This is a genomic window from Vibrio sp. 2130-1, from assembly GCF_033339515.1.
The window spans coordinates 1-81,628 of sequence record NZ_JAWOUT010000018.1; the positions used below are offsets into that span (position 1 = coordinate 1).

80 protein-coding genes are annotated in these 81,628 nt (G+C 46.6%); 45 read left to right on the forward strand and 35 right to left on the reverse strand.

The annotated features are described in order from the left end of the window. Positions 1-69 precede the first annotated feature (69 nt). Genes hemG through R7Q09_RS20660 form a run of 3 tightly spaced genes read right to left on the reverse strand, consistent with a single transcriptional unit; the run spans position 70 to position 2,734 of the window. Positions 70-597 (reverse strand): menaquinone-dependent protoporphyrinogen IX dehydrogenase, encoded by a 528-nt coding sequence (gene hemG, locus R7Q09_RS20650; RefSeq protein ID WP_054577148.1) that lies wholly within the window; start codon positions 595-597, stop codon positions 70-72. Between the two features lie 9 nt (positions 598-606). Beyond that, complete coding sequence (locus R7Q09_RS20655; RefSeq protein ID WP_005378893.1) at positions 607-2,064, reverse strand: TrkH family potassium uptake protein; 1,458 nt, start codon at positions 2,062-2,064, stop codon at positions 607-609. 46 nt (positions 2,065-2,110) lie between these two features. After that, positions 2,111-2,734, reverse strand: coding sequence for a YigZ family protein (locus tag R7Q09_RS20660; protein WP_318071144.1), 624 nt, complete (start codon positions 2,732-2,734; stop codon positions 2,111-2,113). Positions 2,735-2,995: 261 nt separating this feature from the next. Between R7Q09_RS20660 and fadB the strand changes: the two genes are divergently transcribed. The 3 genes from fadB (at position 2,996) to R7Q09_RS20675 (ending at position 7,588) form a co-directional block, all read left to right on the forward strand. Then, the gene (gene fadB / locus R7Q09_RS20665; RefSeq protein WP_318071145.1) at positions 2,996-5,167 is read left to right on the forward strand and encodes a fatty acid oxidation complex subunit alpha FadB; all 2,172 of its coding nucleotides are present in this window, start codon (positions 2,996-2,998) and stop codon (positions 5,165-5,167) included. Positions 5,168-5,181: 14 nt separating this feature from the next. Beyond that, positions 5,182-6,357, forward strand: a complete 1,176-nt coding sequence (fadA, locus tag R7Q09_RS20670; RefSeq protein WP_318071146.1) for an acetyl-CoA C-acyltransferase FadA — start codon at positions 5,182-5,184, stop codon at positions 6,355-6,357. Positions 6,358-6,607: 250 nt separating this feature from the next. Continuing rightward, positions 6,608-7,588, forward strand: a complete 981-nt coding sequence (locus R7Q09_RS20675) for an MDR family oxidoreductase (RefSeq protein WP_005378882.1) — start codon at positions 6,608-6,610, stop codon at positions 7,586-7,588. Positions 7,589-7,640: 52 nt separating this feature from the next. On the opposite strand, the gene R7Q09_RS20680 is transcribed toward R7Q09_RS20675, so the two are convergent. Further along, entirely contained in the window at positions 7,641-8,585 is a 945-nt protein-coding gene (locus R7Q09_RS20680; RefSeq protein ID WP_005378881.1) for a LysR family transcriptional regulator, read from the reverse strand. A 168-nt stretch (positions 8,586-8,753) separates the two neighbouring features. Beyond that, on the reverse strand, positions 8,754-8,936 hold the full coding sequence (locus R7Q09_RS20685) for a hypothetical protein (RefSeq protein ID WP_005378880.1): 183 nt from the start codon (positions 8,934-8,936) through the stop codon (positions 8,754-8,756). Between the two features lie 133 nt (positions 8,937-9,069). Here R7Q09_RS20685 and tusA point away from each other — a divergent pair, with 133 nt between their 5' ends. Next, positions 9,070-9,318: a sulfurtransferase TusA gene (tusA, locus tag R7Q09_RS20690; RefSeq protein WP_005378879.1), complete on the forward strand. Its 249-nt coding sequence runs from the start codon at positions 9,070-9,072 to the stop codon at positions 9,316-9,318. A gap of 44 nt (positions 9,319-9,362) precedes the next feature. Here the strand turns inward: tusA and R7Q09_RS20695 are convergent, their stop codons facing one another. Both R7Q09_RS20695 and R7Q09_RS20700 read right to left on the reverse strand, forming a co-directional pair. Continuing rightward, the gene (locus R7Q09_RS20695; protein ID WP_005378878.1) at positions 9,363-9,623 is read right to left on the reverse strand and encodes a hypothetical protein; all 261 of its coding nucleotides are present in this window, start codon (positions 9,621-9,623) and stop codon (positions 9,363-9,365) included. Positions 9,624-9,783: 160 nt separating this feature from the next. Beyond that, positions 9,784-10,338, reverse strand: a complete 555-nt coding sequence (locus R7Q09_RS20700; RefSeq protein ID WP_005378877.1) for a TMEM165/GDT1 family protein — start codon at positions 10,336-10,338, stop codon at positions 9,784-9,786. A gap of 484 nt (positions 10,339-10,822) precedes the next feature. On the opposite strand from R7Q09_RS20700, the gene glyQ reads away from it, so the two are divergent. From glyQ to R7Q09_RS20720, 4 genes are all read left to right on the forward strand, one after another. Beyond that, positions 10,823-11,740: a glycine--tRNA ligase subunit alpha gene (gene glyQ / locus R7Q09_RS20705; RefSeq protein ID WP_005383818.1), complete on the forward strand. Its 918-nt coding sequence runs from the start codon at positions 10,823-10,825 to the stop codon at positions 11,738-11,740. 13 nt (positions 11,741-11,753) lie between these two features. Beyond that, positions 11,754-13,820 carry a glycine--tRNA ligase subunit beta gene (glyS, locus tag R7Q09_RS20710; protein WP_213969039.1) on the forward strand — a complete coding sequence of 689 codons (2,067 nt, stop codon included), beginning with the start codon at positions 11,754-11,756 and terminating at the stop codon, positions 13,818-13,820. Positions 13,821-14,037: 217 nt separating this feature from the next. Beyond that, positions 14,038-16,122 (forward strand): alpha-amylase, encoded by a 2,085-nt coding sequence (locus tag R7Q09_RS20715; protein ID WP_318071147.1) that lies wholly within the window; start codon positions 14,038-14,040, stop codon positions 16,120-16,122. A gap of 229 nt (positions 16,123-16,351) precedes the next feature. Beyond that, positions 16,352-17,605 (forward strand): valine--pyruvate transaminase, encoded by a 1,254-nt coding sequence (locus R7Q09_RS20720; protein WP_017635592.1) that lies wholly within the window; start codon positions 16,352-16,354, stop codon positions 17,603-17,605. Between the two features lie 127 nt (positions 17,606-17,732). On the opposite strand, the gene R7Q09_RS20725 is transcribed toward R7Q09_RS20720, so the two are convergent. The 6 genes from R7Q09_RS20725 to dnaA form a co-directional block, all read right to left on the reverse strand. Then, positions 17,733-18,170, reverse strand: a complete 438-nt coding sequence (locus R7Q09_RS20725) for an Hsp20 family protein (RefSeq protein WP_005378857.1) — start codon at positions 18,168-18,170, stop codon at positions 17,733-17,735. 533 nt (positions 18,171-18,703) lie between these two features. Beyond that, a complete protein-coding gene (locus R7Q09_RS20730; protein ID WP_017821918.1) occupies positions 18,704-19,120 on the reverse strand; it encodes a GreA/GreB family elongation factor in 417 nt (138 codons plus the stop codon). 343 nt (positions 19,121-19,463) lie between these two features. Further along, the gene (gene gyrB / locus R7Q09_RS20735; RefSeq protein ID WP_005378841.1) at positions 19,464-21,881 is read right to left on the reverse strand and encodes a DNA topoisomerase (ATP-hydrolyzing) subunit B; all 2,418 of its coding nucleotides are present in this window, start codon (positions 21,879-21,881) and stop codon (positions 19,464-19,466) included. A gap of 13 nt (positions 21,882-21,894) precedes the next feature. Continuing rightward, positions 21,895-22,974 carry a DNA replication/repair protein RecF gene (recF, locus tag R7Q09_RS20740; RefSeq protein ID WP_005378839.1) on the reverse strand — a complete coding sequence of 360 codons (1,080 nt, stop codon included), beginning with the start codon at positions 22,972-22,974 and terminating at the stop codon, positions 21,895-21,897. 9 nt (positions 22,975-22,983) lie between these two features. Then, positions 22,984-24,084, reverse strand: coding sequence for a DNA polymerase III subunit beta (gene dnaN / locus R7Q09_RS20745; RefSeq protein ID WP_005394106.1), 1,101 nt, complete (start codon positions 24,082-24,084; stop codon positions 22,984-22,986). Positions 24,085-24,147: 63 nt separating this feature from the next. Next, positions 24,148-25,554 carry a chromosomal replication initiator protein DnaA gene (gene dnaA / locus R7Q09_RS20750; RefSeq protein WP_005378835.1) on the reverse strand — a complete coding sequence of 469 codons (1,407 nt, stop codon included), beginning with the start codon at positions 25,552-25,554 and terminating at the stop codon, positions 24,148-24,150. Positions 25,555-25,966: 412 nt separating this feature from the next. Here dnaA and R7Q09_RS20755 point away from each other — a divergent pair, with 412 nt between their 5' ends. The 23 genes from R7Q09_RS20755 to glmU all read left to right on the forward strand — a co-directional run bounded on the left by R7Q09_RS20755 (position 25,967) and on the right by glmU (position 46,216). Then, positions 25,967-26,713, forward strand: coding sequence for an amino acid ABC transporter substrate-binding protein (locus R7Q09_RS20755; protein WP_005378831.1), 747 nt, complete (start codon positions 25,967-25,969; stop codon positions 26,711-26,713). Positions 26,714-26,827: 114 nt separating this feature from the next. Next, the gene (locus tag R7Q09_RS20760) at positions 26,828-27,499 is read left to right on the forward strand and encodes an amino acid ABC transporter permease (protein ID WP_005378829.1); all 672 of its coding nucleotides are present in this window, start codon (positions 26,828-26,830) and stop codon (positions 27,497-27,499) included. Next, on the forward strand, positions 27,496-28,233 hold the full coding sequence (locus tag R7Q09_RS20765; RefSeq protein WP_005378827.1) for an amino acid ABC transporter ATP-binding protein: 738 nt from the start codon (positions 27,496-27,498) through the stop codon (positions 28,231-28,233). The genes R7Q09_RS20760 and R7Q09_RS20765 overlap by 4 nt, the downstream gene beginning before the upstream one ends. A 242-nt stretch (positions 28,234-28,475) precedes the next feature. Further along, positions 28,476-28,610: a 50S ribosomal protein L34 gene (gene rpmH, locus R7Q09_RS20770; protein WP_005378825.1), complete on the forward strand. Its 135-nt coding sequence runs from the start codon at positions 28,476-28,478 to the stop codon at positions 28,608-28,610. Positions 28,611-28,656: 46 nt separating this feature from the next. Further along, a complete protein-coding gene (gene rnpA, locus R7Q09_RS20775) occupies positions 28,657-28,980 on the forward strand; it encodes a ribonuclease P protein component (protein ID WP_005394102.1) in 324 nt (107 codons plus the stop codon). After that, positions 28,947-29,204, forward strand: coding sequence for a membrane protein insertion efficiency factor YidD (gene yidD, locus R7Q09_RS20780; RefSeq protein ID WP_005378822.1), 258 nt, complete (start codon positions 28,947-28,949; stop codon positions 29,202-29,204). The genes rnpA and yidD overlap by 34 nt, the downstream gene beginning before the upstream one ends. A gap of 2 nt (positions 29,205-29,206) precedes the next feature. Next, entirely contained in the window at positions 29,207-30,829 is a 1,623-nt protein-coding gene (gene yidC / locus R7Q09_RS20785) for a membrane protein insertase YidC (protein ID WP_318071148.1), read from the forward strand. A 130-nt stretch (positions 30,830-30,959) separates the two neighbouring features. Beyond that, complete coding sequence (gene mnmE / locus R7Q09_RS20790) at positions 30,960-32,321, forward strand: tRNA uridine-5-carboxymethylaminomethyl(34) synthesis GTPase MnmE (protein WP_005383836.1); 1,362 nt, start codon at positions 30,960-30,962, stop codon at positions 32,319-32,321. A 100-nt stretch (positions 32,322-32,421) separates the two neighbouring features. Continuing rightward, positions 32,422-32,856, forward strand: a complete 435-nt coding sequence (gene mioC, locus R7Q09_RS20795) for an FMN-binding protein MioC (RefSeq protein WP_213969972.1) — start codon at positions 32,422-32,424, stop codon at positions 32,854-32,856. A gap of 477 nt (positions 32,857-33,333) precedes the next feature. Then, positions 33,334-35,229 carry a tRNA uridine-5-carboxymethylaminomethyl(34) synthesis enzyme MnmG gene (mnmG, locus tag R7Q09_RS20800; protein ID WP_005378901.1) on the forward strand — a complete coding sequence of 632 codons (1,896 nt, stop codon included), beginning with the start codon at positions 33,334-33,336 and terminating at the stop codon, positions 35,227-35,229. Further along, the gene (gene rsmG / locus R7Q09_RS20805; RefSeq protein WP_047102565.1) at positions 35,229-35,864 is read left to right on the forward strand and encodes a 16S rRNA (guanine(527)-N(7))-methyltransferase RsmG; all 636 of its coding nucleotides are present in this window, start codon (positions 35,229-35,231) and stop codon (positions 35,862-35,864) included. Before mnmG ends, rsmG begins: the two co-directional genes overlap by 1 nt. A gap of 10 nt (positions 35,865-35,874) precedes the next feature. Next, entirely contained in the window at positions 35,875-36,648 is a 774-nt protein-coding gene (locus R7Q09_RS20810) for a ParA family protein (protein ID WP_005383838.1), read from the forward strand. 24 nt (positions 36,649-36,672) lie between these two features. Further along, positions 36,673-37,554 (forward strand): ParB/RepB/Spo0J family partition protein, encoded by an 882-nt coding sequence (locus R7Q09_RS20815; protein ID WP_005383840.1) that lies wholly within the window; start codon positions 36,673-36,675, stop codon positions 37,552-37,554. Between the two features lie 189 nt (positions 37,555-37,743). Continuing rightward, a complete protein-coding gene (locus tag R7Q09_RS20820; protein WP_005378921.1) occupies positions 37,744-38,133 on the forward strand; it encodes a F0F1 ATP synthase subunit I in 390 nt (129 codons plus the stop codon). Positions 38,134-38,141: 8 nt separating this feature from the next. After that, positions 38,142-38,954 (forward strand): F0F1 ATP synthase subunit A, encoded by an 813-nt coding sequence (gene atpB, locus R7Q09_RS20825; protein ID WP_005378922.1) that lies wholly within the window; start codon positions 38,142-38,144, stop codon positions 38,952-38,954. Between the two features lie 57 nt (positions 38,955-39,011). Further along, positions 39,012-39,266: a F0F1 ATP synthase subunit C gene (gene atpE / locus R7Q09_RS20830; protein WP_002540812.1), complete on the forward strand. Its 255-nt coding sequence runs from the start codon at positions 39,012-39,014 to the stop codon at positions 39,264-39,266. Positions 39,267-39,340: 74 nt separating this feature from the next. Continuing rightward, complete coding sequence (gene atpF, locus R7Q09_RS20835; protein WP_005378929.1) at positions 39,341-39,811, forward strand: F0F1 ATP synthase subunit B; 471 nt, start codon at positions 39,341-39,343, stop codon at positions 39,809-39,811. Between the two features lie 14 nt (positions 39,812-39,825). Next, a complete protein-coding gene (gene atpH, locus R7Q09_RS20840; protein ID WP_017635596.1) occupies positions 39,826-40,359 on the forward strand; it encodes a F0F1 ATP synthase subunit delta in 534 nt (177 codons plus the stop codon). Positions 40,360-40,372: 13 nt separating this feature from the next. Then, positions 40,373-41,914 (forward strand): F0F1 ATP synthase subunit alpha, encoded by a 1,542-nt coding sequence (gene atpA, locus R7Q09_RS20845; protein WP_005378931.1) that lies wholly within the window; start codon positions 40,373-40,375, stop codon positions 41,912-41,914. A 44-nt stretch (positions 41,915-41,958) separates the two neighbouring features. After that, on the forward strand, positions 41,959-42,825 hold the full coding sequence (atpG, locus tag R7Q09_RS20850) for a F0F1 ATP synthase subunit gamma (RefSeq protein ID WP_005378932.1): 867 nt from the start codon (positions 41,959-41,961) through the stop codon (positions 42,823-42,825). Between the two features lie 35 nt (positions 42,826-42,860). After that, positions 42,861-44,264 (forward strand): F0F1 ATP synthase subunit beta, encoded by a 1,404-nt coding sequence (atpD, locus tag R7Q09_RS20855; RefSeq protein ID WP_005383849.1) that lies wholly within the window; start codon positions 42,861-42,863, stop codon positions 44,262-44,264. A gap of 18 nt (positions 44,265-44,282) precedes the next feature. Continuing rightward, a complete protein-coding gene (locus R7Q09_RS20860) occupies positions 44,283-44,705 on the forward strand; it encodes a F0F1 ATP synthase subunit epsilon (protein ID WP_005378937.1) in 423 nt (140 codons plus the stop codon). A gap of 149 nt (positions 44,706-44,854) precedes the next feature. Further along, positions 44,855-46,216 (forward strand): bifunctional UDP-N-acetylglucosamine diphosphorylase/glucosamine-1-phosphate N-acetyltransferase GlmU, encoded by a 1,362-nt coding sequence (gene glmU / locus R7Q09_RS20865; RefSeq protein WP_017635597.1) that lies wholly within the window; start codon positions 44,855-44,857, stop codon positions 46,214-46,216. 80 nt (positions 46,217-46,296) lie between these two features. Here glmU and R7Q09_RS20870 read toward each other — a convergent pair whose 3' ends face one another. After that, positions 46,297-47,037: an amino acid ABC transporter permease gene (locus R7Q09_RS20870; protein WP_064354428.1), complete on the reverse strand. Its 741-nt coding sequence runs from the start codon at positions 47,035-47,037 to the stop codon at positions 46,297-46,299. 115 nt (positions 47,038-47,152) lie between these two features. Here R7Q09_RS20870 and R7Q09_RS20875 point away from each other — a divergent pair, with 115 nt between their 5' ends. After that, positions 47,153-47,929, forward strand: coding sequence for a transporter substrate-binding domain-containing protein (locus tag R7Q09_RS20875; RefSeq protein WP_005378944.1), 777 nt, complete (start codon positions 47,153-47,155; stop codon positions 47,927-47,929). A gap of 44 nt (positions 47,930-47,973) precedes the next feature. Here R7Q09_RS20875 and punC read toward each other — a convergent pair whose 3' ends face one another. Next, on the reverse strand, positions 47,974-49,179 hold the full coding sequence (gene punC, locus R7Q09_RS20880; RefSeq protein ID WP_005378946.1) for a purine nucleoside transporter PunC: 1,206 nt from the start codon (positions 49,177-49,179) through the stop codon (positions 47,974-47,976). Positions 49,180-49,331: 152 nt separating this feature from the next. Between punC and punR the strand changes: the two genes are divergently transcribed. Beyond that, positions 49,332-50,234 carry a DNA-binding transcriptional activator PunR gene (gene punR / locus R7Q09_RS20885; protein ID WP_005378948.1) on the forward strand — a complete coding sequence of 301 codons (903 nt, stop codon included), beginning with the start codon at positions 49,332-49,334 and terminating at the stop codon, positions 50,232-50,234. A gap of 54 nt (positions 50,235-50,288) precedes the next feature. Here punR and ilvA read toward each other — a convergent pair whose 3' ends face one another. Genes ilvA through ilvG form a run of 5 tightly spaced genes read right to left on the reverse strand, consistent with a single transcriptional unit; the run spans position 50,289 to position 56,587 of the window. Beyond that, positions 50,289-51,836, reverse strand: a complete 1,548-nt coding sequence (ilvA, locus tag R7Q09_RS20890) for a threonine ammonia-lyase, biosynthetic (protein WP_239938711.1) — start codon at positions 51,834-51,836, stop codon at positions 50,289-50,291. A 2-nt stretch (positions 51,837-51,838) separates the two neighbouring features. Beyond that, positions 51,839-53,680: a dihydroxy-acid dehydratase gene (ilvD, locus tag R7Q09_RS20895; RefSeq protein ID WP_005383859.1), complete on the reverse strand. Its 1,842-nt coding sequence runs from the start codon at positions 53,678-53,680 to the stop codon at positions 51,839-51,841. Positions 53,681-53,693: 13 nt separating this feature from the next. Beyond that, positions 53,694-54,632, reverse strand: coding sequence for a branched-chain-amino-acid transaminase (gene ilvE, locus R7Q09_RS20900; RefSeq protein ID WP_005378953.1), 939 nt, complete (start codon positions 54,630-54,632; stop codon positions 53,694-53,696). A 12-nt stretch (positions 54,633-54,644) separates the two neighbouring features. After that, positions 54,645-54,929, reverse strand: coding sequence for an acetolactate synthase 2 small subunit (ilvM, locus tag R7Q09_RS20905; RefSeq protein WP_005378958.1), 285 nt, complete (start codon positions 54,927-54,929; stop codon positions 54,645-54,647). Between the two features lie 11 nt (positions 54,930-54,940). Then, the gene (gene ilvG, locus R7Q09_RS20910; protein ID WP_005378960.1) at positions 54,941-56,587 is read right to left on the reverse strand and encodes an acetolactate synthase 2 catalytic subunit; all 1,647 of its coding nucleotides are present in this window, start codon (positions 56,585-56,587) and stop codon (positions 54,941-54,943) included. A gap of 465 nt (positions 56,588-57,052) precedes the next feature. Here ilvG and R7Q09_RS20915 point away from each other — a divergent pair, with 465 nt between their 5' ends. Next, positions 57,053-58,576 carry a YifB family Mg chelatase-like AAA ATPase gene (locus R7Q09_RS20915; RefSeq protein WP_318071149.1) on the forward strand — a complete coding sequence of 508 codons (1,524 nt, stop codon included), beginning with the start codon at positions 57,053-57,055 and terminating at the stop codon, positions 58,574-58,576. A gap of 55 nt (positions 58,577-58,631) precedes the next feature. Here the strand turns inward: R7Q09_RS20915 and R7Q09_RS20920 are convergent, their stop codons facing one another. Next, on the reverse strand, positions 58,632-59,588 hold the full coding sequence (locus R7Q09_RS20920) for a DUF2860 domain-containing protein (RefSeq protein WP_318071150.1): 957 nt from the start codon (positions 59,586-59,588) through the stop codon (positions 58,632-58,634). Positions 59,589-59,737: 149 nt separating this feature from the next. Between R7Q09_RS20920 and R7Q09_RS20925 the strand changes: the two genes are divergently transcribed. Then, positions 59,738-60,616: an acyltransferase gene (locus tag R7Q09_RS20925; RefSeq protein WP_005379035.1), complete on the forward strand. Its 879-nt coding sequence runs from the start codon at positions 59,738-59,740 to the stop codon at positions 60,614-60,616. Between the two features lie 46 nt (positions 60,617-60,662). Here R7Q09_RS20925 and R7Q09_RS20930 read toward each other — a convergent pair whose 3' ends face one another. From R7Q09_RS20930 to R7Q09_RS20950, 5 genes are all read right to left on the reverse strand, one after another. Beyond that, positions 60,663-61,265 (reverse strand): thiol:disulfide interchange protein DsbA/DsbL, encoded by a 603-nt coding sequence (locus R7Q09_RS20930; RefSeq protein WP_005379036.1) that lies wholly within the window; start codon positions 61,263-61,265, stop codon positions 60,663-60,665. A 34-nt stretch (positions 61,266-61,299) separates the two neighbouring features. Then, positions 61,300-62,286 carry a serine/threonine protein kinase gene (locus R7Q09_RS20935; RefSeq protein ID WP_005379037.1) on the reverse strand — a complete coding sequence of 329 codons (987 nt, stop codon included), beginning with the start codon at positions 62,284-62,286 and terminating at the stop codon, positions 61,300-61,302. A gap of 48 nt (positions 62,287-62,334) precedes the next feature. Further along, a complete protein-coding gene (gene ccoG / locus R7Q09_RS20940) occupies positions 62,335-63,756 on the reverse strand; it encodes a cytochrome c oxidase accessory protein CcoG (protein WP_005379038.1) in 1,422 nt (473 codons plus the stop codon). A 307-nt stretch (positions 63,757-64,063) separates the two neighbouring features. Continuing rightward, positions 64,064-64,330, reverse strand: a complete 267-nt coding sequence (locus R7Q09_RS20945; protein WP_005379040.1) for a YihD family protein — start codon at positions 64,328-64,330, stop codon at positions 64,064-64,066. Positions 64,331-64,496: 166 nt separating this feature from the next. Continuing rightward, positions 64,497-64,664, reverse strand: coding sequence for a hypothetical protein (locus tag R7Q09_RS20950; protein ID WP_005379043.1), 168 nt, complete (start codon positions 64,662-64,664; stop codon positions 64,497-64,499). 296 nt (positions 64,665-64,960) lie between these two features. Between R7Q09_RS20950 and R7Q09_RS20955 the strand changes: the two genes are divergently transcribed. Together R7Q09_RS20955 and trhA are read left to right on the forward strand one after the other, a co-directional pair. Beyond that, positions 64,961-65,767, forward strand: coding sequence for a sporulation protein (locus tag R7Q09_RS20955; protein WP_005379045.1), 807 nt, complete (start codon positions 64,961-64,963; stop codon positions 65,765-65,767). 70 nt (positions 65,768-65,837) lie between these two features. Next, entirely contained in the window at positions 65,838-66,491 is a 654-nt protein-coding gene (gene trhA, locus R7Q09_RS20960) for a PAQR family membrane homeostasis protein TrhA (RefSeq protein ID WP_005379047.1), read from the forward strand. A 33-nt stretch (positions 66,492-66,524) separates the two neighbouring features. Here trhA and R7Q09_RS20965 read toward each other — a convergent pair whose 3' ends face one another. From R7Q09_RS20965 to def, 6 genes are all read right to left on the reverse strand, one after another. After that, on the reverse strand, positions 66,525-67,109 hold the full coding sequence (locus R7Q09_RS20965) for a DUF3157 family protein (protein ID WP_054575337.1): 585 nt from the start codon (positions 67,107-67,109) through the stop codon (positions 66,525-66,527). Between the two features lie 26 nt (positions 67,110-67,135). After that, positions 67,136-68,581 (reverse strand): TrkH family potassium uptake protein, encoded by a 1,446-nt coding sequence (locus R7Q09_RS20970; protein WP_017821575.1) that lies wholly within the window; start codon positions 68,579-68,581, stop codon positions 67,136-67,138. A gap of 9 nt (positions 68,582-68,590) precedes the next feature. Then, complete coding sequence (gene trkA / locus R7Q09_RS20975; protein ID WP_005379062.1) at positions 68,591-69,967, reverse strand: Trk system potassium transporter TrkA; 1,377 nt, start codon at positions 69,965-69,967, stop codon at positions 68,591-68,593. Positions 69,968-70,030: 63 nt separating this feature from the next. Further along, positions 70,031-71,314 carry a 16S rRNA (cytosine(967)-C(5))-methyltransferase RsmB gene (gene rsmB, locus R7Q09_RS20980; protein WP_005386654.1) on the reverse strand — a complete coding sequence of 428 codons (1,284 nt, stop codon included), beginning with the start codon at positions 71,312-71,314 and terminating at the stop codon, positions 70,031-70,033. Between the two features lie 80 nt (positions 71,315-71,394). Then, positions 71,395-72,342: a methionyl-tRNA formyltransferase gene (fmt, locus tag R7Q09_RS20985; protein ID WP_005461453.1), complete on the reverse strand. Its 948-nt coding sequence runs from the start codon at positions 72,340-72,342 to the stop codon at positions 71,395-71,397. 33 nt (positions 72,343-72,375) lie between these two features. Beyond that, positions 72,376-72,894, reverse strand: a complete 519-nt coding sequence (gene def, locus R7Q09_RS20990; RefSeq protein WP_005379068.1) for a peptide deformylase — start codon at positions 72,892-72,894, stop codon at positions 72,376-72,378. Positions 72,895-73,032: 138 nt separating this feature from the next. On the opposite strand from def, the gene R7Q09_RS20995 reads away from it, so the two are divergent. The 4 genes from R7Q09_RS20995 to R7Q09_RS21010 all read left to right on the forward strand — a co-directional run bounded on the left by R7Q09_RS20995 (position 73,033) and on the right by R7Q09_RS21010 (position 76,350). Further along, positions 73,033-74,127 (forward strand): LysM peptidoglycan-binding domain-containing protein, encoded by a 1,095-nt coding sequence (locus R7Q09_RS20995; RefSeq protein WP_318071152.1) that lies wholly within the window; start codon positions 73,033-73,035, stop codon positions 74,125-74,127. Then, a complete protein-coding gene (gene dprA, locus R7Q09_RS21000) occupies positions 74,111-75,220 on the forward strand; it encodes a DNA-processing protein DprA (protein WP_318071153.1) in 1,110 nt (369 codons plus the stop codon). Before R7Q09_RS20995 ends, dprA begins: the two co-directional genes overlap by 17 nt. Positions 75,221-75,222: 2 nt before the next feature. After that, complete coding sequence (locus R7Q09_RS21005) at positions 75,223-75,702, forward strand: DUF494 family protein (RefSeq protein WP_005379074.1); 480 nt, start codon at positions 75,223-75,225, stop codon at positions 75,700-75,702. 78 nt (positions 75,703-75,780) lie between these two features. Next, on the forward strand, positions 75,781-76,350 hold the full coding sequence (locus R7Q09_RS21010) for a type I DNA topoisomerase (protein ID WP_005386647.1): 570 nt from the start codon (positions 75,781-75,783) through the stop codon (positions 76,348-76,350). Positions 76,351-76,413: 63 nt separating this feature from the next. On the opposite strand, the gene R7Q09_RS21015 is transcribed toward R7Q09_RS21010, so the two are convergent. Both R7Q09_RS21015 and purE read right to left on the reverse strand, forming a co-directional pair. Then, positions 76,414-77,547, reverse strand: a complete 1,134-nt coding sequence (locus tag R7Q09_RS21015; RefSeq protein ID WP_031781055.1) for a 5-(carboxyamino)imidazole ribonucleotide synthase — start codon at positions 77,545-77,547, stop codon at positions 76,414-76,416. A 4-nt stretch (positions 77,548-77,551) separates the two neighbouring features. After that, positions 77,552-78,037, reverse strand: coding sequence for a 5-(carboxyamino)imidazole ribonucleotide mutase (gene purE, locus R7Q09_RS21020; RefSeq protein ID WP_005379082.1), 486 nt, complete (start codon positions 78,035-78,037; stop codon positions 77,552-77,554). 200 nt (positions 78,038-78,237) lie between these two features. On the opposite strand from purE, the gene R7Q09_RS21025 reads away from it, so the two are divergent. From R7Q09_RS21025 to R7Q09_RS21040, 4 genes are all read left to right on the forward strand, one after another. After that, a complete protein-coding gene (locus R7Q09_RS21025) occupies positions 78,238-78,795 on the forward strand; it encodes an L-threonylcarbamoyladenylate synthase (protein WP_005379084.1) in 558 nt (185 codons plus the stop codon). A gap of 47 nt (positions 78,796-78,842) precedes the next feature. Further along, entirely contained in the window at positions 78,843-79,760 is a 918-nt protein-coding gene (gene hemF, locus R7Q09_RS21030; protein ID WP_225467996.1) for an oxygen-dependent coproporphyrinogen oxidase, read from the forward strand. A 101-nt stretch (positions 79,761-79,861) separates the two neighbouring features. After that, positions 79,862-80,695 (forward strand): shikimate dehydrogenase, encoded by an 834-nt coding sequence (gene aroE / locus R7Q09_RS21035; RefSeq protein WP_005386644.1) that lies wholly within the window; start codon positions 79,862-79,864, stop codon positions 80,693-80,695. Between the two features lie 3 nt (positions 80,696-80,698). Further along, positions 80,699-80,962 carry a DUF1488 domain-containing protein gene (locus tag R7Q09_RS21040; RefSeq protein WP_005379090.1) on the forward strand — a complete coding sequence of 88 codons (264 nt, stop codon included), beginning with the start codon at positions 80,699-80,701 and terminating at the stop codon, positions 80,960-80,962. 7 nt (positions 80,963-80,969) lie between these two features. Here the strand turns inward: R7Q09_RS21040 and R7Q09_RS21045 are convergent, their stop codons facing one another. Beyond that, positions 80,970-81,518 carry a gamma carbonic anhydrase family protein gene (locus tag R7Q09_RS21045; RefSeq protein ID WP_031781054.1) on the reverse strand — a complete coding sequence of 183 codons (549 nt, stop codon included), beginning with the start codon at positions 81,516-81,518 and terminating at the stop codon, positions 80,970-80,972. Positions 81,519-81,628: the final 110 nt, after the last annotated feature.

The window sequence follows — 81,628 nt, forward strand, 5'->3', positions numbered from 1 at the left end:
TCGTTTTTTTTGATTTTTTTATCGTTCGGATAAATTTGCATCAAAAGCGGTCAAAAGAGCACGTTATTTCTACAGTTCTCTGAATTTATCTGCGAAAAGAGCCACTTTTTCCCAATTGGTGTACTCCACCTCTTTGGTCGTATCAGTTTCGCCACCCGTCATCGACATAATGAACCTAATCATAGTTCTGTCGAACCAGCTGTAACGTGGGTAATAAAGTGCACCAGCAAAAACACCTATTAGCGTTGGTTTCCAAGGCGACTTAATTAGGAACTTGTGAATGTAGGCACTACCTTCAGGTGTATCCTTTCCTTGGTCCTCTTTACGAGCGGTTAGGTTTACGCAGAAAAATGCCACTTTATTTTGCTCCAATTGATTGAGGTTTCGCTCAATAAACTGGTATAGCTTTTTATTAAGATGGCCATAGCGAATAGAGGCGCCTATCAATACTCTGTCGTATTGGCTGAAGTCAATCGTCTCGACATTATGTAAATCCACCAGCTCACAATCGAAGTCTGGAAGTTGTTCATCTATATAGTGGAGAATTTTTTTAGTCTGCCCTTCGCGGGAAGAGTATAGAAATAATGCTTTTGCCACGATTTCCCCTTAGCTACGCCAAAACGTCGGCGTAAGTAGAATAAGTAAGGTAAAGATTTCCAAACGACCAAACAGCATAGAAACTATTAATACCCATTTTGCTTTGTCGTTAACATCACCAAAGTGAAGCGCCACTTCTCCCAAGCCAGGACCGAGGTTGTTCAGAGTCGCAGCCACCGCCGAGAACGCACTGAGCTCATCCATTCCTGTTGCAATCAACCCCAACATACAAACCACAAATACCAATGCGTATGCGGAGAAGAAACCCCAAACCGCATCGACAACACGTTGCGGTAGGGCACTGCCACCTACTTTGATGGTGTAAACCGCGCGTGGATGGACTAAACGTTTTAGTTCACGCGCACCTTGTAAGGTAAGAAGCAGGATACGGATCACTTTCATGCCGCCGCCTGTTGAACCAGCACAACCACCTATAAAGGAAGAGAACAATAACAGCACAGGTAAGAAGAGCGGCCAATCCGCAAAACCTGTTGTCGTAAAGCCCGCTGTTGTGGATATTGATACGGTTTGGAACAGAGCCTGATCGAAAGCATCGTATGTCGATGTGTAAGAGTGATGTTTCAGTAATAATAGAAAGCAAATGATAAATAGCAGCACTTGAATAAACAAGAAGGCGCGAAACTCAGGATCTTTCCAGTAATACTTGGGATGTACGCCACCTGATGCAAATGCAGCAAAGTGCAGTGTGTAATTACATGCAGATATAAGCAGAAAAACCACCGTAATCAGGTTAATCGCGTAACTATCAAAGTATCCGATGCTGGCATCGTGGGTAGAGAAGCCACCAATGGCAATGGTGGAAAAGCTGTGACTGATGGCATCAAATGGCGTCATACCAGCTAACCAAAAAGCCGAAGCACAGGCGATAGTCAGGCTCAAATAGATGTACCAAAGCGCCTTAGCAGTTTCTGCTATGCGCGGCGTCACTTTAGTATCCTTGACTGGACCTGGGATCTCGGCGCGGTAAAGCTGCATACCACCGATGCCAAGTACTGGCAAAATCGCCACCGCTAATACGATAATTCCCATACCGCCGAACCACTGCAGTAACTGTCGATAGAATAGAATCGCTTTAGGTAACTCATCCAAACCAACAATAACGGTCGCCCCGGTCGTCGTGAGAGCAGAAAACGATTCAAAAAACGCATCTGTCACTGAGACGTTCGGGTTGTCAGCAATGAGAAAGGGGATCGAGCCTGCGCTGCCAAGTACTGTCCAGAACAGAACGACAATAAGAAAGCCATCTCGAGCTTTAAGCTCGTGCTTATACCTGCGGTTTGGGTACCAACAAACGGCCCCACAAAACAGCAGAACAAAAAATGTCGTGACAAAAGGCACACCTGCACCATCTCGATAGATCAGCGCAACGAGTGCTGGCGCAAGCATAGTGACACTAAAGAGTGCGAGCAGTAGCCCGACGATTCGAATAATTGAACGAAATTGCATGGATAAATTGACTAGCGAAGCTGTCCCTGTTGCTTCCTGTTTTTCATTATTGTCCGTCTGGCGGAGTGACAATTGCCTTTGCCCCGCTTTTATTGATGATTGCTTGGGTAAACGCGCTCACTTCTCGAAGCTCAATTTCCACCACTAATACGACCTGATCGCTGTATTCAGCCTCGACTTCTATCGCGCCAAATTGCGGCATGATTGATTGTGCGATAGGCATAAACCCATAGTCTAACGTTAGTCTGAGCTTTGTGGTTATTTTTTTCTCAATAGTTTGAAGCAGCTTGAGCGCTTGTTGAACCCCACCCCCATACGCTTTAACCAAGCCGCCTGTACCTAACTTGATTCCACCAGAGTATCGCGTGACCACAGCCGTGATCTCCCCCACCCCAGAGCCAGACAGCTGCGCCAGGATTGGTTTGCCTGCTGTTCCGGACGGCTCCCCATCATCACTAAAGCCCCATTTCATTGAATCTTCCGGGCGACCAGCAACAAAGCCCCAACAGTTATGTCTGGCATCAGCGTGTTTAGCTTTGATTTGATCAACAAATGCTTTTGCTGCTTCGATACTTGGCGTGTGTGCCAAATAAGTAATGAAGACGCTCTTTTTAATTTCTTCTTCAAATTGAGCGGGCTCTGCTGGAATCAGATAAGGCTTGTCATTCATAGGATTATGGATTCATGTCTATTTGCCTGAAGTCTATCACGAGTGTGATTTACCCGTCGCATAAGATCTGCCACAGCGCACAATGTTAAACACTTGTTTAAAAAATGTATTGAAATTAAACAATCCACGATCCAAACTAACTTTACTGGTCAAACCAGAACAAAAATAAAACGACTTCCTCGATACCTATTTGCCGAGGTACACGGCGTCGTTGAAATAGGTATACAGACAATCCACGATTGTATGTCATGGAGATAGACAATGATTTACCAAGCCGAAACCCTACAGGTAAAGGAAATACAAGATGGTATTGCAGAGCTAAGCTTCTGCTCTCCAAAATCCGTCAACAAACTCGACCTAGCGACATTAGAATCGCTAGATAAAGCTCTTGATGCGCTCATTGCCCATCAAGGCCTCAAGGGGTTGTTGCTCACTTCAGATAAAGACGCATTCATTGTAGGCGCAGACATTACCGAGTTTTTAGGTCTGTTTGCTAAAACGGATGCCGAGCTCGACCAATGGCTGCAATTTGCTAATAGCATCTTTAACAAACTAGAAGACTTACCCGTTCCGACCATCTCAGTGATCAAAGGCCACGCTCTTGGTGGCGGTTGTGAATGTGTGCTAGCAACAGACATGCGTATTGGTGACAAAACCACCAGCATCGGCCTACCAGAAACGAAACTGGGAATCATGCCGGGCTTTGGTGGTTGTGTACGCTTACCTCGCGTTATTGGCGCAGACAGCGCAATGGAAATCATCACCCAAGGTAAAGCATGCCGAGCTGATGAAGCATTGAAAATTGGCTTACTCGATGCTGTTGTAGAGACTGATGCTTTATACGAATCAGCACTACAAACTCTTAACTCTGCAATTAATGAGAAACTTGACTGGCAAGCACGCCGAGCACAGAAAACATCTCCGCTAACGCTGAGTAAGCTTGAATCAATGATGAGCTTCACCATGGCGAAGGGTCTGGTGGCACAAAAAGCAGGTCCTCACTACCCTGCCCCAATGACAGCCGTTATCACGATTGAAGAAGGTGCTCGCTTTGCACGTAATGAAGCGTTAGACATTGAACGTAAGCACTTCGTGAAATTGGCTAAAACGGAAGAAGCAAAATCACTCGTTGGCCTATTCCTTAATGATCAATACATCAAAGGCATTGCGAAAAAAGCAGCGAAGTCAGCAAGTAAAGACACGCAACGTGCAGCCGTATTAGGTGCAGGTATCATGGGTGGCGGCATTGCTTACCAATCAGCGCTAAAAGGTGTGCCAGTCTTGATGAAAGACATCGCACAAGCGTCGCTCGACCTAGGCATGACTGAAGCATCTAAGCTGCTGAATAAACGCTTATCTCGCAGTCGCATTGATGGCTTTAAGATGGCGGGTATTTTAGCGTCAATCACACCGAGCTTACATTACGCAGGTATTGAAAACTCTGATGTGATTGTTGAAGCTGTCGTTGAAAACCCGAAAGTAAAAGCAGCAGTTTTGAGTGAAGTTGAGTCCCATGTCGGTGACGACACCGTTATCACCTCAAACACCTCGACGATTCCTATCAACCTATTGGCAAAATCACTAAAACGCCCAGAAAACTTCTGTGGTATGCACTTCTTCAACCCAGTGCATCGTATGCCTCTTGTTGAGATCATCCGTGGTGAGCACACCTCTGATGAAACCATCAATCGTGTTGTGGCGTATGCTGCGAAAATGGGCAAATCACCAATTGTCGTTAATGACTGCCCAGGGTTCTTCGTTAACCGCGTATTGTTCCCATACTTTGGCGGCTTCAGCATGCTACTTCGTGATGGTGCTGACTTTACGAAAATCGACAAAGTCATGGAGCGTAAGTTTGGCTGGCCGATGGGACCGGCGTACTTGCTTGACGTAGTCGGCATTGATACCGCGCACCACGCACAAGCTGTGATGGCAGAGGGTTTCCCTGAGCGTATGGGTAAACAAGGTCGTGATGCGATTGATGCACTGTTCGAAGCAGACAAATATGGTCAGAAAAATGGTAATGGCTTCTACAGCTACACCATAGATAAAAAAGGTAAGCCGAAGAAAACCTTCTCCGAAGCGATCTTACCGGTACTTGCTGACGTTTGTGCCGATAAGCAGGACTTTGACGATCAGACCATCATTCAACGTATGATGATTCCAATGATCAACGAAGTGGTGCTGTGCCTACAAGAAGGCATCATTGCCACTCCACAAGAAGCGGATATGGCACTGGTTTATGGTCTTGGTTTCCCTCCATTCCGCGGTGGCGTATTCCGCTATCTAGACAGCGTGGGTATTGCTGAATACGTTGAAATGGCAAAACAACACGCCGAGCTAGGTGCGATGTACCAAGTACCGCAAATGCTGATTGATATGGCGGCGAAAGGTGAAAGCTTTTACGGTGCACAACAGCAAGGTTCTATCTAAGGAGGGATTCTAAAATGACTAATCAAACAAGAAATGTTGTCGTAGTCGATTGTCTACGTACTCCAATGGGTCGCTCTAAAGGTGGTGCTTTCCGTCATACACGAGCAGAAGATCTATCTGCGCGCCTAATGACAGGCATTCTTGCGCGTAACCCACAAGTGAACCCAAGCGAGATTGAAGACATCTACTGGGGCTGTGTACAGCAAACACTAGAGCAAGGCTTTAACGTTGCACGTAATGCGGCGCTGCTTGCTGGTCTGCCGATTGAAATTGGCGCCGTGACGGTGAACCGCTTGTGTGGCTCATCAATGCAAGCGCTTCACGATGGTACACGTGCCATCATGACTGGCGATGCTGAAATCTGCCTAATTGGTGGTGTTGAGCACATGGGGCATGTGCCAATGAACCACGGTGTAGACTTTCACCCAGGTATGTCAAAGAACGTAGCAAAAGCTGCGGGCATGATGGGCTTAACGGCTGAAATGCTTGGTAAATTACATGGTATTAGCCGTGAGCAACAAGACGATTTTGCCGCTCGCTCTCACGCTCGTGCGCACGCAGCAACCGTAGAGGGTCGTTTTAAAAATGAAATTCTACCAATTGAAGGCCACGCAGCAGACGGCACACTGTTCACTCTGGATTACGACGAAGTGATTCGCCCTGAAACATCCGTTGAAGGTCTATCTCAACTTCGCCCAGTGTTCGACCCTGCAAACGGTACAGTAACAGCCGGTACATCATCGGCTCTGTCCGATGGTGCATCAGCGATGTTGATCATGAGTGAAGAGAAAGCTAATGAACTTGGCTTGAAGATTCGTGCACGTATTAAAGGCATGGCCATTGCGGGCTGCGATCCTTCTATTATGGGTTACGGTCCTGTACCTGCGACGAAAAAAGCGCTCAAGCGTGCCGGTCTTTCAATTGAAGACATGGATGTGGTTGAGCTAAACGAAGCATTTGCCGCGCAGTCTCTGCCGTGTGCTAAAGACTTAGGCCTGCTTGATGTTATGGATGAGAAGGTCAACCTTAACGGTGGTGCGATAGCATTGGGTCATCCACTAGGCTGTTCTGGTTCACGTATCTCAACAACGTTGATCAACCTAATGGAAGCGAAAGACGCGAAATACGGTCTGGCCACCATGTGTATCGGTTTGGGTCAGGGCATTGCGACAGTATTTGAACGACCATAACAGTTCAAGACGTTGTTGTAGTGATCGAGCCAACAATCATAAGCAAATGAACTAGTACTAAAATTTTTGGTATTACACTTAAGGGCGACAATTGATGTCGCCCTTTGTTTTACATCAAACATGCATGAAGAGCATACATTAAATGCTCAAGTTTCATTTTATTCATAGACAAAGAAGACATACACTTAGACCAGTTGATATCTTGCTGCATGTGACCCAGAGTCATGCTACCGCACAATCGGAGAACCTTATGTTTAATGCTCTAGTTCTAAATCAAGAAGACAAACGTACTATCGCTAACATCGAGCAAATCGATGAAACACAACTGCCTGAAGGCGACGTTCTGATTGACGTTGATTACTCATCGTTAAACTACAAAGACGGTCTTGCGATCACAGGTAAAGGTAAAATCATCCGTAACTTCCCGATGGTGCCAGGTATTGACCTAGCAGGTACGGTAGTAAGCTCAGAAGACGACCGCTACCAAGCTGGTGACAAAGTTGTCCTTACTGGCTGGGGCGTGGGTGAAAACCACTGGGGTGGTATGTCTCAGCGTGCTCGTCTAAAAGCAGATTGGCTAGTACCACTACCAAAAGGTCTAGACAGCAAGAAAGCAATGATGGTTGGTACTGCTGGTTTCACAGGCATGCTATGTGTTCAAGCACTGCTTGATGCAGGCATCAAACCTGAAAATGGTGAAATCCTTGTAACTGGCGCAAGTGGCGGTGTAGGCTCAGTCGCAGTAACGCTTCTAGCACAGCTTGGCTACAAAGTTGCTGCAGTGACAGGTCGTGTAGAAAAAAATGGCCCGCTACTTGAAAAACTAGGTGCTAGCCGCATCATCGACCGTACTGAATTTGAAGAACCAGCACGTCCACTTGAAAAGCAAGTATGGGCAGGTGCGGTTGATACTGTAGGCAGCAAAGTACTGGCTAAAGTATTGGCGCAAATGGATTACAACAGTGCAGTTGCAGCTTGTGGTCTTGCAGGTGGTTTTGATCTACCAACCACAGTGATGCCGTTCATCCTACGTAATGTTCGCCTACAAGGTGTGGACTCAGTAATGTGCCCAACAGAGAAACGTATCGCTGCATGGGAAAAGCTGGTCGAGCTACTACCAGACAGCTACTTCGAGCAAGCGTGTACTGAAGTTGCTCTTGCTGAAGCACCGAAATATGCAGAAGACATCACCAACGGTCAAGTAACGGGTCGTGTGGTTATCAAGCTATAAACACTGACTCAGTGTAAACAGACGAAGAGCCGGCATTGCTGGCTCTTTTTTGTTAGCAGTTCAGTCCCATATCTTCGATACGTTTAGCTATCAGACGGCTACACTCTTCACGCACAATCGTTCTTAACCATTCTTGAGCGGGAGAATGCTCGCAACGCGCATGCCAAATCATCGAGTATTCAAACGGCGTGAATTGGAATGGTAACGGTTTCACCACCAAGTCATAACGCTCGGCAACCAGATACGCCAAGTCCGCTGGCACTGTGATGATAATTGGCAAGGTATCCATGATCGCCAATGCGGCTTCTAAATGATAAGCCCGCAGAACCATTTTACGCTTAGGTTTCTCCATCAAAGCTTGTTCGATCAGTGCCTTAACACCATCACTGATGGCGATCATGGCATGTGGATGACTCAGATAATCATCCAAGCTCATTTCTTTATCCGCTAATGGATGCTGTTTTGAAAGCATACACAGCACCCCCACTCGCCCCAACACTTCACTGCGTAGAGGCTCCACCGGGCCTGTCGGGCGACAAATCGCTAAGTCTGCACCTTCATAAGTGAGCTGATCTGATAAACGGTCGTGTTGCAGTGGTAAGAAGTTGAAAGACACGTTTGGCGCTTCTTGGTAAATTCTCGGCAAAGCGAACGGTAAGATTGTTTGCATGGCATAGTCGGTGGTCACGATGTTGAAAGTCTGCACGCATTGCAATGGGTCAAACTCAACCGGAGATAACAACTGACGTAAAGACTCTAATGGTTCGCCCAATGAGCGATCGATCTCTAACGCTTTCTGAGTTGGGATCAAATGCTGTCCCTGACGAGTAAACAGCGGGTCTCCCAACAAGTCACGTAGACGACCAAGCACACGACTCATTGCCGATTGACTCAAGTTCAGACGTGTTGCCGCCTTACTGACACTGTTTTCTTCTATCAGTACTCGCAACGCAACCAGTAAATTTAAATCTCGGCGATAGATATCTTCCAGTTCCACGAATTAGCCACTTATTTTGTATGTGTTTGGGTAAATTGTACTCTTTAGGCAAAAAAAATCCCGCCTTTCAGCGGGGAAGCCCAAGAAAAATGGGGATAGTGTCGGAATGAAGTGTCGGTAAAAAATAGGTGAGCGTTATTAAAAGCATTCTGATCCAAGCAAGAAGCGCTAATTTTCTTGCTCAGATGCGCCAGACCATCTGCGCATCTCGATCCAAATCCCAATAATAGTGGCAACCATGCCTACAAGAGGCGTCAAAGAGGTGTCAGCTGGCGTCCTGAGTACCAATGCACAAAACGAGATAAAACACAGCACTGAGTAAATCGTAAGTCTGTCTAACGCTGTTAACATTGCCTCTCCCTTGCCAGTTGTTACCAAATTGTTAATTTAAGGTAAAACAAAAAATTCGGTTTGCCAAGTGGTTATTGAATATTTTTTCAACGAAAGTAAAATTCAACGCTCAGTTAGTTACGAGAATCACACTATGAGCTTTAATCCTGAACTGGCAAACAAGACATTAGAGGCGGAAGGACTGCGCTGCCCAGAGCCAGTGATGATGGTCAGGAAGACAATTCGCAACATGCAAGATGGTGAGATTTTGCTGGTCAAAGCAGACGATCCATCCACGACTCGAGACATTCCGAGTTTCTGCCGCTTTATGGACCACCAATTAGTTGCGGCACAAACGGAGCAAGTTCCGTATCAGTACCTGATCAAGAAAGGATTGGAATAATCTGGTCGAACTAAAAACGGCAGCCAATATTGGCTGCCGTTTGTTTATTCGTCGTATTCGAGTGTGCGAACTTCTGATTGGAGCTTGTTAAGTTGTTTCTTCATTGCCCGCATCTCTTCATGCATAGGAATGATGTGAGCGACACGAATCCACGCTTCTACTGTCAATCCAGTAAGAACGAACGATCCTGCTACAATCGGTAACCACATATCAGTTAGCACCATCGCTAGTAAACACAGCGCTAAACCAAAAGTGAATAAATAACTCTGACTCTTCGGGGACATCCCCATGTAACGTGTAAGCATAAACTTGCCCTCTCGCTATCATTCACACCATTAAACTACCATGACAAGTATGACACTTATATGTCATCCGTCACGCAACGGAACGATTTTGAGTCAGAGTTTGAACTCGCGCAGCACGCCACTAATGATTGATAACTCACATCATTTCACGTGCAAAAAATCAGAACAGTGCAGCCCCTATTGCCAGAGCAATAAACAAAAATGCGGTGATTTTACGGATCAGCCCTAAAGGCATCTTGTCGGCCGACAATTTACCAATCAGGACCACAGGAACATTCGCCAGCAGCATACCGATTGTGGTACCGATAATCACCAAACTTAACGCATCCGCGTATTGCGCCCCTAAGATGGAAGTGGCGATCTGAGTTTTATCGCCTATCTCCGCAACGAAGAACGCGATAAAGCTGGCAATAAATGGGCCTCGATTAGAAATCTGTTCGTCATCATCCAGTTTGTCCGGGATCAGAACCCAAGCCGCCATCGCGACAAAACTGACCACCAGCACCCACTTTAAAATCTCAGGTGATAGATAGTCTGCGACAACCACACCTAACCATGCAGCCAAAGCGTGGTTGGCAATAGTTGCCAAAAAGATTGCTGCAATAATTGGGATTGGTTTTCGGTAACGACTTGCGAGTAATAGAGATAGCAATTGGGTCTTATCGCCAATTTCTGCTAACGCTACAGTAGTAATTGAAATAGCTAAAACGCTCACGACATGCTCATTGGGGCAGGGATTATTATTTTTAACCGAAGACAAACCTCACGCCCCTACCCCGGTTCGTGATGATTTGTCTAAGGTCTTGCTAAACTTGAAAGGCTTCAAGTCTCGAACGCCATGGTGATTTTGCACCAATTATGTTGACGGACGAACCAGATGAAACAGAAACTTCATCAGGTAAGCTACTCCCCAAAGACAGGCGCAATTCTAGCCACCTTTGTTGCGCTTCTCAAGAGCCAAAGCAGGCAAAAACTCCCTTTTAGGAAAAATACAGCAGATAACGCGGTAAAAATTCATTAAAGGAGAAAATCGCCCACGAATTAATCAAGATTAGCTCTACTCCCATGCTCAATATCTGGTTATACTAGATTGTTAATTTATTCAACCGTAATTACTCTTTATCGCCGTTGTTAGAGTTGAAAAACTCGGCATAGATGACGAATTAACGAGTAACAAGAGAATCGCGCGAACCTGACTTATGCAAAAATACGATATCAAAACCTTCCAGGGAATGATCCTCGCGCTGCAGGATTATTGGGCTCAAAATGGTTGTACCATTGTTCAACCGCTAGATATGGAAGTGGGTGCGGGTACCTCTCACCCAATGACCTGTCTACGAGCGCTTGGCCCAGAGCCAATGTCGACAGCTTACGTACAACCTTCACGTCGTCCTACTGATGGCCGTTACGGTGAAAACCCTAACCGTCTTCAGCACTACTACCAATTCCAAGTAGCGCTAAAACCATCGCCTGACAATATTCAAGAGTTGTACCTTGGCTCCCTTGAAGTTCTTGGTATTGACCCTCTTGTACACGACATCCGTTTCGTAGAAGACAACTGGGAAAACCCAACACTAGGCGCATGGGGTCTGGGCTGGGAAGTTTGGCTAAACGGCATGGAAGTGACTCAGTTTACTTACTTCCAGCAAGTTGGTGGTCTTGAGTGTAAACCAGTAACTGGTGAAATCACTTACGGTATCGAACGTCTAGCAATGTACATCCAAGAAGTAGACTCTGTTTACGACCTAGTTTGGAACATCGCACCAGACGGCAGCAAAGTGACTTACGGTGACATCTTCCACCAAAATGAAGTAGAGCAATCGACTTACAACTTCGAGCACGCAGACGTTGAATTCCTATTTGGTTTCTTCGAACAGTGCGAGAAAGAGTGTAAAGAGCTGCTTGAGCTTGAAAAGCCACTGCCACTACCTGCTTACGAGCGCATTCTAAAAGCTGGTCACGCATTCAACCTACTAGACGCACGTAAAGCGATTTCAGTAACTGAACGCCAACGTTACATCCTACGCATCCGCAACCTGACTAAAGCAGTTGCAGAAGCATACTACGCATCGCGTGAAGCTCTTGGCTTCCCAATGTGTAAGAAAGAACAAGCGTAAGGGGTAGAGTAACATGGCAAAAGAATTTCTAATCGAGCTAGGTACAGAAGAGCTACCACCAACGCAACTTCGCACACTAGCTGAAGCATTCGCAGCAAACTTCGAAGCAGAACTAAAAGGCGCTGAACTTGCTCACGAAGGCGTGAAATGGTTCGCGGCACCTCGTCGTCTTGCGCTTAAAGTCGCAGCATTGGCTGAAAGCCAGTCTGACAAAATCGTTGAAAAGCGTGGTCCTGCGGTTTCTGCAGCATTTGACGCAGAAGGCAACCCAACAAAAGCGGCTCAAGGCTGGGCACGCGGTTGTGGCATCACGGTTGACCAAGCAGAGCGCATGGTTACAGACAAAGGCGAATGGCTACTGTTCAAGCAAGAAGTGAAAGGTCAGCCAACGTCTGAGATCGTCGTTGAACTTGCAGCGAAAGCACTAGCAAACCTACCTATCGCAAAACCAATGCGCTGGGGCAACAAAACGACTCAATTTATCCGTCCAGTTAAGACGCTAACCATGCTAATGGGCAGCGACCTAATCGAAGGCGAGATCCTTGGTGTTGCTTCTGACCGCACTATCCGTGGTCACCGCTTCATGGGTGAGCAAGAGTTCACTATCGATTCTGCTGAGCAATACCCTGCAATCCTAGAAGAGCGCGGTAAAGTAATGGCAGATTACGAAGCGCGTAAAGCAATCATCCTCGCTGACGCACAAAAAGCGGCAGCAGCGGTTGGCGGTATCGCTGACCTAGAAGATGACTTAGTAGAAGAAGTAACGTCTCTTGTTGAATGGCCAGTAGTACTAACAGCGAAGTTTGAAGAAGAGTTCCTAAAAGTGCCTTCTGAAGCGTTGGTTTACACCATGAAGGGTGACCAGAAGTACTTCCCTGTTTACGATGAAAACAAGAAGCTACTACCTAACTTCATCTTCGTATCGAACATCGAATCAAAAGAGCCTCGTTACGTAATCGAAGGTAACGAGAAAGTGGTTCGTCCTCGTCTTGCTGACGCAGAATTCTTCTTCAACACAGACCGTAAGCGTCCGCTTATCGACCGTCTGCCTGAACTAGAGCAAGCGATCTTCCAAAAGCAACTGGGTACGATCAAAGACAAAACAGACCGCATCACAGAGCTTGCTGGCTACATTGCTGAGCAAATCGGTGCTGACGTTGAGAAATCAAAGCGTGCTGGTCTACTAGCAAAATGTGACCTAATGACCTCAATGGTATTCGAATTCACGGATACTCAAGGTGTTATGGGTATGCACTACGCTCGCCACGACGGTGAAGCAGAAGAAGTTGCAGTAGCACTGAACGAGCAATACATGCCTCGTTTCGCAGGTGATGAACTGCCATCTAACGGTGTTTCAACTGCAGTTGCAATGGCAGACAAGCTAGACACTATCGTAGGTATCTTCGGTATTGGTCAAGCACCTAAAGGCAGCGATCCATTCGCACTACGCCGCGCATCTCTAGGTGTACTACGTATCATCGTTGAATACGGCTACAACCTAGATCTTGTTGACCTAGTAGCGAAAGCGAAGTCACTGTTCGGCGACCGCCTAACCAACGACAACGTTGAACAAGACGTTATCGAGTTTATGCTTGGTCGTTTCCGTGCTTGGTACCAAGACGAAGGCTTCAGTGTAGACATCATTCAAGCAGTTCTAGCTCGCCGTCCGACGAAACCAGCAGACTTCGACCAACGAGTTAAAGCGGTTTCTCACTTCCGTGAACTAGAAGCAGCAGAGTCTCTAGCAGCAGCGAACAAACGTGTAGGTAATATCCTAGCGAAATTCGACGGCGAACTAGCAGCAGACATCGACCTAGCACTTCTACAAGAAGACGCAGAGAAAGCACTAGCAGAAAGCGTTGAAGTAATGACGGAAGCGCTAGAGCCAGCATTTGCTACAGGTAACTACCAAGAAGCCCTAAGCAAGCTAGCTGACCTACGTGAACCAGTTGATGCATTCTTTGATAACGTAATGGTAATGGCAGACGACGAAGCACTTAAGAAGAACCGTCTGACACTACTGAACAACCTGCGTAACCTGTTCCTACAGATCGCAGACATTTCTTTGCTTCAAAAGTAATTCATTACTCTTCGAAGTGATTAAGAAATAAGTAAAAGGGAAGCAGATGCTTCCCTTTTTTGTTGCCTTCAAACCGATGAAGGTGACGCTTATTATTCATTTTGTGAACAAGACTAAAATTTGTAGGGTGAGACGCGTTTAACTTGTTGGTGTAGAGCTCGGATTGTAGAGGCACAGTTTTGCTATAACTGGACTGTTTATTCGGGGGAAGGACACAATGAAAAAAACAATTCTCGCACTCTCTATCGGTCTACTGAGCGCCTGCAGCCAGATACCAGAAAATGCCATCGTATTAAACGTTGGTGATGACACCGCTGTTTTTGAGGAAAACTCACAAGGCTTACTTGTCGCTGAGCAAAAACTCGAAAAAGGCAGTTATACCTTTACCATTGCTGACAGCAAGCAAAGCTGTGGCAGTAGCTTTGCCCTAGCAGAAGAAGATCGCATCAAATTCAATCGTCCATTAAAAATGGATAATTGCGCCACTGATGCACAAATGCCGCTGCGCATCTTCAAAGCCAATACCTATCAATTTACGCTCAATCCAACCACCAACGAACTGACGGTAAAAATTAAACCAAAACAAAGTCAGGACATCACCTACTCTTGCCCTGTCGCAACTGACACGCCAAAAACCATCAACGTTGCTCAAACTTTTAATGATGGCACTGTCGTTCGTGATGCCTTAACCGAACAAGAAACCACTGTCGCCAATGGCAGTGTCACCATGCAACCGGGTCCTATGAGCCAAGGTCTATTGCTGCTAGAAGAAGTTGAACAGCAAGCCGACAAACCGTTCAGTTGGGACAATGCGACGGTGTACTTCGTCATGACCGACCGCTTCTACAATGGCAACCCAGACAACGACAACAGCTACGGTCGCAGCAAAGACGGAAAATATGAGATTGGTACCTTCCACGGTGGTGACTTAGCGGGTCTGACGAAAAAACTCGATTACATCGAATCACTTGGTGTGAATGCTATCTGGATAACCTCACCACTGGAACAAATCCACGGCTGGGTTGGCGGCGGCGATAAAGGCGACTTTAAGCACTACGGCTACCACGGCTACTATCACCAAGATTGGACCAAGCTTGATGCGAACATGGGCACCGAAGACGAACTCAGAACCTTCGTCGATACCGCCCATAAGAAAGGCATCCGCGTGATTTGGGATGTGGTCATGAACCACACAGGTTATGCGACATTAGCAGACATGCAGGAATTCGGCTTTGGTCAGCTTTACCTTGATGACCAAGAAGCCAAACAAGTCCTTGGTGAAAAATGGACCGACTGGCAGCCAAAATCAGGACAAAGCTGGCACAGCTTCAACGACTACATCAAATACGGTGATAGCGAAGCGTGGGATAAATGGTGGGGCAAAGACTGGATTCGCACCGACATTGGCGACTACGATGCTCCGGGCTACAACGACATCACCATGTCTTTGAACTACCTACCGGATCTCAAAACCGAATCAACTCAGAAAACCGGATTACCAAACTTCTTCCGCAATAAAGACACCAATGCGCAAGATGAGCTGCAAACCCCACGTGAACACCTGATTACCTGGTTATCCGATTGGGTGCGCGACTATGGCATTGACGGCTTCCGTGTCGACACCGCTAAACACGTTGAAATGGAAGCGTGGGCAGAGTTGAAAGCCAGCACCACCCAAGCGCTTGCTCAATGGAAACAAAACAACCCGGACAAAGCCTTGGATGACCTACCTTTCTGGATGACGGGTGAAGTGTGGGCACACAGCGTGGTGAAGAGCAGGTATTTCGATAACGGTTTCGATTCCATCATCAACTTCGAGTTCCAATCTGACGTAGCACCAAAAGCACTGAAGTGTTTCGCTCAACTTGATAATGATTACCGCCGTTATGCAGAGCGCATCAATACCGATCCTGAGTTCAACGTGTTGAGCTACTTGTCTTCACACGATACACAGCTGTTTTGGTCAGCGCGCAGCCGCAGCTTTGATGACCAAGCACGTGCAGCAAATGCTCTGATGCTGGCTCCCGGTGCAGTACAGATCTATTACGGTGATGAGATAGCTCGTGATTTTGGCATTACTGGTTCAGACGCCCACCAAGGCACACGCTCAGATATGCCATGGGACAAGATTCATGGCGAGCGAGAAGATCTACTGCAACATTGGCAAAAGTTGGGTGAATTCCGTAAACGCCACCCAGCAGTTGCTCAAGGTAAGCACATCACTCGCAACCAAGAAGGTTACTACGCGTTCGAACGCCAATACCAAGACGACAAGGTGCTGATTGTTTACACCGGTGAGTAAATCACACTCTCTCCACCAGCAAGGGAAGCATAAGCTTCCCTTTTTTATTGTTCTTTTTGCCCGTTTGTCTCGTTCCTCTGGTCTGATGACGCACTTTTTTCTTTTTCGGCTTAATTCACACTTTGCGTTAATTACACATTGAGGTAAGGTCAAGGATTACTCGATAAGCCGATAAAACATCGGCATAAACATACACAAAGCAATCACAATGAATTAGGTATAAGTCAGCATGCAGTTCTCAAAGTTTGGTGAAAAATTTAATCAGTATTCAGGTATTACGCAGTTAATGGACGATTTGAATGATGGTCTGCGCACACCAGGTGCCATCATGCTCGGTGGAGGTAATCCTGCCGCCATTCCTGCCATGCTCGATTACTTTCACCAAGCCAGTGAGGAAATGCTCGCCAGTGGGGAGCTCGTCGCCGCCCTCGCCAACTACGATGGCCCGCAGGGTAAAGACGCGTTCGTCAAAGCGCTAGCTCAGTTATTCCGTGAAACTTACGGCTGGGATATTTCCGAAAAAAACATCAGCCTAACTAACGGTAGCCAAAGTGGCTTTTTCTACTTGTTCAACTTGTTGGCAGGTAAACAGCCAGACGGTTCGCACAAGAAAGTGCTACTGCCTATCGCGCCTGAATACATCGGTTATGGTGATGCTGGCATTGATGAAGATATCTTTATCTCTTACCACCCAGAAATCGAGCTGTTAGATAACGGCCTGTTTAAATACCACGTCGATTTTGAGCAACTCGCCGTCGACGACTCTGTTGCGGCAATCTGCGCGTCTCGCCCAACTAACCCAACGGGTAATGTACTGACAGATGAAGAAGTACGTAAGCTGGACAAGCTAGCACGTGAGAACAACATCCCACTGATCATCGATAACGCCTACGGTCTACCTTTCCCGAACATCATCTTTGAAGATGTCGAACCGTTCTGGAATGAAAACACCATCCTATGCATGAGCCTATCTAAGCTTGGTTTACCGGGCGTGCGTTGTGGCATTGTGATTGCGAGTGAAGAAATCACTCAAGCGTTAACCAATATGAACGGCATCATCAGCCTAGCGCCGGGCAGTGTTGGTCCAGCGCTGGCAAACCATATAATTGGCAAAGGTGATCTGCTTAAACTGAGTTCAGAGGTGATTAAGCCGTTCTACAAGCAAAAATCACAACGTGCGGTTGAACTGCTCCAACAAGCAATTACCGATGAGCGATTCCGCATCCACAAGCCGGAAGGCGCTATCTTCTTGTGGTTATGGTTTGATGAACTGCCAATCACAACAATGGAACTGTACCAACGCTTGAAAGCGCGTGGCGTATTGATTGTCCCTGGTGAATATTTCTTTATTGGTCAGCAAGACGAGTGGGATCACGCGCACCAATGCCTGCGTATGAACTACGTTCAAGATGATGAGATGATGCAAAAAGGCATTGCGATTATCGCTGAAGAAGTGGAAAAGGCTTACCGCGAAGGTAAATAGACGGATTGAACTCAGCCGTTCTTCTCTTTGAAATTACGGCTTTGAAATAGCGGATTTGAAAACCCCCAAACTAAAAAGAGCGCCCATATGGCGCTCTTTCTCATTCTATAACCGGGTGGTTAACTGATTAGTTGTTCTCAATCAGGTTGTTGCCACCGATAGCAATCTTACGTGGTTGCATGGCTTCAGGGATTTCACGAACTAAATCGATATGAAGCAGACCGTTTTCCATTGATGCACCCACGACTTTTACGTAATCCGCTAGCTGGAATTTACGTTCAAAATCACGTTCTGCAATACCTTGGTAAACGTAGTTTTTGCCTTCTTCTGCTTTACGTTCGCCCTTCACAATCAACATGTTTTCGTTTTGAGTCAGATCGAGCTGTTCTTCAGCAAAGCCAGCAACGGCCATAGTAATACGGTAGTTGTGCTCGTCTTTTTGCTCAATGTTGTATGGAGGGTAACCGCCAGAAGTATTTTTCGCTGTATTCGCTTCCATCAGGTTTAGCAGACGATCAAAGCCAATTGCATTACGGTATAGTGGTGAGAAATCTACATTACGCATAAATCTATCCTCTTAATTAAGCAATAGTCTTAGTTCAGATGAGTTCCATCCTACTGGCGTGTTTATGCAAAAACCAACGCCGAACTAAGAGATTCTTATCATTCCACTGGCCTTGGTTTGGCTCGGAGACATGATATTGAATCTAAAGGTTTAAGTTGTGTGCTAAAACGCCATATCCTCTTCTGAGCGATCTCGTTTTAGCGATTTCAGAGGGCTGGTCTTCTAGTCTCTAGCAAGCCAGTCACCCTCTTCATAACTAGATATAAGGTCGTCAAAAATGACTTTCAAGGGAAAAAATAAAAAATTTTTAAAGCATCCACTATCCCCTTGAACAGCTTAGTTCCTCATCACTTCGCGATCAGTGATAAAAAGCCCGCCGTTCTGGAGGGCTCAATCTACACTTTACTTGCGGGAGGATTTACGCGCTTTTACAACGCCCTTTTCTGCCGCCTTTTCCTGCTTTAGTTTGCGCTTTTCTTTTAGACTCAACTGCGGTTGTTTCTTTTCTTTCTTACTCATGACTTCACCTCTATTTATTGGCACAACAGACAACCACACAGCATTTTCTGAGCTGGTGGTTGCGATTGATGAACAATTTCAGTAATCACAAAGCAGCGTCGCTGATTAAAAATTTCCACTTCGAGCGCATCATTTTTAGCTCGACCTAACAGTCGAGACCCCAAATAAGAATCGACCGCGAGCATACCTGTCATGGGTTGCCCCTTGCGCGAGCTGACCAATGTCATGCGATATTGATAGGCGCGTTCAACATCCACTAAGCGAACCGTGTCCCCAACCGCAATACGAGTTCGGTTACGGCAATGGGCTTGTTGCTCGCAGGTTTCAAATAGCGATAACAACCTTAGTGGTGATTGATAGGTTAAAAAGCGACTGGTTAACCACCAAGTTCGCAGCGCCAAGCAGTACGCTGAGAACCAGCGTTCAAACATGATTATTTCCTTCTTAATGCCTTGTCTTACAAATAAATTCAGTGCATTGAACCGGAAGTGCATCACTTCCGGCTTAGTTCAGGAAAGTCATCACCATTTTCTTAGTCTCCTTATTCATCAGCTCTTCAGCACTATAGCGAGCAGAAAAAAGAAAGCAAAAACGCTCAAGCGAACAAAATGGCGAGAAAAAAAGAAAACAGAAATAAAATGGCAGGCTTGATCGGGTTGTTGGCAGTTAGTACCAGAAAAACATCCGCTTTAGCAGAAAGTGGCGATTTTAGCTGGTGGTACAACAAAAAAAGCAGCGATTTCTCGCTGCTTTTTACTATCACGAACAGTGTCGTTATACGTCTAGGTTCGCTACTTTCAGTGCGTTCTCTTCGATGAAGTTACGACGAGGTTCTACTTGGTCACCCATTAGCGTAGTGAACAGTTGATCTGCGCCTACCGCATCTTCAATCGTTACCTGCATCATACGACGAGTTTCTGGGTCCATGGTGGTTTCCCAAAGTTGGTCTGGGTTCATCTCACCTAGACCTTTGTAGCGCTGACGGCTTAATCCACGCATTGACTCTTTCACTAACCAGTCAAGTGCTTCTGCAAAGTTTGCCACTGGCATAGTACGCTCACCACGTTTGATGTACGCGCCTTCTTCCAGAAGTCCATCAAGTGCTTCTGATAGATCAGCCAACTTGCCGTACTCTTTCGAGTTTAGGAAGTCGATGCTAATTGCATGTTCGTGCGTCACACCGTGAGTACGAACCACAATCTTAGGCAAGTTTAAGCCTAGCTCTTCGTGCTGCTCAACTTCGTAGCTGTACTGGCTTGCACCCACTTCTTTCGCATTCAGCTGTTCAATAAGCTGCTTCGTCCAAGCTTCCACAACTGATGCGTCATGGCATTGCTCTGGCGTTAGGCGAGGAGTGTAAATCAACTCGTTTACCAAAGCACTTGGGTAGCGACGGCTCATACGTTCCGCCAGTTTAATACCCGCATTGTACTGTTGAACAAGCTTCTCTAGTGCTTCACCTGCCAGTGCAGGTGCTTCTGCGTTTACGTGTAGCGATGCATTGTCCAGAGCCAATGATACTTGGTATTGGTTCATCGCTTCTTCATCTTTGATGTACTGCTCTTGTTTGCCTTTTTTCACTTTGTATAGTGGTGGCTGAGCGATGTACACATAGCCACGCTCGATAAGCTCTGGCATTTGACGGTAGAAGAAGGTCAACAGTAGCGTACGGATGTGCGAACCATCGACGTCGGCATCGGTCATGATGATGATGTTGTGGTAACGAAGCTTGTCCGGGTTGTACTCGTCACGACCGATACCACAACCTAGTGCGGTGATCAGTGTTGCTACTTCTTGAGAAGATAGCATCTTGTCGAAACGTGCTTTTTCTACGTTAAGAATCTTACCTTTTAGCGGTAGGATCGCTTGGTTCTTACGGTTACGGCCTTGTTTTGCGGAGCCGCCTGCCGAATCACCCTCCACTATGTATAGTTCAGAGAGTGCCGGATCTTTTTCCTGACAGTCTGCAAGTTTACCTGGAAGGCCAGCTAGGTCTAGTGCACCTTTACGGCGCGTCATTTCACGAGCTTTACGCGCTGCTTCACGAGCACGTGCTGCATCGATGATTTTCGAACAAACCATCTTCGCTTCTGTCGGGTTCTCAATCAAGAACTCAGACAGTTTTTCACCCATTGCAGACTCAACAGCTGATTTCACTTCAGAAGAAACCAGTTTGTCTTTTGTTTGGCTTGAGAACTTAGGATCAGGCACTTTCACCGAAACAACCGCAGTTAGACCTTCACGCGCATCGTCGCCTGAAGTCGCTGTTTTCGCTTTCTTCGAGAAACCTTCTTTATCCATAAAGCTGTTCAATGTACGTGTTAGCGCAGCACGGAAACCAGCAAGGTGAGTACCACCATCACGCTGTGGGATATTGTTGGTAAAGCAGAAGATGTTCTCTTGGAAACCATCGTTCCATTGCATCGCCACTTCAACTGAAATGCCGTCTTCACGCTCAGAGTTAAAGTGGAAGATTTTTTCGATGATTGGCGTTTTGTTGGTGTTTAGGTGATCAACGAACGCTTGAATACCACCTTCATACATGAAGTGATCATGTTTGTCCGCTTCACGTTCATCAACCAATTTGATCGACACACCAGAGTTCAGGAATGACAGTTCACGCAGGCGTTTCGCCAGAATGTCATAGTGGAACTCAGTGTTAGAGAACGTTTCGGCACTTGGCCAGAAACGAATTTGTGTACCGGTTTTATCCGTATCACCCACAACGGCTAGTGGCGCTTGAGGCTCACCATGGCGGTAGGTTTGCGTATGGATATGGCCACCACGATGAATCGTTAGCTCAACTTTCTCTGATAGTGCGTTTACTACTGAAACACCTACCCCGTGAAGACCACCCGATACTTTGTATGAGTTATCGTCGAACTTACCACCCGCGTGAAGAACCGTCATGATTACTTCTGCTGCAGAGACATTTTCCTCTGAGTGGATTTCTGTTGGAATGCCACGACCATCATCGCTAACGGAAACCGAGTTATCCTCATGAATTGTCACAACGATGTCTTTACAGTGACCTGCCAACGCTTCATCAATTGAGTTATCCACCACCTCGAAAACCATGTGGTGAAGGCCGGTGCCGTCGTCCGTATCGCCGATGTACATTCCTGGACGCTTACGTACCGCATCCAGACCCTTCAGTACCTTAATACTCGATGAATCGTAATTTTCAGACATGAGTTTCTCTCTTCTAGTTTGACTCTATCCTGCCATGTTCCACATGAAACAATTTACCGTTATCGTCCAACATATCGGCGATTTGGCTTTCAGTGATAGAGCTTACAAATACTTGTGCGCCCGTCTCTTTTAAGCAGTCAGCAAGACGCTTGCGACGTTGGCTATCTAATTCCGACGCGAAGTCATCAATTAGGTAAATGCATTGTTTACCGGCCATCTCTGTCAGGTGTTGCCCTTGCGCTACACGCAATGCACACACCATGAGTTTTAATTGACCGCGTGACAGAACATCTTCAACGGGCGTTCCGTTCACTTTAATGCGCAAATCAGCTTTGTTTGGGCCACTAAAGGTGTATCCCAATGCCTGATCACGCTCAAAATTCTTTTCTAGTATCTCGTGGTATGGAGTGTCTTTATCCCAGCCACGATAATACTTCAATTGGATCTCAAATTCTGGCAAAAATGTCTGACAGATAGTTTCTGCGACGGTTTTCATCTGCTCGATGTAACTTGCTCGCCATTGGCTGATGTTTTCAGCCAATCCTGCCATTTCCTGATCCCAATAACTGAGCTCACGATAACTATTGGCGGTTTTCAACAACGCGTTGCGCTGCTTGTTCAGGCGCTTGAACCTTCCCCATGCTTGATAAAAAGCGGGCTCGGTATGAAACACGCCCCAATCAATAAACGCACGACGATGTTTAGGGCCATCTGTCAGTAAATCAAACCCTTCTGGGTGTATCAACTGCAAAGGCAGAACTTGTGCCAACTGCGCTAATTTTTGTCCAGATTGACCGCCTATTTTAACCTCTGTTGAGCCATCACGCTGCTTATTAATGCCGATAGGTAGCTCAAATTGATCCGAGTTCAAAAAACGACCATGAACAAACAGTTCGTCACACTCATTTTGTATCACTCGTCCGGTGAGAGAGCTCTTGAATGAGCGGCCATGCCCGAGCAGATAAACCGCTTCTAAGACACTGGTTTTACCGCTGCCGTTCGGCCCGATAAGAAAGTTAAAGCCTGCTGATAACTCAATATCACAGGCTTTAATGTTTCGAAACTGCTGAATGATGAGACGAGAAAGAGGCATTCAGTTGGCTTATAGACGAATTGGCATCACCACGTACATGGCACTGTCATCGTCGGCATTTTCAATCAACGCGCTAGCGTTAGCATCCGACATCGACACACGTACATTTTCACAACGCAACGTGTTCAGAACATCAAGCACATAGCTTACGTTAAAGCCGATTTCGATGGCGTCACCTTCAAAGGTTACATCAAGCATCTCTTCCGCTTCTTCTTGTTCTGGGTTATTCGCGGTTATGCGCATTTCAGTATCAGCCAGATTCACTCGCACGCCACGGAATTTTTCGTTGGAAAGAATCGCAGCACGAGAGAAGGCTTGGCGCAACTCGTCACAACTTGCTATTAGTGTCTTATTGGTGCTCTGAGGCAATACACGGCGGTAGTCAGGGAAACGACCATCAACCAACTTAGAGGTAAAAGTAAAGTTATTCACCTCAGCACGAACATTGGAGCTACCGATCTGAAGTACTACGGGCTGCTCTGGCGCATCCATCAACTTTACTAATTCTTGCACACCTTTGCGTGGCACGATGATTTGCTTCTGCGCAAAGTCCGCACCTAGCTGAGTTTGCGATACCGCCATACGGTGGCCGTCCGTCGCCACGCTGCGTAGCGTGGTGCCGTCAATTTCAAACAACATGCCGTTGAGGTAGTAACGAACGTCTTGATTCGCCATCGAGAACTGAGTTTTGTCGATCAGCGTACGTAAATCAGCTTGGCTCAGTGATACTTCCACTTCGCTTTGCCAGTCTTCAATATTAGGGAAATCGTTCGCAGGAAGCGTTGCCAACGAGAAACGGCTGCGACCAGAGCGAACTTGTACACGATCACCTTCTAATACAAATGTGATGATCGCATCGTCCGGTAAACCACGGCAGATATCGAGAAACTTACGCGAAGGAACGGTAATGCTGCCCGCTTCAAAATCACCTTCTAGCGTCACTTTGCTTACTAACTCTACTTCAAGATCGGTTGCCGTCATCGACAATACGTTCTCTTCTACTTTAAGAAGTAGGTTACCCAGGATTGGCAGGGTTGGTCGGCCACCTAAAGCGCCCGAAACCTGCTGTAGCGGTTTGATTAAATGACTACGTTCAATGGTAAATTTCATGCTTGGCTCTTTACGCTGTCAGCTCAATAAATGATTTGCTTAGAATACCGTTATTCTAACCGATTACGAAGACAGGGTGCGAATCAAGTTAGAGTAATCTTCTTTAATGTCGTGGCTCTCTTCACGCAGCTGCTCAATCTTGCGACAAGCATGAAGTACGGTCGTATGATCGCGGCCCCCAAACGCATCGCCAATTTCAGGCAAGCTATGGTTGGTTAGTTCTTTTGCTAACGCCATAGCCAGCTGACGAGGACGCGCTACAGAACGAGAACGACGCTTAGACAGCAAGTCCGCTACTTTAATCTTGTAGTATTCCGCCACTGTCTTTTGAATGTTATCGATTGTCACAAGCTTCTCTTGTAGAGCAAGCAGATCGCGCAGCGCTTCACGAACAAAATCAATCGTAATTGGACGGCCAGTAAAGTTCGCGTTCGCAATAACACGGTTCAGTGCACCTTCTAGCTCACGAACGTTCGAACGCAGACGCTTGGCAATGAAGAATGCCACTTCATCAGCAAGGTGGATTTGGTGATCTTCAGCTTTTTTCATCAAGATCGCCACACGCGTTTCAAGCTCAGGCGGCTCGATCGCAACAGTAAGACCCCAACCAAAGCGAGATTTAAGACGATCTTCAACGCCATTAATTTCTTTAGGATAACGGTCAGACGTTAGAATGATCTGCTGATTACCTTCCAATAGTGCGTTGAAGGTATGGAAGAATTCTTCTTGTGAACGTTCTTTATTAGCAAAGAATTGGATGTCATCGATAAGGAGCGCATCCACGCTGCGGTAGTAGCGTTTGAATTCTTCAATCGCATTGTTTTGCAGCGCTTTCACCATGTCTTGCACAAAACGTTCTGAGTGCATGTAGACCACTTTTGCGTTCGGGTTGTTATCCACAATCGCGTTACCCACCGCATGCAATAAGTGGGTTTTACCCAAACCCGTGCCGCCGTATAGGAATAGTGGGTTGTAAGCTGCACCTGGGTTATCCGATACCTGACGCGCCGCAGCCAAACCCAGTTGGTTCGACTTACCTTCAACAAAGTTATCGAACTTGTGTTTTGGGTTCATGTTTGAGCGGTGATTGATAGCCGCAATCGCTTGAGCGTCGTCATCCCAGGTTTTGTGTACTGGCTTACGCGCCTGTAATTGCGCAGGTGCAGATGACTCGGCAGCCACATCTGCAGGCGTACGTGTCGGCGCTGGTTTTGGTGCAGAGACAGGTCGGCTCCCCACTTCAAAACGTAAGTTAGGAATATCGCCACCGCAGTATTCCTGCAGTAAGCGAGTAATATTGTTCAGATACTTATCACGCACCCAGTCCAACACAAAGCGGTTTGGCGCGAATAGAGTGAGAGTATTGTCATTGAGCTCCGCTTGTAGCGGACGAACCCACATGCTGAATTCTGTAGCTGGTAGCTCTTCTTGAAGCTGCTGCAAACATTGCAGCCAAAGCGAAGATGACACGGTGCCCCCACTGAGTAATTGAATTATCGGAAAAGACTGGCAATTTTACCTGTTGATAACCAAGATCGCCAGCGATTGATCGACGATCCAGTGAATAAGATCCAAGTTATTCACAATTATTTCTGCAAACTTGATGAGATCAACACACCTTGCCCCAAATTTGCCCACACAACGATCCACAATTGGGCAAAACTCACAAGATCGAGCGATTGGTGATAAGTCTGTGTATTATTTTATTCCCAATGCTGATTTTGTCGATCATTTCGCTAGGTTCAGTTCGCATTTTCGTCACATTTAACATTCTTCTTCTATTATCTAATAACTCACAGGTCTAGGTTATTGCTCTTGGTTATTTATTTAATTGAGCTAACTAACAGTAGTATTTCCAACCATAAAATTATGGAGATGTATTATGAAAAACTGGATTAAGGTTGCCGTTGCAGCCATTGCACTGTCGGCAGCAACCGTACAAGCCGCTACTGAAGTCAAAGTTGGTATGTCAGGTCGCTACTTCCCGTTTACTTTTGTAAAGCAAGACAAGCTACAAGGCTTTGAAGTCGACATGTGGGATGAAATCGGTAAACGTAACGATTACAAAATCGAATACGTAACAGCCAACTTCTCTGGTTTATTTGGTCTTTTAGAAACTGGTCGTATCGATACGATCTCCAACCAAATCACCATGACTGATGAGCGTAAAGCTAAATACCTATTTGCTGACCCTTACGTTGTAGATGGCGCACAAATTACCGTGCGTAAAGGCAACGACAGCATCAAAGGTGTTGACGATCTTGCGGGCAAAACCGTTGCGGTGAACCTAGGCTCTAACTTTGAGCAACTGCTGCGTCAATACGACAAAGACGGCAAGATCAACATTAAAACGTACGACACAGGTATCGAACATGACGTGGCGCTCGGTCGTGCAGACGCGTTTGTAATGGATCGTCTTTCTGCGTTAGAGCTGATTAAGAAAACTGGCCTTCCTCTGGAATTGGCAGGCGAACCGTTTGAGACCATTCAAAACGCATGGCCTTTCGTTGACAACGAGAAAGGTCGTAAGCTGCAAGAAGAAGTAAACAAAGCACTGGCTGAGATGCGCGCAGATGGTACAGTAGAGAAAATTTCCGTGAAGTGGTTTGGCGCTGACATCACGAAATAAGAACTCTTTGTACTTTAGGCCGCAAAGTGGTATCACTCTCGGACTAAAATAAACTTACGTAAAGGTGGAACTTGTTTTCCACCTTTTCTTTTCTCTAGCCTTTAGGTAAGCCGTATGGGATTTGACTTTAATTACATGTTGGAACTGCTGCCGATATTGCTGAAATATCTTGGCACAACCATGGAAATGGCGACATGGGGATTGGTGTTTTCGCTGATTTTATCCGTCATTTTAGCCAATATTCGCGTATTTAAACTGCCAGTTCTGGATCAATTAAGCCAACTGTACATCAGCTTCTTCCGTGGCACCCCACTGTTGGTTCAGCTTTTCCTGCTTTATTACGGCTTACCGCAAATTTTTCCATTGATGGTCGGTATCGACGCCTTTTCAGCAGCGGTGATCGGTTTAACGCTGCACTTTGCCGCTTATATGGCGGAAAGTATTCGTGCCGCCATTATTGGCATTGATCGCAGCCAAATGGAAGCGAGCTTATCGGTCGGTATGACGACATCCCAAGCAATGCGCCGAGTGATTTTACCTCAAGCAACGCGTGTCGCACTGCCTTCATTGATGAACTATTTCATCGATATGATCAAGTCAACGTCTCTCGCTTTCACGCTTGGTGTGGCCGAAATCATGGCGAAAGCACAGATGGAAGCCTCATCAAGTTTCCGTTTCTTTGAAGCTTTCCTTGCGGTTGCTCTTATTTACTGGGGAGTGGTGGTGATTCTGACTCGCGTACAAATCTGGGCAGAAGCAAAACTGAATAAGGCGTACGTACGATGATTAAGTTAGAAAATATTCACAAACGTTTTGGTGAGACTGAAGTGCTGAAAGGCATCGACCTCGATATTAAGCAAGGTGAGATCATCGTGATTATCGGCTCAAGTGGCACGGGTAAATCAACCTTGCTGCGTACGGTGAACTTTCTAGAACAAGCAGATGAAGGTCGTATCACGATAGATGACATCTCCGTTGATACTCAAAAACACACTAAAGCCGAAGTATTAGCGCTGCGTCGTCGAACTGGCTTTGTGTTCCAAAACTATGCCCTGTTTGCCCACATGAATGCGCGCCAGAACATTGCCGAAGGTCTAGTGACCGTTCGAGGCTGGAAAAAAGCCGATGCTCTCAAACGAGCGCAACAAATTCTGGATGACATCGGCCTTGGGGATAAAGGCGATAGTTATCCAGCGGCATTGTCTGGCGGCCAACAACAACGTGTGGGTATCGGCCGAGCGATGGCGCTGCAACCAGAACTGCTGTTATTTGACGAACCAACTTCTGCGCTGGATCCTGAATGGGTCGGTGAAGTTCTCTCATTAATGAAGAAGTTAGCTAATCAGCATCAAACCATGCTGGTGGTGACGCACGAAATGCAATTCGCGAAAGAAGTCGCTGATAGAGTGATCTTCATGGCGGAAGGCAATATCGTAGAGCAAGGTTCTCCACAGGATATCTTCGATAATCCACAAGATCCTCGTTTGAAAAAATTCCTTAACCAAGTAGGAATAGAGTAACGATCAAGCATCAGGATCGATTGATCCTTGAGATTTTACTCACACTACGTATAATCGCCCGGCCGGAATTTCGTACTCATTGAGTCATTGACACATTATGTGAGTGTGATTACAATTCCGCCTCTTTGTTGAGAGGCGTCGGTTGTCCTTCTCTATATAAAGAGCTTCTTTATATAAGAAAGCAAATACCCACGCCGGGTTTAACAAGAACCTAAAACTACTGATCAGTAAAGGTAATTATCATGAAACGCACTTTTCAACCTACAGTTCTAAAGCGCAAGCGTACTCACGGCTTCCGTGCTCGCATGGCAACTAAGAACGGTCGTAAAGTTATCAACGCACGTCGTGCAAAAGGCCGTGCGCGCCTATCAAAATAATCGCTAGTTTATTTTGAACACGTACGCGTTTAATCGGGAGTTACGTTTGTTAACTCCCGAGCATTATCAAAACGTCTTCCAGCAAGCTCATCGAGCTGGCTCGCCTCATTTCACCATCATTGCTCGCAATAACAAACTTTCTCACCCACGATTAGGTTTAGCGGTTCCCAAAAAGCAAATCAAAACGGCTGTCGGTCGTAACCGATTTAAGCGTTTGGCTCGTGAAAGCTTTCGTAACAATCAACATCAGCTTCCAAACAAAGATTTTGTTGTGATTGCGAAGAAAAGCGCGCAAGATTTAAGCAATGAGGAAATTTTTAAGTTGTTTGATAAGCTATGGCAACGCCTGTCTCGCCCTTCACGTGGATAGCCATTGGGCTCGTTTATCTGTATCGCTGGTTTATCAGCCCTTTGATTGGTCCTCGTTGCCGGTTCACACCAACCTGTTCCACTTACGCGCTAGAAGCTTTGAGAGCTCACGGTTTTGTAAAAGGATGTTGGTTATCAGGCAAACGTCTATTAAAATGCCACCCTTTGAATGAAGGGGGGTATGACCCCGTTCCACCAGTCCAAAAACAAGACAGAGATAACTAACGATGGATTCTCAACGTAATATCCTGCTCATCGGTTTGGCCCTGGTTTCTTTTTTGCTGTTTCAACAATGGCAAGTTGCAAAGAATCCAGAACCTCAAGCAGTTGAACAGGCTCAATCAAGCAGCACTCTACCTGCACCATCTTTTGCTGATGAACTTGACCCAGTTCCTGGTCAACAGCAAGCTTCTGCAAAAACTATCACAGTAACGACTGATGTTTTAACTCTGTCGATCGACACCGTTGGTGGCGATGTGGTACATGCCAACCTTAACGAATACTCTGCTGAGTTAGATTCATCAGATTCCTTTGTTCTGCTTAAAGACGCTCAAGGTCACCAATTTATCGCTCAAAGCGGTCTAGTGGGCCCTCAAGGTATCGACTTGAGCAGCTCAAATCGCCCTCACTACAACGTAAGTGCAGACAGCTTCACAATGGCTGACGGTCAAGATGAACTTCGCGTTCCGATGACATTCACTGCAAACGGTATCGAATACACCAAAACTTACATCTTTAAACGCGGCAGCTACGCGCTTAATGTTGAATACGATGTAGTGAACAACTCAGGCAACAACGCAACATTTGGTATGTACGCTCACCTACGTCAAAACCTAATGGACGATGGTGGTAGCATCACAATGCCTACTTACCGTGGTGGCGCATACTCAACAGAAGATACGCGTTACAAGAAGTACAGCTTTGATGATATGCAGGATCGCAACCTGTCTCTTAACCTAGCCGATGGCCAAGGTTGGGCAGCAATGATTCAGCACTACTTTGCCGCAGCTTGGATCCCACGTAACGAACCAGGTACTAACCTATACACTCGTGTAATTGGCAACCTAGGCGACATCGGCGTTCGTATGCCGAACAAAACTATCGCAACAGGCGATCAGGCTAAGTTTGAAGCAACACTTTGGGTTGGTCCAAAACTGCAAGATGAAATGGCAGAAGTGGCACCTAACCTAGACCTAGTAGTGGACTACGGCTGGTTATGGTTCATTGCGAAGCCTCTTCATATGTTGCTTTCATTCATCCAGAGCTTTGTTGGCAACTGGGGTGTGGCAATCATCTGTCTGACCTTCATCGTTCGTGGTGCAATGTACCCACTAACAAAAGCGCAATACACGTCTATGGCGAAAATGCGTATGCTTCAGCCTAAGCTGCAAGCTATGCGTGAGCGCATCGGTGATGACCGTCAGCGCATGAGCCAAGAAATGATGGAACTGTACAAGAAAGAGAAAGTGAACCCACTAGGTGGCTGTTTACCTCTTATCCTACAGATGCCTATTTTCATCGCACTATACTGGGCACTAATGGAATCGGTTGAGCTACGTCACTCTCCATTCTTCGGTTGGATTCATGACCTTTCAGCGCAGGACCCTTACTACATCCTGCCTCTACTGATGGGTGCGTCTATGTTCCTAATCCAGAAGATGAGCCCGACAACAGTAACGGATCCAATGCAGCAGAAGATCATGACCTTTATGCCGGTTATGTTTACCTTCTTCTTCTTGTTCTTCCCATCAGGTCTCGTTCTGTACTGGTTGGTGTCGAACATCGTAACGCTTATCCAGCAAACTCTGATCTACAAAGGATTAGAGAAAAAAGGCTTACACAGCAAGTAACCTTTTAGGAAATGATTGAGAAAGGCGGCCAAAAGGTCGCCTTTTTGTTTTTGGCTGATTACAATTCAGCTAATTAATTGTGATGGCTCCCTAGGTATCTTCCCTATAGCCCAGCTCAAAAGGCAAAATTATGACTACAGATACGATTGTCGCTCAAGCGACCGCGCCTGGTCGTGGCGGTGTCGGTATTATTCGAGTTTCTGGCCCTAAAGCCAACCAAGTGGCGTTAGAAGTCACTGGCAAAACACTAAAGCCCCGCTACGCAGAGTACCTGCCGTTTAAGTCAGAAGATGGCACTGTGCTTGATCAGGGCATCGCACTGTACTTCCCTAACCCACACTCATTTACAGGTGAAGACGTACTTGAGCTGCAAGGCCATGGCGGCCCTGTCGTGATGGATATGCTGATAAAACGCATTCTAGGTATAGATGGTATTCGAGCTGCTCGCCCTGGTGAGTTCTCTGAACGCGCATTTCTGAACGATAAACTCGACCTAGCTCAAGCCGAAGCGATTGCAGACCTCATTGATGCAAGTTCTGAAGAAGCCGCAAAATCGGCGCTGCAATCCTTACAGGGCGCATTTTCAGGCCGTATTAATACCTTAGTTGAGTCGCTGATTCATTTGCGTATCTATGTTGAAGCAGCCATCGACTTCCCTGAGGAAGAGATCGACTTTTTGGCCGACGGTAAAGTGGCTGGTGACCTACAAGCCATCATCGACAACCTAGATGCGGTGCGCAAAGAAGCTAACCAAGGCGCTATTATGCGTGAAGGGATGAAAGTCGTGATTGCGGGTCGTCCAAATGCGGGCAAATCAAGCCTGCTGAACGCACTATCGGGTAAAGAGTCTGCAATCGTAACCGACATCGCAGGAACCACGCGTGATGTACTGCGTGAGCACATCCATATTGATGGCATGCCACTACACATCATTGATACAGCAGGTTTGCGTGATGCTTCCGATGAAGTAGAGAAAATCGGTATCGAACGTGCGTGGGATGAAATAGCCCAAGCAGACCGCGTGTTGTTCATGGTAGATGGCACAACAACCGATGCCACCGATCCGAAAGATATCTGGCCAGATTTTGTGGATCGCCTACCAGACAACATTGGCATAACTGTGATCCGTAATAAAGCGGATCAAACGGGTGAAGATATGGGGATCTGCCACGTCAATAACCCTACTCTTATCCGTTTGTCAGCGAAGACTGGTGCAGGGGTTGAAGCTCTGCGCGATCATCTCAAGGAGTGTATGGGCTTCTCTGGCAACAGTGAAGGTGGGTTTATGGCTCGTCGTCGTCATCTCGATGCATTAGAACGTGCCGCACAGCACCTTCAAATAGGCCAGGAGCAGCTTGAAGGCTATATGGCAGGTGAAATATTGGCTGAAGAGCTACGCATCACCCAACAACATCTCAATGAGATTACCGGTGAGTTCAGTTCTGACGACTTACTGGGACGAATCTTCTCTTCATTCTGTATCGGGAAGTAAATAATCGAACGCGCGGTGCTGAGCTTAACTCACACCGCGTTTCTTTTTGTACGGCAAGCCATCCATGAGCTTTAGCCGTCGCATTCAATAAGGAAGAAGTATGATCCACATTATTACAGGCAGCACGTTAGGTGGCACAGAATACGTAGGGGATCACCTGAGTGATCTACTCAACGAGAATGGATTTGAAACAACGATCCACAACCAGCCTTCCCTCAGTGATATCGAAAATCAAGGTACGTGGTTGGTGATCACCTCTACACATGGAGCTGGTGAGTATCCTGATAATATCCAACCTTTTATCGCAGCATTACAAAATACACCGCCAAAAATGACTGATGTAAAATTTGCGGTGATTGCGATTGGTGACTCTAGCTACGATACGTTCTGTGCCGCTGGTCAACACGCTTATGATTTATTAGAGGATATTGGTGCAACCCCTCTCGCAGATTGCTTTAAAATCGATGTACTGAGCCATGATGTGCCAGAAGACGCCGCAGAGATGTGGTTAAAAGAGAATATCGAACGTTTTTAAACTCACGACTTTCCCTTCAACAGAGTCGAAATTCGGCTCTGTTTTCTCCCATGTGAATAACTCCCACCAAATTATTTTGTTTAACCGCTCAAAAACCAACCAAACAGACTGTGGATAACTACAATAAGATCCAGTGATTTTCCTTTAGTTATCCCAATAACAACTTTGATAAATTTTACCTCCTGTGTATAACTACCACTTTTGATCCCAGGTAATCCTCGATCTGATCCAATCATGATCACAAGATATGATCCAAAGAAGATCCATGATCTTGTTGATCATTTTTAGGTTATCCACAGAAACGGTCGATCCTAATAGTAGATCTAATAAAAGATCATATATATAGATCTTATATATATTTATCTTGAAGCTTAAAACGGATAAAACGAGAAAACGTTTTTCTCTCTGGCATAAAGCAGGTAAAATACGGCTCCTTTATCTGTCCATTAAATCCCTTTGAATACCTGAGGTCAGTTCATGCTTTATCACGAAAACTTTGACGTCATTGTTGTCGGTGGCGGACACGCAGGAACGGAAGCCGCGCTCGCATCTGCACGCACAGGACAAAAAACGCTTCTCCTTACCCATAACATCGATACATTAGGCCAGATGTCTTGTAATCCGGCGATCGGTGGTATTGGTAAAGGTCACTTAGTAAAAGAAGTAGATGCTATGGGCGGTTTGATGGCTGAAGCCATCGACCATGCAGGTATTCAGTTTCGTACACTAAATGCCTCCAAAGGTCCTGCAGTACGAGCAACTCGAGCTCAAGCCGATCGCGCTCTGTACAAAGCGTACGTTCGTAATGCATTAGAAAATGCGCCTAACTTAACGTTGTTCCAGCAGTCAGTTGATGATCTGATTGTTGAACAAGATCGCGCAGTTGGTGTGGTAACTCAAATGGGACTTCGCTTCCATGCGAAAGCCGTTGTGCTAACCGTGGGTACCTTCCTTGGTGGTAAGATCCACATAGGTATGGAAAGCTCGTCTGGTGGTCGTGCCGGGGATCCACCATCGATCGCATTAGCGGATCGACTGCGTGAACTGCCGTTCCGTGTGGATCGTTTAAAAACAGGTACTCCACCGCGCATTGATGCTCGTACAGTTGATTTTTCAGTGCTAGAAGCTCAGCACGGTGATAACCCAACGCCTGTATTCTCGTTCATGGGCAAACGTGAACAGCATCCGCGTCAGATTCCATGTTTCATTACCCACACCAATGAACAAACTCACGATGTGATCCGTAGTAACTTGGATCGCAGTCCAATGTACGCAGGTGTGATTGAAGGTATTGGTCCTCGTTACTGTCCGTCTATTGAAGACAAAGTGATGCGTTTCGCTGACAAAAACAGCCACCAAATCTTCATTGAGCCAGAAGGCCTAACCACGCACGAGTTATACCCTAATGGTATCTCGACCAGCTTGCCATTTGATGTGCAAGTACAAATCGTGCGCTCAATGAAAGGGTTTGAAAATGCACACATCGTTCGCCCAGGTTATGCGATTGAATACGATTTCTTCGATCCACGTGATTTGAAGCAAACGTACGAGACGAAGTTCATCCATGGTTTGTTCTTTGCTGGCCAGATTAATGGTACGACTGGCTACGAAGAAGCCGCAGCGCAAGGCTTGATGGCGGGCCTAAACGCAAGCTTGTTTAGCCAAGACAAAGAAGGCTGGAGCCCACGTCGTGACCAAGCTTACATGGGCGTGTTGATTGATGACTTATCGACCATGGGTACCAAAGAGCCGTACCGCATGTTCACTTCTCGTGCGGAATACCGCCTGCTACTTCGTGAAGATAATGCCGATTTGCGTTTAACGGAAAAAGCGCGCGAGCTAGGCTTGATTGATGATGTTCGTTGGGCTCGCTTTAACGAGAAAATCAACAATATGGAAACGGAGCGTCAGCGTTTGAAAGCAACCTGGATGAATCCGAAGTCAGAGGGTGTTGATGAGTTGAACAAGCTGCTGAAAACCCCAATGGCCCGTGAAGCGAGTGGTGAGGATCTTCTGCGTCGTCCAGAGATCACTTATTCGCAACTGACGCAACTTGAAGCGTTTGCTCCTGCACTTGAAGATCAGCAAGCGGCTGAGCAAGTTGAAATTCAAGTGAAATACGATGGTTACATCAAGCGTCAGCAGGAAGAGATCGAAAAATCACTGCGTCACGAAAATACCAAGTTACCTGCTGATTTGGATTACCGCGATGTAAAAGGCTTATCAAACGAAGTCGTTGCTAAACTGAGCGAGGCCAAACCAGAGAGCATCGGTATTGCATCACGCATTTCTGGTATTACGCCTGCTGCAATTTCTATTCTACTTGTTCACTTGAAAAAGCATGGTTTGCTGAAGAAAGGTGAGGAAGAATAATGAGCGCATTGCGAACAAAGCTGGATTCACTGATCGCGAAAACCGATTTGGAAGTGTCAGAACAGCAACGAGAGCAGTTAGTTGGTTATGTCGAACTGCTCGACAAATGGAACAAAGCGTACAATTTAACATCGGTACGTGATCCGCTTGATATGTTAGTGAAACATATTCTTGATAGTATCGTTGTAAGCGCACACCTGTCCGGTGAGCGCTTCATTGATGTTGGTACTGGTCCGGGGTTACCGGGCATCCCTTTGGCAATCATGAACCCTGAGAAAACCTTCTTTTTGCTCGACAGTCTTGGCAAACGCATCCGTTTTATCAAGCAAGTCGTGCACACATTAGGGCTGAAAAACGTGACACCAATTCAAAGTCGCGTCGAAGAATTCCAACCTGAAGAAAAATTTGATGGCGTTTTGAGTCGAGCTTTTGCTTCAATGACAGACATGGTGGAATGGTGCCACCATTTGCCGAAACAAGAGCACGGGGTGTTTCTAGCGCTGAAAGGACAGCACCCTAAAGATGAAATGGATCAGCTTCCTGAATGGTGCAGTGTGACAGAGATCATATCTTTGGCTGTTCCTGAGTTGGAAGGTGATCGTCATCTAGTAATCTTATCGCGCAAGGAAAATTAGCGAGGTAATCGTGGGTAAAATTGTAGCAATAGCCAACCAGAAAGGTGGGGTCGGCAAAACAACAACGTGCATTAACTTAGCGGCTTCGATGGCGGCAACAAAGCGCAAGGTTTTGGTGATCGATCTCGACCCGCAAGGCAATGCTACGATGGCCAGTGGCGTGGATAAGTATATGGTCGACGCCACCGCATACGATCTTTTGGTCGAAGATACACCGTTCGATCAAGTCGTTTGTACCCAAACAACAGGGAAGTATGATTTGATCGCGGCGAACGGAGACGTAACCGCGGCAGAAATCAAATTGATGGAAGTTTTCGCTCGTGAAGTGCGTCTAAAAAATGCATTGTCGTCAGTTCGCGATAACTATGATTTCATCTTTATTGATTGTCCTCCTTCTCTAAACCTTCTTACAATCAATGCGATGGCGGCAGCTGACTCTGTGTTGGTGCCGATGCAATGTGAATACTTTGCGTTAGAAGGTTTAACTGCTCTTATGGATACAATCAGCAAGTTAGCGGCTGTTGTGAATGAAAACCTCAAAATCGAAGGTTTATTGCGTACCATGTACGACCCACGCAACCGCTTATCGAATGAAGTATCCGATCAACTTAAAAAACACTTTGGGAATAAAGTTTACCGTACTGTCATTCCGCGTAATGTTCGTTTGGCTGAAGCGCCAAGTCACGGTAAGCCAGCAATGTACTACGATAAGTACTCCGCAGGTGCCAAAGCGTATCTTGCTCTAGCGGGCGAAATGCTCCGCCGCGAAGAAATCCCAGTTTAACTCTAACCTAAGGAATTCAATCCCATGTCTAAGCGTGGTCTCGGAAAAGGACTGGATGCGTTATTGTCGACCAGTTCGTTTGCTCGTGAAAAACAGCATATTGCATCGCATAGCCAAGAATTATCGGCAGACGGTGAGTTAACCGATTTAGCGATTGGTCAATTGCAACCGGGCGTATACCAACCGCGTAAAGATATGGCGCCTGAAGCGCTAGAAGAACTAGCGGCTTCGATTCAATCACAAGGCATTATTCAACCAATCGTGGTTCGCCAGGTCGAAAATGGTCAGTTTGAGATCATCGCAGGTGAGCGCCGCTGGCGTGCTGCAAGGCAGGCGGGTTTAAAACGCGTGCCGTGTTTGGTGAAAAAAGTTGAAGATCGTGCCGCCATCGCCATGGCGTTGATTGAAAACATTCAACGTGAAGACTTGAATGTGATTGAGGAAGCCCAAGCGCTTGAACGTCTACAAGATGAATTCACGCTGACACATCAGCAAGTGGCCGATGTGATTGGTAAATCAAGAACGACGGTCAGTAACCTATTACGTCTGAATCAGTTGGAAGTTGATGTAAAAGGTCTGGTTGCAGATAAAAAATTGGAAATGGGTCATGCTCGAGCTCTGTTAGCGTTAGAAGGCGAACAGCAAGTCGAAGTAGCTCAACAAGTGGCTAAGAAGCAAATGACTGTTCGCCAAACCGAACAGTTAGTAAAAAAGTGCTTAGCCCCACAAAATGAGCAAAAAGGGCAACAAGAGGATACCGAAGCCGAGCAAATGTCGCATAAATTGAGTCAGCTGCTTGATGCAAAAGTTTCTCTTACCCGTTCTGCAAACGGAAAAGCGAAATTGACGATAAGTCTTGATGAGCCTCACAAATTGGACCAACTAATTGCCAAGCTTGAGGCCTAGATGAGATAATTGATTTAGGTCAATTAATCTAATTAATCGAATTTTGTGCGAAAGTTGTCGTTTTGTAAACAAAACTGTAAGTTTTTGATGCAATCGAATTGCTTTACGTTGAACTGAACGTATAATTTTCGCCAATTTCCCAGCACAGAGAGTTAAGTGCGAAGTGGATATTACTAGAGGTACGAATACATGGTAGCTGCGTTAGCTAGACCAGGACGAGAGCTCGCAAGGCAATTGTTAATGATCCAGTCTGGCGCGGTTATTTTTGTGGCAGCAGGAATGGCGGTAGCCATAAATCCTGACTGGGGATTTTCAGCGCTGATTGGCGGAGGCATTTTTGTTGTTGCCAATGCAGTATTCGCGCTGTGTGCTTTCATGTTTAGTGGAGCTCGCGCTGCCAAGCGCATCGCTGCTTCCTTCTATACGGGTGAAGTACTGAAAATTCTCATCACGGTTGCACTGTTCTATGTTGCCTACATGTATATGCAGGTGGAACTTGTTCCCCTCAAACTAACCTATTTGCTGGTACTAGGTATTAATATCTGTGCACCAGTGCTATTCATTAACAACAAAAAATAGGATGAGTTATGGCTGCGCCAGGTGAAGCGCTAACATCGTCCGGTTACATTGCCCACCACCTTTCTAACCTATCGCTATACAAGTTGGGTTTAGTAGGGTCGGAGACAAGTTTCTGGAACGTACATATCGATAGCCTGTTTTTTTCTTGGTTTACTGGTTTAATTTTCCTCGGAATTTTTTACAAAGTAGCAAAGAGAACAACAGCGGGTGTACCGGGTAAGCTTCAGTGTGCTGTAGAAATGATCGTTGAATTTGTCGCCGATAACGTCAAAGACACGTTCCATGGACGCAACCCACTGATCGCGCCTTTAGCACTGACTATCTTTTGTTGGGTATTTTTGATGAACGTGATGGACTTAGTTCCTATCGACTTCTTACCATACCCAGCAGAGCATTGGCTAGGTATTCCTTACCTTAAGGTTGTACCGTCTGCTGATGTGAATATCACCATGGCTATGGCTCTAGGCGTTTTTGCATTGATGATTTACTACAGCATCAAAGTAAAAGGTCTAGGTGGATTCGCAAAAGAACTTGCACTACATCCATTCAATCACCCACTGATGATTCCGTTTAACCTACTAATTGAAGTGGTATCGCTATTAGCGAAACCTCTATCACTTGGTATGCGTCTATTCGGTAACATGTTCGCGGGTGAGGTTGTATTCATTCTTTGTGCGGCAATGCTACCATGGTACTTACAATGGATGGGTTCACTACCGTGGGCAATCTTCCATATCTTGGTTATTACGATTCAAGCCTTCGTATTCATGATGTTGACAATTGTTTACCTGTCAATGGCACACGAAGATCCTGATCATTAATTTTTTTAAAGCTTTTTATTTGGGCACTAAGCCAACAACTATAAATTGGAGATAGTAATGGAAACTTTACTGAGCTTTTCTGCAATCGCCGTAGGTATTATCGTCGGTCTTGCTTCTCTTGGTACAGCGATTGGTTTCGCACTGCTAGGTGGTAAATTCCTAGAAGGTGCTGCACGTCAACCAGAAATGGCTCCTATGCTACAAGTTAAGATGTTCATCATCGCGGGTCTACTTGATGCGGTTCCAATGATCGGTATCGTAATCGCGCTACTATTCACTTTCGCAAACCCATTCGTTGGTCAACTAGGTTAATCACCTTTAACTCGGGACGGGCGATTATCGCTTGTCACTGATTAACACTAAGTCCAAATAGAGGGGTAGCTGTTGTGAACATAAACGCAACTCTGCTAGGTCAAGCAATCTCGTTCGCACTATTTGTGTGGTTCTGCATGAAGTATGTATGGCCACCATTGATGCAAGCGATCGAAGAGCGTCAGAAGAAAATTGCTGATGGTCTTCAAGCAGCAGAACGTGCTGCGAAAGACTTGGATCTAGCACAAGCCAACGCTTCTGATCAATTGAAAGAAGCGAAGCGCACAGCAACTGAGATCATCGAACAAGCGAACAAACGTAAGTCTCAAATTCTTGATGAAGCTCGCGAGGAAGCTCAGGCAGAACGCCAGAAAATCCTAGCGCAAGCAGAAGCAGAACTTGAAGCTGAACGCAATCGTGCACGCGATGAGCTGCGCAAACAAGTTGCTACTCTGGCTGTAGCTGGTGCTGAGAAAATCCTTGAGCGTTCTATCGATAAAGATGCGCAAAAAGATATTCTCGACAACATTACTGCAAAACTTTAAGTCTGGGGGCGCATATGTCTGATTTGACTACTATCGCACGCCCCTATGCTAAAGCAGCCTTCGACTTTGCTTTAGAGAAAGACCAGTTGGACCAATGGGGCCAAATGTTATCTTTTGCTGCTGAAGTGGCCAAAAACGAACAAATGAACGAACTACTAACGGGTTCGGTTTCTGCTGACAAAATGGCAGAAATTTTTGTTGCAGTTTGCGGCGAACAAGTTGATGCGCACGGTCAAAACCTTTTGAAGGTAATGGCTGAGAATGGTCGTTTAGCGGCCCTTCCTGATGTTTGCACGGAGTTTTTTACTCTGAAAAAAGAACATGAGAAAGAAATTGATGTTGAAGTAATTTCAGCAACAGAGCTTTCTGATGAACAACTTGCAAACATTGGCAGCAAACTTGAAAAGCGTCTTGAACGCAAAGTGAAGCTGAATTGCAGTGTAGATGAGACCCTACTTGGTGGGGTTATTATTCGAGCCGGAGACCTAGTCATCGATGACTCAGCGCGTGGTCGTTTGAACCGCCTGAGCGATGCATTGCAGTCTTAATGGGGATTGGAGCATGCAACTTAATTCCACGGAAATTAGCGATCTGATCAAACAACGTATCGAATCTTTCGAAGTTGTTAGTGAAGCTCGCAACGAGGGTACTATCGTATCGGTAAGCGATGGTATCATCCGCATCCACGGCCTAGCGGACGTGATGCAAGGTGAAATGATTGAATTACCGGGTGGCCGTTATGCACTGGCACTTAACCTTGAGCGTGACTCGGTTGGTGCGGTTGTAATGGGCCCATATGCTGACCTTAAGGAAGGCATGAAAGTTACAGGTACTGGCCGCATTCTTGAAGTGCCAGTTGGTCCAGAACTACTAGGCCGCGTAGTAAATACGCTGGGTGAGCCTATCGATGGTAAAGGTCCAATCGAAGCGAAAATGACTTCGCCTGTAGAAGTGATCGCACCAGGTGTAATCGACCGTAAATCGGTAGACCAACCTGTGCAAACTGGTTATAAGTCAGTTGACTCAATGATCCCAATCGGTCGTGGTCAGCGTGAGCTTATCATCGGTGACCGTCAGATTGGTAAAACAGCACTGGCGATCGACGCGATCATCAACCAGAAAGACTCTGGTATTTTCTCTATCTACGTAGCAATCGGTCAGAAAGCATCGACTATCGCTAACGTTGTTCGCAAACTAGAAGAGCACGGCGCACTACAAAATACTATCGTTGTAGTTGCATCAGCTTCTGAATCTGCAGCGCTTCAATACCTAGCGCCTTACGCAGGTTGTGCGATGGGTGAATACTTCCGCGATCGCGGTGAAGACGCACTGATTGTTTACGATGATCTATCTAAGCAAGCGGTAGCTTACCGTCAGATCTCTCTACTACTTAAACGTCCACCAGGCCGTGAGGCATTCCCAGGTGACGTATTCTACTTACACTCGCGTCTACTAGAGCGTGCAGCTCGTGTAAACGAAGAGTACGTAGAGCGTTTCACTAACGGTGAAGTGAAAGGTAAGACTGGTTCTTTGACTGCTCTTCCTATCATCGAAACTCAAGCAGGTGACGTTTCAGCATTCGTACCGACTAACGTAATCTCGATTACCGATGGTCAGATCTTCCTACAAACTGAGCTATTCAACGCTGGTGTTCGTCCTGCTGTTGACCCTGGTATCTCAGTATCTCGTGTAGGTGGTTCAGCTCAGACGAAAATCATCAAGAAACTATCAGGTGGTATCCGTACAGCACTAGCTGCATACCGTGAACTAGCGGCATTTGCTCAGTTCTCTTCTGACCTTGATGACGCAACGAAGAAACAGCTAGACCATGGTCAAAAAGTTACAGAACTAATGAAGCAGAAGCAGTACGCTCCAATGTCTGTATTTGACCAAGCCCTAACTATCTTCGCGGCAGAGCGCGGTTACCTTGATGATGTAGAACTTAACAAAGTTCTAGATTTCGAGGCGGCTCTACTATCGTACGCTCGCGGTCAATACGCTGAACTAGCAGCTGAGATCGACAAGTCTGGCGCTTACAACGATGAAATCGAAGCTCAGTTGAAGAAACTGACTGACGACTTCAAAGCAACCCAAACTTGGTAATTAGGTCGGTGGCAGTTTCTGCCACCAACTAACGGAGAGTAACGATGGCCGGCGCAAAAGAGATACGTAATAAAATCGGTAGTGTTAAAAGCACTCAGAAAATTACGAAAGCGATGGAAATGGTAGCAGCTTCAAAAATGCGTCGTTCTCAAGATGCAATGGAAGCTTCTCGTCCATACGCTGAAACAATGCGTAAAGTGATCGGTCATGTGGCTAACGCAAACCTAGAGTACCGTCATCCGTACCTAGAAGAGCGTGAAGCTAAACGTGTTGGTTACATCATCGTTTCGACAGACCGTGGTCTGTGTGGTGGTTTGAACATTAACGTGTTCAAAAAAGCCGTTACAGACATGCAAGCATGGAGAGAGAAAGGTGCTGAGATTGAGCTAGCCGTTGTTGGCTCAAAAGCAACAGCTTTCTTTAAACATGGTGGCGCAAAAGTTGCGGCACAGGTTTCTGGTCTTGGAGATAATCCAAGCCTACAAGACCTAATCGGCTCTGTTGGCGTAATGCTGAAGAAATACGATGAAGGTGAACTGGACCGTCTATATGTAGTATTCAACAAGTTTGTAAATACTATGGTTCAGCAACCAACGATCGATCAATTGCTACCTTTGCCTAAATCGGACAGCGAAGAGATGCAGCGTGAGCATTCATGGGACTACATCTATGAACCTGAACCAAAACCTCTACTGGATACGCTATTAGTGCGTTACGTAGAGTCTCAGGTATACCAAGGTGTGGTTGAGAACCTTGCTTGTGAGCAAGCGGCTCGAATGATTGCGATGAAGGCTGCAACGGATAACGCAACCAGTTTGATTGACGATTTGGAACTTGTGTACAACAAAGCCCGTCAGGCTGCGATTACACAAGAACTATCAGAAATCGTTGGTGGTGCAGCTGCGGTTTAAGCTTAGGTAAAACGAAATAGTTTAGAGGATTAACGATGGCTACAGGTAAGATCGTACAGATCATCGGTGCGGTAGTCGACGTAGAGTTCCCACAGAGCAATGTACCTAGTGTATATGACGCTCTAAACGTAACGGACTCAAAAGAGCGTCTAGTTCTTGAAGTTCAACAACAGCTAGGCGGTGGCGTAGTTCGTTGTATCGTAATGGGTAGCTCTGATGGTTTACGTCGTGGAGTAGAAGTGGTTAACACTGGCGCTCCAATTTCAGTACCAGTAGGTACTAAAACTCTAGGTCGTATCATGAACGTCCTAGGTGACGCGATTGACGAGCGTGGTGAAGTGGGTGCGGAAGAGGTTTACTCTATCCACCGTAGTGCACCAAGCTACGAAGAGCAATCAAACGAAATTGCACTTCTAGAAACGGGCGTTAAAGTAATCGACCTAATTTGTCCATTCGCTAAGGGTGGTAAAATCGGTCTATTCGGTGGTGCTGGTGTAGGTAAGACCGTTAACATGATGGAACTTATCAACAACATCGCACTACAGCACTCAGGTCTATCAGTATTTGCTGGTGTTGGTGAGCGTACTCGTGAAGGTAACGATTTCTACTACGAGATGCAGGAAGCGGGCGTTGTAAACGTTGAGAAGCCTGAAGAATCAAAAGTAGCGATGGTTTACGGTCAGATGAACGAGCCACCAGGTAACCGTCTACGTGTTGCACTGACTGGTCTAACAATGGCAGAGCGTTTCCGTGACGAAGGTCGTGACGTACTACTGTTCATTGATAACATCTACCGTTACACACTTGCAGGTACAGAGGTATCAGCACTACTAGGTCGTATGCCTTCTGCGGTAGGTTACCAGCCAACTCTTGCAGAAGAGATGGGTGTACTTCAGGAGCGTATCACGTCAACGAAATCAGGTTCTATCACGTCTGTACAGGCGGTATACGTACCAGCGGATGACTTGACTGACCCGTCTCCAGCAACAACGTTCGCGCACTTGGATGCAACGGTTGTACTTAACCGTAACATCGCTGCAATGGGTCTATACCCTGCGATCGACCCGCTAGATTCAACATCTCGTATGCTTGATCCACTAGTCGTTGGTCAAGATCACTACGAAGTTGCTCGTGGTGTTCAGCAGACTCTTCAGCGCTACAAAGAGCTGAAAGATATCATTGCTATCCTAGGTATGGACGAGCTATCTGAAGAAGATAAGCAAGTTGTATCTCGTGCACGTAAGATTGAGCGTTTCCTAACTCAGCCTTACCACGTAGCAGAAGTATTTACAGGTGACCCTGGTATTTACGTACCTCTAAAAGAGACTCTACGTGGCTTTAAAGGTCTACTAGCTGGTGAATACGACGACATTCCTGAGCAGGCATTTATGTACTGCGGTAGCATCGACGATGCTATTGAGAATGCGAAGAAGCTATAAGGCTAACTAGGAGGCGATATGGCAGCAATAACCTTTCACCTAGACGTAGTAAGCGCTGAGAAGAAAATCTTCTCTGGTCGTGTTGAAACGTTTCAGGTGACCGGTAGCGAAGGTGAACTTGGTATTTTCCATGGTCACACACCGCTGCTGACCGCTATCAAGCCTGGTATGGTGCGTATTGTGAAACAGCACGGCCACGAAGAAATTATTTATGTTTCTGGTGGTATGGTAGAGATTCAGCCTGGTACAGCGACTGTACTAGCTGATACAGCTATCCGTGGTGAAGAGCTAGACGCAGCGAAGGCAGAAGAAGCCAAACGCCGCGCTGAGGAGCAAATCCAGAATCAGCATGGTGACATGGACTTCGCACAAGCGGCCAGTGAACTGGCTAAAGCCATTGCTCAGCTACGAGTTATCGAGCTGACAAAAAAGCGTCGCTAAGCTCAATTAGCAACGTTGCATGAAAAAAGGCGGCCAATTGGTCGCCTTTTTGATTAATTTTAGTTGGAAATTTACATCCCACCATTAACTAATCCTTCCAAGGTGTTTAAAATAACGCCCAATTAAAATAGAACGTCAATAGGTTATTAATGAAATTCAGTGCTGTGATCCTTGCTGCGGGTAAAGGTACCCGTATGTATTCAAACATGCCTAAAGTGCTACACACTTTGGCAGGGAAGCCAATGGCAAAACATGTGATTGATACATGTACAGGTCTTGGCGCACAAAACATCCACTTAGTATATGGTCACGGTGGTGATCAAATGCAGCAAACGCTAGCAGAAGAGCCTGTAAACTGGGTACTGCAAGCGGAGCAACTAGGTACAGGTCATGCGGTTGATCAAGCGTCTCCGAAGTTTGAAGACGATGAAAAAGTACTGGTGCTTTACGGTGATGTTCCACTGATTTCAGCTGAAACGATTGAAAACCTATTAGATGCACAGCCAACAGGCGGTATTGCACTACTAACAGTGATTCTAGATAACCCGACAGGCTACGGTCGTATTATCCGTAAGAATGGTCCTGTTGTGGCGATCGTTGAGCAAAAAGATGCAACAGAAGAACAAAAACAAATTAAAGAGATCAACACTGGCGTGATGGTTGCGACTGGTGGGGATCTTAAGCGTTGGTTGTCTGGCTTAAACAACAACAACGCACAAGGCGAATACTACCTAACTGACGTTATTGCAGCTGCACACGATGAAGGTCGTGCCGTTGAGGCAGTACACCCAGTCAATGCCATTGAGGTGGAAGGGGTCAACGACCGCGCACAGCTTGCTCGTCTAGAGCGTGCTTTCCAGTCAATGCAAGCTCAGAAACTACTAGAGCAAGGTGTCATGCTACGCGATCCAGCACGCTTTGATTTGCGTGGTGAGTTACAGTGCGGTATGGACTGTGAAATCGACGTGAATGTTATCATCGAAGGTAAAGTTTCACTGGGTGATAACGTAGTTATCGGTGCGGGTTGTGTACTGAAAGATTGTGAAATCGACGACAACACCATCGTTCGCCCTTACAGTGTGATTGAAGGTGCAACGGTTGGTGAAGAATGTACGGTTGGTCCATTTACTCGCCTTCGTCCTGGTGCTGAAATGCGTAACGATTCCCATGTGGGTAACTTCGTTGAAGTGAAAAATGCGCGCATCGGAGAAGGTTCAAAAGCGAACCACCTAACTTACTTAGGTGATGCAGAGATCGGTCAACGTACTAACATCGGTGCAGGTACTATCACTTGTAACTACGATGGTGCGAACAAGTTTAAAACTATCATCGGTAATGATGTTTTTGTTGGTTCTGATAGCCAGCTGGTGGCGCCTGTCACTATCGCTGATGGCGCAACCATCGGTGCAGGCACGACACTAACAAAAGATGTTGAAGAAGGTGAGTTAGTAATTACTCGCGTCAAAGAGCGCAAAATTACTGGCTGGCAGCGTCCTGTAAAACAGAAATAAGCAATACCTGCACTCTATCGCTATATTGTCAAAGCCGTTCAACAAGAGCGGCTTTGTTGTTTCTAGCTCAGGCTTCATCGTTAGTAACTAGGAATAGCAATACGGTTTTCGAGCCAACGAACGGCTTGAGATACAAATAGGATGAGTAACAAGTACTCCAAAACGAGGAAGGTATAAATCTCTAAGGGTAAGTACTCATTCACCACCAGCTCATTAGCACGGCGAGTGAGATCGCTTAAACCAATCACGCTGACTAAAGAACTCATCTTGAGAATGTAGACAAATTGATTGCCCAGTGGAGGGAGGATTTGTCGAAATGCTTGGGGAAGAATTACCAAGCGCATCTTTTGCCAATAGCTTAAGCCCAAAGATTCAGCCGCTTCATGTTGGCCACGGCTGATAGCTTGTATCCCACCGCGAAACACTTCCGCCATAAACGCACTCTCAGCGATAGTCAGTGCAATAACACCCGCCCAAAAGTGATTGAGTGAGACATCCAATAGTGTAGGCATGCCGTAATACACCCAAAGTAGTAAGACTAAAACTGGCACTGAACGGATCACCTCGACATAAATACGGTTTATCCACTTCAGAGAGGCAGAGTCCGACAGAGCGGGTAAGGCAACGATCAGGCCCAAGCTCATCGCAAATAACATACTGAGGAGTGATACCTGAATGGTGTCATTAAACCCAGCGATTAAAAACTTTAGATTGGTGAGCCCTTGATCCGTCGAAGGGTCAAGTACATACCAGCCCCATTGATAATCAGAACAACCAGTGAGTAATAGCAGTGAAAACAGCCATAGAGTTCGAAACGTCACATTTACTCCCTGAATTAACTAAAAAACTTCCTTTGTTACTGCTATGTTATCAGTAGAGCTCTAATAAAGGTTAATTATTAAACCGTATAAGGTCATTATTTTTAAGGGAATAAAAATGAGAAAGATTTTACTAGTGCTAGGAATGTGTTTGCTTGCTGCGACTCAAGTCGCTCACGCTGAAAGCCGTCTTCAATCCATTTTAGACAATGGCGTACTCCGAGTTGGAACGACGGGAGATTGGAATCCGATGACGATGAAAGACCCCGCGACAAACAGTTATCGTGGCTTCGATATCGATGTAACAACAGAACTTGCTAAAGATCTCGGTGTAAAAGTGGAGTATGTGCCCACGGATTGGAAGACGCTAGTTAATGGCATTACCGCCAACAAATACGATATTACTGGCAGCGCATCTCTGAACATGTCTCGCGCGAAAGTAGCTGGATATAGCCAGCCATATTTCTACCTTGCCTTTGTACCTGTGGTGCAAAAGAAAGATCTCGCCAAATTCTCTGATTGGGCGGATTTTAATAAACCAGAAGTAAAAGTCGCGGCGACGTTAGGTACGGTACAAGAAAAAATGGTGAAAGAATTCTTCCCGTCTGCTCAACATATTGTTATTGAAGCGCCAGCGCGCGACTTCCAAGAACTACTAGCTCGCAGGGCCGATGTATCGGTGACGTCCAATGTGGAAGCAGCGACGTTGGTGGATAAGTTTAAACAGTTGGCGATAGTGCCAGTGACCGCACCGCGTAAACCAACCCCAATTGCTATGTTGTTGCCGCAAGACGATCAAGTATGGATTAATTATATCAATCACTGGGTAGAGTTGAAAAAGACTCAAGGCTTTTTTAAGCAGACTGCCAAGAAGTGGGGGTTGAAAAGCTTATAAACAGAAAGAGCCGCATTGCGCGGCTCTTTTTATTATCTGAACGATTAAAGTTCGTCTTCACTCACGACTCGGGCGTTGTCAGGAGTCGTAAAGTGCTTGGATAATTCGCGATTCGACAGAATGTATCCCATCCACAGCCCACCCATACAGATGATGATTGCGATGCCAGTAACCATCTGAGCTTGGCTTGCCATTGCGGCTACCAATGCACTTGAGAAGCTACTTACACAGATTTGCAGGCTGTTTTGCAGACCTGCTGCTGTTGCAGGGCTCTGTTGTGCGCTGGCCAGTGCACGGTTTACCACTATTGGGTACAGCGCGCCGTTAGCAACGGCAATCAAACAGAATGGCGCAAGAATAGGCCAAATCGATGACAGCTCCCACTGTGAAGCAATGAAAATCATTAATGCCGCGACACTAAATAGGCCAATCAGTTGGCGCAGAACCTTTTCATCACCAAATTTTCGAACGCCTACTTTACCTAAGTAGCCACCAGCCATAAATGCGATAGTTTGTGGGATAAAGCTCAAACCAATATCTTTTGCTTCGTAGCCCAGTTGCGCCATGATTTCTGGCATCCCTGTTAGGTAAGCAAAGAATGCAGCTGAAGCCGTCGCAAACATAAACACGTTGCCAAGGTATTTTTTAGAACTCAGCAGCGCTTTGATGTCGGCAGACATACTGGTTTGTTTGATTTCTGCTTTCTCGTCTTTTTGTGCCATGGTCGCAAAGACCAAAAAGACACCAACCAGTGTTAGCGTAATAAAGATACTGTGCCAGCCGAAGTTATCTGCCAACACAACCCCTAATTGAGGTGCTAGTGCTGGTGATAGCGCGACGAGTGGCATTATTGTCGCAAAAATTTGTTGGCTACTGCTTGAGTAGCGCTTAATGACCATAGCCTGCCAGATCACGGCTGGTGCACACACACCGATAGCTTGGATAAAGCGCAGTGTGAGTAGTTGCCATACTTGATCACAGAAAGCCAAACCGAATGACGCGATAGTAAATAGCACCAACCCGGCTGCGAGTGTATTACGATGGCCAAATTTATCGGATGCCAATCCCCACATTAGTTGGCCAATCGCCATACCAACGAGGAATACCGTTAAAGAGAGCGCAATTTGCTCAGGGCCTGTTGCAAAGTCGATTTCCATCGCTTTGAATGCTGGCAGATACATATCGGTAGCAACGAAGCCAAGCATCGATAATGCTGCCAGATAAATGAGCTGTAGTTTTGAGATTTTCATGATTCAACCAGTCAAATTATTTAATCATTTTTTAATCAACATCAGTTGGCGCCAACCCTGATTTATTTACCTTATTATTCTATTTTTCGATTTTGAGAAAATAAAACGCTAAAATTGTTGGTTATCAATCAAATTTTTTGAAAGGTTAAATCATGTTCTCTAAAGCGTCTTTGGAAATGCTGGATACGGTTGCCCGTTTAGGCAGTTTCACCGCTGCGGCTGAGGTATTGCATAAAGTCCCCTCAGCCATCAGCTATGGAGTAAGGCAGGTCGAGCAAGATTTAGATGTGGTGCTGTTTCGACGTTTACCAAGGAAAGTCGAGCTAACTCCAGCGGGTGAACTTTTTATGGCCGAGGCGCGCTCTTTGCTGCGTCAAATGGAAGAGGTGAAAGCACAAACGCGGCGAGCGGCTCAAGGATGGAAAAGCACGTTAAAGCTGACCTTAGATAACGTGGTGAAGTTAGAAAAACTCAAACCTTTGGTGGAAGATTTTTATCGCGAGTTTGAATTTGCTGAATTGCAGATCAATATGGAGGTCTTCAATGGTTCTTGGGAAGCCATAGCACAAGGTCGAGCCGACATTGTCGTTGGCGCGACATCTGCGGTTCCCGTTGGGGGAGATTTTGAAGTCAAAGATATGGGCGTATTAGATTGGGCATTTGTAATGTCACCCGCTCATCCTTGCGTTCGACAACAAGTGCTTACTGAAGCATTTGTGAGTCAATTTCCGGCGATCTGTCTTGATGATACTTCGAACGTGCTGCCAAAACGCCATACTGGCCATTATCCGCAACAGCGCCGATTATTATTGCCCAATTGGTATAGTGCGATTGAATGTTTAAAAAATGGGGTGGGCGTGGGTTACATGCCACGTCATATTGCAACACCCTTAATCAATGATGGTGTGCTGGTGGAGAAGGTCATGCCGGATGATAAACCGCTCAGTCACTGCTGCTTAGTATGGCGCAAAGATGATAATCATAAATTGATCCAGTGGATGGTGGACTATCTTGGGTCGCCTAATCAGCTACATAAAGATTGGTTACAGTCATAAAAAACACCTCGCTAATGCGAGGTGTTGTCTTTGATATATTTGAAATGTGGCGTTTTATGACAAGAAAAACTTATACGATGGGTTGTCTGTCTCATCTTTGCATTGATAGCCAAGTTCACGTAAATGTGCAGAAAACTGAGCTAAATCGCTTTCATCTAACTCGAAACCACATAAAACACGTCCGTAGTCAGCGCCGTGGTTACGGTAGTTGAACAAGCTGATATTCCAATGAGTACCGAGTGTGCTTAAGAAGTTGAGTAGCGCTCCCGGATATTCTGGGAATTCAAAGCTGTATAGGCGCTCTTTAAGCGGCTTAGACGGCTTACCACCAATCATGTAGCGCACGTGCAGCTTCGCCATTTCATCATCAGACAAATCAACCACTGGGTAGCCACCATCACGTAAGTCGTGAATGATATGTTCTAGCTCTTCCTGACCGCCTTGCAAACGCACACCGACAAAGATATTTGCCAATGCGTCATCGTTGTAGCGGTAGTTAAACTCCGTTACGGCGCGGCCGCCAATGAGGTTACAGAACTCAAAGAAGGCACCTTGACGCTCAGGAATGGTGACGGCAAGCAAACCTTCACGTTTCTCACCAAGCTCGCAACGCTCAGAAACATAACGTAAGCCATGGAAGTTAGTGTTGGCACCAGACAGCACAGTACCTAAATTCTTACCTTGCAGTTTGTTTTGCTCAGCAAACTTCTTCAAACCCGCCAGAGCAAGCGCGCCAGAAGGCTCTGCAATCGCACGGGTGTCTTCAAAGATGTCTTTTACTGCTGCGCAGATTTCATCGCTAGAGACTGCAATATGGCCATCAATGTACTTTTGGCATAGACGAAACGTCTCTTCACCAATGCGTTTTACTGCAACGCCATCGGCAAACATGCTGACCTGGTCTAATACTACTGGTTCACCTGCATCCAATGCCGCTTTGAGGCATGAAGAATCTTCTGGCTCGACCGCAATCACTTTGATTTCTGGCATTAGCTGCTTCACGAGTACCGCAACACCGGCAGCCAAACCGCCACCACCGACAGGGACGAAGATGTAATCAAGGTGACCATTTTGCTGCAGCATTTCCATGCCTATGGTGCCTTGACCTGCAATCACCAGTGGGTGATCGAAAGGAGGGACAAATGTGTACCCATGCAGATCAGAAAGGCGTTCCGCTTCCGCTTTTGCCTCATCAAAGTTGCTGCCGTGCAGCACTACATTGCCACCGAAGCCACGTACCGCATCGACTTTGATGTCTGGTGTGGTTTTGGGCATCACGATGGTGGTCTTGATGCCTAGCTTAGTACCAGAGAGCGCCATGCCTTGAGCGTGGTTACCTGCCGATGCTGCAATGACACCAGCGGCTTTTTGTGCTTCAGATAAACTCGCCACCATGTTGTATGCACCGCGCAATTTGAACGAGTGTACGGGTTGGCGATCTTCACGCTTGATCTGCACGTTATTCCCGATACGTGCAGATAAACGAGGCATTTCTTGCAGTGGCGTCACTGTTGCTACTTCATAAACAGGTGCGCGAAGGATTTGGCGCAGATAATCTGCGCCAGTTTGGTTCACTTGTTTTTCGGGTTGAGCTTCCATCATTGCTAGCCCTCTAGCTTCGACTTGTCTCGTACTGCACCCTTGTCAGCACTGGTTGCCATACTCGCGTACGCTTTGAGTGCAAATGAAACTTCACGTTGGCGGTCAACTGGTTTCCAGCCTAGTTCGTCTTGTTTTGCACGGCGCTCAGCAAGTTCTTGTTCAGACACTTGGAGTGAAATTGAACGGTTTGGAATATCAATTGCGATCATATCGCCTTCTTTTACCAGACCAATTGCACCGCCGTTTGCTGCTTCAGGAGAGGCGTGGCCGATAGACAGACCTGATGTGCCGCCAGAGAAACGGCCGTCAGTCAGAAGTGCACACTCTTTGCCAAGGCCCATCGATTTTAGATAAGTGGTTGGGTAAAGCATTTCTTGCATGCCCGGACCACCTTTAGGGCCTTCGTAACGGATAACAACCACGTCGCCTGCTTTTACTTTGCCGCCTAAGATGCCTTCTACGGCGTCTTCTTGGCTTTCGAAAACTACGGCTGGGCCAGTGAACTTATGGATGCTCTCATCCACACCAGCAGTCTTAACGATACAACCATCTAATGCGATGTTGCCTGATAGAACGGCTAGGCCACCTTCTTGGCTAAAGGCATGATCGATAGTACGAATACAACCTTCCGCACGGTCGTCATCAAGGCGATCCCAGCGGCAATCTTGTGAGAACGCTTGAGTAGTACGAATACCCGCAGGACCTGCGCGGTAGAACTTAAGTACTTCTTCGTCTTCAGTTTGGATGATGTCGTATTTTGCGAGCTGCTCTTTCATGGAAAGACCAAGTACGGTGCGCGCATCATTGTGTAGAAGACCTGCACGATCTAACTCACCAAGAATTGCCATGACGCCACCTGCGCGGTGTACGTCTTCCATGTGATATTTCTGGGTAGATGGTGCCACTTTACATAGGTGTGGTACTTGACGTGATAGGCGATCGATATCTTCCATATCGAAATCCACTTCACCTTCTTGCGCCGCGGCAAGTAGGTGCAGAATGGTGTTGGTTGAACCGCCCATTGCAATATCCAGCGCCATCGCGTTTTCGAACGCATCAAACGTAGCGATGTTGCGCGGCAGTGCTGATTCGTCATCTTGCTCGTAGTAACGACGAGTCAGTTCAACGATACGACGACCTGCATTAAGGAACAGTTGTTCACGGTCAGCGTGCGTTGCCAGCATAGAACCGTTACCTGGTTGAGAAAGCCCCAGTGCTTCCGTTAGACAGTTCATTGAGTTTGCAGTGAACATGCCTGAACACGATCCACACGTTGGACATGCGCTACGTTCGATCTGCTCGCTTTGCTCATCAGACACTTTTGGATCCGCGCCTTGGATCATCGCATCTACAAGGTCTAGTTTGATGATCTGATCAGAAAGCTTGGTTTTACCCGCTTCCATTGGACCACCAGAAACAAAGATAACAGGGATGTTAAGACGCATAGATGCCATCAACATTCCTGGAGTGATTTTGTCACAGTTAGAGATACATACCATGGCATCGGCACAGTGCGCGTTGACCATGTACTCCACAGAGTCTGCGATCAGTTCGCGTGAAGGCAGTGAGTACAGCATGCCGCCGTGACCCATTGCGATACCATCATCAACCGCGATGGTGTTGAATTCTTTCGCAATACCGCCAGCTTTTTCGATTTCGCGTGCTACAAGCTGACCCATGTCTTTCAGGTGTACGTGACCCGGAACAAATTGAGTAAACGAGTTTACAACGGCGATGATTGGTTTACCGAAGTCTTCTTCTTTCACGCCCGTTGCACGCCACAGTGCTCGTGCACCCGCCATGTTACGACCATGTGTGGTGGTAGCTGATCTATATTTTGGCATTTCCTAATCCTTCTTACTTCTGTTCTGGGTACACATAGTCTAACCAGCCCCACTTATCTTCCGTGGTGCCGTCAAATAGGCCAAAGTAGGCTGCTTGTAGTTCTTTAGTGATAGGGCCGCGCTTACCAGTGCCCACTTCAATCTTGTCGATGGTTGCCACTGGTACAATCTCAGCCGCAGTACCTGTCATGAAGACTTCATCGGCAAGGTAAAGGGCTTCACGAGCAATGTTCGCTTCACGTACTTCGTAGCCTTTATCGCGTGCAATTGTCATGATCGAGTCACGAGTGATGCCCGGTAGAATCGCGCTAGTTGCTGGTGGTGTGGTGATTACGCCATCTTTGATAACGAAGATGTTTTCACCAGCCCCTTCCGATAGGTAACCATCTACGCTTAGCGCAATACCTTCGTCGTAACCGTGACGACGGGCTTCACCACCAACCAGTAGTGAAGATAGGTAGTTACCGCCTGCTTTAGCCGCAGTTGGGATGGTGTTTGGCGCAGCGCGGTTCCAGCTTGAAATCATCGCGTCGACACCTTTTTCTAGCGCTTCTTCGCCTAAGTAAGAGCCCCAAGGAAATGCTGCAATGATTAGATCCATCTCAGTGCCAACTGGTGGACATACGCCTAAGCCAACATTACCGACAAAACCCAATGGACGAATGTAAGCGCTGTCGAGTTTGTTTTGGCGCAGCGTTTCGCGGGTCGCTTCCATGATTTCTTCTACAGAGAAAGGGATCGGAAAGCGGTAAATCTTGGCAGAATCTTTTAGACGTTGTGCATGCTCACGGTGACGGAAGACAATTGGGCCTTTTGGTGTGTTGTAACAGCGCACGCCTTCAAACACGGATGTACCATAGTGCATTGCGTGAGTCAGAACGTGAACGTTCGCCTCTGCCCATGGAACCATCTCACCATTAAACCAAATGAAATCTGCAGTTTTCGTTGCCATTTGTTGCCTTCCTTATGCACTTACGTGTTGTTGTAAGTTGTGATTTGGCAGTTCATCGTTGCGGATTTTTAGCACCTCAACCTTACGAACGTCCCACAACTTCTCTATTTGATTGATCAAAAACGAGATTGGTCGATCGCTGTCGACGATGATCTCGACGCTGGCTACTTTGCTTTCGTGGTTTTGCGTAGCAGCGACTTGTTTGATCACGAAGCCTCGGTGACGAATCACACGTAGAACGCGCTCCAACAGTACCGGTTTGTCATCGGCTTTGATGTCGAGTAAATATCTGTCCATGCGATTGTCTCCTATGTATTTTCCAACATATCACTGTTTGATGCGCCAGGTGGCACCAATGGCCACACGTTTTCTTCTTCATCAATCAAAACGTGAAGCATGTAAGAAGTTTCACTCGCTAGCATCTCTTTGAGAGCAGGTTCGACTTCTTCTTTCTTGGTGATGGTTTTGCCCGGGATATCGAACGCTTTTGCTAACATCACGAAATCTGGGTTGTCATCAAGAATGGTTTCACTGTGGCGACCGTCAAAGAACAATGACTGCCATTGGCGAACCATGCCAAGACGTTGGTTATTAAGAAGGACAATCTTCACTGGAATCTGCCGACGCTTCAGCGTGCCCAATTCCTGAACGTTCATCATAAATGAACCGTCACCTGTAATAAGGATAGACTGATCATCAGGACGTGCGACTGCAGCGCCCATCGCTGCTGGCAAGCCAAAGCCCATGGTGCCAAGGCCAGCAGAAGTGATAAAATTTTGTGGTTCGCGTGGCTGGATATGTTGCGCTGCCCACATCTGATGCTGACCGACGTCGGTCGAGACAATTGAGCTATCTGGCATCATGTCAGACAGTTGTTTAAGCAATAGCGGTGCGTAGATTAACTCGCCTGGGTGGTCGTAACGCCACTTAAAGCCGCTGCGCAGACTTTCACTGTGATGAACCCACGGTGAGATATCTTGAGTCAGCTCTAGCTGAGGAAGAATGGTGTTGATGTCGCCACGTAATGGTGCGTTGGCGTGGCGCAGTTTATGAATCTCCGCAGCATCAATGTCGATGTGAATCACTTTCGCATTTGGTGCAAACGTATCGAGCTTACCCGTCACACGGTCATCAAAACGCGCGCCAACCACGATCAATAGATCAGCTTCTTGAACCACTAGGTTGGCGGCTTTGGTGCCGTGCATACCCAACATACCAAGATAGTGAGGATCATGGCGTTCAATGGTACCGAGGCCTTTTAATGTGCTAACTGCAGGCATTGGGTTTAAGCGAAGAAATTCGCGTACTGCATCGGTTGCTTTCGCAAGTTGCACGCCACCACCAACATACAACACTGGGCGAGTAGATGCTGCCAGCACATCTTGCGCACGTTTGATATCTTCAGCGCTGACATCTTCGATTGCTGGTGCTATGTATGGAGGAAGAAGGTCTGTAGGTGCTTGAGCGAGTTGAACGTCTTTGGCGATATCGACAATGACAGGACCCGGACGACCGGTTTTTGCGACCTCAAAGGCTTCGGCAAGTGTCGGAGCTAGATCTTCAATTTCGGTCACGAGATAGCTGTGCTTAGTACAGGCTAGGGACATTCCGATCACATCCATTTCTTGGAATGCATCGGTACCGATATGAGAGCTAGCAACCTGGCCTGTGATGGCAACTAGAGGTACGGAGTCAAGGAAAGCGTCGGCAAGGCCGGTAACAAGGTTAGTGGCTCCTGGGCCAGAAGTTGCCATGCACACAGCAACGTCTTGAGTGGAACGAGCCATCCCGATAGCTGCCATAGCGGCCCCTTGCTCGTGACGGCATAGGATGTGTTCCACCCCACCGTCATACAAAGCATCATAGATTGGCATGATGGCCCCGCCGGGGTAGCCAAAAACGGTTTCGATGCCTTGCTGTCTTAAAGCGGCTACGACAAGTTGTGCACCAGTCATCGTAAACCTCCTTTGCTACGTTGTGGCTCGTAGCGATTGCCATATTTATTGCACTTCATGTGCACTCCCATTCTTCCCGTTAAACTGTCCGAGGGTTAGACAGATGACAACTTGTAGTTGTAAAAAAACCCCCGGACTTTTCAGTGCGGGGGTTTTTTGTAATTTGTGGTTACCTTTCGCCCACAATACCCCGCGCGGTGCCAATAATGACCACGATAATCAGGGCTAGCAGTGCGTTGATATGAGCGAAAAGGTTCATCTGTCTGTCGTTCTTTTTTCGTTAAAAAATGTTGTGTAATGTTCTACGAAATTGTTTGCGTCATTAGTGGTATCACACAATTCCGCTGCATGACAAGCAAAAAGTCATTCTTTTTTCACATTAACTCTCAATTGGGACGCGGTATATAACATAACCAACTAGATAAAACATTTGTTTACAGAGTGTTCAAAAAAATTGAGGAACGTATGGGGCTGGCAATCATTCATAGTCGAGCAAGCGTCGGGGTGCAAGCGCCATCGGTTAGTGTAGAAGTTCATATCAGCAACGGCATGCCAGGGTTTACCTTAGTAGGCTTGCCAGAGACAACGGTAAAAGAGTCCAAAGATCGCGTACGCAGTGCGATCATTAATTCTAACTTGCAATTTCCTGCTAAGCGGATCACCGTGAACTTGGCTCCGGCAGATCTACCCAAGGAGGGAGGGCGTTTTGATCTTCCTATTGCATTGGGAATTTTGGCCGCTTCGGAGCAAATCGCGACAGATAAGCTCAAAAACTACGAATTTGTTGGTGAGTTAGCGTTATCTGGTGGTCTGAGACCTGTAAAAGGTGTGCTGCCTGCTGCGCTGGAAGCCAGTAAGATTCAACGTCATTTGGTCGTCCCACATGTGAATGGCGATCAGGCGGCGCTGGTGGGGAAGGAACAACATAAATCGGCCCAATCATTACTGGAAGTATGTGCCGAGCTTTGTGGTCAACATCGACTGAATCTTTTTCAAACGCCTAAGCGAAAAACGATCGAAAAACATGGTCGAGACTTACAAGATATTATTGGCCAACAACAAGGTAAGCGAGCACTGGAGATTGCTGCCGCTGGAAACCACAACTTACTTTTCCTTGGCCCGCCAGGTACTGGAAAAACGATGTTGGCTTCGCGTTTGTGTGACTTATTACCGGAAATGAGTGACGAAGAAGCAATGGAAACCGCTTCGGTGGCATCGTTGACTCAGAGTGAAATTAATGAGCATAACTGGAAGTCGCGTCCGTTTCGTTCTCCGCATCATTCAAGTTCAATGGCGGCATTAGTCGGCGGTGGTTCGGTACCCAGACCAGGGGAGATCTCTTTAGCCCACAACGGGTTATTGTTTCTCGATGAAATGCCCGAATTTGATCGTAAAGTTCTGGACTCGTTACGCGAACCGCTCGAATCTGGAGAGATCATTATCTCTCGAGCGCAAGGTAAAACACGCTTTCCGGCTCGTTTCCAATTAGTCGGAGCCTTGAACCCAAGCCCGACAGGATATTACGAAGGCAATCAAGCGCGCACCAATCCACAAGCTATTTTGCGCTACCTTGGTCGATTATCTGGACCACTGTTAGATCGCTTTGATATGTCTTTAGAAATCCCAGCTTTGCCCAAAGGGACATTAGCAGAAGGTGGTGATCGCGGTGAGCCGACTGCTATCGTAAAAGCGCGTGTGAGCCATGCGCGTAACAATATGCTAAACCGCAGTGGTAAGGTCAATGCACTGCTAGGTAGTCGAGAAATTGAGGCGTTTTGTCCCTTGCATAAGAGTGATGCTGAGTTTCTTGAAACCGCTTTGCATCGTTTAGGGCTCTCGATTCGTGCATATCATCGTATTATCAAAGTGGCGCGAACAATCGCCGATCTGGATGGGGCGGAGCAAATTGAACGAACGCACTTGGCCGAGGCGCTTGGGTATCGAGCGATGGACCGTTTGCTGAAACAGCTTACGGCGCAAGCGGTATAGACAGCAAAGTGTCATCGCAACAAGTGTTGTAAGCACCTTGTTGCGATGAAGGACGTTAGAAGGTGTAGTTGAGACCAAGCGACAATAGGTACTCTTTCTCCTCATAAAACGTGATATTCGAGTCAGTTTGGCTATAGCCGGCTAAAGAAATGAACGACCAGTCTTGCCAGTCAAATATGTTTTGATATTCGTAGGCCGCAAATAGGCTGATGGTGTCGTCATTTCGTGTTTTAGCAAAAGTTTGGCTAGCTGCTTGATAGTCTTTCCATGCATAACCCGCGGTGAGGGCCAATCGATGACGGTTGATAAATTTAAACCAGCTAATGTCAAATCCGTACGAATCAAATGACTCCGCCTTACCGTCGGCATCTTGATTGATGTAGGTGAAAGCGGGTTGCAACATAGATGTTTGGTTGAGTGGAATGCGATAGTCGCCTTTGACATAGTAAAGGTTAGCATCGCGAGCAAGTGAGCGGTCTGTCACTTCCTCCTGCTCGATGTCTTTATCAGCATAAGCAAGATCAAGGTTGAAGTTCTTATCAATCAACCCTTTGATCTGAAAGCGATACGCATTGCCGTCAACATCCGTCTCTTTACGTGCGGTTCCTACTTGATAAGGGTTGCGCCAAGTTTCGCCTTTGAGTACCGTCGGCAGATAGGAAACATCGAGCACGGTGCCAGATTGTAGCTCGTGTTGATAGCCCAACTGAAAAGCGAGTGTACCTACCGCGACATCTGAGCGTGTGGTACCGGCGTAAACTTGGTGGTTGAGTCGGCTACCAAAGGTGTATGTCACACTCCCTAGCGGTGCAGCGATAACGGAACTGTCACTATCGGCACGCTTATCGAGAGAATCGATGGTGTTACTATTTTCTGTATTGAAATTGGATTCTGATGATATGAATCCGGCATTCAGCGAAATTTCACCGCCAAAACCTGCGGTTTCAGCGAGTTGAGCCTGAGCAGAACTGACGACAAAGGCCAAAGGCAAGAGAAGTAGCCTTGGTTTCATTCGTTATCTCCTTGTTGTCGAATGAGTGGTGCACATATTGGTTGCGGTAACAAATCTGACCATTCCCACGCATGTTCCAATGTGGCAAAGGCGCAGTATAATTACACGCTGTTTTATTCTTCACACATTATCACTGTTGTTTGACTATCATGTTGGCATATTTGTTATTTTTTTTTAACGCTTCTTTTGTGATTCTCAATTCTGCGGTTTGTTCACTCGCAATTTGTGTTATCGCTGTATTTAAAATATTGCTTCCTGGCGTAAAGCTAAAAGCGATAGCGACCGCTTGTGCCAATAAGGTGATGTGGTTATGGGCTACCGTTAATGCGTGCATTCTGGCGGTATCTAACCGTGTTGAGTGGGATGTTCAGGGCGGTGAAGCGCTTAAAAAAGACGGGTGGTATCTGCTGATCAGTAATCATCTCAGTTGGACAGATATTGTTGTGCTTTGCTGCGTGTTTAAAGACCGTATTCCCATGCCGAAGTTTTTCCTCAAGCAACAACTGCTGTATGTGCCTTTCATCGGGATGGCGTGTTGGGCGCTCGATATGCCATTTATGCGTCGCTATTCGCGAGAGTATCTGATCCGCAATCCTCATAAGCGAGGTCAAGATTTAGAGACGACACGTCGCTCGTGCGCTAAATTCAAACACACTCCAACCACAGTGGTTAACTATGTCGAAGGAACCCGATTTACCGAAGAAAAGCAGCGTAAGAGTAAAGCAAACTATCAATATTTGCTGCAACCAAAGTCGGGCGGGATTGCGTACACGTTAGCGGCGATGGGGGAGCAGTTCGAGAGCATTATCGACGTTACGTTGGCGTACCCAGAAAATACGCATAAACCGTTCAAGGATTTATTGATGGGCCGCATGAGCAAGGTGGTTGTGCGTGTAAATGTGTTACCCGTTGATGAAAGAGTGCTTGGTGATTACTTCAACGATAAGCCCTATAAGCGACAATTTCAGCAATGGTTGGGGGATGTGTGGCAAGAAAAAGATCGGTTGCTACAAGAGATTTACAAATAAACAAAAGGGGAGCGACGTGTTCCCCTTTTGATTGATATCGATGTGCTTATTTTAGTGTCAGCAAGTAGTTCACCAGAGAGAAGTACTCATCCATCGTTTTGATGCTTTGTGCTTGAACTAGGTATTTGTTGTTAACGATAACCGCAGGAACGCCGGTTAGACCGCTGTTTTCAAATTGCTTGTCCATACGGCGAACCATTGAATCAACCGCGAAGCCTTTGAATGCAGAATCGAATTTTTTCGCGTCTACACCTTCATCAAGGAAGATTTGACGAAGTTCTTCATCATTACGTGGCGCCTTCTTTAGATTGTGGATGCGGTTAAACATCACTGGCACCATTTTGTCTTCCACTTTTAATGCAACCATCGTTGCGTAGGCTTTGCTCATTGATGGGCCCATGTTGCCACCCATGAAAGAAACGTGGTTTTTTAATAGCTTAGTACCTTCTGGCAACTGCTTTTTCAGTTGCTGGATAACCGGTTCAAAGCTATTACAGTGCGGGCAGTAGAAAGAGAAAAACTCCGTCACAAGAGGTTTTTTTGATGCCTCAAGATCCAATACTTTGTAATGTTCACCTTCTTTGAATTGCGCTGCATGTGCCGACAGGCTTAACATCAGCATAGAAAACAGTGCGAACAGTTTTTTCATCGAAATATCTCCATTTTTGAATTTTTGGCCTGACTTACCATTGAGGCATTAAAGACAGCGGTGCTTCTTCTAAAGCGGCGATCTGCTCTTTAAATGCAAGGACCTGACCTTCCCAGTATTTTGGCTCATTAAACCATGGAAAAGCGAGAGGAAATGCAGGGTCATGCCAACGTTTTGCTAGCCATGCCATATAGTGCACCATTCGTAGACCGCGAAGTGGCTCGATTAGTTTCAATTCTGCAGGATTAAAATCGCAAAACTCTTGGTAAGCCTCTAAAACAATATCCAACTGCATCAGTTTGTCTTGGCGTTCACCGTTCAGTAGCATCCATAAGTCTTGTACTGCAGGGCCGTTACGAGCGTCATCCAAATCAACAAACATAGGGCCATCTCGCCACAAAATATTGCCTGGGTGGCAATCGCCATGCAAACGAATCATATTGAAGCCTTCTTGCCAGTGGCTTTCAATTGATTTGATCAGCATATCCAAGTCATTGAAGAAGCTGTTCTCCAAGTGCATTGGAATCATATTGGCGTTTTGCAGAATCTCTCTTGGTTGATACAGGTATTCTTGTAAGCCAATAGTAGGACGATGTTGGAAGGCTTGGCGGCTGCCGACTTTATGGATTCGGCCAAGGAAACGCCCTACACCTTCGAGCTGATCTAAATTGTCAACCTCGTATTGGCGACCACCCACACTATCAAACAGCGCAAAAGCATAGCCTTGATAGTGATGCAGGGTTTCACCGTTGATGCGCACAGGTGGTGCGACGGGGATCTCATTGCCAATCAGCTCTAAAGTAAAGTCGTGCTCCTCTTGGATCTGTTCATTGCTCCAACGTTCAGGACGGTAAAACTTGACGACATAACGACGACGCTCTTCGTCAGTAAATTGATAAACACGGTTTTCGTAGCTATTGAGGGGAAGAAAGCCTGATTCTGCGCGAACGCCGATGCTTTCTAACGCGTACCACATAAAGTCTGGGGTAAGGGCGTCAAAGTTAAACATACTTTGGGACATATAAACAAAAAGGCTCATTACTGAGCCTTTTTCCATTAGTCATCGAAGTTATAGCTTCTTGATAAATCGGCTTTCCACTTCAATGGTGAATTCGTTGCTCTTATCGGTGAGTATAAACTGAATTGTCGTAATCGCAGAGTTTAGCTTGTCAGGATCGGCACCAAGACTCATTGGCAGGTTCAATACCTCACCTGGCTGGACCTGAATTGTCTGCTTACCATACCAGCTTACATCGGATAGCCCTTCAACATCCAACGAGTACTCTTGCACTTGCTGAGTTTTGTTGATCACCTTGAGGGTGTAGGTGTTTTCTACTTCGCCCGAGCTATTAACGCGGAACAGTTGGTTACGGTCGCGAATAACACTCATACCGGCTGGGTCTACCGCTGCAATTTGGGCAAAGAAAAGACCGACCATGACCAGTAGCACAGCTCCATAGCCCAGCAGCTTCGGACGCATGACTTTGGTACTCTTACCCGATAAGCGGTGCTCGGTGGTGTAACTAATTAGGCCCTTCTCGTAGCCCATGCGATCCATGGTGTTGTCACACGCATCAATACAGGCGCCACAGTTGATACATTCATACTGCAAGCCGTCACGAATATCGATACCTGTTGGGCACACCTGCACACACAAGTCACAATCAATACAATCACCCAAACCAAGTTGCTTTGGATCGGCTTTGCGCGGACGTGGGCCACGTTTTTCCCCACGTTTTGCATCGTAGCCAACGATGAAGGTGTCTTTATCAAACATGGCAGACTGGAAGCGCGCGTAAGGACACATGTGAATACACATGATGGAACGCATCCAACCAGCATTACCATAAGTACAAATGGCAAAGAACATTACCCAAAAGACGGGCCAGAAGTTGGCGTTAAAGGTGAAAAAGTCGATAACCAATTGCTTCATTGGCACGAAGTAGCCAACAAAAGTAAAACCAGTGGCGAGTGCAATGGCAAACCAAGCTATATGTTTGACGGCTTTACGCATCGCTAAATTCGCCGTCAGCTTATTGGAGTCTTGTTTACGGCGTTTATTGGCACTACCTTCGAGCTTCTCTTCAAACCAGATATACATGAAGGTCCAGACGGTTTGTGGGCAGAGATAGCCACACCAAACCCGACCTAAGAAGGTGGTAATAAAGAACAACCCAAACGCCGCGATCACAAACAGCAAGGCGAGTAGGGTAAGATCTTGTGGGTACAGTGTGGTACCGAAAAAGTTGAACTGCTGGTTGCCAATATCAAGCAAGATCGCTTGACGTTCACCGTAAGGAATCCACGGTATCAAAGCGAAGAGAAGTAGTAAGAACCAACCACCGTAACGACGCAGTTTCTGGTAAGTCCCTTTGCTTTCGCGTACATAGATGCGATTACTTGGGTTGAACCGATCCCCGTTTCCTTTATGGGTTTTGGGATTATAGGTTTTAGGAGTCACATCTTTGATATCGATCTTGTCCTGACTCATGCACTCATCCTTCTTAGGCTTTTATAATGTACGGCGTCATTTCTATTGATGTCGCTCGATGACATTGCTGCTCGTTCCGTCATAAAGATGACCGAACATAATTATTTTAGTAAATACTGATGAACGGCGATTATACAATCAATAACAATTCCGTTTCTTTAACGCAGTCAATGTTTAACAACAAAAATCAGTACAGTTAACCTGATAATTGGCTGAACAGTTATAACCAATTGTGGGACTAAAAACTTTGGTTATAAAAAGCGACTCACAGAGAGAGTCGCTTAAAGAATACTGGCTGTTGAGCTAGTTATTTGATGATGCCACGAGCGCGTAGGATCGCCGTTTTAAAATCGTCCTCTTGGTCTTTTTTGAGTCCAGGGATCATTTCATCTTTGCTGCTATTACGCATTTTAAGGTGGTAGATCAGTACATCGTCGGTCAGATCTTCTAGCTTTCCTTTATAGCCTGCTTCTTTTGCCAGCTTAACGATGAACTGCAAGAGGTTCAGCTCTTGATCTTTATGCCATTCAGGCTCTAGTAGCTCAAGCAGCTCTTCAATGCGATGACACTTCATTTCTTTCTCCACAGAATTTATAGGTGTAATTAGCAGTAAAGGTACCAAATTGCTTTGCTAAGACCAAATAGGAAAAACGATCTCTTTCACCGTGGTTTGTTCTAAGTCTTTGAAGTTTTATGAGTTGCGTGCAAAGAAAAAAGCGCAGCTGGCGCCGCGCTTTTGATTAAGCTGCTTTGATAACTTTGGCCGGAACACTCGACATCATTGCTGTCTTCTCAACCAATGTCATTGCTGGCGCAACTTGCTTTGCCTTTGGTGCAGTAGTAAAGCCACTGCGGCGGCGCATTGCACTAGTATTAGTGTGTGCGAACCTGACTGTTGTTGGGCGCATTAATTTACCTAACTGTCAGGCATATCCATTGCCGATGTAATGGCCTGAATCATTATGAGCTAGGCTCCAACAAGATTGAAGAATCACTCTTCTGGCTCTCGCCAATCCAGTTAATGAGTCAGGAATACCGATATGCATGCATATCAAGTGTAAGATTAGCATCCTTGTAATAATTGGTCGATAGTTGAGCAATTGAATTGTTTAGATTTTGTCATTTTGTCGCGATGTTCGAGGCAATTTTTGTTTGATCCCTCGATCAGCAGTAGTAGTATGAGATCTCGATGAAGGAGGTGCCTATGTCATTTTTGAAGAAGACACTTGCCAGTTTTGGGATTGGGAGCGCGAAGGTCGACTCAATCTTAAACCAAGACGTGCTATACCCAGGTCAAAGTGTGGATGTGTCTATCCATGTATATGGTGGTGCGACTGAACAAGCGATCGACAACATTGATTTAAAACTCTGTTGCCGCTACATCGCCGAAGCCCCTGATGACCGTGGTGCGCGAGAAGGACACAGCATGCGCCGAGTACCTCAAACTCATGTGCTTGCTAAGTGGAGTCTCCCTTACGCATTTACCATCCATTCCGGCGAAGAGCGTACCTTCGATGTTAAGCTCGATGTGCCTTGGAACACGCCTGTCACCATTGGTGATGCCAAAGTATGGTTAGAAACTGGTTTAGACGTTGCTGCTGCTTTGGATCCGACTGATAAAGACATCCTCACCGTTCGACCTGATCCACTGATGGATGCGGTACTATCTGCATTTGAAGCGCAAGGTTTACGAATTCGCCAGGTGGAATGCGAGGAAGTGAAAGGATTCGATCTACCATTTGTGCAAGAGTTTGAACTGGTGCCAACCGACGGACCTTACCACGGCGTGTGGCGCGAATTAGAATTTGTTGCCCACCGCAGTGAGCAAGAGCTCAAGTTGTGGTTTGAAGTTGACCGCACACGCAAGGGGCAAGGTGGCATGCTCGCGAGCTTACTGGGTAGTGGCAAACTCAAGCGAGAGCTGACCATCCCTGCCACGACTAAGCCAGATCAAGTTGGCGAACTTGTCCTCAATTATCTCGATCAAACTACTGCCGTTCATGAGTCTTAATTTAAGCTTACACGTGTAAGCCTAATGTGCCATACTAGAGCAAATTTCAAACTCTAGTATAGGCGCATTGATGTCCGAGCTGCAGAAACCTCAATACAGTCAACGTGAAGAACTGGCCAATACCATCACCCACGGTATAGGGATGATTTTTGGTATTGTTGGCTTGATACTGCTGTTAGTTAAAGCCATAGACCATCAAGCTGACACTTTAACGCTTACCAGTATGGCGATTTATGGTGCGAGTATTATCGTGCTATTTTTGGCCTCGACGCTCTATCATGCGATCCCTCATCCCAAAGCGAAACGTTGGCTAAAAACCTTCGACCATTGTGCTATTTATCTTTTGATAGCAGGCAGCTATACCCCTTTCTTGTTAGTCAGCTTAAGAACACCTCTAGCATTTGGGTTGATGATCGTTATTTGGAGCATTGCGTTGATCGGCATCATCATGAAAGTTGCGTTCGTCTATCGATTTAAAAAGCTTTCTTTGATGACGTATTTGGTGATGGGATGGTTATCGTTGATTGTGATTTATCAATTAGCTATTAACTTGGATGTCGGCGGACTTACACTGCTTGCTGCTGGTGGAATTGTGTATTCACTAGGGGTAATTTTCTACGTCGCGAAGCGCATTCCCTTTAACCATGCGATTTGGCACGGCTTTGTTTTGGCTGGCTGCGTGTGCCATTTCTTTGCGATTTATTACTTTGTTGAGCCTATCTAACCGATAGGCTCAACAAAGAATATTAAACACGTATTAGCGAGTTTTTACCTCTAGCACTTTGGCAGAAAACTGATATTGCTGTGATTGCGGTACAGCCAATTTAATGCTCTTACCTTGTTCCGCTTGCTGTGGTCGCAGGTAGGTATCCGCCATGCGCTTGATGGATTGCCAAACTGTTACGTTTTCTTTTGCCAGTTGCTGACCAGACATATCAAACACTTGCACCTCAACTTCCACTTGAATGACAGATTGAGAGCTTTGGTTGGTGATTGATGTAGGTAAAACAAGCTCACCGCTTTGATAGCTTGCTGAACCAATCAATACATCCACACCTGAATCTGATAGCTGCATGGTTGGCTTTTTGGCGTTTACCACCACGGTCGTGCCAACGGTTTTCGTTACCACTGGAATTGTCGCAATCGCAGGAGCTGCGATTGTTTCAACTACGCTTGCTGTTGTTTGTGTCTCCGTCGCTTGCTGCGCCGGTTTTTTCATGACGTATTCCCAGGTAAAGTCATCGTTCAACTTCACTTCTCGACCATCGGCTAAAGTGATGACCTCGGCGGCGTATGTGGATGAGGCGGCAAGTAGGGTCGCCAGAGTAATCCATGTTTTCATTGTTATACCTTTTAATTAGAGTCTGCTTAGCGGCGCCAAAACGCAGGAAAGAACAGTACAAGAATAGTCAGAATTTCCAAGCGGCCCATTAACATCCCAAAGCTTAAGAGCCATTTGGCAGTATCGGGCAGAGGCGCGAAGTTGCCTGTCGGGCCAATCACACTGCCCATACCAGGGCCAACATTGGCAACGGCGGTGATTGAGCCAGAAATACTGGTCACAGGGTCGAGGCCAAGAGCACTTAAACAACCCGCGATAAAGATAATGGTGATAAAAAACATCAAGCCAAATGCCACCACTGAGCGAACAATATCATCATTCACCGGTCGCTGGTTATAACGCTGTACAAACACCCCTGAAGGGTGAATCAACTTCATCATTTGTTTGTTTAGCAGCGTCATTGCAATTTGGAAGCGGAAGATTTTGATCCCGCCAGACGTTGATCCTGAGCATGCCCCCGCCATCATTAAGAATGCGAAAAGAGTGGTGGGTAATGCGCCCCATGCGGTGAAGTCTTCTAAGCCAAAGCCAGTTGTGGTGACGACAGAGACAATATTAAACATCGACACTCGCAGGGCATCCAAAATGGTGTACCCATCTCGAATCACTAACCAAGCTGAAATCACTAAGCTTGAGAATACGAACAGGTACGCAAATCCTCTAACTTGAGCGTCGTTAACCAACACATCAATACGGCGTTTACGTAACGCGGCGATAAAGAGCAAAAACGGCAAACCACCTAAGAACATAAAGGTAGTGGCCACCCAATGTGCGCCATTAGAGAAGTGGTTCATTGACCCATCAGATGTAGAGTATCCACCCGTCGATAGCGTAGTAAAGGCATGGTTGATTGCTTCGAACAGGTTCATGCCGGTGATCAAGTAGCCCAAAATACATAGGCCCGTTAGCATCAAATAAACCGCTACGATGTTTTTGGCGACCGTTTTCGCTCTTGGACTACTTTTATCCGACCAATCTGATGATTCGGTTTGGAATAGCTTCATACCACCGACATTCAGCATAGGTAACACTGCTACCGCCATCACGATAAAACCAATTCCACCAAGCCACTGTAAAATAGAGCGCCATAGCAAGATGCTCGGTGCCATGTTGTCTAGGCCACTGAGCACCGTTGAGCCCGTCGTGGTGATACCCGACATCGTTTCGAAGTAGGCGTCGGTGAAGCTGATGTGGTTGATAAACACAAATGGCAAGGCGGCGAACGCACTCGCGATGGTCCAAACCAAACTGGTGATGAGGAACATATCGCGTACGCTGAGTTTGAACTTGGCGGTGCGACCGATCGTCAGGCAGATGAAGGCGGCAAGGTGCGTGATCACAACGGCTTGGGCGAAATCGAGGAATCCCCCCGTACCGGTAAAGAAAGCGACCAAAGTCGGCACGTACATAAACAGGGCCAGTTTGGATAAAACCAGCCCGATAACAAACAGTACGGGACGTAAGTTGACCATAGGAAAATCCTAGAGGAAGAATGGACTCGGCTGGAATAGCGCTTCGACGTCTGATACGTATTTTTTGTTGACCAGGAACATCACCACATGGTCATCCTGCTCGATGACCGTACGGTCGTGGGCAATAAGAACTTCTTCGCCACGAACGATAGCACCAATGGTGGTCCCAGGTGGAAGCTTTATATCTCCAATCGCACGTCCAACCACTTTAGATGTACTTTCATCACCGTGAGCGACGGCTTCAATCGCTTCCGCAGCGCCGCGGCGAAGTGAGGATACGTTTACGATATCAGCGCGACGAACGTGCGTTAGCAAGGCTGAAATAGTGGCTTGCTGAGGTGAGATTGCTACATCAATTACGCCGCCTTGTACCAGGTCTACATAAGCGCCACGTTGGATCAGCACCATCACTTTTTTAGCGCCCATGCGTTTTGCCAACATTGCAGACATGATGTTGGTTTCATCTTCGTTGGTCAGCGCGATGAAGACGTCGACTTGGTCGATGTTCTCTTCCGAGAGAAGCTCTTGGTCTGCCGCATCACCGCAGAACACGATGGTGTTTTCTAGTTGCTCAGAGAGCTTTTCTGCACGCTGGTAGTTACGCTCAATCAGCTTCACGCTGTAAGTTTGCTCTAGGCGTTTTGCCAAGCTTGCGCCAATGTTACCCCCTCCAACAATCATGATGCGGCGGTACGGTTTTTCTAGGCGCTGAAGCTCACTCATCACTGAGCGAATATGATTACTTGCTGCAACGAAGAACACTTCATCGTCGGCTTCAATAATGGTGGTACCTTGTGGGCGAATCGGACGGCCTTGACGGAAAATCGCCGCCACACGGGTATCGATGTGCGGCATGTGCTCACGCAAAGCAGACAGCGCGTTACCCACCAGCGGGCCACCATAATAGGCTTTTACTGCGACTAGGCTGACTTTCTGTTCAGCGAAGCTTACCACTTGCAGTGCGCCTGGGTATTGGATCAGACGTTCGATGTAGCTCGTAACGAGTTCTTCTGGTGCGATAAGGTGATCAACAGGAATGGCGCCAGATTTAAACAGGGCTTCTTTTTCTGCCAAGTATTCTGGAGAGCGAATACGTGCAACGCGGTTTGGGGTATTGAATAGAGTGAACGCGACCTGACAGGCAGCCATGTTGGTTTCATCAGTGTTGGTTACTGCGACGAGCATATCGGCGTCTTGCGCGCCAGCTTCATGCAGCACGTCTGGGTGGCTCGCATGGCCATTGACCACACGCAGGTCGTATTTGTCCTGCAATTCACGCAGTCGGTCGGCATTATTGTCGACGATGGTGATGTCGTTGTTTTCACCCACTAGGTTTTCTGCCAGTGTGCCGCCAACCTGACCTGCACCAAGAATAATGATCTTCATACTCTTTTCTCGTATCTGAAAAAGGCGATTGAAATCACTCCAATCGCCCTATTTAGCATGCTGTTACGCGTGTGTTTTAGTTAGCACTGCGTAGTAGAAACCATCCATATCTTCTTCGCCTGGTAGAATTTGACGACCAGGCTGGTCGGGATCAGAATCCAGCAGTTGCGCATCCGCGGTACGTGCTAAAAACGCTTTTACTTGCTCCACGTTTTCTTGCGGTGTGATTGAACAAGTCGCGTAAACCATTGTGCCGCCGGGTTTCAGTTGCGTCCACATGGCATCAAAAATTTCACTTTGCAGCTCTGCTAATGCGGCGATGTCGTCTGCACGACGTAGCCATTTGATGTCTGGGTGACGACGAATCACGCCAGTCGCAGAACATGGGGCATCCAGCAAAATGCGATCAAATTGCTCGCCTTGCCACCATTCTTGTGGATTACGCGCATCACCGCAAACCACTTTTGCCTGAAGGTTGAGACGCTTCAGGTTTTCATGCACACGTTTCAAGCGTGTGTCGTCGCAGTCAATCGCGACCACTTCACTGCCCGATGTGCGCTCTAGAATGTGCGCAGTCTTGCCACCTGGCGCAGCACAGCAATCTAAAATCAGTTCGCCGTCTTGTGGTTTTAGGTAGTTGATCGAAAGCTGCGCTGCCGCATCTTGTACCGAAACCCAACCTTTATCAAAGCCAGGTAGTTTCATCACGTCACATGGTGCGGCCAATTTTATGGCGTCCATTGCTTCTGTGTGTGGCGTGCTATCAATGTTTTCATTTTTGAGCAGCGCAAGGTATTCATCACGAGTGTGGTGTTGATGGTTCACACGCAGCCACATTGGTGCTTTTTGGTTGTTCGCATCAACAATGCTTTCCCATTGCTGTGGGTAGGCCTCTTGCAGCAGTTTTAGTAACCAGCTTGGGTGACCGTACTTGCCAGCGTTGTTGCTGACGGCCATTTGGTCGAGTTCTTCTTGGTTGCGCTGGTAGTTACGCAATACCGCGTTAATCAAACCACGCAGACGAGGACCTTTCAGCTCTTTAGTGCCTTCAACCGTTTCACCGACTGCTGCGTGCGCAGGAATACGCATGAAGCTCAGTTGGTAAATACCAACCAGAATTAGGTGATGGAATACACGTTGTTTGCCTTTGAGCGGCTTATCCATCAACTGGTTTGCGATCATTTCTAGGCGAGGGAGGTAACGTAGCGCACCGTAACAGATCTCTTGTAACAGAGCGTGGTCACGAGGTCGTACCGTTTGTTGAGCCGCTGGAAGAGCGCTTGAAAGTGAGTGGCCCTTGTCGACGACAAGATACAGGACGTTAGCAGCCGCAGCGCGAACATTCATGATGAGTACCTTAAAGTAAAGGAGGGCATCTCTGCCCTCTAAAAGTTCGTATAATTGGGGATAATAACCCCTAGTATGGCTTAAACCAGCAGAGTGCCCACTTCAAACCAAGCCGCACGCGAATTCAGAATATCCTGAACTGACATGGCTTTTTTGCCAGGAACTTGCAGTTGCTCTAGCACCAGTACGCCGTTGCCTGTCGCAACATAAATACCGGTTTTATCTGCTTGTACGATGGTGCCGGCTGGCTTGTCACTGGTTTGCTCTGCCACACGGCTTTGCCATACTTTGATGCTGTTTTCTGCCGCCTCAAAGTGGCTCATTGGCCATGGGTTAAATGCACGAACGCAGCGCTCAATGTGCGCCGCATCGTCGTTCCAGTTGATGCGTGCTTCTTCTTTGCTGAGCTTTTTCGCATAGTTCGCTAGCTCATCGTCTTGCTTCACTGGCACTGCTTTACCCGCAGCAATGTCTGCTAGGCAGTCAATCAGGGCTTCTGGACCAAGCTCAGCCAATTTTTCGTACATTGAAGCGCTGGTATCTGTCGCTTCGATTGGCAGAGTTGCAATCTTCAGCATATCACCAGTGTCGAGACCGATGTCCATCTGCATGATGGTTACGCCAGTTTCTGCATCGCCCGCCCAAATAGAGCGTTGGATTGGAGCCGCACCACGCCAACGAGGTAGGATAGAACCATGTACGTTGATACAACCCAGTTTAGGGGTATCAAGAACCGCTTGTGGCAGCAGCATACCGTACGCAACGACAACCATGAGATCGGCGTTCAGATCGGCAAGTTCTTGTTTCGCTTCGTCGGACTTAAAGCTTTCAGGTTGGTAAACCGGGATGTTGTGTTCCAGCGCCAGTTGTTTTACCGGTGGCGCAGCCAATTTCTTGCCACGACCCGCTGGACGATCTGGGTTTGTGTAAACCGCGATGACTTCATGCTCCGAAGACAACAACGCCGCCAAGTGACGGGCGGCGAAATCCGGAGTACCTGCAAAGACAATACGTAAAGACTGACTCAAGGTAGGCTTCCTTCTAATTGGTATGGTTCGAGATTAAGCGTTTTGCTGCTTCTCGTTAAAGCGTTTGATTTTTGCTAGCTTGTCCTGAATGCGTTTGCGTTTCAGTGGTGATAGGTAATCCACGAATAGCTTACCTTGTAGGTGATCAAGCTCGTGTTGAACACAAATCGCTAGCAGGTCGTCGGCTTCAAAGGTGAACTCTTTGCCATCACGATCCAGTGCTTTAACGGTAACTTCTGCAGCGCGAGGCACAAGTGCGCGCGCACCTGGTACCGACAGACAGCCTTCTTCGATGCCATCTTCGCCACGCTTTTCCAGAATCTCAGGGTTGATTAGCACCATCGGCTCATCGCGAGTTTCTGAAATATCAATCACTACGATACGTTTGTGGATATCAACCTGCGTTGCAGCAAGGCCAATACCTTCTTCGTCGTACATGGTTTCAATCATGTCATCGACGATTTTTTGAATCTCAGGTGTCACCGCTTCAACAGGCTTTGCGACTGTGCGCAGGCGATCATCCGGGAATGTTAATACTTGTAATACAGACATATTCACTCGAAATATTGAACTGTGCCGAAACAGCACAAACCTTGTTGGCTCAATTCTAGACATTTTATAGCCTAAATGACAGCATCCTTGCACCAATTTCCATTCTGGTTCCTGCTTAATAGACCAAGGACGAGGGTCATGAATCGAATTTTCCGCAACGTTGCCAGTGTTACGTTGCCGTTACTTTTCTCTTTCAACGCTGTAGCAAATGTGGATGCGAACCCACTGACAGTTAAAGATGATGCGCCACAAACGTATGTAGTCGTGAAGGGCGATACGCTATGGGATATTTCGGCCATGTACTTGGATAGCCCGTGGTTGTGGCCTCGTTTATGGCAAGTAAACCCGGAAATCGACAACCCTCATTTAATTTATCCTGGAGACAAGCTGTCTTTGGTGTGGATTAACGGTCAGCCCGTGTTGAGCCTAAAACCGGTTAAGAAGCTGAGCCCGAAAGCTCGCATCACAGAAAAGAAAGCCGTACCAACGGTCGCGGAAGGTTTGGTGATGCCTTACCTCAAATCGGATCGGTTGCTAGATAAAGATTCGTTGAACAGAGCAGTAAAAGTGATGGGTAGCAGCAAAGGCAGTAAGTATCTGACTGCAGAAGATGTGCTGTATATCAATGGCAATCAGACCGCGACAGGTTGGGCTATTTACCGACCAGTAGCTACCTTTTCGCGTGACGATGTGTCCGAAGAGATTACCGCGCTGCGTTTGATTGCCAAAGGCGAGCTCGTTGAAGCTTCGAGTGATTATTCAGGTTTGAAGCTTACATCGCAAATGCAAGAAATCCTACGTAACGATATCGCGTTGCCAAATCAATCGGTTGAGAATACTGACTTCACGACTACGTTCTATCCGCTGCCGTCGCCACAAGGCAGTTCTGCAAAGTTGCTAGGTAATATCGAAGGTATTCGCTTTAGTTCAACTAACCAAGTCGTGGTGATTGATAAAGGCACGTCAGACAATCTCAAGCAAGGCAGTGTGTTTGATTTAAAAGAAGACGCGCACCCAGTTTACAAAGACGGCGATGAGTTCAAGAAAGAGTTTGGCGTGCTTGATAAGAAAATCACTTTGCCTCAAAGCAAAGTTGGTGAGTTGCTGGTCATTCGTCCTTATGAGTACTTTAGCTTGGCACTGATCACTAACAGTACGAAACCCATTAACCAAGATATTTCGGTGGTGTCACCGTTGGCGGACGAATTAACCATCGATGAATCGACGAAATAACGATGATCTCGCTGCCTGGTTAAAACTGAGTTGTTTACCAGGCATTGGCGGCGTCAAAATGAATAAGCTACTGGCAAGAGACACGCCACGTAACATCGTAAACTTCTCTCCTGAACAGCTACAACAACTTGGGTTAACAACTAAGCAAATTCAAGCTTGGGCTTCAACAGATAAAGAAGTCGATGCTTGTTTAAGCTGGCTTGAGGCTTCTACAAACCATCATATCCTGACACTGACTGACCCGCGTTATCCACCTCAACTCAAACAAATCGTTGCACCGCCACCTCTACTTTTTGTTCAAGGAAACCCTACTTGTCTTTCTCAGCCACAAATCGCGATGGTTGGCAGTCGAAATGCGAGTATTGATGGATTACAGCATGCACGTCAGTTCGCTGCAGAGTTTGTTCAGCACGATTTTATTGTCACCAGTGGTCTCGCTTTAGGCATTGATGGCCATGCGCATGATGGTGCGTTGCAAGCGGGTGGTAAGACGATTGCGGTGCTAGGATCTGGCTTAGCAAATATTTATCCGGCACGTCATTGTGGTTTAGCGCAACGTGTTATTGAACATGGGGCTTTGGTGTCTGAGTTTCGGCCTAATGCCAAGCCGCGCCCAGAAAACTTCCCGCGTCGTAATCGTATTATTAGTGGATTATCGCTTGGTGTACTGGTCGTCGAGGCGGCGAAAAAGAGCGGCTCGCTAATTACAGCTCGTTACGCGCTTGAGCAAGGTCGAGAAGTATTTGCGCTGCCAGCGTCAATCAATGCCCCCAATGCCTGCGGTGGAAACCAGTTGATACGTCATGGCGCTTGCCTCGTAGAAAAGACGAAAGATGTCTTAGATGAAATACAGTCCTTGCTTGATTGGTCTATTAATCAGAGTACCGATTTATTTTCTACGTTAAATGATGAAGAAGAATTGCCATTTCCTCAGCTGTTAGCTAACGTAGGAAGTGAAGCTACACCGGTTGATATTCTTGCAAACAGGACCAATATACCTGTCCAAGAAGTCATGATGCAGCTCTTAGAGTTAGAACTCTCTGGGCATGTCGTTGCGGTTTCAGGTGGCTATATTCGAAAGGGGAGGGGCTAGCTATGATGATGGATATACTGATGTATCTATTCGAAACCTACATCCATAGCGATGCAGAGTTACAGGTCGAACAAGACGAGTTGGAAGAAGAGTTGCTTCGTGCAGGCTTCCAACAAAAAGATATCTACAAAGCCCTTGTCTGGTTAGAAGAGCTTGCCGCATTGCAGCAAAGTGACACCTCTTCTGCAATCTCGACTTGCATGGCTTCGTCATCAACTCGTATCTACACAGCGAAAGAGATGCAGCGTTTAGATTTGGAATGCCGAGGATTTCTATTGTTTCTCGAGCAAATCAATGTGTTAACCACAGAAACTCGCGAAATGGTGATTGACCGAGTGATGGGATTAGAAACGAGTGAGTTTGAGCTTGAAGACCTCAAATGGATCATTTTGATGGTGCTGTTTAATGTGCCTGGTAATGAAAACGCTTATACGCTAATGGAAGAGCTGTTGTACACCAAAGAACAAGGGATTCTTCACTAACCCAATCTAGGCAAGTTCGAGTTTAGCTAGCAAGAACGCGAGCTTGTCTTTTGGTGTGTTTTTCACGAAACGGTAAGTATGAGTAGTAAAATCGACAACACCCTTTTCTCTGCCCATGAACACGCATTGGAACACGAGCCGTGTCCTAAATGTGGCAGCGAGTTGACCCTCAAACATGGCAAACACGGTCCCTTTCTTGGCTGTAGCCACTACCCAAGCTGTGATTACATCAAAGCCCTGCACAACAATGATGGACACATCGTCAAAGAGCTTGGCGTTCCTTGTCCAGATTGTGGTAACGAGTTGGTATTACGCCAAGGGCGTTATGGCATGTTTGTTGGTTGCAGTAACTATCCGGCGTGCCATCATATTGAGTCGATTAATCAACCTGAGCCAGAAAAGCAGTCGCAAGAGCACCACGCGTGTCCTGAATGCGGTAAAGGTCATTTAGTTGAACGTAAGACGCGTTTTGGTAAAACTTTCTACGCATGTGATAACTACCCTAAATGCAAATTTGCAGTGAATCTCCCTCCGGTAAAGGGGAGGTGCGAAGAATGTGGTTTTACGTTGTTGGTGGAGAAGAAACTCGCCAGTGGTGTGAAATTGCAATGTGCCAACCGTAAGTGCCAGCACACTCAACAAGGGTAAATACATCAAAGGAATTAAAAAGGGTCGCATCGTGCGACCCTTTGTGGTTTTTGGGGCTAGATTTTAGCGTTGTGCTTGTTTCGCAAACTCGTGCACGGCTGGGAATGTCATTGGATCTAAGATGTCTGCCAGGGCGCACAACCTACGGTGCAATTCTCCTGGGTAGTCGCCACACACGTTGATGTGTCCCATCTTGCGACCTGCACGTTTCTCTTTGCCATACCAATGAATGTGGCAACCATCCATTAATAACAATGCTTCTGGTAGTGTGTCTTCACCAAGAATATTAATCATTGAGGTTTCACGAACCAATTTCGTACTGCCTAATGGTAAGCCGCACACTGCGCGCAGATGGTTTTCAAACTGACACGTTTCTGCACCTTGCTGTGTCCAGTGACCAGAGTTGTGCACGCGTGGAGCAATCTCATTCACTAAAAGTGCCCCATCGACATCAAAGAACTCAAGCGCTAATACGCCAACGTAATCTAGGCTATCTGCGACTGCCGTGAACATTTGCTTTGCTTGTTCCTGTAACCCTGGCGCATCAATCGCAGTAGAAAGACTCAATACACCGTTGGTGTGGACGTTCTCTGCCAGAGGATACACTTCCACACTGCCATCTTTGCTTCGAGCACCAACCAGTGATACTTCGCGGTTAAAAGGAACAAACTCTTCAGCAACAATCGCTTGAGTTGGTGTTGCCGCGATGCACTCTGCCATCTCAGTCCAAATGTCGTCGACTTGAGAAGCTTCTTTTAAGCGCCATTGGCCTTTACCATCGTAACCACCTAATGCACTTTTCAGAACCATTGGCATACCAACGTGTTCAATTGCGCGCTCAAAGTCTTCACGAGTTTCAATGACGTAGTATTTCGCGTTGCGCACGCCGGCATCATCAAGCAGTGCTTTTTCAATACGGCGATCACCACCTGCTTTGATGGCTTGCGTACTTGGTAGGAACTTGCCGCTCGCTTCGCAAACTTTGAGCACGTCATGTGGAATATGCTCGAACTCGGCAGTAATCACATCAACTTGCGTAATCGCATTTTCCAAGCCATGGCCAAGTACCTGTTGAGTTAAAGGGTGAACGACCTCACCGCTGCTGACATCGTAAGCTGAAATTTGAATATTCAGTGGCGCACCAGCCAGAGACATCATACGAGCCAACTGACCCGCACCAAGAACCAGTACATGCATCTGATTAATCCTCTGCAGGGTTTGGATTTGCGAGAACTGTTTCCGTTTGCTCATTACGGAATGCTTCTACCTTCGCCATGATGTTTTCATCATGAGTGCCTAGGATTTGCGCTGCTAGGATACCGGCGTTTGCTGCGCCCGCTTCGCCAATCGCCAATGTACCAACCGCAATTCCCTTTGGCATCTGTACAATAGAAAGCAGTGAATCCATACCTTTCAGTGCACGAGACTGAACGGGAACCCCAAGCACAGGCAAACTAGTAAACGCCGCCGCCATACCTGGTAGGTGGGCTGCACCACCTGCGCCTGCGATGATAACTTTGATGCCGCGTTCTTTTGCGCCACTGGCGTAGTCAGCCAGTAATTGAGGAGTTCGGTGTGCTGACACGACTTTTGTTTCGTAAGGCACGCCAAATTGGTCTAGCATGTCTGCTGCTAGTTTCATGGTTGGCCAATCGGATTTAGAACCCATGATGATACCGACTTTCATCTCAAACTCCTTTAAGCTGCAAAAAATTAGGTGAGCTATAAATTTGTGCGCATTATACGGGGATTTTTATCTCAAGCAAACGTTTGCGTCCAGTTGTTGGCGCTATTGATACATTTTATAAAAAAATTGCTTTAGTGTCTGAGAATGAATATTTGTACACTTAGTGAAAACAACACAGTCAAACAAATAGGAAGTAATCGGTGGATAACTTTGAACAAGTGCTCAACGCACTCAAGCAAGGCGAAGTGATTGCCTATCCAACAGAAGGGGTTTTTGGTGTCGGATGTGATCCAGATAACCCAGAAGCAATTCAAAAGCTATTAGAGCTCAAGCAGCGTCCGGTAGAAAAAGGGCTGATTCTCATCGCGGCAAGTTATGATCAGCTCTTGCCTTATATTGATGAATCTCAGTTGACTGAAGAACAATTACAGACTGTTCATGCCACTTGGCCAGGCCCATACACTTGGATCATGCCAGCGAGCGATAAAGTATCCAACTGGGTTTCAGGGCAGTTTGATTCAATTGCGGTTCGTGTGACTGATCATCCTTTGGTGCAAAAAATGTGTAATGCATTCGGAAAGCCGTTAACCTCTACCAGCGCGAATCTCTCCGGCTTACCACCGTGTATGACCACGGAAGAAGTCGAAGAGCAGTTGGGTGATAAGCTGGTCGCCATTCTTCGTGGCGAGACCAGCGGTCGTGATAAACCCAGCGAGATTCGTGACGCCAAAACTTCACAAATATTAAGACAGGGTTAACCCTGCTAGCCAGCCATCATTAGGTTTCACGTAATAGGTAATAACGTATGTCAGCGATCGATAAGCACGCCGTAAAGCAGTTCTTGATGTCACTTCAGGACTCCATTTGTCAGCAGTTAGAACAAGAAGATGGAAAGGCCGTCTTTGTCGAGGATGCATGGCATCGTGAACCGGGCGAACGTCTTGGTGGCGGTGGTCGCTCACGTGTTTTGCGTGATGGCCTTGTTTTCGAGCAGGGAGGCGTGAACTTCTCGCATGTGGAAGGGAAAGAAATGCCAGCATCTGCGACAGCGCATCGCCCAGAGCTAGCGGGTCGTCGTTTTGAAGCGATGGGTGTTTCTTTGGTTATTCACCCTAAAAACCCTTATGTACCGACTTCACACGCCAATGTCCGCTTCTTTATTGCAGAAAAAGATGGCGAAGACCCAATTTGGTGGTTTGGTGGTGGTTTTGACCTAACGCCGTTCTACCCATTTGAAGAAGATTGCCAATCATGGCACGACACTGCAAAACAGCTTTGTGCACCATTTGGTGACGATGTTTACCAAGAGCATAAGGCATGGTGTGACAAATATTTCTTCCTACCACATCGTAATGAAACTCGCGGTGTTGGCGGTTTGTTCTTTGATGATCTAAACCAGTGGGAATTTGATAAGTGTTTTGCTTACATCAAAGCAGTCGGTGAAGGCTATTGCCAGGCTTACTTGCCGATCGTTTCTCGTCGTAAAGAGATCGAGTATGGTGAGCGTGAGCGTGAATTCCAACTATATCGTCGCGGCCGTTACGTAGAGTTCAACTTAGTGTATGACCGTGGTACCTTATTTGGTTTACAAAGTGGTGGGCGTACTGAGTCGATTCTGATGTCAATGCCGCCGCTCGCTCGCTGGGAGTACTGCTACGAGCCAGAAGCGGGATCGCCAGAAGCTGAACTTTACGAGCGATACCTAACGCCACGAGAGTGGTAAGCACGGAATCTCCTTTTCTATATAGATAGATAGTGATAGGGTCATCTGTAATCAGGTGGCCCTGTTTTCTCTATATCTAAGTAAGGAACAAAGGTAAGGAAATGACCCAGCAAATCGATCGCTATGCCGTGTTTGGTAATCCTATCGGACACAGTAAGTCGCCATTCATTCACACCTTGTTTGCTCGTCAAACTAATCAATCTTTGGTGTATACCGCAGAAAGTGCACCTGTTGATGGTTTTATTGACGCGGCGAAGGTGTTTTTTGCTGAAGGTGGCAAGGGGTGCAACATCACTATGCCATTTAAAGAAGATGCTTATCAATTTGCTAGTCGATTGACAGAACGGGCTCAGTTAGCAGGCGCGGTAAATACCCTCAAGAAGTTAGACGATGGTGAAATCATCGGTGACAACACTGATGGTGCAGGTTTAGTGCAAGATCTGATTCAGCATCAGGTTGTATTGGAAGGCGCGCGAATCCTAATTATTGGCGCTGGTGGTGCAGCTCGTGGTGTTATTAAGCCACTACTCGATCAAAAGCCGACCTCTTTAACCATTTCCAACCGTACCTTTAGTAAAGCACAGGAGCTTGCAGAGCTGTTTGTCTCTCACGGTCCTATCCGCGCCAAAGAGATGGCAAGTATTGATGAAGAGTATGATGTCATCATTAACTCCACATCCGCTTCTCTTAGTGGTGAACTACCGACTATTTCATCCTCCATCTTTGCCGCTAACAGTACAAGCTATGACATGATTTATGGCAAAGGGGTGACGAGCTTTAACTTATGGGCAAAAGAGAATGGCGCCGCTCATGCGTATGATGGTCTTGGAATGTTAGTTGGGCAGGCTGCGGAAAGCTTTATGCTTTGGCGTGGCTTACGTCCTGGTGCTAAACAAGTTCTCAGAGAACTAAGAAAGAACCTTGAAGGTCAATAAGCGATGAATCAATCCATCTTATTCCCAGATATTCAATCATGGGATGAAGTATCACAATCGGTAAACTTTTCGGCGCAACAATCAGGCGCACTAATAGAGTGCTTTGTGACGAAACAAAAGCTAGAAAAGCTCAGTGGTTCACTGATTGAAACTGAGCAAGCGGCAATTAAAGTGTTTACTGATTACCGATTCGACCTAGAAGAAATGGCTGAAGAGCTAATAGAAGATGAAGCCTTCAACGAAGAAGGCCATATCATCATCGGTTAACAGGGCTTTAGTTCAAGTCTTTTACTTCATTTAAGTAGTCGTTTTTGTTCTGCACATAGTTGTTGGCAGACTTTTGCAAGAAAGCTCGTTCTTTTTCTGATAGAGGGCGAGCTTGTTTTACTGGGCTTCCAACATATAAGTAGCCACTTTCTAATACTTTCCCAGGTGGCACTAAACTGCCTGCTCCGATCATCGCCTCTGACTCAATTACAACAGCATCTAAAACAATAGCTCCCATACCAACCAAAACACGATCGTGGATCTCACAACCGTGCAGCATCACTTTGTGGCCAATCGTAACGTCATTACCAATAATCAATGGGTAGCCGTTTGGGTTTTCGGCGTTCTTATGGGTGACATGCAAAACACTGCCATCTTGAATATTCGTTCGATCACCAATGTGAATGTGGTTTACATCGCCTCGCGCTGCTACCAATGGCCAAATGCTAGAATCATCGCCAATTCGGATATCACCGACTAAAACAGAGGTTGGGTCAACGTAAACACGCTCACCAAGTTCAGGCTTTATACCTTTGTAGCTTCTCATTGAGCTCATCTTTTTTCCTTATTCAGGGCGATTACAGGGTGTATGGAGGTAGAATAGTAGTGAAAACTCGCCTTTTAGAATAAAAAACACCCAAACGATAAAAAAATCAAAAAAAACGT

What these genes read in the sequence shown, in the direction of transcription:
- R7Q09_RS20655 (WP_005378893.1), bottom strand. Translation starts at nt 2,064, where the DNA reads ATGCAATTTCGTTCAATTATTCGAATCGTCGGGCTACTGCTCGCACTC.
- R7Q09_RS20660 (WP_318071144.1), bottom strand. Translation starts at nt 2,734, where the DNA reads ATGAATGACAAGCCTTATCTGATTCCAGCAGAGCCCGCTCAATTTGAA.
- fadB (WP_318071145.1), top strand. Translation starts at nt 2,996, where the DNA reads ATGATTTACCAAGCCGAAACCCTACAGGTAAAGGAAATACAAGATGGT.
- fadA (WP_318071146.1), top strand. Translation starts at nt 5,182, where the DNA reads ATGACTAATCAAACAAGAAATGTTGTCGTAGTCGATTGTCTACGTACT.
- R7Q09_RS20675 (WP_005378882.1), top strand. Translation starts at nt 6,608, where the DNA reads ATGTTTAATGCTCTAGTTCTAAATCAAGAAGACAAACGTACTATCGCT.
- R7Q09_RS20685 (WP_005378880.1), bottom strand. Translation starts at nt 8,936, where the DNA reads ATGTTAACAGCGTTAGACAGACTTACGATTTACTCAGTGCTGTGTTTT.
- tusA (WP_005378879.1), top strand. Translation starts at nt 9,070, where the DNA reads ATGAGCTTTAATCCTGAACTGGCAAACAAGACATTAGAGGCGGAAGGA.
- R7Q09_RS20695 (WP_005378878.1), bottom strand. Translation starts at nt 9,623, where the DNA reads ATGCTTACACGTTACATGGGGATGTCCCCGAAGAGTCAGAGTTATTTA.
- glyQ (WP_005383818.1), top strand. Translation starts at nt 10,823, where the DNA reads ATGCAAAAATACGATATCAAAACCTTCCAGGGAATGATCCTCGCGCTG.
- glyS (WP_213969039.1), top strand. Translation starts at nt 11,754, where the DNA reads ATGGCAAAAGAATTTCTAATCGAGCTAGGTACAGAAGAGCTACCACCA.
- R7Q09_RS20715 (WP_318071147.1), top strand. Translation starts at nt 14,038, where the DNA reads ATGAAAAAAACAATTCTCGCACTCTCTATCGGTCTACTGAGCGCCTGC.
- R7Q09_RS20720 (WP_017635592.1), top strand. Translation starts at nt 16,352, where the DNA reads ATGCAGTTCTCAAAGTTTGGTGAAAAATTTAATCAGTATTCAGGTATT.
- R7Q09_RS20725 (WP_005378857.1), bottom strand. Translation starts at nt 18,170, where the DNA reads ATGCGTAATGTAGATTTCTCACCACTATACCGTAATGCAATTGGCTTT.
- R7Q09_RS20730 (WP_017821918.1), bottom strand. Translation starts at nt 19,120, where the DNA reads ATGTTTGAACGCTGGTTCTCAGCGTACTGCTTGGCGCTGCGAACTTGG.
- gyrB (WP_005378841.1), bottom strand. Translation starts at nt 21,881, where the DNA reads ATGTCTGAAAATTACGATTCATCGAGTATTAAGGTACTGAAGGGTCTG.
- recF (WP_005378839.1), bottom strand. Translation starts at nt 22,974, where the DNA reads ATGCCTCTTTCTCGTCTCATCATTCAGCAGTTTCGAAACATTAAAGCC.
- dnaN (WP_005394106.1), bottom strand. Translation starts at nt 24,084, where the DNA reads ATGAAATTTACCATTGAACGTAGTCATTTAATCAAACCGCTACAGCAG.
- R7Q09_RS20755 (WP_005378831.1), top strand. Translation starts at nt 25,967, where the DNA reads ATGAAAAACTGGATTAAGGTTGCCGTTGCAGCCATTGCACTGTCGGCA.
- R7Q09_RS20760 (WP_005378829.1), top strand. Translation starts at nt 26,828, where the DNA reads ATGGGATTTGACTTTAATTACATGTTGGAACTGCTGCCGATATTGCTG.
- R7Q09_RS20765 (WP_005378827.1), top strand. Translation starts at nt 27,496, where the DNA reads ATGATTAAGTTAGAAAATATTCACAAACGTTTTGGTGAGACTGAAGTG.
- rpmH (WP_005378825.1), top strand. Translation starts at nt 28,476, where the DNA reads ATGAAACGCACTTTTCAACCTACAGTTCTAAAGCGCAAGCGTACTCAC.
- yidD (WP_005378822.1), top strand. Translation starts at nt 28,947, where the DNA reads ATGGCAACGCCTGTCTCGCCCTTCACGTGGATAGCCATTGGGCTCGTT.
- yidC (WP_318071148.1), top strand. Translation starts at nt 29,207, where the DNA reads ATGGATTCTCAACGTAATATCCTGCTCATCGGTTTGGCCCTGGTTTCT.
- mnmE (WP_005383836.1), top strand. Translation starts at nt 30,960, where the DNA reads ATGACTACAGATACGATTGTCGCTCAAGCGACCGCGCCTGGTCGTGGC.
- mioC (WP_213969972.1), top strand. Translation starts at nt 32,422, where the DNA reads ATGATCCACATTATTACAGGCAGCACGTTAGGTGGCACAGAATACGTA.
- mnmG (WP_005378901.1), top strand. Translation starts at nt 33,334, where the DNA reads ATGCTTTATCACGAAAACTTTGACGTCATTGTTGTCGGTGGCGGACAC.
- rsmG (WP_047102565.1), top strand. Translation starts at nt 35,229, where the DNA reads ATGAGCGCATTGCGAACAAAGCTGGATTCACTGATCGCGAAAACCGAT.
- R7Q09_RS20815 (WP_005383840.1), top strand. Translation starts at nt 36,673, where the DNA reads ATGTCTAAGCGTGGTCTCGGAAAAGGACTGGATGCGTTATTGTCGACC.
- R7Q09_RS20820 (WP_005378921.1), top strand. Translation starts at nt 37,744, where the DNA reads ATGGTAGCTGCGTTAGCTAGACCAGGACGAGAGCTCGCAAGGCAATTG.
- atpB (WP_005378922.1), top strand. Translation starts at nt 38,142, where the DNA reads ATGGCTGCGCCAGGTGAAGCGCTAACATCGTCCGGTTACATTGCCCAC.
- atpE (WP_002540812.1), top strand. Translation starts at nt 39,012, where the DNA reads ATGGAAACTTTACTGAGCTTTTCTGCAATCGCCGTAGGTATTATCGTC.
- atpH (WP_017635596.1), top strand. Translation starts at nt 39,826, where the DNA reads ATGTCTGATTTGACTACTATCGCACGCCCCTATGCTAAAGCAGCCTTC.
- atpA (WP_005378931.1), top strand. Translation starts at nt 40,373, where the DNA reads ATGCAACTTAATTCCACGGAAATTAGCGATCTGATCAAACAACGTATC.
- atpG (WP_005378932.1), top strand. Translation starts at nt 41,959, where the DNA reads ATGGCCGGCGCAAAAGAGATACGTAATAAAATCGGTAGTGTTAAAAGC.
- atpD (WP_005383849.1), top strand. Translation starts at nt 42,861, where the DNA reads ATGGCTACAGGTAAGATCGTACAGATCATCGGTGCGGTAGTCGACGTA.
- R7Q09_RS20860 (WP_005378937.1), top strand. Translation starts at nt 44,283, where the DNA reads ATGGCAGCAATAACCTTTCACCTAGACGTAGTAAGCGCTGAGAAGAAA.
- glmU (WP_017635597.1), top strand. Translation starts at nt 44,855, where the DNA reads ATGAAATTCAGTGCTGTGATCCTTGCTGCGGGTAAAGGTACCCGTATG.
- R7Q09_RS20875 (WP_005378944.1), top strand. Translation starts at nt 47,153, where the DNA reads ATGAGAAAGATTTTACTAGTGCTAGGAATGTGTTTGCTTGCTGCGACT.
- punC (WP_005378946.1), bottom strand. Translation starts at nt 49,179, where the DNA reads ATGAAAATCTCAAAACTACAGCTCATTTATCTGGCAGCATTATCGATG.
- punR (WP_005378948.1), top strand. Translation starts at nt 49,332, where the DNA reads ATGTTCTCTAAAGCGTCTTTGGAAATGCTGGATACGGTTGCCCGTTTA.
- ilvA (WP_239938711.1), bottom strand. Translation starts at nt 51,836, where the DNA reads ATGATGGAAGCTCAACCCGAAAAACAAGTGAACCAAACTGGCGCAGAT.
- ilvD (WP_005383859.1), bottom strand. Translation starts at nt 53,680, where the DNA reads ATGCCAAAATATAGATCAGCTACCACCACACATGGTCGTAACATGGCG.
- ilvE (WP_005378953.1), bottom strand. Translation starts at nt 54,632, where the DNA reads ATGGCAACGAAAACTGCAGATTTCATTTGGTTTAATGGTGAGATGGTT.
- ilvM (WP_005378958.1), bottom strand. Translation starts at nt 54,929, where the DNA reads ATGGACAGATATTTACTCGACATCAAAGCCGATGACAAACCGGTACTG.
- ilvG (WP_005378960.1), bottom strand. Translation starts at nt 56,587, where the DNA reads ATGACTGGTGCACAACTTGTCGTAGCCGCTTTAAGACAGCAAGGCATC.
- R7Q09_RS20915 (WP_318071149.1), top strand. Translation starts at nt 57,053, where the DNA reads ATGGGGCTGGCAATCATTCATAGTCGAGCAAGCGTCGGGGTGCAAGCG.
- R7Q09_RS20920 (WP_318071150.1), bottom strand. Translation starts at nt 59,588, where the DNA reads ATGAAACCAAGGCTACTTCTCTTGCCTTTGGCCTTTGTCGTCAGTTCT.
- R7Q09_RS20925 (WP_005379035.1), top strand. Translation starts at nt 59,738, where the DNA reads ATGTTGGCATATTTGTTATTTTTTTTTAACGCTTCTTTTGTGATTCTC.
- R7Q09_RS20930 (WP_005379036.1), bottom strand. Translation starts at nt 61,265, where the DNA reads ATGAAAAAACTGTTCGCACTGTTTTCTATGCTGATGTTAAGCCTGTCG.
- R7Q09_RS20935 (WP_005379037.1), bottom strand. Translation starts at nt 62,286, where the DNA reads ATGTCCCAAAGTATGTTTAACTTTGACGCCCTTACCCCAGACTTTATG.
- ccoG (WP_005379038.1), bottom strand. Translation starts at nt 63,756, where the DNA reads ATGAGTCAGGACAAGATCGATATCAAAGATGTGACTCCTAAAACCTAT.
- R7Q09_RS20945 (WP_005379040.1), bottom strand. Translation starts at nt 64,330, where the DNA reads ATGAAGTGTCATCGCATTGAAGAGCTGCTTGAGCTACTAGAGCCTGAA.
- R7Q09_RS20950 (WP_005379043.1), bottom strand. Translation starts at nt 64,664, where the DNA reads ATGCGCCCAACAACAGTCAGGTTCGCACACACTAATACTAGTGCAATG.
- R7Q09_RS20955 (WP_005379045.1), top strand. Translation starts at nt 64,961, where the DNA reads ATGTCATTTTTGAAGAAGACACTTGCCAGTTTTGGGATTGGGAGCGCG.
- trhA (WP_005379047.1), top strand. Translation starts at nt 65,838, where the DNA reads ATGTCCGAGCTGCAGAAACCTCAATACAGTCAACGTGAAGAACTGGCC.
- R7Q09_RS20965 (WP_054575337.1), bottom strand. Translation starts at nt 67,109, where the DNA reads ATGAAAACATGGATTACTCTGGCGACCCTACTTGCCGCCTCATCCACA.
- R7Q09_RS20970 (WP_017821575.1), bottom strand. Translation starts at nt 68,581, where the DNA reads ATGGTCAACTTACGTCCCGTACTGTTTGTTATCGGGCTGGTTTTATCC.
- trkA (WP_005379062.1), bottom strand. Translation starts at nt 69,967, where the DNA reads ATGAAGATCATTATTCTTGGTGCAGGTCAGGTTGGCGGCACACTGGCA.
- rsmB (WP_005386654.1), bottom strand. Translation starts at nt 71,314, where the DNA reads ATGAATGTTCGCGCTGCGGCTGCTAACGTCCTGTATCTTGTCGTCGAC.
- def (WP_005379068.1), bottom strand. Translation starts at nt 72,894, where the DNA reads ATGTCTGTATTACAAGTATTAACATTCCCGGATGATCGCCTGCGCACA.
- R7Q09_RS20995 (WP_318071152.1), top strand. Translation starts at nt 73,033, where the DNA reads ATGAATCGAATTTTCCGCAACGTTGCCAGTGTTACGTTGCCGTTACTT.
- dprA (WP_318071153.1), top strand. Translation starts at nt 74,111, where the DNA reads ATGAATCGACGAAATAACGATGATCTCGCTGCCTGGTTAAAACTGAGT.
- R7Q09_RS21005 (WP_005379074.1), top strand. Translation starts at nt 75,223, where the DNA reads ATGATGATGGATATACTGATGTATCTATTCGAAACCTACATCCATAGC.
- R7Q09_RS21010 (WP_005386647.1), top strand. Translation starts at nt 75,781, where the DNA reads ATGAGTAGTAAAATCGACAACACCCTTTTCTCTGCCCATGAACACGCA.
- R7Q09_RS21015 (WP_031781055.1), bottom strand. Translation starts at nt 77,547, where the DNA reads ATGCATGTACTGGTTCTTGGTGCGGGTCAGTTGGCTCGTATGATGTCT.
- purE (WP_005379082.1), bottom strand. Translation starts at nt 78,037, where the DNA reads ATGAAAGTCGGTATCATCATGGGTTCTAAATCCGATTGGCCAACCATG.
- hemF (WP_225467996.1), top strand. Translation starts at nt 78,843, where the DNA reads ATGTCAGCGATCGATAAGCACGCCGTAAAGCAGTTCTTGATGTCACTT.
- aroE (WP_005386644.1), top strand. Translation starts at nt 79,862, where the DNA reads ATGACCCAGCAAATCGATCGCTATGCCGTGTTTGGTAATCCTATCGGA.
- R7Q09_RS21040 (WP_005379090.1), top strand. Translation starts at nt 80,699, where the DNA reads ATGAATCAATCCATCTTATTCCCAGATATTCAATCATGGGATGAAGTA.
- R7Q09_RS21045 (WP_031781054.1), bottom strand. Translation starts at nt 81,518, where the DNA reads ATGAGCTCAATGAGAAGCTACAAAGGTATAAAGCCTGAACTTGGTGAG.